Origin of the sequence: Burkholderia sp. Leaf177, from assembly GCF_001424345.1 — a bacterium.
GTDB lineage: Bacteria > Pseudomonadota > Gammaproteobacteria > Burkholderiales > Burkholderiaceae > Caballeronia.
On record NZ_LMPF01000023.1, the window covers coordinates 1 to 112,774 of the forward strand.

The 112,774-nt window shown below is 59.3% G+C and carries 113 protein-coding genes and 1 pseudogene (1 of these 114 cut by a window edge); 43 read left to right on the plus strand and 71 right to left on the minus strand.

Features of this window, described 5'->3' with window-relative positions:
• The 4 genes and pseudogenes from ASG35_RS21045 to tssB all read right to left on the minus strand — a co-directional run.
• A pseudogene (locus ASG35_RS21045) lies at positions 1 to 908 on the minus strand (hypothetical protein); the annotation flags it as partial.
• A gap of 181 nt (positions 909 to 1,089) precedes the next feature.
• The gene (locus ASG35_RS21050; RefSeq protein ID WP_056362213.1) at positions 1,090 to 3,408 is read right to left on the minus strand and encodes a type VI secretion system Vgr family protein; all 2,319 of its coding nucleotides are present in this window, start codon (positions 3,406 to 3,408) and stop codon (positions 1,090 to 1,092) included.
• A 45-nt stretch (positions 3,409 to 3,453) separates the two neighbouring features.
• Positions 3,454 to 4,917, minus strand: a complete 1,464-nt coding sequence (gene tssC, locus ASG35_RS21055) for a type VI secretion system contractile sheath large subunit (protein ID WP_082508535.1) — start codon at positions 4,915 to 4,917, stop codon at positions 3,454 to 3,456.
• Entirely contained in the window at positions 4,914 to 5,471 is a 558-nt protein-coding gene (gene tssB / locus ASG35_RS21060; RefSeq protein ID WP_200945771.1) for a type VI secretion system contractile sheath small subunit, read from the minus strand. Before tssB ends, tssC begins: the two co-directional genes overlap by 4 nt.
• A gap of 357 nt (positions 5,472 to 5,828) precedes the next feature.
• On the opposite strand from tssB, the gene tssK reads away from it, so the two are divergent.
• From tssK to tssE, 3 genes are all read left to right on the plus strand, one after another.
• Positions 5,829 to 7,178: a type VI secretion system baseplate subunit TssK gene (gene tssK, locus ASG35_RS21065; RefSeq protein WP_056362219.1), complete on the plus strand. Its 1,350-nt coding sequence runs from the start codon at positions 5,829 to 5,831 to the stop codon at positions 7,176 to 7,178.
• A gap of 74 nt (positions 7,179 to 7,252) precedes the next feature.
• Entirely contained in the window at positions 7,253 to 7,855 is a 603-nt protein-coding gene (locus ASG35_RS21070) for a DotU/TssL family secretion system protein (protein WP_235527664.1), read from the plus strand.
• On the plus strand, positions 7,852 to 8,286 hold the full coding sequence (gene tssE / locus ASG35_RS21075) for a type VI secretion system baseplate subunit TssE (RefSeq protein ID WP_056362223.1): 435 nt from the start codon (positions 7,852 to 7,854) through the stop codon (positions 8,284 to 8,286). The genes ASG35_RS21070 and tssE overlap by 4 nt, the downstream gene beginning before the upstream one ends.
• Before the next feature lie 18 nt (positions 8,287 to 8,304).
• Here the strand turns inward: tssE and ASG35_RS21080 are convergent, their stop codons facing one another.
• Positions 8,305 to 9,378, minus strand: a complete 1,074-nt coding sequence (locus tag ASG35_RS21080; protein WP_056362226.1) for an AI-2E family transporter — start codon at positions 9,376 to 9,378, stop codon at positions 8,305 to 8,307.
• Positions 9,379 to 9,624: 246 nt separating this feature from the next.
• Between ASG35_RS21080 and ASG35_RS21085 the strand changes: the two genes are divergently transcribed.
• Complete coding sequence (locus tag ASG35_RS21085) at positions 9,625 to 10,140, plus strand: OmpA family protein (protein WP_235527665.1); 516 nt, start codon at positions 9,625 to 9,627, stop codon at positions 10,138 to 10,140.
• A gap of 9 nt (positions 10,141 to 10,149) precedes the next feature.
• On the opposite strand, the gene ASG35_RS21090 is transcribed toward ASG35_RS21085, so the two are convergent.
• The 3 genes from ASG35_RS21090 to ASG35_RS21100 are packed head-to-tail and all read right to left on the minus strand — an operon-like array spanning position 10,150 to position 15,030.
• Positions 10,150 to 12,171, minus strand: a complete 2,022-nt coding sequence (locus ASG35_RS21090) for an acetyl/propionyl/methylcrotonyl-CoA carboxylase subunit alpha (protein ID WP_056362228.1) — start codon at positions 12,169 to 12,171, stop codon at positions 10,150 to 10,152.
• Positions 12,172 to 12,226: 55 nt separating this feature from the next.
• Positions 12,227 to 13,834, minus strand: a complete 1,608-nt coding sequence (locus ASG35_RS21095; protein WP_056362233.1) for a carboxyl transferase domain-containing protein — start codon at positions 13,832 to 13,834, stop codon at positions 12,227 to 12,229.
• A gap of 14 nt (positions 13,835 to 13,848) precedes the next feature.
• Positions 13,849 to 15,030 (minus strand): isovaleryl-CoA dehydrogenase, encoded by a 1,182-nt coding sequence (locus ASG35_RS21100; protein ID WP_056362235.1) that lies wholly within the window; start codon positions 15,028 to 15,030, stop codon positions 13,849 to 13,851.
• 173 nt (positions 15,031 to 15,203) lie between these two features.
• Here ASG35_RS21100 and ASG35_RS21105 point away from each other — a divergent pair, with 173 nt between their 5' ends.
• Positions 15,204 to 15,926 carry a TetR/AcrR family transcriptional regulator gene (locus ASG35_RS21105; RefSeq protein ID WP_056362238.1) on the plus strand — a complete coding sequence of 241 codons (723 nt, stop codon included), beginning with the start codon at positions 15,204 to 15,206 and terminating at the stop codon, positions 15,924 to 15,926.
• 60 nt (positions 15,927 to 15,986) lie between these two features.
• On the opposite strand, the gene ASG35_RS21110 is transcribed toward ASG35_RS21105, so the two are convergent.
• Both ASG35_RS21110 and ASG35_RS21115 read right to left on the minus strand, forming a co-directional pair.
• Positions 15,987 to 16,880, minus strand: coding sequence for a ferritin-like domain-containing protein (locus tag ASG35_RS21110; RefSeq protein WP_056362242.1), 894 nt, complete (start codon positions 16,878 to 16,880; stop codon positions 15,987 to 15,989).
• A gap of 135 nt (positions 16,881 to 17,015) precedes the next feature.
• Entirely contained in the window at positions 17,016 to 18,434 is a 1,419-nt protein-coding gene (locus ASG35_RS21115) for an MFS transporter (RefSeq protein ID WP_056362245.1), read from the minus strand.
• 162 nt (positions 18,435 to 18,596) lie between these two features.
• Here ASG35_RS21115 and ASG35_RS21120 point away from each other — a divergent pair, with 162 nt between their 5' ends.
• The 4 genes from ASG35_RS21120 to ASG35_RS21130 all read left to right on the plus strand — a co-directional run bounded on the left by ASG35_RS21120 (position 18,597) and on the right by ASG35_RS21130 (position 21,261).
• Positions 18,597 to 20,132 carry a flavin-containing monooxygenase gene (locus ASG35_RS21120; protein ID WP_056362249.1) on the plus strand — a complete coding sequence of 512 codons (1,536 nt, stop codon included), beginning with the start codon at positions 18,597 to 18,599 and terminating at the stop codon, positions 20,130 to 20,132.
• Between the two features lie 146 nt (positions 20,133 to 20,278).
• The gene (locus ASG35_RS21125; protein ID WP_056362252.1) at positions 20,279 to 20,710 is read left to right on the plus strand and encodes a BspC domain-containing protein; all 432 of its coding nucleotides are present in this window, start codon (positions 20,279 to 20,281) and stop codon (positions 20,708 to 20,710) included.
• Between the two features lie 130 nt (positions 20,711 to 20,840).
• The gene (locus ASG35_RS32470; RefSeq protein ID WP_156393308.1) at positions 20,841 to 20,966 is read left to right on the plus strand and encodes a hypothetical protein; all 126 of its coding nucleotides are present in this window, start codon (positions 20,841 to 20,843) and stop codon (positions 20,964 to 20,966) included.
• Between the two features lie 58 nt (positions 20,967 to 21,024).
• On the plus strand, positions 21,025 to 21,261 hold the full coding sequence (locus ASG35_RS21130; protein ID WP_056362254.1) for a hypothetical protein: 237 nt from the start codon (positions 21,025 to 21,027) through the stop codon (positions 21,259 to 21,261).
• A 73-nt stretch (positions 21,262 to 21,334) separates the two neighbouring features.
• Here the strand turns inward: ASG35_RS21130 and ASG35_RS21135 are convergent, their stop codons facing one another.
• Positions 21,335 to 22,294 (minus strand): AraC family transcriptional regulator, encoded by a 960-nt coding sequence (locus tag ASG35_RS21135; RefSeq protein ID WP_056363685.1) that lies wholly within the window; start codon positions 22,292 to 22,294, stop codon positions 21,335 to 21,337.
• A gap of 508 nt (positions 22,295 to 22,802) precedes the next feature.
• Between ASG35_RS21135 and ASG35_RS21145 the strand changes: the two genes are divergently transcribed.
• Complete coding sequence (locus ASG35_RS21145; RefSeq protein ID WP_056362261.1) at positions 22,803 to 23,846, plus strand: aldo/keto reductase; 1,044 nt, start codon at positions 22,803 to 22,805, stop codon at positions 23,844 to 23,846.
• 1 nt (position 23,847) lies between these two features.
• On the opposite strand, the gene ASG35_RS21150 is transcribed toward ASG35_RS21145, so the two are convergent.
• On the minus strand, positions 23,848 to 24,369 hold the full coding sequence (locus ASG35_RS21150; RefSeq protein WP_056362264.1) for a GNAT family N-acetyltransferase: 522 nt from the start codon (positions 24,367 to 24,369) through the stop codon (positions 23,848 to 23,850).
• Positions 24,370 to 24,417: 48 nt separating this feature from the next.
• A complete protein-coding gene (locus ASG35_RS21155; RefSeq protein WP_056362267.1) occupies positions 24,418 to 25,284 on the minus strand; it encodes a glucose 1-dehydrogenase in 867 nt (288 codons plus the stop codon).
• A 175-nt stretch (positions 25,285 to 25,459) separates the two neighbouring features.
• On the opposite strand from ASG35_RS21155, the gene ASG35_RS21160 reads away from it, so the two are divergent.
• A complete protein-coding gene (locus tag ASG35_RS21160; RefSeq protein WP_056362270.1) occupies positions 25,460 to 26,641 on the plus strand; it encodes a 4-hydroxybenzoate 3-monooxygenase in 1,182 nt (393 codons plus the stop codon).
• A gap of 16 nt (positions 26,642 to 26,657) precedes the next feature.
• Here ASG35_RS21160 and ASG35_RS21165 read toward each other — a convergent pair whose 3' ends face one another.
• The gene (locus ASG35_RS21165) at positions 26,658 to 28,994 is read right to left on the minus strand and encodes an amylo-alpha-1,6-glucosidase (protein WP_082508536.1); all 2,337 of its coding nucleotides are present in this window, start codon (positions 28,992 to 28,994) and stop codon (positions 26,658 to 26,660) included.
• A gap of 183 nt (positions 28,995 to 29,177) precedes the next feature.
• Here ASG35_RS21165 and ASG35_RS21170 point away from each other — a divergent pair, with 183 nt between their 5' ends.
• Together ASG35_RS21170 and ASG35_RS21175 are read left to right on the plus strand one after the other, a co-directional pair.
• Positions 29,178 to 29,996 carry a sulfite exporter TauE/SafE family protein gene (locus ASG35_RS21170; protein ID WP_056362273.1) on the plus strand — a complete coding sequence of 273 codons (819 nt, stop codon included), beginning with the start codon at positions 29,178 to 29,180 and terminating at the stop codon, positions 29,994 to 29,996.
• Positions 29,997 to 30,292: 296 nt separating this feature from the next.
• On the plus strand, positions 30,293 to 31,981 hold the full coding sequence (locus tag ASG35_RS21175) for an acid phosphatase (RefSeq protein WP_056362276.1): 1,689 nt from the start codon (positions 30,293 to 30,295) through the stop codon (positions 31,979 to 31,981).
• 24 nt (positions 31,982 to 32,005) lie between these two features.
• Here ASG35_RS21175 and ASG35_RS21180 read toward each other — a convergent pair whose 3' ends face one another.
• From ASG35_RS21180 to ASG35_RS21190, 3 genes are all read right to left on the minus strand, one after another.
• Entirely contained in the window at positions 32,006 to 33,460 is a 1,455-nt protein-coding gene (locus ASG35_RS21180) for an HdeD family acid-resistance protein (RefSeq protein WP_056362279.1), read from the minus strand.
• An 80-nt stretch (positions 33,461 to 33,540) separates the two neighbouring features.
• On the minus strand, positions 33,541 to 33,927 hold the full coding sequence (locus ASG35_RS21185; RefSeq protein ID WP_056362282.1) for a RidA family protein: 387 nt from the start codon (positions 33,925 to 33,927) through the stop codon (positions 33,541 to 33,543).
• Positions 33,928 to 33,973: 46 nt separating this feature from the next.
• Positions 33,974 to 34,858: a LysR family transcriptional regulator gene (locus ASG35_RS21190; RefSeq protein ID WP_056362285.1), complete on the minus strand. Its 885-nt coding sequence runs from the start codon at positions 34,856 to 34,858 to the stop codon at positions 33,974 to 33,976.
• Positions 34,859 to 34,973: 115 nt separating this feature from the next.
• Here ASG35_RS21190 and ASG35_RS21195 point away from each other — a divergent pair, with 115 nt between their 5' ends.
• Complete coding sequence (locus ASG35_RS21195) at positions 34,974 to 35,870, plus strand: NAD-dependent epimerase/dehydratase family protein (protein ID WP_056362286.1); 897 nt, start codon at positions 34,974 to 34,976, stop codon at positions 35,868 to 35,870.
• Positions 35,871 to 35,928: 58 nt separating this feature from the next.
• On the opposite strand, the gene ASG35_RS21200 is transcribed toward ASG35_RS21195, so the two are convergent.
• Positions 35,929 to 37,023, minus strand: a complete 1,095-nt coding sequence (locus ASG35_RS21200) for a malate/lactate/ureidoglycolate dehydrogenase (protein ID WP_056362289.1) — start codon at positions 37,021 to 37,023, stop codon at positions 35,929 to 35,931.
• A 117-nt stretch (positions 37,024 to 37,140) separates the two neighbouring features.
• The gene (locus ASG35_RS21205) at positions 37,141 to 38,604 is read right to left on the minus strand and encodes a M20 family metallopeptidase (RefSeq protein WP_056362294.1); all 1,464 of its coding nucleotides are present in this window, start codon (positions 38,602 to 38,604) and stop codon (positions 37,141 to 37,143) included.
• Between the two features lie 189 nt (positions 38,605 to 38,793).
• Between ASG35_RS21205 and ASG35_RS21210 the strand changes: the two genes are divergently transcribed.
• On the plus strand, positions 38,794 to 39,309 hold the full coding sequence (locus ASG35_RS21210) for a DUF1993 domain-containing protein (RefSeq protein ID WP_056362297.1): 516 nt from the start codon (positions 38,794 to 38,796) through the stop codon (positions 39,307 to 39,309).
• Between the two features lie 15 nt (positions 39,310 to 39,324).
• Here the strand turns inward: ASG35_RS21210 and ASG35_RS21215 are convergent, their stop codons facing one another.
• The gene (locus ASG35_RS21215; RefSeq protein WP_056362300.1) at positions 39,325 to 40,578 is read right to left on the minus strand and encodes a virulence factor family protein; all 1,254 of its coding nucleotides are present in this window, start codon (positions 40,576 to 40,578) and stop codon (positions 39,325 to 39,327) included.
• Entirely contained in the window at positions 40,575 to 43,169 is a 2,595-nt protein-coding gene (gene mprF, locus ASG35_RS21220) for a bifunctional lysylphosphatidylglycerol flippase/synthetase MprF (RefSeq protein WP_082508537.1), read from the minus strand. The genes ASG35_RS21215 and mprF overlap by 4 nt, the downstream gene beginning before the upstream one ends.
• A 361-nt stretch (positions 43,170 to 43,530) precedes the next feature.
• Here mprF and ASG35_RS21225 point away from each other — a divergent pair, with 361 nt between their 5' ends.
• Entirely contained in the window at positions 43,531 to 43,899 is a 369-nt protein-coding gene (locus ASG35_RS21225) for a hypothetical protein (protein ID WP_056362302.1), read from the plus strand.
• Between the two features lie 13 nt (positions 43,900 to 43,912).
• On the opposite strand, the gene ASG35_RS21230 is transcribed toward ASG35_RS21225, so the two are convergent.
• The 7 genes from ASG35_RS21230 to ASG35_RS21260 form a co-directional block, all read right to left on the minus strand.
• Entirely contained in the window at positions 43,913 to 44,479 is a 567-nt protein-coding gene (locus ASG35_RS21230) for a hypothetical protein (protein ID WP_056362305.1), read from the minus strand.
• Positions 44,480 to 44,676: 197 nt separating this feature from the next.
• Positions 44,677 to 44,982 (minus strand): BrnA antitoxin family protein, encoded by a 306-nt coding sequence (locus tag ASG35_RS21235; RefSeq protein WP_056362308.1) that lies wholly within the window; start codon positions 44,980 to 44,982, stop codon positions 44,677 to 44,679.
• On the minus strand, positions 44,969 to 45,241 hold the full coding sequence (locus ASG35_RS21240; RefSeq protein ID WP_056362311.1) for a BrnT family toxin: 273 nt from the start codon (positions 45,239 to 45,241) through the stop codon (positions 44,969 to 44,971). The genes ASG35_RS21235 and ASG35_RS21240 overlap by 14 nt, the downstream gene beginning before the upstream one ends.
• Before the next feature lie 140 nt (positions 45,242 to 45,381).
• Positions 45,382 to 46,449 (minus strand): ABC transporter ATP-binding protein, encoded by a 1,068-nt coding sequence (locus ASG35_RS21245; protein ID WP_056362313.1) that lies wholly within the window; start codon positions 46,447 to 46,449, stop codon positions 45,382 to 45,384.
• Positions 46,450 to 46,463: 14 nt separating this feature from the next.
• Entirely contained in the window at positions 46,464 to 47,297 is an 834-nt protein-coding gene (locus tag ASG35_RS21250) for an ABC transporter permease (RefSeq protein ID WP_056362316.1), read from the minus strand.
• Positions 47,294 to 48,157 (minus strand): ABC transporter permease, encoded by an 864-nt coding sequence (locus tag ASG35_RS21255; protein WP_119024685.1) that lies wholly within the window; start codon positions 48,155 to 48,157, stop codon positions 47,294 to 47,296. Before ASG35_RS21255 ends, ASG35_RS21250 begins: the two co-directional genes overlap by 4 nt.
• 228 nt (positions 48,158 to 48,385) lie before the next feature.
• Entirely contained in the window at positions 48,386 to 49,540 is a 1,155-nt protein-coding gene (locus ASG35_RS21260; protein WP_082508538.1) for an ABC transporter substrate-binding protein, read from the minus strand.
• Positions 49,541 to 49,987: 447 nt separating this feature from the next.
• Between ASG35_RS21260 and ASG35_RS21265 the strand changes: the two genes are divergently transcribed.
• Positions 49,988 to 50,758 carry a DeoR/GlpR family DNA-binding transcription regulator gene (locus tag ASG35_RS21265; protein ID WP_056362319.1) on the plus strand — a complete coding sequence of 257 codons (771 nt, stop codon included), beginning with the start codon at positions 49,988 to 49,990 and terminating at the stop codon, positions 50,756 to 50,758.
• On the opposite strand, the gene ASG35_RS21270 is transcribed toward ASG35_RS21265, so the two are convergent.
• On the minus strand, positions 50,755 to 52,428 hold the full coding sequence (locus ASG35_RS21270) for a Na/Pi cotransporter family protein (RefSeq protein WP_056362322.1): 1,674 nt from the start codon (positions 52,426 to 52,428) through the stop codon (positions 50,755 to 50,757). The genes ASG35_RS21265 and ASG35_RS21270 overlap by 4 nt on opposite strands.
• A gap of 208 nt (positions 52,429 to 52,636) precedes the next feature.
• Between ASG35_RS21270 and ASG35_RS21275 the strand changes: the two genes are divergently transcribed.
• The 4 genes from ASG35_RS21275 (at position 52,637) to ASG35_RS21290 (ending at position 56,024) form a co-directional block, all read left to right on the plus strand.
• Entirely contained in the window at positions 52,637 to 53,320 is a 684-nt protein-coding gene (locus ASG35_RS21275; RefSeq protein WP_056363695.1) for an HAD family hydrolase, read from the plus strand.
• A gap of 67 nt (positions 53,321 to 53,387) precedes the next feature.
• Positions 53,388 to 54,665 carry a NupC/NupG family nucleoside CNT transporter gene (locus ASG35_RS21280; protein ID WP_056362323.1) on the plus strand — a complete coding sequence of 426 codons (1,278 nt, stop codon included), beginning with the start codon at positions 53,388 to 53,390 and terminating at the stop codon, positions 54,663 to 54,665.
• Between the two features lie 10 nt (positions 54,666 to 54,675).
• A complete protein-coding gene (locus tag ASG35_RS21285; RefSeq protein ID WP_056362327.1) occupies positions 54,676 to 55,065 on the plus strand; it encodes a cytidine deaminase in 390 nt (129 codons plus the stop codon).
• The gene (locus ASG35_RS21290; protein WP_056362330.1) at positions 55,062 to 56,024 is read left to right on the plus strand and encodes a nucleoside hydrolase; all 963 of its coding nucleotides are present in this window, start codon (positions 55,062 to 55,064) and stop codon (positions 56,022 to 56,024) included. Before ASG35_RS21285 ends, ASG35_RS21290 begins: the two co-directional genes overlap by 4 nt.
• On the opposite strand, the gene ASG35_RS21295 is transcribed toward ASG35_RS21290, so the two are convergent.
• A complete protein-coding gene (locus ASG35_RS21295) occupies positions 56,021 to 56,695 on the minus strand; it encodes an alpha/beta hydrolase (protein ID WP_056362333.1) in 675 nt (224 codons plus the stop codon). The genes ASG35_RS21290 and ASG35_RS21295 overlap by 4 nt on opposite strands.
• Before the next feature lie 25 nt (positions 56,696 to 56,720).
• The gene (locus tag ASG35_RS21300; protein WP_056362336.1) at positions 56,721 to 57,110 is read right to left on the minus strand and encodes an MAPEG family protein; all 390 of its coding nucleotides are present in this window, start codon (positions 57,108 to 57,110) and stop codon (positions 56,721 to 56,723) included.
• Between the two features lie 82 nt (positions 57,111 to 57,192).
• Here ASG35_RS21300 and ASG35_RS21305 point away from each other — a divergent pair, with 82 nt between their 5' ends.
• The gene (locus tag ASG35_RS21305; protein ID WP_056362339.1) at positions 57,193 to 57,591 is read left to right on the plus strand and encodes a PPC domain-containing DNA-binding protein; all 399 of its coding nucleotides are present in this window, start codon (positions 57,193 to 57,195) and stop codon (positions 57,589 to 57,591) included.
• On the opposite strand, the gene ASG35_RS21310 is transcribed toward ASG35_RS21305, so the two are convergent.
• The 4 genes from ASG35_RS21310 to ASG35_RS21325 form a co-directional block, all read right to left on the minus strand.
• The gene (locus tag ASG35_RS21310) at positions 57,582 to 58,409 is read right to left on the minus strand and encodes a phosphatase PAP2 family protein (RefSeq protein WP_082508539.1); all 828 of its coding nucleotides are present in this window, start codon (positions 58,407 to 58,409) and stop codon (positions 57,582 to 57,584) included. The genes ASG35_RS21305 and ASG35_RS21310 overlap by 10 nt on opposite strands.
• A complete protein-coding gene (locus tag ASG35_RS21315) occupies positions 58,406 to 59,254 on the minus strand; it encodes a metallophosphoesterase family protein (RefSeq protein WP_056362345.1) in 849 nt (282 codons plus the stop codon). Before ASG35_RS21315 ends, ASG35_RS21310 begins: the two co-directional genes overlap by 4 nt.
• Positions 59,251 to 60,261, minus strand: coding sequence for a diacylglycerol/lipid kinase family protein (locus ASG35_RS21320; RefSeq protein ID WP_082508540.1), 1,011 nt, complete (start codon positions 60,259 to 60,261; stop codon positions 59,251 to 59,253). Before ASG35_RS21320 ends, ASG35_RS21315 begins: the two co-directional genes overlap by 4 nt.
• 189 nt (positions 60,262 to 60,450) lie before the next feature.
• Positions 60,451 to 60,891 (minus strand): CBS domain-containing protein, encoded by a 441-nt coding sequence (locus ASG35_RS21325; RefSeq protein ID WP_056362348.1) that lies wholly within the window; start codon positions 60,889 to 60,891, stop codon positions 60,451 to 60,453.
• 308 nt (positions 60,892 to 61,199) lie between these two features.
• Between ASG35_RS21325 and ASG35_RS21330 the strand changes: the two genes are divergently transcribed.
• The gene (locus ASG35_RS21330) at positions 61,200 to 62,159 is read left to right on the plus strand and encodes a chemotaxis protein (RefSeq protein ID WP_056362351.1); all 960 of its coding nucleotides are present in this window, start codon (positions 61,200 to 61,202) and stop codon (positions 62,157 to 62,159) included.
• A 150-nt stretch (positions 62,160 to 62,309) separates the two neighbouring features.
• Here ASG35_RS21330 and ASG35_RS21335 read toward each other — a convergent pair whose 3' ends face one another.
• The 3 genes from ASG35_RS21335 to ASG35_RS21345 form a co-directional block, all read right to left on the minus strand.
• A complete protein-coding gene (locus ASG35_RS21335) occupies positions 62,310 to 62,579 on the minus strand; it encodes a hypothetical protein (RefSeq protein WP_056362353.1) in 270 nt (89 codons plus the stop codon).
• 269 nt (positions 62,580 to 62,848) lie between these two features.
• The gene (locus ASG35_RS21340) at positions 62,849 to 63,286 is read right to left on the minus strand and encodes a response regulator (RefSeq protein ID WP_056363699.1); all 438 of its coding nucleotides are present in this window, start codon (positions 63,284 to 63,286) and stop codon (positions 62,849 to 62,851) included.
• A 180-nt stretch (positions 63,287 to 63,466) separates the two neighbouring features.
• The gene (locus ASG35_RS21345; RefSeq protein WP_056362357.1) at positions 63,467 to 63,799 is read right to left on the minus strand and encodes a hypothetical protein; all 333 of its coding nucleotides are present in this window, start codon (positions 63,797 to 63,799) and stop codon (positions 63,467 to 63,469) included.
• Between the two features lie 223 nt (positions 63,800 to 64,022).
• On the opposite strand from ASG35_RS21345, the gene ASG35_RS21350 reads away from it, so the two are divergent.
• The 3 genes from ASG35_RS21350 to ASG35_RS21360 all read left to right on the plus strand — a co-directional run bounded on the left by ASG35_RS21350 (position 64,023) and on the right by ASG35_RS21360 (position 67,849).
• Positions 64,023 to 65,042, plus strand: coding sequence for a transporter (locus ASG35_RS21350; protein ID WP_056362359.1), 1,020 nt, complete (start codon positions 64,023 to 64,025; stop codon positions 65,040 to 65,042).
• Positions 65,043 to 65,137: 95 nt separating this feature from the next.
• Positions 65,138 to 66,349, plus strand: a complete 1,212-nt coding sequence (locus ASG35_RS21355; RefSeq protein WP_056362361.1) for a putative DNA modification/repair radical SAM protein — start codon at positions 65,138 to 65,140, stop codon at positions 66,347 to 66,349.
• A 57-nt stretch (positions 66,350 to 66,406) separates the two neighbouring features.
• A complete protein-coding gene (locus ASG35_RS21360; protein WP_056363701.1) occupies positions 66,407 to 67,849 on the plus strand; it encodes a UdgX family uracil-DNA binding protein in 1,443 nt (480 codons plus the stop codon).
• Between the two features lie 7 nt (positions 67,850 to 67,856).
• Here ASG35_RS21360 and ASG35_RS21365 read toward each other — a convergent pair whose 3' ends face one another.
• Positions 67,857 to 68,324 carry a nuclear transport factor 2 family protein gene (locus ASG35_RS21365; protein WP_056362362.1) on the minus strand — a complete coding sequence of 156 codons (468 nt, stop codon included), beginning with the start codon at positions 68,322 to 68,324 and terminating at the stop codon, positions 67,857 to 67,859.
• Between the two features lie 106 nt (positions 68,325 to 68,430).
• Between ASG35_RS21365 and ASG35_RS21370 the strand changes: the two genes are divergently transcribed.
• Positions 68,431 to 69,015, plus strand: a complete 585-nt coding sequence (locus tag ASG35_RS21370) for a TetR/AcrR family transcriptional regulator (protein ID WP_056362365.1) — start codon at positions 68,431 to 68,433, stop codon at positions 69,013 to 69,015.
• A 98-nt stretch (positions 69,016 to 69,113) separates the two neighbouring features.
• On the opposite strand, the gene ASG35_RS21375 is transcribed toward ASG35_RS21370, so the two are convergent.
• Entirely contained in the window at positions 69,114 to 69,602 is a 489-nt protein-coding gene (locus ASG35_RS21375; RefSeq protein WP_235527666.1) for an RcnB family protein, read from the minus strand.
• A 447-nt stretch (positions 69,603 to 70,049) separates the two neighbouring features.
• Here ASG35_RS21375 and ASG35_RS21380 point away from each other — a divergent pair, with 447 nt between their 5' ends.
• Positions 70,050 to 70,424, plus strand: coding sequence for a DUF3331 domain-containing protein (locus ASG35_RS21380; protein ID WP_235527667.1), 375 nt, complete (start codon positions 70,050 to 70,052; stop codon positions 70,422 to 70,424).
• A 492-nt stretch (positions 70,425 to 70,916) separates the two neighbouring features.
• Positions 70,917 to 71,120, plus strand: a complete 204-nt coding sequence (locus tag ASG35_RS21385) for a hypothetical protein (RefSeq protein ID WP_056362371.1) — start codon at positions 70,917 to 70,919, stop codon at positions 71,118 to 71,120.
• 68 nt (positions 71,121 to 71,188) lie between these two features.
• On the opposite strand, the gene ASG35_RS21390 is transcribed toward ASG35_RS21385, so the two are convergent.
• The 3 genes from ASG35_RS21390 to ASG35_RS21400 are packed head-to-tail and all read right to left on the minus strand — an operon-like array spanning position 71,189 to position 73,386.
• Positions 71,189 to 71,698: a cupin domain-containing protein gene (locus ASG35_RS21390; RefSeq protein WP_056362374.1), complete on the minus strand. Its 510-nt coding sequence runs from the start codon at positions 71,696 to 71,698 to the stop codon at positions 71,189 to 71,191.
• A 3-nt stretch (positions 71,699 to 71,701) separates the two neighbouring features.
• Positions 71,702 to 72,463, minus strand: coding sequence for an ABC transporter permease (locus ASG35_RS21395; RefSeq protein ID WP_056362377.1), 762 nt, complete (start codon positions 72,461 to 72,463; stop codon positions 71,702 to 71,704).
• Positions 72,460 to 73,386, minus strand: coding sequence for an ABC transporter ATP-binding protein (locus tag ASG35_RS21400; RefSeq protein ID WP_056363705.1), 927 nt, complete (start codon positions 73,384 to 73,386; stop codon positions 72,460 to 72,462). Before ASG35_RS21400 ends, ASG35_RS21395 begins: the two co-directional genes overlap by 4 nt.
• A 125-nt stretch (positions 73,387 to 73,511) precedes the next feature.
• On the opposite strand from ASG35_RS21400, the gene ASG35_RS21405 reads away from it, so the two are divergent.
• Both ASG35_RS21405 and panS read left to right on the plus strand, forming a co-directional pair.
• A complete protein-coding gene (locus tag ASG35_RS21405; RefSeq protein ID WP_056362380.1) occupies positions 73,512 to 73,943 on the plus strand; it encodes a DUF1810 domain-containing protein in 432 nt (143 codons plus the stop codon).
• A gap of 173 nt (positions 73,944 to 74,116) precedes the next feature.
• A complete protein-coding gene (gene panS, locus ASG35_RS21410) occupies positions 74,117 to 75,076 on the plus strand; it encodes a ketopantoate/pantoate/pantothenate transporter PanS (protein WP_056362383.1) in 960 nt (319 codons plus the stop codon).
• A gap of 51 nt (positions 75,077 to 75,127) precedes the next feature.
• Here the strand turns inward: panS and ASG35_RS21415 are convergent, their stop codons facing one another.
• Complete coding sequence (locus tag ASG35_RS21415; RefSeq protein ID WP_056362385.1) at positions 75,128 to 75,709, minus strand: hydrolase; 582 nt, start codon at positions 75,707 to 75,709, stop codon at positions 75,128 to 75,130.
• A 159-nt stretch (positions 75,710 to 75,868) separates the two neighbouring features.
• On the opposite strand from ASG35_RS21415, the gene ASG35_RS21420 reads away from it, so the two are divergent.
• Entirely contained in the window at positions 75,869 to 76,135 is a 267-nt protein-coding gene (locus tag ASG35_RS21420; protein WP_056362388.1) for a cupin domain-containing protein, read from the plus strand.
• Between the two features lie 75 nt (positions 76,136 to 76,210).
• Here ASG35_RS21420 and oxlT read toward each other — a convergent pair whose 3' ends face one another.
• The gene (gene oxlT / locus ASG35_RS21425) at positions 76,211 to 77,515 is read right to left on the minus strand and encodes an oxalate/formate MFS antiporter (RefSeq protein WP_056363707.1); all 1,305 of its coding nucleotides are present in this window, start codon (positions 77,513 to 77,515) and stop codon (positions 76,211 to 76,213) included.
• A 383-nt stretch (positions 77,516 to 77,898) separates the two neighbouring features.
• Positions 77,899 to 78,792 carry a transcriptional activator NhaR gene (nhaR, locus tag ASG35_RS21430; protein ID WP_056362390.1) on the minus strand — a complete coding sequence of 298 codons (894 nt, stop codon included), beginning with the start codon at positions 78,790 to 78,792 and terminating at the stop codon, positions 77,899 to 77,901.
• A 131-nt stretch (positions 78,793 to 78,923) separates the two neighbouring features.
• Between nhaR and ASG35_RS21435 the strand changes: the two genes are divergently transcribed.
• The 3 genes from ASG35_RS21435 (at position 78,924) to ASG35_RS21445 (ending at position 80,119) form a co-directional block, all read left to right on the plus strand.
• The gene (locus ASG35_RS21435; protein WP_056362393.1) at positions 78,924 to 79,244 is read left to right on the plus strand and encodes a TFIIB-type zinc ribbon-containing protein; all 321 of its coding nucleotides are present in this window, start codon (positions 78,924 to 78,926) and stop codon (positions 79,242 to 79,244) included.
• A 75-nt stretch (positions 79,245 to 79,319) separates the two neighbouring features.
• Positions 79,320 to 79,814: a CBS domain-containing protein gene (locus ASG35_RS21440; protein ID WP_056362395.1), complete on the plus strand. Its 495-nt coding sequence runs from the start codon at positions 79,320 to 79,322 to the stop codon at positions 79,812 to 79,814.
• 32 nt (positions 79,815 to 79,846) lie between these two features.
• Positions 79,847 to 80,119: a hypothetical protein gene (locus ASG35_RS21445; protein ID WP_056362398.1), complete on the plus strand. Its 273-nt coding sequence runs from the start codon at positions 79,847 to 79,849 to the stop codon at positions 80,117 to 80,119.
• A gap of 54 nt (positions 80,120 to 80,173) precedes the next feature.
• On the opposite strand, the gene ASG35_RS21450 is transcribed toward ASG35_RS21445, so the two are convergent.
• From ASG35_RS21450 to ASG35_RS21495, 10 genes are all read right to left on the minus strand, one after another.
• Positions 80,174 to 81,904, minus strand: a complete 1,731-nt coding sequence (locus tag ASG35_RS21450; protein ID WP_056362401.1) for an ABC transporter substrate-binding protein — start codon at positions 81,902 to 81,904, stop codon at positions 80,174 to 80,176.
• A gap of 109 nt (positions 81,905 to 82,013) precedes the next feature.
• Entirely contained in the window at positions 82,014 to 82,295 is a 282-nt protein-coding gene (locus ASG35_RS21455) for a DUF2160 domain-containing protein (RefSeq protein WP_056362403.1), read from the minus strand.
• Positions 82,295 to 83,107: a carbohydrate ABC transporter permease gene (locus ASG35_RS21460; RefSeq protein ID WP_056362406.1), complete on the minus strand. Its 813-nt coding sequence runs from the start codon at positions 83,105 to 83,107 to the stop codon at positions 82,295 to 82,297. The genes ASG35_RS21455 and ASG35_RS21460 overlap by 1 nt, the downstream gene beginning before the upstream one ends.
• Entirely contained in the window at positions 83,100 to 83,993 is an 894-nt protein-coding gene (locus ASG35_RS21465; RefSeq protein WP_056362409.1) for a carbohydrate ABC transporter permease, read from the minus strand. Before ASG35_RS21465 ends, ASG35_RS21460 begins: the two co-directional genes overlap by 8 nt.
• Positions 83,990 to 85,078: an ABC transporter ATP-binding protein gene (locus ASG35_RS21470; RefSeq protein WP_056362412.1), complete on the minus strand. Its 1,089-nt coding sequence runs from the start codon at positions 85,076 to 85,078 to the stop codon at positions 83,990 to 83,992. The genes ASG35_RS21465 and ASG35_RS21470 overlap by 4 nt, the downstream gene beginning before the upstream one ends.
• Positions 85,065 to 86,159, minus strand: coding sequence for an ABC transporter ATP-binding protein (locus tag ASG35_RS21475; RefSeq protein WP_056362414.1), 1,095 nt, complete (start codon positions 86,157 to 86,159; stop codon positions 85,065 to 85,067). The genes ASG35_RS21470 and ASG35_RS21475 overlap by 14 nt, the downstream gene beginning before the upstream one ends.
• Positions 86,160 to 86,508: 349 nt before the next feature.
• Positions 86,509 to 87,240, minus strand: a complete 732-nt coding sequence (locus tag ASG35_RS21480) for an ABC transporter ATP-binding protein (RefSeq protein ID WP_056363709.1) — start codon at positions 87,238 to 87,240, stop codon at positions 86,509 to 86,511.
• A 10-nt stretch (positions 87,241 to 87,250) separates the two neighbouring features.
• Positions 87,251 to 89,197 (minus strand): branched-chain amino acid ABC transporter ATP-binding protein/permease, encoded by a 1,947-nt coding sequence (locus ASG35_RS21485; RefSeq protein ID WP_056362417.1) that lies wholly within the window; start codon positions 89,195 to 89,197, stop codon positions 87,251 to 87,253.
• Positions 89,198 to 89,205: 8 nt separating this feature from the next.
• On the minus strand, positions 89,206 to 90,081 hold the full coding sequence (locus ASG35_RS21490; RefSeq protein ID WP_056362420.1) for a branched-chain amino acid ABC transporter permease: 876 nt from the start codon (positions 90,079 to 90,081) through the stop codon (positions 89,206 to 89,208).
• A 115-nt stretch (positions 90,082 to 90,196) separates the two neighbouring features.
• Positions 90,197 to 91,411 (minus strand): ABC transporter substrate-binding protein, encoded by a 1,215-nt coding sequence (locus ASG35_RS21495; protein ID WP_056363711.1) that lies wholly within the window; start codon positions 91,409 to 91,411, stop codon positions 90,197 to 90,199.
• 264 nt (positions 91,412 to 91,675) lie between these two features.
• On the opposite strand from ASG35_RS21495, the gene ASG35_RS21500 reads away from it, so the two are divergent.
• Entirely contained in the window at positions 91,676 to 92,512 is an 837-nt protein-coding gene (locus ASG35_RS21500) for a DMT family transporter (RefSeq protein ID WP_056362423.1), read from the plus strand.
• Positions 92,513 to 92,534: 22 nt separating this feature from the next.
• Here the strand turns inward: ASG35_RS21500 and ASG35_RS21505 are convergent, their stop codons facing one another.
• The 4 genes from ASG35_RS21505 to ASG35_RS21520 form a co-directional block, all read right to left on the minus strand.
• Positions 92,535 to 93,122, minus strand: coding sequence for a DUF1344 domain-containing protein (locus tag ASG35_RS21505; RefSeq protein WP_056362425.1), 588 nt, complete (start codon positions 93,120 to 93,122; stop codon positions 92,535 to 92,537).
• Between the two features lie 276 nt (positions 93,123 to 93,398).
• On the minus strand, positions 93,399 to 94,565 hold the full coding sequence (locus ASG35_RS21510; protein ID WP_056362428.1) for a metallophosphoesterase: 1,167 nt from the start codon (positions 94,563 to 94,565) through the stop codon (positions 93,399 to 93,401).
• Positions 94,566 to 94,789: 224 nt separating this feature from the next.
• Positions 94,790 to 95,146 (minus strand): DUF4148 domain-containing protein, encoded by a 357-nt coding sequence (locus tag ASG35_RS21515; protein WP_327019661.1) that lies wholly within the window; start codon positions 95,144 to 95,146, stop codon positions 94,790 to 94,792.
• Positions 95,147 to 95,666: 520 nt separating this feature from the next.
• Positions 95,667 to 96,182, minus strand: coding sequence for a hypothetical protein (locus tag ASG35_RS21520; RefSeq protein ID WP_156393310.1), 516 nt, complete (start codon positions 96,180 to 96,182; stop codon positions 95,667 to 95,669).
• 321 nt (positions 96,183 to 96,503) lie between these two features.
• On the opposite strand from ASG35_RS21520, the gene ASG35_RS21530 reads away from it, so the two are divergent.
• A complete protein-coding gene (locus tag ASG35_RS21530; RefSeq protein WP_056362436.1) occupies positions 96,504 to 97,034 on the plus strand; it encodes a DUF6572 domain-containing protein in 531 nt (176 codons plus the stop codon).
• A gap of 140 nt (positions 97,035 to 97,174) precedes the next feature.
• On the opposite strand, the gene hfq is transcribed toward ASG35_RS21530, so the two are convergent.
• From hfq to ASG35_RS21555, 5 genes are all read right to left on the minus strand, one after another.
• Complete coding sequence (hfq, locus tag ASG35_RS21535; RefSeq protein WP_056362439.1) at positions 97,175 to 97,504, minus strand: RNA chaperone Hfq; 330 nt, start codon at positions 97,502 to 97,504, stop codon at positions 97,175 to 97,177.
• A 370-nt stretch (positions 97,505 to 97,874) separates the two neighbouring features.
• Positions 97,875 to 98,114, minus strand: a complete 240-nt coding sequence (locus tag ASG35_RS21540) for a hypothetical protein (protein WP_056362442.1) — start codon at positions 98,112 to 98,114, stop codon at positions 97,875 to 97,877.
• Between the two features lie 154 nt (positions 98,115 to 98,268).
• On the minus strand, positions 98,269 to 98,838 hold the full coding sequence (locus ASG35_RS21545) for a TetR/AcrR family transcriptional regulator (protein ID WP_056362446.1): 570 nt from the start codon (positions 98,836 to 98,838) through the stop codon (positions 98,269 to 98,271).
• An 87-nt stretch (positions 98,839 to 98,925) separates the two neighbouring features.
• Complete coding sequence (locus ASG35_RS21550; protein ID WP_056363715.1) at positions 98,926 to 100,260, minus strand: LLM class flavin-dependent oxidoreductase; 1,335 nt, start codon at positions 100,258 to 100,260, stop codon at positions 98,926 to 98,928.
• A gap of 152 nt (positions 100,261 to 100,412) precedes the next feature.
• Complete coding sequence (locus ASG35_RS21555; protein ID WP_056362449.1) at positions 100,413 to 100,790, minus strand: DUF427 domain-containing protein; 378 nt, start codon at positions 100,788 to 100,790, stop codon at positions 100,413 to 100,415.
• A 285-nt stretch (positions 100,791 to 101,075) separates the two neighbouring features.
• On the opposite strand from ASG35_RS21555, the gene ASG35_RS21560 reads away from it, so the two are divergent.
• On the plus strand, positions 101,076 to 101,387 hold the full coding sequence (locus tag ASG35_RS21560; RefSeq protein WP_056362452.1) for a DUF4148 domain-containing protein: 312 nt from the start codon (positions 101,076 to 101,078) through the stop codon (positions 101,385 to 101,387).
• A gap of 142 nt (positions 101,388 to 101,529) precedes the next feature.
• Here the strand turns inward: ASG35_RS21560 and ASG35_RS21565 are convergent, their stop codons facing one another.
• On the minus strand, positions 101,530 to 102,663 hold the full coding sequence (locus tag ASG35_RS21565; protein ID WP_056363716.1) for an acyl-CoA dehydrogenase family protein: 1,134 nt from the start codon (positions 102,661 to 102,663) through the stop codon (positions 101,530 to 101,532).
• Between the two features lie 148 nt (positions 102,664 to 102,811).
• On the opposite strand from ASG35_RS21565, the gene ASG35_RS21570 reads away from it, so the two are divergent.
• Positions 102,812 to 103,894: an AraC family transcriptional regulator gene (locus tag ASG35_RS21570; protein ID WP_235527670.1), complete on the plus strand. Its 1,083-nt coding sequence runs from the start codon at positions 102,812 to 102,814 to the stop codon at positions 103,892 to 103,894.
• A 32-nt stretch (positions 103,895 to 103,926) separates the two neighbouring features.
• Complete coding sequence (locus ASG35_RS21575) at positions 103,927 to 104,106, plus strand: hypothetical protein (protein ID WP_056362454.1); 180 nt, start codon at positions 103,927 to 103,929, stop codon at positions 104,104 to 104,106.
• Here the strand turns inward: ASG35_RS21575 and ASG35_RS21580 are convergent.
• The gene (locus ASG35_RS21580; RefSeq protein ID WP_056362458.1) at positions 104,103 to 104,759 is read right to left on the minus strand and encodes a hypothetical protein; all 657 of its coding nucleotides are present in this window, start codon (positions 104,757 to 104,759) and stop codon (positions 104,103 to 104,105) included. The two genes, ASG35_RS21575 and ASG35_RS21580, sit on opposite strands and share 4 nt — an antisense overlap.
• A gap of 397 nt (positions 104,760 to 105,156) precedes the next feature.
• On the opposite strand from ASG35_RS21580, the gene ASG35_RS21585 reads away from it, so the two are divergent.
• Entirely contained in the window at positions 105,157 to 105,414 is a 258-nt protein-coding gene (locus ASG35_RS21585) for a helix-turn-helix domain-containing protein (RefSeq protein WP_056362461.1), read from the plus strand.
• Positions 105,414 to 106,757, plus strand: coding sequence for a type II toxin-antitoxin system HipA family toxin (locus tag ASG35_RS21590; RefSeq protein WP_056363720.1), 1,344 nt, complete (start codon positions 105,414 to 105,416; stop codon positions 106,755 to 106,757). Before ASG35_RS21585 ends, ASG35_RS21590 begins: the two co-directional genes overlap by 1 nt.
• 40 nt (positions 106,758 to 106,797) lie before the next feature.
• On the opposite strand, the gene ASG35_RS21595 is transcribed toward ASG35_RS21590, so the two are convergent.
• On the minus strand, positions 106,798 to 108,093 hold the full coding sequence (locus ASG35_RS21595; RefSeq protein WP_056362465.1) for an MFS family transporter: 1,296 nt from the start codon (positions 108,091 to 108,093) through the stop codon (positions 106,798 to 106,800).
• A 420-nt stretch (positions 108,094 to 108,513) separates the two neighbouring features.
• Between ASG35_RS21595 and ASG35_RS21600 the strand changes: the two genes are divergently transcribed.
• Positions 108,514 to 109,539 (plus strand): DUF2891 domain-containing protein, encoded by a 1,026-nt coding sequence (locus ASG35_RS21600; protein WP_056362468.1) that lies wholly within the window; start codon positions 108,514 to 108,516, stop codon positions 109,537 to 109,539.
• A gap of 4 nt (positions 109,540 to 109,543) precedes the next feature.
• Here the strand turns inward: ASG35_RS21600 and ASG35_RS21605 are convergent, their stop codons facing one another.
• The 3 genes from ASG35_RS21605 to ASG35_RS21615 all read right to left on the minus strand — a co-directional run.
• Complete coding sequence (locus tag ASG35_RS21605) at positions 109,544 to 109,864, minus strand: YnfA family protein (protein ID WP_056362471.1); 321 nt, start codon at positions 109,862 to 109,864, stop codon at positions 109,544 to 109,546.
• Between the two features lie 103 nt (positions 109,865 to 109,967).
• Positions 109,968 to 111,503, minus strand: a complete 1,536-nt coding sequence (locus tag ASG35_RS21610; RefSeq protein ID WP_056363722.1) for an efflux transporter outer membrane subunit — start codon at positions 111,501 to 111,503, stop codon at positions 109,968 to 109,970.
• A 1-nt stretch (position 111,504) separates the two neighbouring features.
• On the minus strand, positions 111,505 to 112,774 hold the 3' portion of the coding sequence (locus ASG35_RS21615) for a DHA2 family efflux MFS transporter permease subunit (protein WP_056362475.1). 299 nt of this gene lie beyond the right edge of the window; only the last 1,270 of its 1,569 coding nucleotides appear in the window; its start codon lies off the right edge, out of view — the gene reads right to left on this strand; the stop codon is at positions 111,505 to 111,507.

A 112,774-nucleotide genomic window follows, 5' to 3' on the forward strand; every position in this document is an offset into this window, starting at 1 on the left:
CACCACGCGGCCAAAGCCACCACGCGGCCAAAGCGAAGCAACTCGTAGCCCGCACTGGCGCAATCCGGGTATTGTTTTGTCGCAGTTTTATAGAGATCGTATTCATAATTGGGCATGGCAACGCCGTCGACCGACGTAATCAATGTAGGTGCCTTTCCGTTACCCTCATCGCGCCAAACAGTTGTGTACTTCGTCCCGCGATCAAAACGAATGCGCACGAACAACGTGTGCTCGGTTCTACCGGCTTCGGCGCTCGACTTATCCGGCTTCGATAAAAACGGACCCGGTGGAATCACGAAATAACAATCGCCCCACGGCTCTTCGCTACTGGTGGCACTGATCGCGCGATTGTCCAATTGAGTCTTATCGAAGTACGCCTTGAAGTCGGCATCGGTCATGAAGATTTCAAAATGAATCATGCGATGCCCGAACATCTGGCCCGGATAGCCGAGAATATCCTTGCGGTTGACCTTCGTTTTGCCATCGGTTACAGCTTCGTCCGTAGACGTTTGCATCGGCGGAATCAACTGCTTCTTGAGCTCAGGCTTGGTCTTCATATCTGCCTGATTCATGAGGTGCATGTACAGCGAGTAGAACATGATCGATCGTCCGACTCCCGTTTCGGTTTCGTGCTTGAGCAACACAAAACCGGTGTCGTGACCATCCAGAGGTTCGGATGCAACGCGGTACGCGACGACGACACCATCCGCGATAGCGCGAACCGGTTCGTTGACGAACTTSGGCGTCAGRTGCACRCCACCATGCCACCGGCGATCCCGGCTAATCGGGTAGATGCCGTGGGCTGATTCGTAATCGTCAAGGTTGACGGTTTCGTTGAGCGCCGCTTGCTCATACGTGTCTGCGCCGCCGTTGTTGGCCGTGGGCAGGAAAGGAAAACTAATCAACATAGAAATAATCCTGTGGTCACACGGAGAACGGAAGCTTGTCGCTGTACTTACGATCGTGCTGGTGCGGCGAATCTTCGCCTGCAGCTGGATCACGCCNGTCTGCGCCGCCGTTGTGTCTGCGCCGCCGTTGTTGGCCGTGGGCAGGAAAGGAAAACTAATCAACATAGAAATAATCCTGTGGTCACACGGAGAACGGAAGCTTGTCGCTGTACTTGAATTCGCCTTTTGGCAGATGAAGTGCTGGCTGACTCATGCTCGTCGCCCCCGGCTTATCCCATGAAGCGCACTTCTCGAGGATATCGCCCGCGGTTCCGTTCTCGATTCCCTCTGCGGTGTAACGGCTGTAGGAGCCGCCAGCGCCAATCCACACTTCCTTTTCGGCGGAAATTACGACCTTCCCTTCCACGCTAACTATCTTGAGATCCCTTAGAGCAGTCAGCAGCATCTCGTCGCGCTGCGCTTGAATCTCCAGCTTGCCGCTCGCCGCAATGAACTTCATTCCAAGTTTCTGTGCGAAGAGCGAAATTGCTTCGCCGGCAGCGACAGTAAACTTCCTGACCACACCAATATCGGCACTCCCGCTCGCCGTCGCGATCAGATTTCCTTGAGCGGCTAACTGCAAATGGTTACCGCTCGTGAGCGCTATCCCGGCTGGAGCGCTTGCAAGTACTACCGCCTGCTGCAGTTTGTCCAGCCGCTGCTCCATGAACTGTCGCTGCGTTTCAACTTCCGCGACATGCGCCTGGGCGATCTTCGCCGCGTCTCTCAAAGCAGTCATTTGGGCGACGGCCGCGCCGAGTTGCGTTTTGGCATCGGCCATATCCAACTGTTGCCCGTTCGCATGCGCCTGCCCCTCGGCCGAGATCAATACCCCCTTCGCCCCTCTCACCGCCACATGCGCATCCGAACGCAGCTCCCCACCGTCCCCTCGCTTCTCCCGCGCGCCATTCACCATATGCCCCAGGTTCAACTCACTGGTCTGATGCGGCGTTGTCAGGTGAATATGTTCCGAACCCTCACGATCCTCCATCCGCATTTCATTACGGCTGGCGGTGCGAAGAATGTTGCGGGTATTGTTTTCGTTGTTGACGTGGTCCTGGTGCTCGCTGTCGTGCATCGCACCGATGATGATCGGCCGGTCCGGGTCGCCGTCCGTGAAGATCACAGCGACTTCCGTTCCGTCGATCAACGGAAAATGGTAGCCGTAATCACGCCCCGCATAAGGCTTCGCCAGCCGGACCGGCCGGCTCGTCCCACCCGGGCTCCACTCATCGAGATCGAACGGCAGCTGGATCCTGTACCCGCTTTGCGGCGTCATGTACGCATACTTGTAGTGATCGGGGGACACAATGCGCGCGGGCAAGATGCCGGAAATCCGCGGTTTCGCGACAGGATCAACCATCGGCCGATAAACACGATCCGACGGAATTGCCACGAACGTGCAGGTATAAGCCTCCTTGCGCGACGCCTTGTGCTCCACGCGCGTGAGCATCAACCCATGTTCGGCGTTGTCGAGTACGCGGTTGGTAAAGCGAAAGACAGCGCCCGGCGTCATGCCGACAACGTTTCCACTTCCCTCGAAAATAACCTGACGTGCGAGTTCAGCTTGATGCCGCAAAGTCGCAACGCGATTGCCAACATCGGGCGCGGCGTAATGCTCGCCCCAGAGGTACTGGTTGCCGGCAGTGGTTTCATCGTCGCGTGCGGTGTTCGCCTGAGACAGTAACGCGACTGCAGCGGTGCGATGGTTGTAGTCATCGACCGTGATCGATTGCGTCACTCGCTTGCGACGCTCAATCAGCGTCATGACCGAATCCGCACCGCGGCTTGCAAAACCGCCTTCCTCGCGATAAGGCGCCGCGAGGTTCGGATCACGCGCGTACGCATCGAGGTCGTCGCCAAAAACAATGACTTCGTGCTCGGGCGTCTGCTCGAAACGAAACCAGATGCCCTCTTCGGCCGCAATACGCTGAATGAACGCCAGCGCTGATTCGGCATACTGGGTGATGTATTCATGAGCTTCATATTCCGCTCTGAGCTGGAACTTGAAATCAACAGCGGTGTACCCGAAATGCCGCAAGGTGGCCTCGATGATCGACGGCACCGTCTGGTTCTGGAACAACCGGCTCCCGACCTCGCGTTCAAGATCGGCAATTCGCGGTTCGAGCTTCACGCTGTAGCGGGTTTCATCGGTGGATGAACTCAGTTCATCGAAGGAAGTGATGATTCCGGAAATCAAGCGCTCGGGCGGTTTCGCAACGCGCGCAGCCAGTTCCGCCGCCAGTCCCGCGCTGGGATCGATCGGCTCGATCGCGAACTTGGCGCGTTTGCCGAGCACTTCTGCAATAGGAATTCGCGCGCGAGTGGACGTGAACTCAATTTCAAAATGATAAGGTTCGCTAATCGTTTCAGTGCCTTCGAAAGAGAGCACGGAGATCGCAGCTGGCTGCTTCGAGATCCGCAAGCTATAGGCCTGCGTGGGTAGAACCATGATTCCCATTGTTGGGAGTCTCCTGTTTTTGATTATTGGAGCGTTAGGCAGCGTTTAAGCGGATTGGCTTTTGTCTCTCGGCATCTGCGAGATCATCGAAAGGCCCACATCCATGCCTTCCACCTGAAAATGCGGAACAATGAAGAATCTGACTCGGAAAAACCCCGGGTTATCTTCGATGTCCTCTACCGTCACCTCCGCCTGGCGAAGCGGATGCGAAGCCTGGAGGTCGTCGTAGGGATCAGTCATCTCGGTTACAAGCGTCTTGATCCAGGTGTTGAGTTCGACTTCGAGCAGACGCCGATCCTTGGTTGTGCCAATGTTTTCGCGCTGTATGAGCTTCAGGTGATGCGCAATGCGCGACAACAGAAAGATATACGGCAGGCGTGCATTGATGCGGCCGTTTCCCGTAGCTTCCGGTGTGGAATACAGTGCCGGTTTCTGCGCGGAATTCGCGGAAAAGAAACAGGGGAAGTCGTGGTTTTCATAGAACGACAACGGAATGAAACCCAGATTCGCAAATTCAAATTCCCGCGTCTCGGGTATCAACACCTCGGCCGGAATCTTGTTCTGGAATTCACCACCAAGGTCGTAGGCGTGCAGCGGCAAGCCGATCACTTTGCCGCCCGCGCGCGGTCCGCGAATCTGCACACACCAGCCATTGCGCACGAAACTATTCACCATGTTCGCGCCGAAGGCGAACGAGGCATTGACCCAAAGGAGCCGGTTGGGATTTGTACCCTTGACCGTTTCTACGTAGTTAAGATTGCTGACGGGCGACGGCCCGGGTCCATACGGCCGCCGACCGAGTACGCGCGGCATCGTCAGGCCTATGTAGCGTGCATCATCGGTCTTACGGAACGCCATCCACTTCAGATACTCGGCACGCTCGAAATAGCCGCCGATGTCCTGTATGGCAACGACGTCGTCCATCGACTCCTTGCCGAAAAATGCTGCGCCGACCGACCCGATGAACGGCATATGAGCGGCCGCCGATACCTTCGAGATATTGCGCAGTAGCGCAATGTCCCTTACCGAGTTGACGAACTCGAAGTCCGCGATGATCGAACCGATCGGCTGGCCGCCCGGTGTGTCGTATTCCTGAATGTAAGCGTGGTGATACAAGCCGCTTTCTATCAACTCGGGCGTATCGTCGAAATCCCGTTGCAATGTTTTCTTAGAACAGTCGAGCAGCTCGATCGTCACGTTCTCGCGGAAATCAGTTCGGTCGACAAGGTACTTCAATCCACGCCACGCCGATTCCACTGCCTGAAATTGGGCCGAATGGAGTACGGCATCCAGGTGATTGTTCATCTGTCGATCAAGCGCATCGATATGAAAATCAAGCAGTGATTTGTCCAGTCGATCGACAGGGCGCCCCGAGTCGGCAAGGACTTCGAGCAACATATCGAGCGCAAGAAGCAATTGCGGGTCTTTGGCGCTCGGCTCCAGCTTCTGCAGGAGATCAGCGAGCACGTCTTCCTCAACCTGCGGTTCGTCAACGTGCGCCGCGTTCATGTTTCACGCCCCGGGCAGTCCGGCCTCAGGCCAGCTTTCAAGCTTGAGACAAGGGACGGATTCTTGAGGATCAGTTCGAGTTGGTTTCGAAACGTATCGTTGCCAAGACATTTCACCTTGAAATCGCTCAGCAGAATGCGCATCGCCAATAACCGTTGTAGTTCTGGGATTTGTTCAGCTACGTGATCCGGCTCGAAGTCGTCCATGGTTCTGAAGTTCAGCATCACACTGGAAGCGCGGTTCTCGTCTTCGTTCTTACTCGCCAATTCAACGATTATCTGCGGATTGAGTTTCCCCAGAACTGCATCGAAATTGGTTTTGTTGACATCGATCTTCTTCCGCTCGGCGAGCGATTCAATTGCGCGGCCTGCGCTGAAGTCACCGAGTACGAGCAGCTTGAGAGGAAGCTCAGTCCGCGCCGACGCGCCCACGTGCGAATCTACCGAAATGGAGATCCTGGTCTTGGGAATCTCGCGTTCAAAGTTATCTGACATGACTTCCTTACCCTGGATTAATTCGGCACGCCAGCCAGGGCCGAAGCGATCTTTGATCAACTGGACACGATTCGACTGCGCCGAACGTTCATATCGCTTCGACTAGTGATTCGGTTCGATAATCGATTAAAACAGGTCGGCTCTTTATTCGTCAAGAAACCCAGGCGCCAATAATCTATGAATTGCCTGTTTTATTATTGAGATAATAAAACTATTCGTTGATATTCAGAGGGTTTGGCACCTATGTAACATTTCCACGCGGCCAACCACCCCGAACTCCTTTCTGGAAAAGAGCGGCGCACCGAAACAGGTTTCCGTTTTTTCACCGCAAAGACGCTATCTCTTAAATAGACGAAGCGGCTTTCTTTATGTTTAAAATGCCCTCCTTCTAGTTCAGCCAAACCAATTACAAACCCTATGCGGACATTTAAACCGCTCTGGCATGAAGGTCTAATACTCACGCCGCAGCATTTTCAGCAGCAGGAACAGTCGATTAATTTTTCACACCGGCAATTCGCGTCGCTGACGGTGGCGGAGCCGTGGGGCGTTATCGATGTACAGATTGACGAAGAAATGCTCGACGCCGGCCGGCTGTCTCTAACTCGCCTGAAATTGCGTTTTCCTGACGGAACGTTGATTGACTCATCGGTTACCGATGTACTGCCACGCCCACGCGACCTTTCCCGCGATATTGCAGCAGACACGCAAAGTATTGTCGTTATCGCCGCGCTGCCGCTGCTTAATGCCGATGGCAATAACTGCCGTTTCGACAACGAAACGCTGTCACGGCCCCGTCGCTATTTCCGCGAGTTCGTGGAGGTAGCTGACTTGAACGGGACCGGCGTAGAAGAGCTTTCCGTCGAGCGACATGCGGTTCACCTGTTATTCGACTTCGAGCCGCAAGCAGACGATGTCGTATGCATCATTGCGCGTCTAATTCGCGGAACACGCGGACAGTTCGAAATCGATCGAGCATTTGTACCGCCGTGCATTACGCTTGCCGCAAATAACCGACATCAGGAACGGATCGCGCGTCTGTCCGATATCCTGCTCGCGAAAAGCACGACACTTGCTGTACGACGCAGCGAACGCGTTGACCAGATCGCCGAATTCGGCGTATCCGATGTCTCGCTCTTTTGGCTTTTGCACTGCATTAATACGCACTGGCCCAGGTTATCGTTTCTTGGTTCTCATCCCAACCAGCCTCCGGAAAGACTCTACGGAATCTTGGCGGAACTGGCCGGCGCGTTGATGACGTTTTCGACAGGTATTGGGCTCGCTTCAATTCCAAAGTACGATCATGCCGCGCAAGACCAGGTTTTTTCAGCGCTCGAATCGACCATACGCGATCTTCTCGATGCCATCATTCCGTCGCGTGTCATTCCGATAGGCCTCGTGCGCAAGACCGCAACCACGTGGACCGGGCAGTTCAAGGACGATCGTTTGCTAGCGGGTGCGGACTATTATTTGTCGGTGAATGCGTCATCACCTGCTTTCCAGATCGCCGAGCAAATACCGAAACTGTGCAAAGTGGGCGCACCGGACGACATAGAACGAATCGTCAATTCCGCACTTGCCGGCATTCCGTTGAAAGCGGTTTCGCGTGTTCCGGCCGCTATCCCCGTGCGTCTGGAAAATCATTACTTCGCGCTCGACGCCAGTGATCCCGCCTACGCACGAATGCTCGCCGCACGCGCGTGTCAGGTGTATCTGCCGACCACCGTGCCTGATGCCTCGTTCGAACTTTATGCTGTGCTGACATCGTGAAGGGAACGGTCCCACATGAACCCGGCACATTTTCAATTCGCGCCCTGTTGCGCGATACGGCACTTGAAGTTTCCATGCTCGCCCGTGACGACGCCGCCGAAAGATCAGTGGTCGAATTGCGCGAACAGTGGCTGAAGTTGGTCGATGACTTCGACCAGGCGCTGCGTGCGAAACACGTTCGCGACGACGTAAGAGAAGACGCGGTCTATGCGCAATGCGGCCTGCTCGACGAAACCGCTTTGCGATATCTTTCGGATGTCGAACGATCGGACTGGGACGTCCAGCCACTTCAAGTTGAACGCTTTGGCAACCATGATGCTGGCGCGCGGATTTACGAGCGGATCGAGATCCGCCGACGGGAGACGCGTCCTGACGTCCTCCTCCTGGAATGCTATGCCGCAGTGCTAGGTTTGGGATTCCAGGGACGCTACGAACACGACAATCAACGCGCTCGGCTCGATTTGATTGCCGCGCTGGACACGCAAATCGGACAAGCAAAGCCGCAACGAAATAGCTTCGTGATCGATATGACGAAGACCAACTGGCTTGATCGGCTTCGTCATCAATCTCCGTGGTTTATCGCGGGAGCTGGGTGCGTGCTGACGGTACTGATCTGGATCGCACTCGACAACTCGCTCGATTTACAACTCGTAAATCTTCCTCGGATCAAGCCATGACGCGACCCGGACCATCGCTTTATGACATGCTGCTGGGTCACATCGATGGCGTAGCGCTCGATGATCGGGACGACAATACGCTCGAAATCCTGAGCGTTCTGGAGAATTTGAAAAGGATCCTGAACACGCGCGCCGGAACACTCAAGCACATGCCCAATTATGGGCTTCCTGATCTGACCAATGTGTATCGGAACTTACCGGTCTCAGCGCATCAGCTTAAGGCGCAGATGGAGGCCACGTTGTTGGTCTATGAGCCCCGCATTCGTTCCATCGATATAAAAGTGATGCCTGCACAGCCGGGCATGGTCGTCAGCTACGAGATGACGTGTCATCTGAAGAAGCGTGGCCTCGTGCGCTTTGGAACCCACTATCAGCCTGAAGGGCGCACAGTCCTTGCCTGGCAACCGGCGGCTGATAGCGGCGTAAAGTAGAACGCGAAGGCATCCGGCTCAATGCACCCAATCATTCCAAAGCACGACCAAAATGGTCATCAACGCCGGACCGATAAACAATCCCACCAGTCCAAACGTCTCCGCTCCGCCCAAAATCCCGAATAGCACCAACAGAAACGGCAACCTCGCTGCCCCGCCGATCAGCACCGGCCGCACTGCATGCTCGGCAACAAACACCACCACAAATCCGAACACTGCAACGCAGATCGCAGCAACCGTCGCGCCTTGAGCCAGCAACCACAACGCCGCACCCAAAAACACGATGGGCGCGCAGAACGGCAGCATGGCAGCAACAGCGGTCAACATACCGAGCAAGGTCGCATGCGGCACACCGGTTACGGCATACGCCACGCCCAGCAACGCACCTTCGCCAAGCCCCACCACGACCAGACCCGTCACCGTGCTGCGAACCGAATCGGCCATACGCCGCGCAAGCGATGCACCCTCCGAACCAAACGCGCGCCGCGATGCTTCAAGCAACTGCTCACCCAAACGCGAGCCTGCCTTGAACAGGAAAAACAACGTAACCAGCATGAAGCCAAACACGATCAAACCATGCGCCAGGCGCCCGCCGAAATGCCGCGTCATCGCAACTACCGTTGCGCTATGAAAATGCTTGACCGCGGGCGATGAACCCAGCGGCGTCGCAAGGTTCTCCTGCCACCATGCGGCGATCTGCTTCGATCCCATTGGCAGATGGTTGACGAGATCGGGCATGGCAATGCCGCTTCGCAGCGATTCCTGGAACCATCGGATCAGGTCGTTGGCTTCGCTGCCCGCTTGCGCTGCAACGATAATGAACGGCACCACGAACACCAGCCCGATCACCACCGTCATGCCGATAGCCAACCATGTGCTTCGATGCCGGAATAACGGCCGTTCCTCGAGCCATGTCAACAACGGCCACAACGCAATGGCGATCACGGACGCCCATACGACGGCCGGAATGAAGTCGCGGATCATCCAGATGGCAACGGCCACCAGCACCGCATACAGCAATCCCGAGGCGGTTCGTTGCAGCCGCTGAGTGCGATCCTTTTCGTCGTCTGAAGTCTGATCGCGTGGAATCATGAAGCGTCCTTTAATTGCTCTTTAGTGGTGGCACAAAACTGCTCTCGCGAAGCTGCTTGTAATCTGCGTGGCACTTATGCCAATGAAGCATTGTAAATCGTGCGCGGACTGGCCAGAATCGAGAGGCCTTTCAAGCCGCCGTGGCTCTTATCCGACACCACGCCTTTTGTTCTAATTTCACACTCACCCATTTCCGTTTCCCTATAATCGGTTCCCTTGCCCCGGCATCCGTTCACGAGACTTGCAGTGAAAGCTATTCGAACCATTGTCAACGCATGTGCAACAACGGCATTGCTCGCCGGTTGCGCATCGGGCCTGAACCGGTCGAAGGAAGAAGCAATCAACGAGAAGGTTGGCATCGTCGTTCATCCGGCACATGGCGGCGTGGAGTTACGGCTTCAGGAATCTGCGCTGTTCGATTTCGACGAAGCGTCCATGCGACCCGAGAGCATCGCCGCACTCAACCGTGCAGCGGTGCTGCTCAAGCGCAGCACGCGACCGATCATGGTTGAAGGACACACCGACAATGTAGGACCGCTCGACTACAACCAGACCCTGTCTACCGCTCGCGCGAATGCCGTAGCCGATGCCCTGGTCGCACGTGGCGTTCCTGCTGCGCGCATCAAGACCCGCGGCATTGCATTTGCCGAGCCGATCGCGTCCAACGCCACGCCCGAAGGGCGTGCGCTGAATCGGCGGGTTGAGATTCTGGTCAAGACCGAGACCGAGGAAACGCTGCTGGGACGCGTCAAAAAGAAATAACGCCGAGCGTTATTTCACTGCCTGCACTTCCATCATCAGAAGCTGGGCGCCGTCGGTGACTTGATCGCCGACGTTGAAAAGTATCTCTCCTACCGTGCCGCTCGCGGGCGCGACTATGGTGTGTTCCATCTTCATGGCTTCCATCACCAGCAACGGCGCGCCCTTCTCGACCACGGCGCCCGCTTCCACCAGCACAGCGATCACTTTGCCAGGCATCGGCGCTGTCAGGCGGCCTTCGGCGTGCTCGGCATCGGCGGCATGAGCAAGCAGGTTCTGCCATTCGAACGCCATCGATACACCCGCGTAGAACACATGGAACACATCGCCGTCCATGACGACGCGCCCTTTGATTCGCGTATCGTCGATCAGCACCACGAATGAAGGTGGTTCATCGCCATGCGACCAATCGAACCTGAGCGTTTCGCCAAGCAGTTCCAGTTGCTTGTTGTCCGCACGACCCGATGTCGAGTCGCGTGTGAAAACGGCGAGGATCTCGTCGTCGGAACCGGCGAGACGCCAGTTCAACGCCTGCGTGTAGCCACCGCTCATGCGCCAGTGCGACAGCGCATCCCACGGCGACGCGCCGCGTGCGTCCCCGCCTTCACGCGCAAGCGACGCGGCGCAAGCCAGGGCAAGTGCATGTGTTCGCGATACGGTCGACGGCGCAAACAACGCGTCGTGATGACGCTCGATCAATCCGGTATCAAGATCAGCGGAAGCAAACGGTTCGCTCACTACAATGCGATGCAGGAATTCGATGTTCGTCGATGGCCCCACCACCTCGCATTGTTTCAACGCGAGCGCCATGTGCAGCAAAGCATCGTCACGATCATGTCCGTGCACGATCAGCTTGGCGATCATCGGATCATAAAACGGCGTAATGGTGTCGCCTTCGCGCACGCCGCTGTCAATGCGTACGTTGCCGTTCAACTGGAATTCCACCGCTTCGGGCAGGCGCAAGTGCTTCAGCGTTCCCGTCGATGGCAAGAAGCCACGCGATGGATTCTCGGCGTAGATACGCGCTTCGATTGCGTGGCCGTTCACCTTCAGTTGATCCTGCATCAGTGGCAACTTTTCGCCGCTCGCCACACGCAATTGCCACTCCACCAGATCGAGGCCCGTCACCATTTCGGTCACCGGATGTTCGACCTGAAGCCGTGTGTTCATCTCCATGAAATAGAACTGGCCGTCGGCGGTCATGATGAACTCCACCGTGCCCGCGCCCACGTAATTCACCGCACGCGCCGCGGCGACGGCGGCTTCGCCCATCGCTTTGCGGACTTCATCCGAAAGGCCGGGCGCAGGCGCTTCTTCAAGAACTTTTTGGTGACGACGCTGCACGGAGCAATCGCGATCGAAGAGATACACGGCGTTGGCATGCTGATCCGCAAAGACCTGCACTTCCACGTGCCGCGGGCGTTGCAAGTACTTTTCGATCAACACGCGATCGTTGCCGAAACTGCTCGATGCCTCGCGCTTGCACGACAAAAGCGCCGAAGCGAAGTCCGCGCTTCTCTCGACTATGCGCATGCCCTTGCCGCCGCCGCCCGCGCTTGCTTTGAGCAGAACGGGGTAACCGATTCCATCGGCTTCTTTCTGCAACAGCGCAGCGTCCTGGCTGTCGCCGTGATAACCCGGCACGAGTGGCACGGCCGCCGATTGCATCAACGCTTTCGCTGCGGCCTTCGATCCCATCGCGGAAATCGCCTCGACCGGCGGCCCGATAAACACGAGTCCGGCCATCTCGCAAGCCCGCGCGAAATCTTCGTTTTCCGATAAAAATCCATATCCCGGATGCACGGCTTGCGCGCCGGTTTTCAGCGCAGCACGGATGATCTTCTCGATTTGCAGATAGCTTTCGGACGCCGCTGCGCCGCCGACGTGGACGGCTTCATCGCAAACGGCGACGTGTTTGGATTGTGCATCGGCGTCGGAATAAACGGCTACGCTGCCTACGCCCAAGCGTTTGCAGGTCGCAGCAACGCGGCAAGCAATCTCGCCACGATTCGCAATCAGTATTTTGTTGAACATGTCGAAGCCTGGGAAGAAGTGAACGCTTTGCGTTGAGCAGCACCAAGAGGCGCCGTCACATCCGGAACACGCCAAAACGCGTGTCTTCGATAGGCGCGTTCATCGACGCCGCCAGCCCGAGCCCGAGCACATCGCGGGTCTGCGCAGGATCGATCACACCGTCGTCCCACAGACGCGCGCTCGCATAATAAGGATGCCCCTGCACCTCATACTGCTCGCGGATTGGCGACTTGAACGCCTCCTCTTCCTCCTTCGACCAGGAACCGCCTTTCCCTTCAATACCATCGCGGCGCACGGTTGCAAGCACCGAAGCCGCTTGCTCGCCACCCATCACCGAGATGCGCGCGTTCGGCCACATCCACAGGAAGCGCGGCGAATACGCGCGACCGCACATGCCATAGTTGCCCGCGCCAAACGACCCGCCGATGATCACCGTGAACTTCGGCACCTTCGCCGTCGCCACGGCCGTCACCATCTTCGCGCCGTTACGCGCGATGCCCTCGTTTTCATACTTGCGCCCGACCATGAATCCCGTAATGTTCTGCAGGAAAACTAAAGGAATTTTGCGCTGACAACATAGCTCGATAAAATGCGCGCCCTTCAACGCCGACTCTGAAAACAGGATGCCGTTATTCGCGATGATGCCAACCGGATGTCCCCAGATGTGCGCGAAGCCGCAAACAAGTGTCGTGCCGTAACGCGCCTTGAATTCGTCGAAGGCGGAATCGTCGACAATGCGCGCGATCACTTCGCGAATATCGAACGGCTTGCGGGTATCCGCCGGAATCACGCCGTAGATGCTGTGCGGATCATGGCGCGGCGGCGTCGGTTCTTTGAGCGCCAATGACGCCGGCTTCACACGATTCAGATTTCCGACAATGCTTCGCGCGATCCCCAGCGCATGCGCATCGTTCTGCGCGAGATGATCGACCACGCCCGAGAGCCGCGTATGCACGTCGCCACCGCCTAAATCTTCGGCGCTGACTTCTTCGCCGGTCGCGGCTTTCACGAGCGGCGGACCGCCCAGGAAAATCGTTCCCTGGTTCTTCACGATGATCGATTCATCGCTCATTGCGGGAACGTATGCGCCGCCCGCCGTGCACGAACCCATCACCACGGCGATCTGCGAAATACCCTTCGCCGACATGTTCGCCTGGTTGTAGAAGATGCGGCCGAAGTGATCGCGATCGGGGAAAACGTCGTCCTGATTTGGCAGGTTCGCGCCGCCCGAATCCACGAGATACACGCACGGAAGATGGTTCTCTTCCGCAATTTCCTGCGCGCGAAGATGCTTCTTCACCGTCACCGGATAATACGTGCCGCCTTTCACGGTGGCGTCGTTGCAGACGATCACGCACTCCTGTCCCGCAATCCTGCCAATGCCAGTAATCACGCCCGCGCCGGGCGCGTCGTCGTTGTACATGCCGTACGCGGCGAGTTGCGATAACTCCAGAAACGGCGTGCCCGGATCAAGCAATTGTGCGATGCGATCGCGCGGCAACAGCTTGCCGCGTGACAGATGTTTATCGCGTGCAGCCTGGCCGCCGCCCAACGCAATCTTCGCAATTTTCTCTTTCAGATCCGCGACCAGCACTTCGAGCGCGGCGACGTTGGCGCGAAATTCGTCGCTGCGAGGATTCAGTTTCGATTCGATGATCGGCATAAGTGTCTGCGCTCTCAAGCCGTTTCGGCGAACAGTTCACGCCCGATCAACATGCGTCGAATTTCGCTCGTACCCGCACCGATTTCATACAGCTTGGCATCGCGCCACAAACGGCCGACCGGATACTCGTTGATATACCCGTTACCGCCGAGAATCTGGATCGCCTCGCCAGCCATCCACGTCGCTTTTTCCGCGGTATAGAGGATCACGCCCGCGCAGTCTTTCCGCACCTGACGGCCGTGGCCGGCGCCGAGCGTATCGAGTTGCCGGCCCACCGCGTAGAGGTAGGCGCGGCATGCCTGCAACGTGGTGTAGAGATCCGCGACCTTACCTTGAATCAACTGGAACTCGCCGATCGCCTGACCAAACTGCTTGCGGTCGTGGATGTACGGCACGACCGCGTCCATGCACGCAACCATGATGCCAGTGGGACCGCCGGCCAAAACCGCGCGTTCGTAATCGAGGCCGCTCATGAGCACCTTCACGCCGCCGTTCAACTGGCCGAGCACGTTTTCCTTCGGCACTTCGACGTTCTCGAATACGAGTTCGCCGGTGTGCGAGCCGCGCATGCCGAGCTTGTCGAGTTTCTGCGCAACGGAAAATCCCTTCATGCCCTTCTCGACAATAAACGCCGTGATTCCCTTCGCGCCCGCTTCAATATTGGTCTTGGCATACACCACCAGCGTGTCGCAATCCGGACCGTTAGTAATCCACATCTTCGTGCCATTGAGCACGTAGTGATCGCCCTTTTCATCGGCGCGAAGTTTCATGCTGACTACATCCGATCCGGCGTTCGGCTCGCTCATGGCCAATGCACCGATGTGTTCGCCCGAAATCAGCCCCGGCAGATATTTGCGTTTCTGCGCTTCCGTGCCATTGCGATGAATCTGGTTCACGCACAAATTGGAGTGCGCGCCGTACGACAAACCCACCGAAGCAGACGCCCGCGAAATCTCCTCCATGGCCACCATGTGCGCGGTGTAACCCATGTTCGCGCCGCCGTATTCCTCGGAGACCGTCATGCCGAGCACGCCCAGATCGCCGAATTTCTTCCAGAGATCCATGGGGAACTGATCGGTTTTATCGATTTCAGCGGCGCGCGGCGCAATCTCCTTCGCGGCGAAATTGGCGAGCGAGTCGCGCAACATATCGATGTCTTCGCCCAGGGCGAAATTCAGACCAGGTACGTCGTTCATGCGGGTCTCCTTCCTCGAGTATCGGTAGAGCGTGATTGCGTGGTGAGTGGTACTCACACGCATAGCTTTGCTTGATTGTGGGAAGTTTCATGCTGAAATGCGCTTCCCGTCAATAGGGATTTGAGCTACGCTCACATTTACTGAACTCGCTTACCCAACTTACTTCTGAAACTATGTCCTCGACGCCCATAACCGGAAACCGCCGCACGCCTGCAAGTCTCAAGTCGCAGCAGCGCGTGAAGGACATCCTTCAGGCCGGGCGCGACGTCTTCGCCGAGAAAGGCTACGACGCCGCCACGAGTGCCGAGATCGCCCAGCGCGCGGGGATTTCGGAGGCAACCGTATTCAGCTATTTCAGCGGCAAGCGTGAGTTGTGCGCACGCGTGATCGCGGATTGGTACGACGAGATCATCGATGCCTTCGAATCAGGCCTTCCCCGTGACGGCAGTGTGCGGCAGCAGTTTGCGTTTATCGTGAGGACGCATTTGCGGCTGATGCTGGTCAACGGAACGGGGTTGTGCGCGCTGGTTTTATCGGAGGGACGCACGAAGCATCACGACCTGAGCGACGCGCTTACCGACCTGCAACGCCGCTACACCGCGCCGCTGATGAACGTGCTGGCGCATGGGCAAAGCGTGGGGCAAGTGCGGGCGGACTTGCCGCTACGCCTGATGCGGTCGCTGGTGTTCGGACCGATGGAGCATGTGTTGTGGGACGCAACGCTTGCCAAACGCCATTTGAGCCAGGCTCAGATCGATACGACCGCCGATGAGCTCATCGATGTACTTTGGACCGCGCTGCAGCCACCCGCTGCAAGCCTGACTGCGCTTGCGCAGTTCAGACAGGATGTGGAGGAGGCGTCGCGCCGGTTCGAGGCGGCGCGGCCGACAAAGTAACAGGCGCTGGCCGGCTTCAAAGACGCCGACGCGGAAGACAGTTAGTTGCTATTTTCAGCGTTATTTAATGAATCGCCGCGCGATTCCGGCGAGCCAAGGCACTGTCGTCGGCCTGAGAAGACGCGCATCGTAACCGCCCATGCGGCGTTCGTTCTCGGTCAGACACAGCTCGATCAATGCCTTCGCCGATATCCCGCCGCCCACGGAATCCCCCACGTTCGCGGGAAAATTGATGTCCTGCGCGGCGCCGCTGGTATCGAATCCTTTTGCCAGCGATATCCGGTCGCGGATCAGCGTGACCCATACACTCGCGGTCTTCATCAGGAACCACGGCTTTTTGTACCAAGGCAGATTCCACCGATACCACGCGACCCAGTTTGCAAAGAACAGGATATGCCGGGCCTCTTCCTGAATCACCGGCTCGAACGTTTCGACCAGTTCTTCGGGGAAATAGCCTGTCTGCTTCGCGGCTTCGAACAAACCGAACGCAAAGAAACTGTCGATGCATTCGCTGTATCCCGTGAGCATCCAGGCGCGCAACGCGTCGTCGGGCGCGGGATAGGGCGGCTCGGGCGCGAGCTCGATGCCGTAAGCCTGTACGAGCCTCGACAACACGATCTTGTGCCGCGCTTCCTCGCCACCGTTCATGGTGACGGCCTCGCGCAGCAATGGGTCTTCGATGGTGTTGGCATACGTCGATACACGGATCGACGCGCGCCCTTCCGTCTGGACCGCAATGTCCCAAATGGGCAGCGAGGTAATGCGCTTGAGCGCGCTGGCGCTGAGCATCGGCCAGTCGATGACTGCAGGTTTGTAGGGGTTGTGAGTCGTGAGCAGCATTTCGCAAAACATGCGCTTGTGCTGCGGAGAACCAATCTGAATCTTGCCGGTGGACCCATACGACCAATGGCGCATGGCATGGTCGGCTTCGGCAGGCGTGAGCGTGTCGGACATGGCAAACGGAGAGTTAATCGCGTTATGCAGATTTTGGCATAACACGCGTCATCTTGCCGTCACGAACGCCTGCAGGACATGCGTCCGACGCTAACCGTATAGCGTCCTATAGCGACAATATCGCTATGAAAATCATCATCTTGAGATCTGTTCCAGCGCGAGATCCCGCGTCTTCGGACCCATGAATCCGATTGCCAGCATCACGACGATCATTGCCCCGGCGATAAAAACAAACACGCCCGTCGTTCCCGCAGCCTTCAGCACACCGGCGATAAAAAACGACGTGAAAATAGCCGAAAACCGGCTCCACGAGTAGACGAATCCCACTGCGCGCGCCCGGATGCTGGTCGGAAAAAGCTCGCTCTGATATGCATGAAAACTGTACGACATGATGTTGCTTGCAAGCGTCAGACCCACGCCCATCGCGACCAGGAGCGCCGCGCCCGAGACCTGACTGAAGACCAGGCCGCACACCACGATCATGCCGGCCATCGCCACGATCACGCTCTTGCGCTCGAATTTATCCGCGATAAACAAGCCGATGATCGGCCCGACCGGCGCGGCGATCGCAATGATGGTCGAGTACATGAGGCTCGTGGTGATGGTGATGCCCTGGCGGATCAGGAGCGTCGGCACCCAGTTGGCGAAGCCGTAGAAACCGACCGTCTGGAACACGTTGAAAATGATCATCATGGTCGCGCGCTTGCCGTATGGCGCGACCCACATGTCGCTGAACGCGCCGCGCGTGCTGACGGGCTGGGGCGCGGCGGGCGTTGGCAACGGCCGGCCGTACTCCTTTTCGGCCTTGGCTTCGAGCGCGGTCATGATGGCATCGGCTTCCGCCAGACGGCCTTTTTGCGCGAGCCAGCGCGGACTTTCGGGCAACGCGCGGCGGATGAACCACACGAACAGCGCGCCATGTGCGCCGATCAGCACAACCCAGCGCCAGCCATCGAAGCCGAACGGTTTGTTCGGGACCAATGCGTAGGAGAGAAACGCAACCACCGGCACGGCCATGAAACCAATCGCCTGTTCGCACGCGAAGGCGCGTCCGCGAATGTGCTTGGGCACGAGTTCGGAAATGTACGTTCCGATCGTCACCAGCTCAACGCCGATCCCCAATCCCGCCATGAAGCGCCAGAAATTGAGTCCGCCCGCTGTGTCCTGGAGCGCCATGATCACGTTCGCGGCCGTGTACCAGAGCAGCGAATACGTGAAGATCGCGCGCCGTCCGAAACGATCGGCGAGAAAGCCGCACGCAATCGTGCCGATAAAAAGCCCGAGAAACAGCGACGCGATAAAACTCGCCACGCCCGTGAAGCCGAACAACCCGACGGTCGTCGATGTCAGGATGCCGCTCTTCACCAGCCCCGGCGCCACGTAGCCCGAATACAGCAGGTCGTAGAGTTCGAAGAAGAAACCGAGGCTCAGCAATACGACGAGCGTCCACATCGAGCGTGTGGCGGGCAGGCGATCGAGCCGCGCGGAAATCGTCCCCGCCGATAAAACGCCGGTTGCGGTCTTTGGGGCTTCATATTCCTGGCGGGTGCTCATCGATTCCTGTCTCCTTGGCGTGGCCGTTTTGTTTTGGCGCCGGCGCGCATTTTAACGGTCAATGTGCTTATTTGTTGCAAATGTTGAAGATCGTCGGCGCTTTGGCGTCTTGCGTCTTTCGTGCCAAAATTTGAGATAGCCGCCTGCTCCACCCGTCCTGCCATGCTCACCGCTGAAACCGTGCAACACGAACCCTCCCCGAACGCTGCGCACGAACCCGAACGTATCGACATTGCGGTCATCGGCTCGGGCTTTGCCGGCATATGCATGGCAATAAAGCTGAAACAGGCCGGCATGAACGATTTCTTCGTCGCCGAGCAGGCGGCTTCTCTTGGCGGCACGTGGCGTGATAACGATTACCCCGGCTGCGCGTGCGACGTGCAAGCCCACGTCTATTCGTTCTCGTTCGCGCCGCATCCCGGCTGGACGCGGCTGTACGCGCCGCAAGCGGAGATTCGCGCGTACCTGGAGGATTGCGCTGCGCGATTCGGCATCGGCCCGCATTTGCGGTTCAACGAAACGCTGCAACGCGCGACCTTCGACGAATCCACGCAACGCTGGATCCTGCGTTTTTCCACGGGCAGGAAAGTTTCGGCGCGTGTGTTGATCGCGGGGATGGGCGGCTTATCGCGGGCGTCGGTTCCGGTGATTCCGGGCATCGATACATTCGATGGAACGTGTTTTCATTCGCAGCATTGGGACCACGATTTGCCGCTTGCAGGCAAGCGTGTCGCGGTGATCGGCACGGGCGCGAGCGCGATCCAGTTCGTGCCGGAAATCGCCGCGCGCGTGGCGCATCTCGACGTGTTTCAACGCACGCCGCCCTGGATCATGCCGAAGAACGATCGCGCGCTGAGCAAGCGCGAACGATGGCTGCTGAAGCATCTGCCGCTCGCGCAACGACTTCTGCGCGCAGCGCTTTACTGGATGCTCGAAGCGCGGGTGCTGGCTTTTGTCATGCATCCGTCGCTTATGAAGGTGATCCAGAAAGTTGCGCTCAGGCACCTGCACAAACAGGTTGTCGACCCTGAGCTGAGGCTCGCGCTCACGCCGGATTACACCATCGGCTGTAAGCGCATCCTGATCTCCAACGACTATTACCCGGCGGTATCGCGCAGCAATGTGTCCGTGGTGACGCAAGCTATCGTGCGCGTGGAAAACGACGCCGTAATCACCGCCGACAATGCCCGCCACCCAGTGGACTGCATCATATTCGGCACGGGTTTCCAGGTCGCCAAGCCCTTCACGCGCGGGGTGGTTATTGGCCGCGGCGGCGTGCGCATCACCGATACATGGCGCGACGGCGCCCATGCCTATCTCGGCACGACGCTGCCGGATTATCCGAACTTTTTCATGCTCGTCGGTCCAAACTCCGGACTTGCACATAATTCGATGGTTTACATGATCGAATCGCAAGTCGCGTATGTCATGAAAGCGCTCGTTTATATGCGCGAGCACGGCGTTGCGACCATCGATGTAAAACAGGAAGTCGAAGCCCGTTACAACGTGCGCATCCAGCAGAAATTGAACCGCGCGATCTGGGCAAAAGGCGGCTGCAAAAGCTGGTATATCGATCCGGCTTCGGGCAGGAATACCGCTTTGTGGCCGGGTTTTAGCTGGAAGTTTCGTCAAGCGCTGAGCGTGTTCAAACCGGACGATTACGTCATGCAACCGGCAGTTGCGCGTCCGAACGCATAAGCCACTTTTGTAGCGCGCCGAAGCCACGCGTATACTTCGACGCTATCTATTTTTGGGCCTCGCGCTCGCCACGAGCGCGAGGATCCATTCAACAAAACCGCGTCCGTCATGGATGCGCGTATCGAGGAAACCGAGAAATCGCCAGCATGAGAAAGCTCCGTTCGTTCCCCGCTGTTGTCATCGCATTGTTGGCTGCCGCTGCCGTGATTCCTGTCGTTTACGCACAGGAAACCCCGGATCCGTCGAAGGAAGACTACGCGTATCTCACACGCATGCACGTCCCGCAACCCGTGGTCAGCTGCGTTGCCGCCTTCGACAAATGGGTCGCGCTCACACCCAAATACGACACTTTCATCGTGCCGGACCGGCGTGTTCTCAATGCAAAGATCGACGACGAAACAACCATCTTCAGCGCAGGCAACCCGGTTCCCGTGGACGAAGTCATCGTCATGCGCGCCTTTGCGAAAACGCGCGGCCATTCGCAATGGACCCGCCTCGACAGCCGGTGCGGCGTGAAGGACGGCCGCGTGGTCGGCGTGTCGCTGACGCCAAATGTAAAGCCGCAGATCGTTCGGTAACCGTGCGGGCGCACGCGCCCTTTCACATCCTTTCCCAAATATTTCCCAGCACACGTTTCCTTACAAAGGCATACGGCTTGTCATTTATCTAATTGCTAAATTGATTTCACGGATTCACTTGGAGAAACCGATGAAACGATTAGCACTTATTGCCGCGCTCGCAGTCCTCGTCGGCAGCTCACTCGGCGGTTGCATCGTCGTGCCGGATGGTGGCGGATATCACCACCATCGCGACTACTACGGCGGCCGCTACTAAAGCTCACGACCACGCACTAACGGCGATTCATAACTGACAAAACGCGAAGGAAACCATCATGTTGAACTTCAAGAAAGGCTTGTTGCTTGCATCGATTGCGGCGGCTGCCGTGACGAGTCTGGGTGTATCGAACGCAGCGTCCGCCGATGAGCATTTCCGCCCGGGTTACGTGCATGTGGACAGCCGCGGCTGGCACGGCGACCGTTATTACGATGGCCATAGGTACTGGGAACGCCGCGAGTGGGAACGTCGCCACGCGCCGCGCCACTATGCGCCGCCGCACCGCTACTATTGATCGCGCGGGATCGCGTTAAAAAAGCCAGGGGACGTTCCCCTGGCTTTTTGCTTTGCGCGTTTCGAATTCCGGCCTACGCTCCGGCCGAATCACGCCATCTGCGGGTATCGCGTAACGGCGGCGCGCCGAACAACCGGCTGTACTCGCGGCTGAATTGCGACGCGCTTTCATAGCCCACACGATGCGCGGCCGTGGCTGCATCGGTCATGTCGATCAGCATCAGCCGGCGCGCCTCTTGAAGCCGCAACTGCTTCTGGTATTGCAGCGGGCTCATGGCCGTCACCGCCTTGAAGTGATGATGCAGCGACGACACGCTCATATGCACGTCGCGCGCAATGGATTCCACGCGCAACGGCTGGTCGAAGTTCTGGCGCAACATCATGATTGCCTTCGCGATGCGCTGCGTCTGGCTGTCCTGCAGCGCAATCTGGCGCAGACGCGCGCCCGAACCGTTCATCAAAAGCCGGTACAAGATCTCGCGCTTGATCATTGGCGCGAGAATGGGGATGTCCTCGGGCGTGTCCATCAGGCGCAAAAGCCGCAAGACGGCGTCGAGCATGGGCGTGCCGAGACGGTTCACATACAAACCGCGCGATGCATCGGCGTGCGTGGGCGGCGGCAGACTTTCGTCGCGAATCAGCGCGGTGATTTCCTCCACGTCCATGTCAAGACGCAGCCCCAGATACGGCTTGTCTTCCGTGGCGCCGGTCACTTGCCCCATCACCGGCAAATCCACCGACGAAACCAGGTAATGCATCGGGTCGTAGACATACAACTCGTCGCCGACCATGATCCGCTTCGACCCTTGCGCGATCAGGCCGAGCGCCGGCGTTTGCATGCCGTGACTCGGTCCGCCGCAATGCACGATTCTATGCACGTGCAAACCTTTCACCGCGGTCTCGTGCGAGCCTTCGTGGTCGGCAGTGAGCCGCTCGAGCAAGGCGACCAGATCGAGGCGCGCGTGATCCAGACCGGGATCGAGCGGCGTATTGTCGTGACCGTTCACCGGTTCGCGGTATGCGGCCTGATTCATGTGTTCAGCGTGATTCGATGGATCGATGGCGGAATCCGCCGTCTCATTCAGGGCCATGATTCGCATTTAGTGAGTTGGCGTCTGCACGGGGAAAACGGGCAACTACGGCGCCGGGGATGAAGAAGGATAACCGTCAGCCGAACTTCAATGATGCATGAATATGCATCCAATCGCCCGTATTCTCGTGCTTCTTCAGGCTTGCTGGCACGTAAGACGTTTGAAGTGCTGCCGGTGAATTGCACTTAGCTTACTCGCGCGCGGGGGTTTTCGCCCAGAGCCACGCGCGGCGTTTGCAGAATCGGGCAATGATCCGACAGGATCAGGCTAGCCGTCCGGCACGCCACAGGCAGATACTGATTTGTCGCGGCCAGATAAAACCACGCCGAACGGGCGTTCGTCTTTGCTGTTCAAGCCGCGCGCGGCCTGGGCCAGATGCGTTTGCAACCGCATCGCACGCCGGCCGCTCGATCCTAGTACGAATTCCAGTACAAATCCCAAGGAACCCAGCATGCGCAACAAAAAATTCGGCAATACCGGCTTGTTCGTCTCCGAACTTTGCCTTGGCACGATGACCTTTGGCGAAGGCGGCATCTGGACGAACATCGGCGGGCTGCAGCAAGCGGACGCGGACAAGCTCATCGGACGTGCGCTGGATGCCGGCATCAATTTCCTCGATACCGCCGACGTCTACGCCGACGGCACCTCCGAAATCATGACCGGCCAGGCGCTGAAGAACCTGAAAGTGCCGCGCGAGAATGTGGTCGTGGCGACCAAGATTCACGGCGAAACGGGCACGAAGGGCGTCAATTCACGCGGCGCGTCGCGCTTTCATATTATCGATGGCGTGAAGGCGAGCCTGAAGCGCCTGCAACTGGATCACATCGATTTGTATCAGCTGCATGGCTTCGATCCCGCCACGCCCATGGAAGAAGCGCTGCGCGCGCTCGACACCCTGGTTCAGCACGGCCACGTGCGCTACATCGGCGTGTCGAACTGGGCGGCGTGGCAGATTGCGAAGGCGCTGGGCATTTCCGAGCGGCTGGGCCTTGCGCGATTCGAGTCGCTACAGGCTTATTACACGATCGCCGGGCGTGATCTCGAACGCGAGATCGTGCCAATGCTGAAGAGCGAAAACGTCGGTCTGATGGTCTGGAGTCCGCTTGCGGGCGGCCTTCTGAGCGGCAAATACAAACGCGACGGCAGTTCCAGCGAGCAAGGACGCCGCACGAACTTCCAGTTTCCGCCAGTCAATATGGAGCGCGCGCATGATTGCATCGACGCCATGGCGAAAATGGCCGAAGCCAAGGGCGTGACGGTCGCGCAAATCGCGCTCGCGTGGCTTCTGCATCAAAAAGTGGTGACCACGGTGATCGTGGGCGCGAAGCGTATCGAGCAACTCGATGACAACATCGCGGCCACGCAAGTCAAGCTGAACGACGACGAACTCGCGGCACTCGACGAAGTGAGCCAGCTTGCAAGCGAATATCCAGGCTGGATGCTGGCGCGTACGGGCGAGTACCGGGTGAACCAATTGAAGGAATCGAACGGCTGATCTAGCCTTTCAGGTCGAACGGCAAGGTCATGAGCACTGAATCGTGATACTTGCCGTCGACCTTCAGCGCCCGGGGTTCGCGCGCGTATTCCACGAACCCCGCTTTCCGGTAAAGCCGCAGCGCCGCCTCGTTATCGGGCGACACCGTCAACTGGATTTCCTCGACAACGCCGCGAGCGTGGTCCAGCACGGCCTGCACGACTGCCGCTGCCAAGCCCGTTCCACGCGCAACCGGTCGCACGTACATGCCGAACAGCGCGCCTTTGTGCTTCACCTTCGTCCCGTGCGGCACGATCAGGCCAGCGGTGCCGTCCAGGCTTTCGGCATTCGAGTCCTCCTGCTTTAAAAACCCGCCGAATACCGTTGCGTCCGTGAGGCGCTGGCCGAACCACGAAGCGGGTTTATCGACCTCGTCCTCATACGCTGATCCGAAACCATCGGGATGCTGCCGAAGCCCTTCCAGTCTCAGTTCGCGATAAGCAGCGGCATCGGCGGCAGTCAAACGGCGGACGGTGAATGACATGGACGTTCGACTCGAAAAAGTGCGGACTCGTAGTGTCGCACGCGCGCTTCAGATGATCGGCTTGCCGCCCGTCACGGCGATCGTCGCGCCAGAAATGTAGCTCCCGTCATCCGATGCCAGCAGCACATATGCCGCCGCCAGTTCAGCCGGTTGACCGGGCCGTTTCATCGGTACTTGCATGCCGAAATTCTTGACCTTTTCGGGGTCCATGGTCGATGGAATCAGCGGCGTCCAGATCGGCCCAGGCGCCACGCCGTTCGCGCGAATGCCCTTTTCGGCCAGCAACTGCGCGAGTCCGCCCGTGAAATTCTGGATCGCGCCCTTGGTCGTGGCGTAGGCGATCAGGCCAGGATTCGGGCTGTCCGCATTCACAGATGTCGTGTTCACGATCGCGCTGCCCGGCTGCATATGCGGCACGGCGGCCTTGGTAATCCGGAACATTGCGCCGATATTCGTCGAAAAAGTCTTGTCCCATTCTTCGTCGCTGATCTCTTCCAGACTGTCGTAGGTCATCTGGTACGCGGCGTTGTTCACGAGAACATCGACACGACCGAAGGTTTCGACGGTCTTCGCCACGAGCGCGCGGCAATGCGCGGGATCGGTGATATCGCCGGGCAGGAGGAGCGACTTGCGCCCCGCTTCCTCGACCCATCGCGCGGTTTCTTTCGCGTCATCGTCTTCGCTGAGGTATGAGATCGCGACATCCGCGCCCTCGCGGGCAAAAGCGATTGCGACCGCCCGGCCGATGCCGCTGTCCGCGCCCGTTATCAGCGCGATCTTGCCGGTGAGTTTGCCCGAACCCTTGTAGGTCTTTTCGCCGTGATCAGGCTGCGGATCCATCGGGCCGGTTTGGCCCGGCTGCTGACTTTGCGGCTGTTCGGGGAAAGGCGGTTTCGGGTAGGAAATCTGGGCCATGTGCGTGGCTCCTTGTAATGACTGGCTGGGAACTCAATCTCAGCAAGCACCGGACCCAGCAGCGGACATTGAGCTTTATCGATGATCGGAATAGTGCTTATCCACGTTATCGCGTTGCACGATATACAAGGCAAACGCAGACTGTCCCGACAAAATCAAAACTCAGGAGACTTTCATGCGTACACAAGTCGGAATTATTGGCGCTGGCCCAGCCGGCCTGCTGCTTTCCCATCTGCTGCATCTTCGCGGTATTGAATCAGTTGTGCTCGAAGCACGAAACCGCAGCGATATTGAATCCACCATTCGTGCCGGCGTGCTCGAACAAGGCACGATGGATCTGCTCAACGAAGCCGGACTCGGCGCACGAATGCTGGCCGAAGGTGCGGTGCATCACGGCTTCGAACTTGCCTTCGAAGGACAACGCCGGCGCATTGCGCTGACCGAACTCACCGGTCATTCGATCACCGTCTACGCGCAGCACGAAGTCATCAAGGATCTTGTTGCGGCCCGCGTGGCGGCGGACGGTGCGTTGAAATTCGGCGTATCGGATGTTTCGCTGCACGGCTTCGAAGCCGGCGGCGCAAGCCATCCGCGCATCACATATACGCATGAAGGCGACCGGCATCAGCTCGAGTGCGATTTCATCATTGGATGCGACGGATCTCAGGGCGTTGCGCGCGGGTCGATGCCGCAAGCGCAGCGGCACGATTACCAGCGCATCTACCCGTTCGGCTGGTTCGGAATCCTGGTGGAAGCGCCACCTTCATCGGACGAACTTATCTACGCGCGCCACGACCGCGGCTTCGCCCTGATCAGCACGCGCTCGCCCACTGTGCAGCGCATGTATTTCCAGTGCGACCCGAAAGATTCAGCAGATGCATGGTCCGACGACCGCATCTGGTCCGAACTGCACGCCCGCGTTGATACGCACGATGGCTGGCAGATCACCGAAGGCCGGATCTTCCAGAAAAACATTGTCGGCATGCGCAGCTTTGTCTCCACGCCGATGCAATCCGGCAAGCTCTTCCTGGCGGGAGACGCCGCGCATATCGTTCCGCCGACGGGTGCAAAGGGCATGAATCTCGCTGTCTCGGATGTTCGCATTCTGACCGCCGCTTTGCGCGAGTTCTATGAGACAGGCACGAGCGACCAGCTTGATCGATACACCGAAACCGCGCTGAAGCGCGTCTGGCGCGCAGAGCATTTCTCGTGGTGGATGACACGAATGCTGCACAAGCTCGACGATACGTCGCCGTTCGAACAACGCCTGCAAGTGGCCGAGCTCGAACATGTGACAACCTCGCGGGCCGCCGCCACGGCGCTGGCCGAGAATTACGTCGGCAGCGTTGCGGTTTAGGCCCGAGCGAGGATCCTTAAAGAACCGCCACCACGCGAACGTCGCCTTCCACCGACGGCACGACCTGCCCGCCCACGCGCCGGAACGTTATGGATACGGTCTTTTCACCGACCCGCAACTCGCCGATCTCAAGCCAGTCGATACCATCTGGCAGTTGCGGCCGGTCGATGCGCACTTCCCCGCGCTCGGCGTCGATTGCTATTCCAAGGCACGCTTCAAGGATCATGAACGGCGAACCGGCTGCCCACGCTTGCGGCAAACACGCAACCGGATAGCCGATAGGACGCTCGCCGCGCTGTCGCGTGAAGCCGCAGAACAGCTCGGGCAAACGCATATCGAAGGTGACGGCGGATTCGAACAGCGCCTGCAGCAAGCGTACGGCGCCGCCGCGATCGCCGTATCGTGCGAGACCGCGTGCGCACATGGCGGTGTCGTGCGGCCAGACCGAGCCGTTGTGATACGACATCGGATTGAAACGCGGCTGGCCTGCAGCGAGCGTGCGAACGCCCCAGCCCGTGTGGAACAAGGTCGATTCGAGTTGTCGCGCAACTGCCTCGCCACGGCTGCGTTCGACCAGATCGAAGGCCAGCAAGTGTCCCGCGTTGGACGACAACACCTTACACAACTGGCCCTTGCCATCCAGCGCAATGCCGTAGAACTCCGACTCGGGCATCCAGAACATGGTCTCAACACGTTCGCGGATATGCTGTGCGCGTTTATCGAACGACTTTGCGTCTTCCGGCATACCGCGTTGCCGCGCAAAACGCGCCATGGTCGCGAAAGCCGTGGACGCATAACCCTGCACTTCGATCAGCGAGATCGGCCCGACCGGGAAGCTGCCATCGGCGTGAAACACGGAGTCGTGGCTATCTTTCCAGCCTTGGTTGGCCAGCCCGTGTTCGGTTGCTCGCTGGTAGCTCAGCAAGCCATATTCATTCTTGTCGCAATGACCCGCGATCCACTTTGCCGCCAGTTGCAGCGAAGGCCATAACTCGTCGATAAGCGCCGTGTCGCCCGTCCGTTCGGCGTATGCCCCGGCAAGCGCAACAAACAGCGGCGTACTGTCCACGCCGCCGTAGTACATGGCAAACGGCACTTCGCCGGTCGCCGCCATTTCGCTGTTGCGCGTCTCGTGCATGATCTTGCCGACTTCCGCGTCGCGAAACGCCGAATCCTCACGTGCCTGATTCGCCGCGAGAAAACGCAGCACGCCGCGCGCAAGAGACGGATCGAGCCACAACATTTGCAGCGAAGTGATGATCGCGTCGCGGCCGAACGCGGTCGAGAACCATGGAATACCGGCGTACGGATATGGCCCGGTTTCAAGGTCGGTGGTCAACAAGCCCAGGTCGGCAAGCGATCGATCGATCCATTCGCTAAAAAGCGGATTGCTCGAACGCACCCGCGCAACCGAACGGCGCCTGTCGCGCATGCGCCTGTGGGCATCGACCAACGCTTCACGTATTGCCGGGCGACCCGACTCCGGCGCGCATTCCGCACCCTCTTCGGCAATTTTCTTGCTTTCCGCGCTCGCGTCACTCAACGCATGCGTGAGCGCCGTGACCGACAGATAAATCGACATCGCCGTTTCCGGCTGAATGCGCAGCGCATAGTCGGCGCGATTGACCGTCAGCGAATGGGGTGCGGGCGAAAACTGGATGCGCGCGGTCCGCTCGACTTCATCGAGCCCCGTATAGCGCAGCACCACTTCCCCATTTTCGATAACCGGCTCGCGCATTTCCCCGCGTTTTGGCCGCGTTGAACCGCGGACCTCGAACATGTCGTGGAAATCCGCCGCGAAATCGATGGACAACGGCACCGTTGCGGGCTCCGTGCCGTAGTTGGTCAACACGATGGCTTCGTGCAGTACATGCCGCGACAACACGCGCCGGCGTTCGACGTGAAGCACCCCTTCCGGCGTGGTCGCGCCACCGATGGGCGGCAGCGGCCGGTTGGTCATGTGCGCGGTGAAAACGGCGTTGTCGCTGGACACGCTCCCCGAAAGCAGGGACGGCGCGCGGCCGCCGAAAGTCAGGCGAAGTTGCGACAGCACGCGGGTGTCGTTGACGAAAAGGCCGTCGTCGTTGCCACGGATATCGCCGTTCGCGTCGTTGACAACGAACGTGTTGCCCGCCTTGAGCACGAACTGGCGCTCGTTTGCGTAATTCGAGTGTTCTGTCGCGATAAACGCGCCGTCAGTCACCGCAACGGGCGTAGTGGGAGCAACTTCCCGCACACCGACCGTGCTGCGCACGGGGTCGGGAAGATCGTCATGTGCGGGGCTTCGGCCAGCATTAGCAGCCTTTTGGTCATCGAGCGCCTGATTTGCCTGCTGTTGTTCCTTCGTTTCCATTACACCTTCCTGAAAAAGAGTTGCCTGGACACTCGGCCTGCCCCGGCCATATCAGCCACTGTCGGCGATTGTACGGCCGGAGCCTGCGAATCAATTTGCCGGGACCGCAGACATGCGCACTGCGGACCCGCTATCATCGACCGTTTTTCGACCGACGCTCACCTAACCGGTTCTCCAGGCTGCATGTCTTTTCCACATATCGACCTACTTTATTCGGCTTCGGGTCTCGCCGTCGGCTTTCTGGTCGGGCTCACCGGCGTGGGCGGCGGTTCGCTGATGACCCCGCTGCTCGTACTGCTGTTCGGCATCCATCCCGCTACCGCAGTCGGCACCGACCTGCTTTACGCGGCCGCGACCAAGTCTGCCGGCACGCTCGTCCACGGCCTGAAGGGGTCGGTTGACTGGCGCATTACCGGACGGCTTGCGGCAGGAAGCATTCCCGCCGCGGCGATCACCCTCGTCCTGCTCCACCGCTACGGCCTCAACACGCCTGCGGCCGCGCGCGTAATTCAGCTCGTGCTGGGCTGGGCTTTGCTTTTTACCGCCTTGTCCCTCGTGTTCCGCCCTCAGCTTGCGCGGCTCGCCTACAAGACCGGCATGGCCCGCGAGGCTCGCGGCGACCCCGACGCAGCGAAGCGCGAAATGCGCACCGTGGCCTGGACGGTACTAACCGGCGCCATTCTCGGCGTGCTGGTGTCGATCACCTCGGTGGGCGCGGGCGCAATCGGCGTCACGGTGCTCCTGTTGCTTTATCCGCGTCTCGCGACGTCGCGCATTGTGGGATCGGACATTGCGCACGCCGTGCCGCTCACGCTGATTGCCGGCACTGGTCACTGGCTGCTCGGTTCGGTCGACTGGTCGCTCCTGATCTCACTGCTGGTGGGCTCGCTTCCCGGCATCGTGCTGGGCAGCCTTTTGTCAGCGCGAGCACCCGAAGTCCTGCTGCGCAATCTCCTGGCCGCGACGCTCGTGCTGGTCGGCGTAAAGCTCGTGTTGAGCTGATTGCCGGCCAGTTCGATCGATAGTAGTCGCCAGACGTGACGCTTTCCAGTCGGCCAAATGGTATGTGAGGTGAGAACGAGATCATTTCCGGGGCCGCGATCTGGTTTTCCAAGTCATAGGCCAATTGGCCGGGTATCGAAATCCGGGCAAAACGTGCACGATTCAGGTGAACGAAGAGTGAAAAAGCAGCGCGCCTTGCGTTGCGCTCATTTTTTAAATTCGACACTATTTCCGCACGATTTACCCGCGCCGCAGCCACTGAGGCGCTCTTGTCGAGAACCGCAAGGAGACTGCGCATGAGCCAGACCGACGATCCGCGTGACGAGCAAACCGCTTCCGACCTTCCCCACGACCCATTTCGCCGGCGGCTACTGGTCGCCGGCATGGGTCTGGCTGGCCTGAGCGGACTGTCGCTGAGCGCCTGCCACCTGTTCGATTCCCGCCCTGACGCGCCGAAATCCGCCGCCGATCTCGCGCTCGACCAAACCCTGCGAGCAAAGGTCCGACACATCGTCGTGATCTACGCGGAAAACCGCAGCTTCAGCAACCTGTGGGGCAATTACCCCGGCGTGCAATATCCGCTCGAAGCCGTGCCTGCGTCGCGTTACGTGCAGCTCGATCGTGACGGACGCACGCCATTGCCGGTGCTGCCGAAAATCTGGGGTGGTTTGGTGCCGCAGGCGCAGGAAGTGGACGGCAAGCGCTACATGATCTCGGAAAAGCAGATCGACGGCATTGCCAACGGCCCCTTTCATCTTGTGGATACCGAAGGCAAACCGCTGCCGAACGGCGTCATCACGCGCGACCTCGTGCATCGCTTTTATCAGAACCAGATGCAGATCAACGCCGGGCGCAACAATCAGTTTGCCGCGTGGGGAGACTCCGGCGGCCTGGTGATGGGTCATTACCGCAACTCGGCAGAATCGCTGAAGCTGTGGAATATCGCGCAGCAAAATGTGCTGTGCGACAACTTTTTCATGGCGGCGTTCGGCGGCTCTTGGCTCAATCACATCTTTCTGATCTCGGGTCAGGCACCGTTGTATCCCGATGCGCACAACGGCCCCGGAAAAAAGTTGCTGTCTGTGCTGGACAGCGACGATCCCTTGGGCACGCGCCTCAAACTCACGCCCGACTCGCCGGCCTCGGCGCTGGACGGGCCGCCATCGTACGTAAACGACGGCGCGCTTACCGCCGACGGCTACGCCGTCAACACCATGACGCCGCCCTATCAGCCGAGCAACATCAAGCCGGCTGAAGGCGGCGATCCGGCGCTTGCCGATCCATCGAATTACAGGGTGCTGCCGCCGCAGACTTACGCGACCATTGGCGACCGCTTGTCGGATAAAGGAGTGGACTGGGCTTGGTACGGCGGCGCGTGGGAGTTCGCGCTCACGCATCGTGACACCGGTATGACACCTGACTTCCAGTATCACCATCAGCCGTTCAACTATTTCCGCAGCTTCGCGCCCGGCACGCTTGCACGCACGCAGCACTTGCGGGACGGCGGTGTAGGCGAGGATGCGTCGACGAACAAGTTCATCGCGGATATCGATGCAGGCCGGCTGCCGCCCGTGACGTTCTACAAGCCGCAGGGAAACCTGAACATGCACGCGGGTTACGCGGACGTCGAGTCGGGCGACCGGCATCTGGCGAACGTGGTGGAGCGGATTCAGCGCGGGCCGCAGTGGGACAACACGGTCGTGATCATCACGCACGATGAAAACGGCGGCTGGTGGGATCACGTTTCGCCGCCCAGAGGCGACCGCTGGGGACCGGGATCGCGCATTCCGGCGCTCGTCATCGCGCCGTTTGCGAAGAAAGGTCTGGTCGACCATACCGTTTACGACACGAATTCGATCCTGCGATTCATCACTCGCGTGCACGATCTCGTGCCGCTCGATGGCGTCGTTGCGCGGGACCGGGCGTTCGCGGCGAACGGCGAAGCGCCGCTGGGCGATCTGACGGCGGCGCTGGATCTGGCGTGAAGCGAAGCGCGATCCCCACACGCTTTAAGAAGCGCGCGAGCCGTCCATTCGTCCTGCGCGCGCATCGGCGGCATCGGACGCTTCCTGTCTCCATTCACGCCGCGAGCGCAGCATCTTGCGCACGGCAAGGCGCGACATCTTGAGGTAGCTGAACGGACGGGGATCGGCAAGCATGCTGAGCGCCCGCGCGTAGTCGAGCGTAAGGCCTGGTGTCCACGCCATCGTCGCAGCGCGTTTGCGGATCTGCGCCGCGACCCAGAGTTCGGGCGTGACCAGGAGACGCAGGAAAGCGCGCCATCCGGTATCGTGGCCGTGGAAGGTCCCTACCGTGCCTTCCAGAGCAGCTTCGAGCGCATTGGAAACAGTGCTGGAGCAATTCCGGTAAGTCAGGTTGTAGGTGGGATCCTGGCGGTACTTTTCCCAGAATGCATCGAGCCTTTCGGGACGATAGTTGCGGATGCGCACGCGCGTCGTGGATTCGCACCATGCCTTCGATTCCGTCGGATAGTCCGGCTGGAACACGCCGGGCACGTTGTTCTCGCGCGTCGCTCGAAGGATGCGGCCGAACTCGTCCGGTGAACGATCGATTTCCACGCCCGGATACAGGCTGATGTAAATGCCCTCCGGCGATTCGAGCGCGGCGTGACCAGTTGAAATGACGCCGTTGGCATCCACGGCGGCAATGTAGCGATCCACGATTAGCCGCCGGTTCGCCTGCGCTCGCGCGGAACCAACCGGAGTCCATACGTGCACGGTAAGGGCTTTCTCGTCGGCGGCGGGCGGGCCGTCCCATTCGAACGGAGCGTCGGCTTCGGTCGCGCCGGCGTTCGCCACGGCCTTCGCCGTTGCAGATTTCTCGGCGATGGTCGGATCAGTGATGACATCGTCGGAAAGGGTCAAAGTCTTTTTGCTTTCGGGCGGCAGACTTTCCATGCCGCGCACGCGCAATGCAATCAGCAGCAGGTTCCAGCCGCCGAACGCAAGTCCGAGTCCAACGGCGTAAGGCGCTGTCCCCACGTAATGCGTCGGATACGGCTGGAAGAAGAAGACCGCGAGCAAAATCTCGATAACAGCCAGCGCCAGCACCACTCTCCACCGGCTATAGCGGACGACGATCGCCGAGACCGATTGCAGCAGGCCATCGGCGAGAAAAAGTATGCCGAAGATCATCGACAACACGAAGTTGCCGTGGTGATGACCCGCCATGATGAGCAAGGCCGCGAACGCGAACGCCGCGCCTTTCACGTAACGCAGCGTGCGCTGTCCGCCAACGCCCGTGCCCGCTGCGATCAAAGTCGCGAGGCCTTCGAACAGCAATAGCCACGCAAAAAAATGGATGGGAAAATAAAGGACACCATCGAGGGCATCGATAAAAACAAGCACCCCGATCACGAGCCAGATACTGCCGGCGAGCGCCAGCGTTATCCATCGGCGACGCAAATAATCCACGCCCAGCAGCAGCAACACGAGTTGAATCATGACGTTACCTTTGGTGGACCCGCGTGACCGATATTCCCCGGCCATCGTAAAAGCGATGCAGCCTCACGCCAGCTCGGGATCTACTTTTCAACCCATGCGCGGGCGGCAATCTCGATCAGATATCCGTAGTGCAGCGCGCCCACCGGCACCACGGCCCGCGCGGGTTTCCAGTCGCCGAAGTGACTTGCATAGATTTCATTGAACGCCTTCCAGTGATCCACGCCGACCAGATAGACGGTCACCTCGATCACGTCCCGCAAGCCCGCTCCCGCCGCGGCCAGGACCGCGCTGACGTTTTCGAGCGTTTGCCGGGCCTGTACTTCGAACGGCAGGTCGCCGGTGTGCGTGCCGTCGGGGCGCATCGGCAACTGTCCTGAGACGCAAACAAGGTTGCCGGCGCGCGTGGCGTGACTGTAATGGCCGGCCGGAACCGGAAGGCCGGGCGCATTGATTCGTTCAATTGGCATGGAGAGATCTGAATGACAACAAAAGTTAAAGGATACGTCCACCCAATCAAAGCACCAACCGTCCAGCCAGAAAATCCAGGAAGGCCTTGGCGCGTCCGGCCATTGAAGCACTCTGGTAGAAGACCGCGCTGATCGGTTGCCTGACGTCGAGCCACGCGCTGTCCATGACGGTCCGAAGGCGTCCGCTCGTGACATCGGCGTGGGTCATGTAGGACGCGAGACACACAATACCCCCGTCGGCAAGCGCAAGCTGGCGCATGGTCTCCCCACTCGATGCCGCGATGTCCGGCACGATCCGGAAGCGGGCGTCGTCATCGAGCAAGGGCCAGTCGTTGAGGCTATCGGGCGCGGTAAATCCGATCAGCCGATGCCCGCGTAATTCCGCCACGGTCCGCGGCTCGCCATGCTCGGCCAGATAACCGGGACTCGCCAATATGCGCAGCCGGCTGCTGCCGAGCGAACGCGCGTGCAGCGTCGAGTCCTGCAGCGCGCCAATGCGGATCGCGATGTCCACGCGCTGCTCCATCAAATCGACAAAACGCTCGTTGCTACTTAATTCCAGCACGATTTCCGGGTACGCCACCGCGAACGCCTGCACGTGCGGGACGATGCAATGAAGCATGAACGGCGACGCCGCGTCGACCCGCAAGCGCCCCGCCGGGCGTTGCCGTTGCCGGGCGATGGACTCCTCGGCGTCTTCCATCGCGGCGAGGATGGCGCGGGCGCGCACGAGGAACAGTTCGCCTTCGTCGGTGAGCTGGAGCCGGCGCGTGGTGCGGCGGATCAGCGTGGAATCGAGCTTGGTTTCGAGCCGGGTCAGCGCTCGGCTCACGCCCGAAACCGTTTGCTGCAAGGCCTCTGCGGCGGCCGTGATCGAACCGCTGTCGATCACGGTTACGAACGCGAGCAATTCCTCGGTGGTGGTTTTCATCGAAGCGATTGTTGATGCGTAGTCAAGATTGATTTGAGACTAACACCGTTTTTGCGAAAGTAGAACCGGGCGATACTGCGTGCATCGATTCAATACTGATTAAAGGAGAGCGGACATGAAGGTATTTTTGACGGGCGCAAGCGGGTTTATCGGCGGCTCGATTGCGGCGCATCTTGCGCGCAGCGGGCATCAGGTACGCGGCCTGATCCGCCGCGCCGATCAGGCGGCCGAGCTCGAGCAACTCGGCGTGGAACCGGTGATCGGAACGCTCGATGACCGCAACTTGCTGATTACAGAAGCCAAAGCCGCCGATGGCGTCATCAACGCCGCGAACAGCGATCATCGTGGCGCCGTGGAAGCGCTGATCGAAGGGTTGGCGGGTTCCGGCAAACCGTTGCTGCATACGAGCGGTTCGAGCATTGTCGGCGATGCATCCGGCGGCGAGGGATCGGACGCAATCTACTACGAAGACGCGTTGCCCGAACCGACCGCCGACAAAGCGGCACGCGTAGCCATCGACAATCTCGTGCTCGATGCAGCCACGCGCGGCGTACGCGCCTCGGTGCTGTGCAACACGCTGATCTACGGCCATGGCGCGATGAAAACCGCCAAAAGCGTGCAGTTGCCGCGGCTCTTTTCCCAGGCGCAGAAAAGCGGCATCGTCCGGCATGTCGGACCGGGACGCAATATCTGGTCGAACGTGCATATAGATGATGTCGCCGACCTGTACGCCCGCGCCCTCGAAAAAAGTCCGGCGGGAACGTTCTATTTCGTAGAAAGCGGCGAAGCGGCGTTCCGCGACATGACCACGGCGATGGCCAGGGCAATGAAACTTGGTGAACCGCAGGACTGGCCGCTGGAAGATGCCAAGAAGGAATGGGGTTATGAAATGGCGTCGTACGGGCTGGGATCGAACAGCCGGGTTCGCGGCAAGCACGCGCGTGAATTGCTGGGATGGACGCCGAAGCGCACGTCGGTGACCGACTGGATTCGCGACGAGATGATCAAGTAACTGAAAACACGCGCGGCCGGTCAGCAAAAACCGGCCGCGTTTTGCCAATCTCAAGCGCTTATTGGAGCGCCTTCAGATATCCATCGATTTTCGCAGCCGGCATGCCGGCCTTCACCGCCGCGTCGTGAATCTGCTGCCACGTGGTCGGATCGACCGGCACGCCCTTCGCTTCCAGTTCCGCGCGGCGCGCGCGTTCCGGCTCGCCCGGCACGAGGATCCTTTCCGTATTGGCGGCAAGCGGCGAAGCCTTCACCCATTCCACGAACGCGTCCGCTTCGGCTTCGGCGTTGGGTGCATCGAAGGCTTTCGGATTGACGATCACCGACGTCATGCAATTGATGATGGCGTTGGTTGTATCGAGCGTGCTTTCGTGCGTTGTGTAACCGCCCGACAACGCGCCGCCGAAAATCTCGCACATGGCGGCGAGGCCGTAACCCTTGTGTGCGCCCATCGCCGTCAACGATCCGAACGGGGCTTCGTGCATGACTTTCGGCTCGACGGTCGGCACGCCGGCATGATCGATCAGGTAACCGGAATCGACTTTCACGCCCTTGTTGTAGGCCACGCGCGTCTTGCCGTAGGCGATGCCCGACGTCGCGAAATCCAGCACGAGCGGCTCGCGCCCTTCTCGCGGAAACGCAGCGCAGAACGGATTCGTGCCGAAGCGGCGATCGATACCGCCGAACGGCGCGACCAGCGGATCGCCCGCCACGTTGACGAAGTGAAACGACACGAGCCCGGCTGCCGCACATTGCTCGGCCCAATGCCCGATGCGCCCAATGTGATGCGCATTGCGCAAGCCGACCGCGCACACGCCGAGCTTCAAGGCGCGCTCGATACCATGTTCCATCGCCTCGAACGCAACGACTTGACCAAAGCCCTTTTTCCCGTCGATGGTCAGCACCGCGCCGGCATCGCGGACAATTTCGGCGTGCGTGTTGAGCTTCAGTTCGCCGTCGCCGAGCGAGGCCATATAACGCGGAATCATGCCGACGCCATGCGAATCATGGCCCGACATATTCGCCATGACGAGATGATCGGCGACCAACTGCGCTTCACGCGGCGTGCTGCCGGCGTGCGTCCAGATCGCGCTGACATACGCGTGCAGGGTATTGCGGGCAATGCGTGCTTCGGGCTTGTTTTCGGTGTTCATGCGACTACGTCTCCTGACATGAAAATGCTGCACGACAAATTCGATGGCGCGCTCGCCTTACAAAATGAAAAGGGCGCGCTAGAAGCTGCGCGCCCTTTTATTATCGATGACAAGCGTTCAAGGCGTTGCGGCGATCACCTCGGCGACCGTCGCGGTCAGTTTCTTTGCGAACGGCACATGCAGGAATTCATTCGGTCCGTGCGCATTCGATCTTGGTCCCAAGACGCCGCAGACCATGAATTGCGAACGCGGAAAACCTTCCTGCAACGTGCTCATGAGCGGAATGGTGCCGCCTTGTCCGAGGAACGCAACGTCCGCGCCGAAATGCCTGCGCGATGCGTCGTTCAACGCTTCGTCGAGCCAAGGCGCGAGTTCCGGCGCGCTCCAGCCCGTCGCCTCGCCACGCTCCGCCTTGAACGTGACCTTCGCGTTGTACGGCGGATCGGCTTCGAGCAAGGACTTGAGTTCGGCGAGCGCCGTGGTCGCTTCAACGAGCGGCGGCAAACGCAGCGATAGCTTGAACGCGGTGCGCGGGCGCAGGACATTTCCTGCATCGATCAACGATGGCAAACCCGCCGCGCCCGTCACCGCCAGCGACGGCCGCCAGGTGGAATCGAGCAGCGCCTGACGTGGATCGGTGGTGACCGGCAACACCGTGCCGCCGTTCTGGCCGCAACTCCAGGGAAGCTTTTTCCAGACGTCGTCACCGAGAATCCTGGCCGTTGCTTCCGCTTCGGAAAGACGCCGCGACGGGATATCGCAATGAAAACCCTTCGGCAACAAATTGCCCGTGCTCGAGTCTTCGAGCCGTTCCAGCAACCGGCGCATGATCCGGAAAGTCGATGGCGCAATGCCGCCGTTCGTGCCCGAATGGATACCTTCGTCGAGCACCTGCACTTCCAGGTCGCCTGCAACCAGACCGCGCAGTGACGTGGTGAGCCACAGCTGATCGTAGTTTCCCGCGCCGGAATCCAGACAAATCACAAGGCTGACATCGCCGAGACGATCACGCAGTGCATCCACATACGGCAGCAAATCGTAGCTACCCGATTCTTCACATGTTTCGATGATGCCAACGCAACGCGGCCGCTCGATACCTTGAGCATCGAGCGCGGCGATTGCGCTAATGGACGAATACGTGGCGTAACCATCGTCCGCACCGCCGCGGCCGTAAAGCTTGCCGTCTTCGAACTTCGGCGACCATGGTCCAAGGTCGCGACGCCAGCCGTCGAACTCGGGTTGTTTGTCGAGATGGCCATAGAGCACGATGGTGTCGCGGCTATTGGAACGCGTCGCGGGCGCTTCGAAAAAGATGACCGGCGTGCGTCCGGCGAGGCGAATGATTTCGACTTTCAGGCCGCGCACAGGCTGACGCTCGGCCCATTGCGCTGCATCGGTAATCACGCGTTCGATGAAACCGTTCTTCGCCCAGTCGAGATCGAACATCGGGCTTTTTGCGGGCACCGCGATGTAATCGGTGAGCGCGGGGAGAATCTCGTCGTCCCACTTCCGGTCGATAAAATCACGCAAGGCGTCACGGTCGATGCGCTGTGTTTCTTGTGTAAGGTCGTCTGAAATCATGACGGGCGTCCCGGCCGTTTAAAAATGAATGATAGCCGGGATTCGCGGCGTTTCGGTCGCGGAATTTCCTGGGGACCCGATATGTGCATTTGAATTCCGTGGGACCGCTTCCAGTGGAAAATGCGCGACGTCCGGCGTCCCGGTATGCTGTTGTCCCGTCCAGTCAGGACCCAAGCCAAAGGAATCACCATGTCCGTTTCAATGTATCGCGCGAGCGTCCCAGTTTTCATCCGCGGGCTCGACGTGCTCGTGTCCCTGATCAACAAGGCCGAAGCGCACGCGAAGGAAAAAGGAATCGCGGAGACCGACGTCACGGCGGCGCGCCTCTTCGACGACATGTTGCCGTTCACGGGACAAATCCAGCGCGCAAGCGATACATCGAAGCTCTCGGCGGTTCGTTTGTCGGGCGTTGAAGCACCGAGTTTCGACGATACGGAAACCACCTTCGCCGAATTGCGGGAACGGTTGACGAATACGTTGTCGTATCTGAAAAGCATCGACGAAACGACGCTCGAAGGGAGCGAAACACGTGAGGTCACGCTGAAGCAACGCGCGGGCGAATTGACGTTCAGCGGCAGCGATTATCTGTTCTTGTTCGCGCTGCCAAACTTCTACTTCCATATAGTCACGGCGTACGACATCCTGCGCCATCTCGGCGTGCCGGTCGGGAAACTCGATTATCTCGGCGCGTTGCAAAAGGCCTGATCGGCGGGACCGAATTCAGGTTCGCGCGGCGATCTGTTTCTGCCAACTTGTCAGAATGCGTCGCGCGAGCACGGCGTAGTCACCGCCAAAATGGTGATCGCCGCTTGTCTTGATCACTTCTATGCCCGTCTTGGTCAACGCCGGGCATAACGTGTCTTCTTCGGCCTCGCCATAAATACACTGGACGATTCCGGGCGGCAGTTTCGCCAGTTCCGGGCGCACCTTGAACGCGTCCTTGCTCGCGGGCATGCCGAGCCAGCCGGTCACGCGAATCTGAAAATCGGCGTCGGGCGCGAAGCCCATCAGCGAGACCATCGATACCTTCGCGCGCACCGCGTCGGGCAGACGGTTGTAGGCAAACGGCATCACGTCCGCGCCGAATGAATAGCCGATCAGCGCGACGTGCTCCGAGTGCCAGCGCGCGCTGTACGCCTGGATCACGCGCGACAGATCATGCGCGGTCTGTTCGGGCGTTTTTTCGCTCCAGAAATAGCGCAAGCTGTCGATGCCGATCACCGATACCCCGTCTTTCTGCAACGATTCCGCGACGGTTTTATCGAGGTCGCGCCAGCCGCCGTCGCCGGAAATCACGATTGCGAGCAGGTTCGTCGGATGCGCGGCCGGAAGCTCGACCAGCGGCAGATCGGAGACGTCTTCATCGTGCGCCGGCTCGATCTTCAGATGCGGCGCGGCGAGTGCCAGCAGCGCATCGGACCGGGATGCAGCGGGCGGTTGCGTGGTTTTATCGAAGAAACCGGGCAAGCCTTTCGCGTGCGTGATGGTCGGATCGGGCGGGCACAAGTTGAAACGCGCGTCGAGTTGCGCGTCGGCGTTCAGCGCGAGCGCGCCGGCCACGGTGTTGTCCGGCGCCTGCGACAAAATCTTTGAAGCGAGCACGCCGCCCTGACCCGTGCCCATCAGGATGGGCGCGTAATACCGGTTCGATTGCACTTCGCGTTCAAGCTGATGGCTAAGCGCCTCGGCGTCGCCCACGAGGTTGTGGCAGCTTTCCTTGTCCAGCGGCAGCTTCGCGGCGTAACGCGCAGTGTCGACGCCTACGACCATCGCGCCGTTTTTGGCGAGCGCATCGGCGGCTTGAGTGTCGGCGGGGGTCCAGGTTTTATCGGAGAAGAGCACGACAAAACCGCGCATTGGACCCGTGGGTTTGGTGAACTGGACATCGCCGTAACGGCCGCCGGAAATCGTGGCGGCGTGCGCTGCTGAAACTGCGAACAATGAAACAAAAGCCAGCTTGCTAACAAAATTCATGAACGCCAGCCTCCCGCCAGCAACGAGAGATCCGCGAGCGTGAAAAACACGCCCACCGAACCGGATGCCGCGAGATAACGCGGTTCCCAGCGCGGCTGGAACTTGCTCTTAAAACCGCGCAAGCCCCGGAAGTTGTAGAAACGTCCGCCGAAACGCCAGACCAGACCCGCCAGCCGATGCCACGGCGACGCAAGCGGCGTGGGCTGCATGCCTGAAAGCGGCGCAATGCCGAGACTCAACGTCTGGTAGCCGGCCTGCTTCAGGTGCAGCGCGAGCTTGGTGAAGAGATATTCCATTGCGTACGGCGACGCGTCGGGCACGTGGCGCATCACGCCGACCGTGGCTTCCGTGTTCATGTCTGTTGTCATGAACGTGACGAACGCCACCGGCTTGCCTTGCTGGCGAACCAGCAACACGGATTGCGCCGCGAGGTATTCGTCGTTGAACGCCGCCACCGAAAAACTTTTCTCGCGCGCTTCGCGGCCGTTCAGCCAGGCATCGGACACTTCGCGCAGCATGGGCATGGCGTAGGGAACCTGCGTGGCATCGATGACTTCCACGTCGAAACCATCGCGTTCGCCACGTTTTAGCGCATAACGCAAATGCGCGCGATGCGAGCCCTTCAGGTCGAAATCTTCCAGCACGACGTGCGCTTCCTCGCCGAGTTTCATCAGCGTGAGGCCGGCATCGAGGTAAAGCGGCAAAGCGTCGGCGCGAACCTGATAGAACGCGGCGCGGCCACCGTGCGCGTGCGCCATCTCCACGAAACGCCGGATCAGTTCAGCCCATTCGCGGCGCGGACCGACCGGATCGTGGAGCGCCGCCCACGTGCGGCCGTGCTTGGCGTACATCAGGAAGGCTTCGCGCGACGTGGAGAAGAGGAAACTCTTGTCGCCCATCATGGCGAGGCCGGCGTCACTGCGTTCCTGCGCGCGGAAAATGCGGGCGGCATCGAGGAGATCTTGCGGCGCGGGTTTCTCGAAACGACCAGCAGCCGGGCGCAGCAACTGCCATACGGCGAACAGCGCGGCGAACAATCCGGCGGCCAAGGTGGCGCGCAAGGCGCGGGGCGCGCGTTCATCGAAAGCGAATTGCCACCAAAGATCGCGGCTGTAGTTGATATCGCGGAAAGCGAACAACATGATCCAGACGGCCAGCACGATCACGATACCCACCGAAACCAGCCAGCTTGCCGTGAACCGTTCAGCCAGCAGCGACGAACGCCGGTTGAAGCGGTCGCGCGTGGCAAGCAGCAGCACGATCAGCAACGCGAGAACCCCGGCTTCCACGAACGCCAAACCCTTCGCAAGCGACAACGCCAAGTTGGCCACCGCGAGCGTGATCGCGAGCCACCAGGCGGCATCGAGCCGGCGCAGCAAACCGCGCGCGACGAACAATAAAACCACGCCGAGCACGCTTCCCAGCAATTGCGAGCTTTCCAGCACCCACAACGGCAAGACCGCCTGCAGCACGGCGATGCGCTTGCCGAACGCAGGCGTTGCGCCCGAAATCACCAGCATGCCGCCGACCACGAAGGTCACGACGCTCAGGAACAAAGGCGCGAGTTGCGACACATTCGATGGATTCAAGAACGTGAACCGGCCCTTCAGCGCGCGGCCTTCGAAGCCGGCCAGCACGGCCGTCGCGACGATCAGCGGCAAGCCAAAGTAGATTGCCCGGTACGCCAGCAGCGCCGCCAGCATGGCCGGCGTGTTGACGCTGTTGCCGAGCGCGAAGACCATCGCCGCTTCGAAAACGCCGACGCCGCCAGGCGTATGGCCGATCATGCCCAGCAACATCGCGGCGGAAAACACGGTCAGGAATTCGCCGAAACCAACTTGCGCGTGCGGCAATACGGCCCAGAGCGCAAGCGCGGCGGCGCAGACATCGAGAGCGGCGAGGACGAGTTGCGCGACCAGGTCGCGTCTCGACGGCACGGTGACGGACAGCCACTTCCAGCGCGATTGCAGCGTTTTCGACGATTTGCCGCACAGCGCGATCATCAAAGCAAAAGCAACAAGGATCGCAGCGCCGCCGATACGCAGCATTTGCGGCGATGCATGCAGCATGGCGGCGAGCGTGTTCGCGGCGCAAACCATGCCGACGGCCGTCATCAACGCGAGCGCCAGTGCCAACGTCACGCTGGTAAATACGGTTAGACGGCCGACCTGCGCCGGCGTGATGCCCGACACGCCATACACGCGGCAGCGCACGGCGCCGCCAGTCAGCGCGCCGAATCCGGTCGCGTTACCCAGTGCCGATGCAACCGTCGCGCCCACCCACAGCACGGAATGCGGCACTTTGGCGTCGAGGTATCGGAGGCCCACGGCGTCGCGGCCGACCAGCGCCGCGTAGCTCAGCGCAGTGGCAAGCAGCGCGCCGGCCCACGCCTCGAACGAGAGCGCGAGCAGTTGATGAACGACTGTCTTGTAGTTGACCGCGTGCGACAGATGCTGGAAAACCACGAGCAGCAACGCGCATACGACCAATGCGAGGACCGGAGCGGTAAAACGCTGCAATCGCCACGACCGCGTTCTGCGGAGCAGCGATTCCGGCTGAAAAACTGAATAAACGACATTTCTGCGAGACATGCGAATTACCGGACTTGCTCCAACGCTTTCCAGCCTTACACCGGCTAGGTAACGTTGTTGTTGGTTCTTGGTTCTGATCGGCTGTGCGCCGGACCGTTGTCGCTAATTCCCCGCGTCCCCAGATTTCATAAACCTGAACGGAACGTTACGGTTAGCAACGCCTGTATATCGGCGATGGTTGACGGGACTTAAGAAAAGTCGGCGATTCTAAGCTTTTTATCGGCGGCGGTTTCCGTTATTGCGCGGTTGCCGAAGCTTTCCGGGCGCTTTCTTTACGCGGAATCAGCCGAGCGGTTAGCATCTTGGCTCCAGTGCACGCCCCGGGCGACGCATTTATCATCGATAAAAAAGGTTCTACCGAATGAAAACGCCACGCTTTGCTGCCGCTCTTGCCTTGACTGTCACCGTCGCCGCGACGGCGTTCGCCCTGGGCGGCTGCGTGACGCAATACGATTCGCTGGTGAAGACCGTGCCGGTGGGTTCCGGAACGTCGCATCTCGGCGTGCTGCCGTTTGCCGCCTGCGTGAAGGCGAAATGGGCCGCGCGGCCGCTTAAGACAGGCGAATATTCGCCGAACGCCGATGGCGACGTGATCACCGTGCACGGGCCGAAAGGCGAAACCCTGCTTCTGATCGATGCAGAACCATCGGCGAGCGGCACGGGATACACCATTTACGGCGATATCGTGGGCGCGGCGGCGTATGTCGCCGACGCCCACAAGTGCGACTGACCAACACGCGGCGTCAGCTCACGCCTTTCATATCGACAAGAGCCTGATGCGTACCCACTATCCGTCCGATCAGGTAACCGTCGGACGCGCACGCATTCACGCGCTGGTCGCCGTTCCAGACAATCTTGTATTGCTCGTCCTGCAGGCGGATGCCGGCGGGATCGAATTGCCCTTTCGGCGGCGTGGACGGCTTGCCTGAATCGCGGATCTGTTCCATGACCAGCCGGTTCCACGTGTACGCGTAACCGTATTCGACGCCATCGGCGAACGCGTCGAGATCGCAGACCTGCTTGGGCGGAGTGATCGAAACCTCGGTTTTGTAACCGCTCGGGCCGCCTACATCGATTTTTTGCACGCCGGGCACGCCCGAAGCGCCGGCCGCGATGGCTTCGGCCGAGCGGTTGCGCGACTGCGGTTTGGGCTGGGCCGCAACGACCGGCGCCGAGGCTGCGCTGGGGAGCGCGGTGGCGGCGTTATCGGCGGAAGGGATGGGCGCGCAGGCGCTTATGAGAAGTATCGATGCAGTAAAGAAGGCGCCGGAAGCGGCTTTGGGAAACTTGAATTCGGTGTTGAAAATCACGCTTTTACTGTCCGTCTCAAAATAAACCGGACCCTACCTTAACATTTTGAGACGACCGCTGAGATTGTGTCGGATTTTGGTGTGATCTTTAGCCGGCGATCCGATGCGTGCTACTCCGAAATAAAATCACGGGCCGCGCCGGTGTGTTACCTGGAGCGGCCCTGACGAATTGACTCACGCGATCATGGCTGCCTGACTCAAGCAGTCTTCAGCGGATGCTCGCTCAGATAAACCCGCAGTGCATTGTTCATCCGTGTTTGCCAGCCGTCGCCGGTCGCGCGAAACGCAGCGATCACATCCGCGTCGTAACGCACGCTGACCTGCTCCTTCGGATGCTCTTTTGGCGGCCGCCCCATACGGCGTTCAGCCATGACCTCGGGGAACGGGCGCAACGTCTTGAACTCCTCGGCCGACAACTCGTACGTATCCGGATCTTCAGCGATACCGCGGTTGATTGCAGCTTCTTCTTCCGGCGTATTCCGGATCAATTTAATCTTGCTCATATTCTTTAATCTCCCTGTTGTTCGCCCGGCGAAAACTGATGACTCGAACGGCGCCGTCTCGCGGTGTGAACACCACGCAGTGAAGACGTTGGTGGAGCAAGCCGTGTCCGACAAGCCGCTCTTCACGATAGTCCCGCCGTGTATCGGCTCGAATTCGAAGCTCGTTCCAGTCAAGCAGCCCGGCGTCGGCCAGTGATAAACCGTGCTTGCGCCGGTTAGACACGTCCTTCTCCAAATCAAACATCACATACTGTTTCATTTATTGTAGATGCAAAAAGTCTTTACGACAAGGTTGTTGCCGTGCGGGCGCCGCGCGATGGCAAAAAAAAACCGTTCCGCGATATGCGGAACGGTTCTTTAAAACTTGGAACCACTGTACCCGGTCGATGCTTTGGCCTGTCAAGCGCCTTCTTCGAGCACGAGCAAATTCTCATGCGAGAAACCCAGCGCCACCGGCTGCCCTCGTTCGGGCAAACGTCGATTAGGATCGTTGAAGACATCGAGTGAAATCACCGACTGATCCACGCGCGTTCTGATGCGCACCACCGCGCCGAGGAAGTTCACGTCCTCCACGGTTGCGGCGAGCGTATTGCGCCCATTCGCCGGCGCTTCGAGCACGATCGCTTCGGGGCGCACGGCAAGCGTGCGTTGCTTGCCGGTATCGCTGGAACTCAGCGCGTGCGAGGTGCGCAATTCCTGCCCGCCAACCACAATTCGGCCACTCGCTGGATCGATCACCTGCCCCGACAGCAAATTCAGCGTACCGACAAACGAAGCCACGAAGCGCGTGCGCGGAAAGTTGTAGATCTCCGACGGCGTGCCGATCTGCTCCACGCGCCCTTCGTTCATCACGACGATCCGGTCCGATATAGACAACGCTTCTTCCTGGTCATGCGTGACGAATATCGACGTAATGCCGAGTTCGCGCTGCAGGCTGCGAATGTCCTCGCGCAAAGAAACGCGAATCTTGGCATCGAGCGCGGACAACGGTTCGTCGAGCAACAGCACTTGCGGTTTGCTGGCGAGCGCCCGTGCAAGCGCTACGCGTTGTTGCTGGCCACCCGACAACTGCCACGGATACCGGTCGGCCAGCTTCGGCAACTTGATGAGCGCAAGCATCTCTTCCACTCGCGCCTTGATCTCGGCTTGCGGACGGCGCAGCACCTTCAGCCCGAAGCCGATGTTGTCCGCCACCGTCATGTTCGGAAATAGCGCATATGACTGGAACACCATGCCAACCTTGCGTTGCCGGGTACGCACGTACGTGACGTCGCGGCCGCCGAGCTTGATCAAGCCGCGCGTCGGCGTTTCGAAGCCGGCGATCATGCGCAAAACCGTTGTCTTGCCGCAGCCCGACGGTCCAAGAAAGGTGATGAATTCGCCGCGTTCGATCTGCATATCGAACTGATGCAACACGGTGTGGGTTCCGAATGTCTTGCTGAGGTTTTCGATCTCGAGAAGTGCCATGACAAACCGACCTTTTAAGTTTTTTTTCCGGCGATGGACCGCGCCGAGCCGAAGACCTGGATAAGCCCCATCGACGCCCACGTGATGGCGAACGCAATGATCGCAAGCGCCGATGGTTCGTACGCCCGGTTCGCGCCGATCAATTGCAGATAAGGCCCGAACGCCGGACGGTTCAAGAGGCTGGCGAGTGTGAATTCACCGATCACCACAGCGAACGTCAGGAATGCGCCGGAAAGGATTCCCGAGCGCACATTCGGGAAGATGATCCTGAAGAGGATTGTCGGCCAGGTTGCGCCGAGGCATTCGGCGGCTTCCGTCAGCGAACGGACATCGACGGCACGTAAGCCTGCATCGACAGAGCGATACATATAGGGCAAACACAGCGTGACGTAGCCGCAGATCAAGAGGAAATCGGTTGCGCGTTCGTTACCGGTTAGCGGCAGAAACGAACTGCTGTTGTAGATATGCAGATACCCAAACACGATCACGATCGCCGGAATCACCAGCGGCAACAGCGTGATGAATTCGATCAGCGGACGCAGCTTCGGCAGGCGCAGCTGGACCCAATACGCGGTCGGAACAACAAGCAGAACGCCGAGCACGATCGCGAATACGCCCATCAGAATGGAGTAGCCGAAAGACGCCTGGAAATGCGGATCGGTGAGCACGACGCGGTAGGCATCGAGGCTATATTCGCTGCGCCGCATCTTCAAACTGAACTCGATGGTCGCAAGCAGCGGCAGCAGAAAATACACCGCGCCGATCACCATCGCGATCCACGCGCCCGCGCGGGTTTGCGCGCGGACCTTGTTGCCGGGAGTGACTGCAACGGCAGCGGCGGTGCTCATCGACGTCCCCTTTCGGCGCGCGAACGCAGCCAGATATAACCGCCGTTGGACAAGCCGGTGACCAGCACCATGCCGAGCGCGAGCGCGTAACCAAGGTTCTCGTTGTGCAGCACGTCGCCGCGAATCTGCGCATACAGCACGATCGGCACGATGTTCAACGAGCTTCCGGTCAGCGCATAAGCGGTCGCAACCGCGCCGAACGCATTGGCGAACAACAGCAACGTGGCGCCGAGCACACTTGGCCAAAGCACAGGCAAGGCCACATACATCCAGTAATGGTAAGCACTGCCACCCAGGCAATCGCACGCTTCGCGCCACTCGCGTTTGAGACCATCGAGTGCGGGCGTGATGATCAGAACCATCAGCGGAATCTGGAAATACAGATACGTGAGCGTCAGCCCGGTAAAACTCAAAATGCTGAAGCCCGTGGAATACAGGTTGATGCCCACATACTTTTTCAGCAGCACGGTGACGAGACCAACGCGCCCTAACGTGCAGATGAACGCAAACGCAAGTGGCACGCCAGCGAAGTTCGATGCCACACCCGAAAACGTCATCAAGGTCGGGCGAATCCATACGGGCAATTTTCCCTGCACGGCGGCCCATGCAAGCAAGAGCCCGAGGAATCCGCCACCCAACGCAGAAGCCGCGCTGACCTTGAAGCTGATCCAGTAGGCATCAAGTACGCTTGGCTGCAATAACTCGCGGAAATTGGCGAGCGTGAAATGGCCTTGTGCGTCCTGGAACGCGCCGACCATCAGCCACGCGGTGGGCAGCAGCAGGAACAAGACTGCGAATGCGAAAAACGGCAGGACGCCAAGGTAATTCCACGCGGGCGACACACGTCGCGCCGCCTTCATGCCAGGTCCCAGCGACGGGTCTTCGTGCGCGGACATGGGCGCGGCGATCTTCGATGAAGTACTCATGATGTCGCTCTTGACTGACAGGCCGCCCTGGATAAACGACTCGAAGCGCGAGCCGGGAGGACCGCCAGATCCTCGATGAACCCGAGGTCCGGCCGCGTCCATTCGTTGCGTTACTTCATTGCGTTACTTCATTGCGTTAGTTCATTGCGTCACTTCATTACGTCACTTCACGTTGGCGCCGACCACTTGATCCCATTGCTTCGTGATGAGCGTTTTCGAAGCATTCTGCTCGTCGAGCGTAGGGAACACGACGTTCTTGTAAGCCGACGGCGGCGGCAACTTGGCAAGCAGCGCAGCGGGGATCTTCTTGTTTGCTTCGAGATCCTTGAAGCGGATCGGATGGCAATAACCGGCGAGCCAGCCAAGCTGGCCTTCATCCGAATAAAGGTATTCCATCCACAGCTTCGCCGCGTTCGGATGCGGTGCATAAGCGCTAATGCCTTGCACGTAGACGCCCGCGACCACGCCTGTTTTCGGCACGACGACCGCGACCTTCGGGTTGCCCTTCAGGGTATCGCGGTCGGACAAGGCGTTGTAGTCCCAGCGCACGATGACAGGCGTCGTGCCCTGCGCCAACGAAGCCGCCTTGCCGATCACCGGCACGAAGTTACCGTTCTTGTTCATGGTGCCGAAATAACTCAGGCCTGCGGCACCCGCTTTCGATGCGTCGCCTTTCGCTTGCGACAATCCTGCTGCGTAGACGGCCTGAATCGCCTGGTTCGCCGAACGCGGATCGCCAGCAAGTGCAATGGCATTCTTGTAATCCGGCTTGAGCAGATCGGGCCAGTCAGCTGGGACCTTGTCGATCATGTCGGTGTTCACTTCAAACGCGAGCACGCCGTAGTAATCACCGTACCAATAGCCGTCTTTTTCCTTGGCCGAATCGGGAATCGAACTCCAGGTCGAAACCTTGTAAGGCTGCAGCAAGCCAGCTGCTTGCGCTGTCGGTCCAAACGATAAACCCACGTCGATCACATCCGGCGCCTGCGGCCCCTTGTTGCCCTTGTTCGCCTTGATGGCTTCGACTTCATCGCCCGAGCCCGCATCCGGATTCAGCTCGTTGATCTGGATGCCGTACTTCGCCTTGAAGCCCGCGATCACCGCGCCATAGCCGCACCAATCGTGCGGCAACGCGATCGTGGTCAATTGCCCTTCTTTCTTCGCTGCCTCGATCAACGCCGCCGACGGCGCCGCTACGGCATGGCCCGCGAGCGCAGTGAATGTGGCGATGGCCGCCGTGATGGCTCCCTTGCCCAAATGCCGGCCGCCAGCTGCGCGGCGAAAGGTCGAAGTCACTCGCAACCCGTCTTGATTCATGGTGTTTCCATCCTCTGCCTGGCGTGCTTACGTTTTTGGAATGTTGCTGCAGCGTACAGGCTGCCTGCGTCCGAAACTTGTTGTAATGCGCACATATCTGGCGCGCACGCGACTCTGGCGGCCAAATATTTAAGAACTATGACGACGGCTAAAAAGACAGTGATGCAGGGTGAATTCCATGCACCGAAGAAAATCGGTTAGAACGCGATCAGAGCGATCCGCGAGTGTGACGCAGAGACTAAGTTCAAATACCCAAATTCGCAAGTATCCAAAAAAATGCAACCTGAAAGGCGCGCGTTCTTGTTAATCTTTCAAATGCAGGAATGGATGGAACGCTCAAGAGCATCCGCCCGGCGAATATTGGCGACATGCGAGTGACACATAGTCGTGGCCGCATGCTCGAGGCGTTGGTAATGCTGCTGAATTTCAACCATCGAGGGAAACCGCATGTGGCAGGAAGATCGTCATCAGAGAATTCGAGCGCTGCTTGCAACGCTCGAACGCGTTTCGACCGAGCGCATCATGGCCGATCTCGGCGTGTCGCGCGAGACGGTCAGGCGCGATCTGGTGGATCTGGAAGCGCTCGGTGAACTGAGGCGCGTGCATGGCGGCGTGACGCGCCCCGCTGACGAAGCGCCCATTGCCGAGCGCAGTCACACGCGCGTCAAATCCAAGAATGCGATTGCGCGCGCGGCGACGGCGCTGGTCAGCAGCGGCCAGACTTTATTTATCGATGCGGGCACGACCACCGCGATTCTCGCGGAAGAGCTCGCGAAGCTTGCCAACCTGACCATCATCACGAACTCCATCGATGTCGCGCAAAAGATGCGTTCGACTGGCGAGAAGACCGATACGAGCAACGAGATCATCCTGCTCGGCGGTTCGATCAGCGACCGCGCGTTCGCGACTGTCGGCGGCACGACAGTGGCGGAGATCCTGCGTTATCGCGCTGACGTGGCGCTGCTTTCGCCGGTTGCCATCGATCACCGGCACGGCGCGACCAACTTCGATCATGCCGAAACGGAAGTCGCACGCGCGATGGTCTCGCACGCGGACCGCGTGGTGATACTGGCGGACTACAGCAAGATCGGGCAATGCAGCCGGATCGCGTTCTGCCCCATCAATCGCGTGGATACTTTGATTACCAACAAGAAAGGCGCGGAAGGACCGGCGTTGCTTTCTCTACGCAAGAAGCTCGCTCAAGTGATCCTTGCCTAGACGCTGTCGTTGCCATACGTTGCATCGAGTACGCGGCGTCGCAGACGTGTTTCACGCAAGGCGCCGGCGGCATCGAGCACCGGATACGCCGTTGAACAGAACAGCGAGTTGAGCCGCTTCAGGTCGCTGATGATATCCAGGTGCAAAGCGCTGGTTTCAATACTGCGCGCGCTTTGGCCCGCGAGCCGGTCGAGATGCGCATAGGAATAGCTTCGCTCCAGATCGCGAAAGCGTTCCTTCTCCGCCAGCAAGCGCTCCGCGCTACGCAAATCGCTATTCAGAAAAACGCTCAGGCCAAGCTGCAGATTGAGAATCACGCGGGCATGCAGGTCCTCGAGTTCGCTCAAACCTTCGGGCGAAAACGCCAGCCGGTGCATGATCTTCTTCTCCTGGATATTCATCACCACCCGCTCGATGATGTCCCCCGCGTGCTCCAGATTGATGGTCAGCGTGATGATGTCGGTCCATCGGCGGCTGTCGGCCACGTCGAGCTGTTCGCGGGAAATTCGCGCCAGATACGTCTTCACGGCCGCGTATAGCTGATCCACGTCGTCGTCCATGCGGATCGTCGCGCGCGCCTTGACCGGATCGTTCGCACGCATCAGGTCGAGCAGGTTGTCGAGCATGGTGCGGATGATGTCGCCAATGCGCAGCGCCTCGCGCGCGGAATTGGCGAGCGCAAGTGTGGGCGTGGACAGCGCGACCGGGTCCAGATAGAGCGGCCGCAGTTCGGGATTCACGTCCGGCCTGTCCGGCAGCAAGCGATAGCAAAGACGCGCAACCGGTTCGATCAGCGGCATGCAGGCAAGGCAGCGAATCAGGTTGTAGACAAGATGAAACGTAATCACCGACTCGCGCGGATAAGCGATCAGCGCGCCGAGCCCTTGCGCAATCCACGGCGCAAAAGGCAGCACGATCAACGCACCGACCAGTTTGAAAAGCAGATTGCCAAGCGCAAGCCGGCGACCGGCCTGGTTCTGGCTCATCGTGCCGATCACCGCGAGCAGGCCGCTTCCCAGGTTCGCGCCGACCACGAGACACACGGCCACCTTCAACGAAATCACGCCCGACGAAGCCAGCGTCGCGGTCAACAAAACTGCGGCAAGACTTGAATACGAGATCATGGCGAACGCCGCGCCAACCAGCGTGTCAAGCATGGAGTCGCCGGTAAGCGCGCCGAACATGACCTTGACGCCCTCGCCCTGCATGACCGGCTGCGCGGCTTCCACGATCAGATGCAGCGCCAGCAGGATCAGCCCTAGCCCGATTATCGTCCGGCCCACCTGCCCCACGCGCGTCTGCTTGAAAGACAAGAACGCAATCACTCCGCCGAGCAGCAAGATGGGCGAGAGCCACGAGAGATCCAGCGTCAGCACACGCGACATCAGCGCTGTGCCCACGTCGGCGCCAAGCATGATGGCCAGTCCCGGCGCGAGCGGCAGCAATCCTTGCGCGGCAAACGACGAAGCCAGCACGGCCGTTGCATTGCTGCTCTGGACGAGACTGGTTACGCAAAGGCCCGCGCCGAACGCGCGAAAGCGGCTGTTCGTGCTGCGCGCGAGCACGCGCCGCAGTTCAGCGCCGAGCACCCGCAGGATGCCGGTACGGACAATATGCGTGCCCCATACCAGCACCGCTACGCCTGACAGGATATTCAAGAGAGTCAACATAGGGCCACTTCCGTTATTCGTTCCAACTGTCATGCCGTTGACACATGATGCCATGCAAACGAGTTGTACAATTTTGCAATGTTGTAGTTTTGGGTATTCACCGATACGATCGACCGCACTTGTCAATGCCGGCGCGGATCATCGAATGGCTTCGCGTTCTGTCGCGTTTTTCATCTGCAATTCAAGGGCCGCAAGCATGAACAAAGACATGAGCCGAACTCTCGCGCTGTTTGATCTGGACCATACGCTGCTGCCGCTGGACAGCGATCAATCGTGGGCGCGCTTCTACGCCACGCTCGGTTTCGAAGGCAGTGCCGATCACGCGAAAGAGATCGATGCGTACTATCAGCAGTACGCAGCCGGCAAGCTCGACATGGACGGTTATCTGAAGCTGACGCTTGCGCCGCTCGCCCGGCATTCGCGCGCGGATCTCGATGCGTGGCACGCCACGTTCATGAAGACGGTCATCGAACCCGCCATCCGCCCGGAAGCGCTCGGGTTGGTGCGCCGTCATCTGGATGCAGGCGACCTCTGCTGCATCGTGACGGCAACCAATGCGTTCGTCACCGCGCCAATAGCGAAGGCGCTGGGCATGGAGCATCTGCTGGCTATCGACCTCGATACCGAACACAACGATCCACTCGGGCGATACACCGGCCGTTCCGTGGGCGTCGTGACGTTTCGCGAAGGCAAGATTGTCAGGACCGAGCAATGGCTTGCATCGCAGGGATTGAAGCTGGACGACTTCAAGGAAAGCTACTTCTACAGCGATTCAGTCAACGACGTGCCGCTCATGGAACGCGTCACGCATCCGGTCGCGACCAATCCCGATCGCAGGCTTCGAGCGATCGCGGCCGAACGCAACTGGCCGGTCATGGAACTCTTTGCGTAAGCCCGGTTTTATTCATCCGCCATATGGCGTAGCATCTCGGCCATTCTTACAACAGACGTAAAGAGACATGGCCCTGATCGCCCGCAACCTGCTTGGCATTGCCGTCCTGCTGTTCATCGCGTTTATTTTTTCCAACAACCGCCGCGGCATTCGGCTGCGCACCGTCGTACCCGCGTTGCTCGCGCAGATCGGCATTGGCGCGTTCATCTTGTTCGTGCCATTCGGCAAAAGCGTGCTGGCCGCAGCCGCGGCAGGCGTGAATCACGTGCTGGGGTATGGCAACGCCGGCATCGAATTCCTGTTCGGCGGGCTGGTGCAATCGAAGATGTTCCAGATCTTCGGCGACGGCGGATTTGTCTTCGCCGTGCGTGTCCTGCCGGCCATCATCTTCGTGACCGCATTGATCGCGGTGCTCTACTATCTCGGCGTCATGCGCTGGATCGTCATCATTCTCGGCACGATCTTCCAGAAGCTGCTGGGAGTGTCGAAGCTCGAATCGTTTTCGGCCGTGACCACCATCTTCCTCGGGCAAAGCGAAATGCCCGCCGTCGTGAAGCCGTTCGTTCGCGACATGACCGGCGCGGAATTGTTCGCCGTGATGTCGAGCGGCATGGCGGCGGTGGCCGGTTCCGTGCTCGCGGGCTACGCGGGGCTCGGCGTGAAAGTGGAATACTTGCTCGCCGCTTCGTTCATGGCGGTGCCCGGTGGATTGCTGTTCGCGAAGATTCTCCATCCATCGACCGAAGCAAGCCGCGTCACGCTCGAGCATCTCAGCTTCGATGAAAAACGTCCCGCCAACGTCATTGAAGCGGCGAGTTCAGGCGCGACCGTGGGCCTCAAGATTGCGGTGATGGTCGGCGCGATGTTGATTGCGTTCGTTGGCCTGATTGCGTTGTTGAACGGAATCGTTGGCGGAATTGGCGGCTGGTTCGGCGCACCGCATCTGTCGATGCAATCCGTGCTCGGCGCCATCTTCTCGCCGCTTGCGTACCTGATTGGCGTGCCGTGGGACCAGGCAGCGCTCGCCGGGAATTTTCTCGGCCAGAAAATAATTCTGAACGAGTTCGTGGCGTATGCATCGCTTTCGCCGTATTTGAAGGACTCCGCAAGCGTCGCCGCGGCTGGCTTGCAGGTGCTCGATCCGCGTACCATAGCAATCTTGTCATTCGCGCTGTGCGGCTTCGCGAACTTCGCGTCCATCGCCGTGCTGACCGGCGGCTTCAGCGCGGTTGCGCCGGAACGGCGCGCGGAAGTGGCGCGCTACGGCCTGCGCGTCGTGCTCGCCGCCACGCTCTCGAACCTGATGAGCGCGACGATCGCGGGCATGTTCCTGACGCTTAATTAAGGAAGAAATCATGACCATGGAACAATTGCTCGAACGTGCGAAAACCGCACGCGAACGGGCCTACGCGCCCTATTCAAAGTTCAAGGTCGGCGCTGCGCTGCTGACAAAAGACGGCCGCGTTTTCGATGGCTGCAACGTGGAAAACGCATCGTACGGATTGTGCAATTGTGCGGAACGCACCGCGTTTTTCAGCGCCATTGCGGCGGGTTGCAAACGCGATGATTTCGCGGCGCTTGCCGTGATCGGCGACACCGACGGCCCCATTGCGCCGTGTGGCGCGTGCCGTCAGGTAATCATTGAACTGGGCGGTCCCGATCTGTTCATTCGCCTCGGCAATCTCGCGGGCGTGATACGCGACACGACCGCGCGCGAACAGCTTCCGGACGCGTTTTACCTATGACACGACACAAGGTTATCTACGACACGGATCCGGGTGTCGATGACGCCATGGCGCTTGTTTTCCAGACGCTGCATCCGGATATTGAATTGCTTGGGATCACGAGCGTCTATGGCAATGCCACGATCGATACCACCACGTCCAACGCGCTATATCTGCGCTCGCGCTTTTGCCCCGGCGTGCCGGTCGCGCGTGGCACCGCGGCGCCGTTGCATCGCGCGCCGCCTGCGCCACTCGGCTGGATTCATGGCGACAACGGGCTGGGGAATATCGAGCTGGGCGAACCGGGCGATACGTCGTTGGACGCTCGCTCCGCGCATCGATTCATTATCGATACCATTCGCGCCCAACCGGGCGAAGTGACGCTGATCGCGGTCGGTCCGCTGACAAATCTCGCCCTCGCGCTCGAAGCCGATCCGCAAATCGCAACACTCGTGAAGCAGGTCGTGATCATGGGCGGCGCGTTTGGCACGGCAGGCGTGCTCGGCAATGTATCGCCGGCAGCGGAAGCCAACATCATGTGCGATCCCGATGCCGCCGATATCGTGCTCGGCGCTGCGTGGCCGGTAACCATGGTCGGTCTCGACGTCACACAAGAAACGATCATGCCGAACGCATGGCTCGAGGACTTCGGCGAGCATGACGACGCCGGCCGTTTCGTGTGGGACGTATCGCGTCATTACGCGCAGTTTCACAAGGACAGCGCGGGACTTGAAGGCATCTATGTGCACGATTCATCGGCGGTGGCGTATGTGCTCGCGCCGCATCTGTACACGGTGCGCAAGGGTCCGGTGCGCGTGGTGACGAGCGGTATCGCGACAGGACAAACGATTCAGAAACCGATGACCATGAAGGCGCCCGCGCCGGACTGGGATGATCGTCCGGCGCAGTCAGTGTGCGTTGGCGTGGATGCCGCCGGCATGCTCGACTTGTACAAAAAGACCTTCTTTAAAGCGCTCTAACTGCTCAGTTGCACGCCGAACCACGCGCGCAACGCCTCGACTTCCTCGGCGCACACCGAATGGGGCATTGGATATTGATGCCACTCGATCTTGCATCCATGAGACAGCACGAAGTCGCGCCCCTGCTCGGCCAGTTCCAGCGGAAGCACCGGATCCTGCGTGCCATGCGCGGCGAAGATCGGCGTGTCGCGATTTGCTTCGCTAAACGTTGCATCGATCAAACCCGGCGACGGCACATATCCCGACAACACAATCAAACCCGCCAGCTTTTCCGGATGCGTCAGGCCCGCTGTATAGGTCATCGCGCCGCCTTGCGAGAAGCCGGCGAGAAAGATCTTCGATGTCGGAATGCCGCGCTCGTTCTCACGCGCGATCAGATCGCGAATACGGTCGCACGACGCCGTCAGGCCGGCTTCATCGACACGCCGGTTCACGCCTTCGAACGACAGGATGTCGTACCACGCGCGCATCACATAACCGTTGTTGCCGGTCACCGGCATTTCCAGGGCGTTCGGAAACACGAAGCGCACCCCCGGCAAATCGCCCAGACGCAATTCGGGCACGAGCGGAATGAAGTCGTTGGCATCGGCGCCCAGGCCGTGCATCAGGATCACGGCGAACTCGGGATTCGGCGCGGTTTCCACGTCGATGGTGGACAACAATTCGGTCATGAACGGGACTCCGGTTTAAATAGCTTCAAATGATGGGAACAAGAATGAGCATGATGCCGACCAGGGAGACGACCCAGATGAGCGAGCGCAGGAAAGGAATTCCCGCTGCGTACACAGGCACGTAAGCCACCCGAGCGATGATGTAAATCCACGCGCCCGTGAGCGTCAGCGGGCCTTCGCGGCCCACCATGTGCGTAATCAAAATGGCGATGGCAAAAACAGGCAGCGTTTCGAACAGGTTCGCTTGCGCGCGCATGAGCCTGCCGGTCAGCTTGCCGGGCGGCGCTGCCGGCTTGTCGCGCGCACTGGCGTTATAACCAAGACCGGTCTCGCGGCTGCGCAAAACCGATGGCAGCAGCACCTGGATCAGCGCAAGCACCAGCGCCCAGGCAAGGATATGGAGTTCTGTTGTCATGGTTGCTCTTCAGGTTGATTGCGGGCGAAACCGGATTCATCATGCCATCATTGAAGCACCTGCAGACACGCGGAATTGACTCATGCAAACCCTTCCAGTGCGACTCGTGCCCGGCGACGACCTGCGCAACACGCTCGAAGCCATCGCACGAAACCAGGCAATAAACGCGGCGTTCGTGCTTCAAGGTATCGGTAGCCTGAGCGCGGCGAACCTGCGTTATGCCGGTATCGATCAACCCACGCTACTCGAACGCGACCTTGAAATCCTCACGCTGGCCGGCTCGCTTGGTCCCGACGGCGCGCACCTGCACATGTCCGTCTCGGACTCCACCGGCCGCGTGTACGGCGGCCATGTATCGCCGGGATGCATTGTCAGGACCACGGCGGAGATCCTGCTCGCAAGCCTCGACAGCTTCCGCTTTTCCCGCGAGTTCGATTCCGCCACCGGCTTCCCGGAATTATCGATACACCGTCAAACCTGACGCGTGCGCCAGTATCGGCGCATGAGTTCAATGCTCACGATGCACGCCGCCAGCCACGCCGTGCCCGATGCGAAACCCGCCAGCACGTCGCTTGCAAAATGCACGCGCAAAAACACGCGGCTGCTTGCGGTCGTGACGGCGATGACCGTAGCCAACATTGCTGCGGGCAGACGCCAACGCGCGGGCATGACGGTCATCAGCACGTACGCGATCATGCCGTAAGTCACGAGTGCGCCCGATGCATGGCCGCTCGGAAAACTCCAGCCATCGGCGGTGACGATCTCGCGGTCGTGCACCGGCCGCACGCGCTCGAAGATGCGCTTGAGCGTAGTGTTCAGCACGCCATTGCCGGCGATCGCAATCACGAAACCAATCGCAACCGCGCGCTTCTTGCGCCAGACCAGCAGCGCTGCGCCAAGCACGCACCATACGGCGAGCAGCCATGGATCGCCGAGATGCGTAACGCGCGCAAAGATCCTGATTACATCGATAGGAACGCTTTGCGCGATCCCGTCCGCGAACGCCTGATCCGCAAATCCGAGCGTCTCGCCGTCGCCAATTTCATCGGCGATAGCAGCAAACAATGCGGCCGCCCCGACGATGATCGCAAAGCTCGCCGCCAGATGAATGACAAGCAAGATACGCGGCGACAATCCGCCCTTTTCGCGCGGCAACCCGTAGCGGCGCACGAGCTGCCATGCGCCGAGAACGACAAGAATCGCTATCACAAGCGCCGCGCCATACACCGCGAGCGCGTGCTCTCCCGCCACATGCGCCGCGTGTATCGCGCCGGCGTATCTCGGGTCTGGCTGGTTCACGAGAGCGTAGCCACGGGTAAGTCGAGCGTTTCGGTATCGAAATCCAGCTCGTGCCGCGTAACCGGTTCAAACGATGAAAGCTCGCTATTGAAGTCCCATCGAGCGATGACCGCACGTCGATTGCCTGCAGCCGAGGCGTTATCGTATTCGATCAGGTTCACCGAATTCGGCACCGCACCGCGAACGCGCGAGGACAACGAAGTCCCCGCCTGCACGGCCCACATGCGCCGCGGCAAATCCTTGTACGCGGCATGCAACGGCAATACATAAGGCAGGTGAATATGTCCGCCCATGATCAGATCGGCGCCCGCTAACGCCCAGCGCCGGACCGCATGTTCGCGGCCATGCAAAAGGTTATGCACGTCGTTCGCGCGCGCGGCGAGGACCGGCTGGTGCGTGACGATCACGCGCAATTGCCCGGGCGCCGCACGCTCGAGCCGTCGCGCCACACGCTCAGCCTGTTCCACCGATACTTCGCCATCCTTATGACGATACGGCCGCGTCGTATTCACCCCGATCACTAGAACCGCGTCGGACTCGAACACGGGTTCCAGGTCGTGCCCGAACACGCGCCGATGATTTGCATACGGATGCATCGCGCGCGCGAAAACGTTGAAGAGCGGGATATCGTGATTACCAGGCACGATCACGAACGGCGTCGCACCGAATTTATCGACGAAAGCGCGAGCCGCGCTAAATTGTGCACGCCGCGCGCGCTGCGTAATGTCGCCGGACATGACCACGAGATCCGGACGATGAAGGTCTGCAAGACGCAGCAACGCTTCCACGACCGGCGGTTGTTCGGTGCCGAAGTGGGGATCGGAAATTTGCAGCAGCAGGGTCATGAGCGGTTAGCGTTGGCGACATCGGCCTCGGGTTTGAGCAGAAACAACGGCTCGGAGGCGACGCGAAATTCGAGCGGCATGTTCATCCAGGTCACTTCGCCATCGGTCGCGATCTTCACGGGCCGAGGCCTTTTTGTTGGATGCGTCACCGTGATGTGATCGAACGCGAAGCTGACGACATTGTCTGCATCGCTCATCCTGCCCGTCGCGCCGCGCAAGGTCAGCGCGATCTGCGCAAGCCGCCCGATCGCGCGCGGTGCAATGGCGGCGAGCAACCCTCGTTCCAGCTGCGGCGCTTCGGCCATGCCGATCTGTTCGAGCTGCAGACGATTGTTGCCGACAAACAATGTCGAAGTCCGGATCTCCTGCATTGTGCCATCGTGTTCTATATGCAAACGCAAATGCCGATGCGGCCGCAACAACGTCACAGCGGCGGACCATAGGGCGATCAAGCGGCTGCGGCCGAACTGCTGTTTGTACAGTTCACGGTCCTCGAGCAACTTCGGATACAAGCCAAGGCTTGCGTTGACAAGGAACATGCGGTCGTTGACAAAACCGACCTGCACCGGATGCGCCCGCGCGTTCAGCAACAAGGGAATGGATTCGGCCGGATCGGCGGGAATGCCGTGGTCGCGGCTGAAGTAATTGAACGTGCCTCGCGGCAAGACGGCAAATGGACATCCGCTGCCCAGTACCGCGCTTGCAACGGCACACAGTGTCCCATCGCCGCCGGCGCCAACAACCACGCCGTCTTGCGCCTTCGCGTCGCGGACCGCGTTCGTGGCGGTATCGACGAGCTTCGACGGGTCTTCGACCAGCCTGATCTCGAACTGCCGCCCCGCGCGGCCCAGGGTTTCTTCAAGCGCTGCGCGCGTTTCGTCGCTTTGCTTGCGCCCGGAACCCGCGTTCATCACGATGAAAAACGGCGCATCGCCAGCGATCACTCGCGGCCGATGCGCCTCGGGAGCAGATTTCGTTATTGACGGGGAAAGTTCGGCGGGCGTCATGAATGGCGCTCCTGTCAGGTCGGATCGAGCATGACTCGATGATTGAACGGGCGCGCCGCCCGGCAGATATCAGCCGGAAACCGGGCAGCCGAGCAGCGCCCGTTAATTATAACAATTAGCTTACATTTTGATTAAGGAGTGAAGCCGCGTGACACGATGTGCCATACGGCTTCTTAATAAAGATTGCGGCTACATATGCTCGCCGCGAATATAGCCTTCGAGCTGATGAATGGTGAGCTGCTGCTCGGAGATGATGTTTTTCACCAGATCGCCGATCGAAATCATGCCGACGAGTTTTTCGCCATCGATTACCGGCAAGTGCCGCATGCGTTTCTCGGTCATGAGCGCCATGCAGTCGTCGGTCGTCTGGTCAGGACGCACGAACCGCACTTGCGACGTCATGATTTCATGCACGGGAGTTTGCCGCGAAACCCTGTCCATCAGCACGACTTTGCGCGCGTAATCACGTTCGGTCATGATCCCGACGATAGCTTCGCCGTGCGTGACGACCAGCGCGCCAATATGCTTTTCCGCCATCATGACGATAGCGTCGTAGACCGAAGCTGTATCGGCAATCGTGAAGATGGTGTGATCGGGTTTCGAATTAAGAACTTGTGCGACTGTTGCCATCGAACGCCTCCGTTGAACCGCGCAACGCCTGCCGGCTGGCGGACGTTTGACTCGGGGCCTTGGCTCACCTTACGACCAAATTACCCAGCCCATTCAAAAAGTATAGGCCACCTGCCCATCGTCCGGACGCTCGAAAACATGGGTTTTACCCCGTCCGAGGGTCAATCCCGATACAGCCGCACGCATGTCACGCGGCGTTGAAATGCCGGTGCCATAAACATTGCAATTGGGCTTCAGTTTCCTGCAGGCGCGCCGCTAATCAGAAACCGGCTGGTCAAAGCCCGGCATAAATCGATCAGGAGAACATTTTGAGCAGCTCACAACACGATATCGAACAGCGAGTTCGGCTCGCCGGCAACAACATGTTCGAGCTGCTCCTGTTTCGCCTGGGCGAAGCGCCCGGTTCGGAGCAGCGCGAGCTTTACGGCATCAATGTATTCAAGGTGCGCGAAATTCTCGCGATGCCTGAAATCACCGTCGTTGCCGGCGCGAATGCCGAGATTCTCGGTGTCGCCGATATCCGCGGCCAGATCATTCCAGTAATCGATCTCGCGCAAGTCACGGGTTGCCGGCCGAAAAACGGGCCGAAGATCCTGCTCGTGACGGAATTTGCGCGCACCACGCAAGGCTTCGCCGTGGAAGAAGTCGACGATATCGTGCGGCTCGAGTGGAACCAGGTTTTATCGGCGGAATCGCATTCGAGCGGACGGACAGTGACGAGTTTCGCGCGGCTCGACGGCAACGTGGACGGATCGCGGCTCGCGCAAGTGCTGGATGTCGAGCAGATCCTGCGCGACGTACTGCCGTCAACGGAAGACGAGATCAGCGAGTCCAGCACGGGGCGTCTGGTCTTGAAACCCGGAACGAAGGTGCTCGCCGCCGACGACTCCGGGGTCGCGCGCAGCCTGATCGAGCAAAGCCTGCAAGCGATGGGCGTGTCGTTCATCATGACCAAGAGCGGCCAGGAAGCGTGGAACGTGCTTGAAGAAACGCAGCGCAAGGCTGAATCGGAAGGCCGCCTTGCATCGGACGAAATCGCGCTCGTGCTGACCGATTTGGAAATGCCGGAAATGGACGGCTTCACGCTCACGCGCCGCATCAAGGCAAACGCCGGCATGCAAGCAATACCGGTCGTCATTCACTCGTCGTTGTCGGGATCCGCGAACGAGGAGCACGTGCGAAAGGTGGGTGCAAACGCTTACGTATCGAAATTCAAGCCGGCCGAACTTGCATCCGTGATGCGCAATGCGCTGAAAACCGGAACCTGAAGCACTTTTGGCAGAACAAAACGGCAAAGCCCGCTGGACTTACGTCCAGCGGGCTTTGTCGCACTACACAGTCATTCAGCCATGCTTTACGCGATCAGGACGGCGGTGCTTTTGCCGGTTGTGCGCGTAGGAGCGTTCTGAAGCCTGAAATTACTGACCGAAGAAAACGGCTTGCGACTTGTTGCTGCCGTCACGGTTACTCGAACCTGATTGCGTCAGCGACTTCGCGCCGCCGTAGGCATTGACATCGGCATTGCGGCTTTCAGCAGCCAGCGTTTGCGTGTTCTGGCCTTGTTGCGAAGCCGGAGCGCCAACCGACGGACGATACGACGGTGCCGGACCATAACCGCTGGCGAAAGCCGGAACGGCGATAGAAGCGGTAGCGGCGATAAGCAACGATGCGAGAAGATTCTTTTTCATGATGAGCTCCGATATAGGGTGGACGGTACGACCATTCACAAGGCGTTGCAGCGGTCTTGCTTTGAGTCGTTGCTGCTTCGTCGATGAAAGCAGTGTATACCCGTACTATCGGTTTTTTATCCCCATAAACTTCAATACACAATTCAGGATAGAAGAATAATGAGACAGCTCATAGACCGTCCGGAAACGCTAGAAGCAAGCCTGTAAAAGACTTGCGCGGCGGGAAATTGGGGACAAAGAGGCCGGAAAAACACATCCGGCTTAAAAAATTAATGAACCTGAACGATCTGACTAATCAGGTGAACCAGAACGCCGGGCGCGTTGCCCTTCTGGCAATAACCATCGAAACCCGCATGCACGCCCTTCGACCGGACGTAATCTTCGCCCAGCGCCGTGAACGCGATAATTCCCGCGTTGCGCGTTGGCGAGATTCGACGCAGAACACGCGCTGTCGCAAAACCATCGTGCTCCGGCATGCTGATATCAAGCACGACGACATGCGGAACCCAATTGTCGATCGACTGTAATGCGTCAACGCCACTCAGCGCATAACGCGCGTCGCAACCATCGGCGTTGAGCGCCGCCGCGAGGCCTTCAGCGCTCGCCGCGTTGTCGTCAACAACGAGAATTCGCCATCGTTCATGGTCCGCGTCGACGTTCCGATTCGTCCACAGGGCGCATTTCGGAGAGAAAGATACTGAAAGCATTGACCGCTCTATATTTTGCAAGTGCAGCAAACGCAGCATTTTTCGCGCCAACCCACTACTTTGTCATGCGCGATTCATCCGAACGTGTTGGCGACAGCGGAAAACGTATGATCTGGCAGTGGCTCGAGCGGTTTTTAGCGGCACGCACGACGAATCGTGGGACGCAGGTAAGGCGGACTTTCAGGACTTCGTTTTGACTTTCTTGCCGGAAGATTCGTCCGTTGACCGTAATTTTGCGTTCGCGAGAACCAGCAGGTTTGCATCGGACTGACGCAATGCCTCGTCCAGTTTGTCTAACGCTTCGCGCATCGTGCGTTTCTGCGTTTTGTTCAGCGGTTGCGGACCGTTCTCCGCCACGAGCTTCGCTTCCTTCTCCAGCCGTTTGAGTAATTTCGTGCCGAGACGGCTGTCGATAGCCTGCTCGCCCACCAGTTCGACAATGCTTGCCGCCAGCCGCATCAATCCGTCGGCCGTAGTCTGCGTGGGTTCGTCCTGTTCGACGCGATCTTCCATATGTATTTCCCCGTGATGCGCAATGAAGCGAGAAGGGTCAGGCTGCGCGCGACGGCCTTCTTGCACCGCGCGAGTCTAACGATTTGCCGTGACAGCCATAAGTCCGTTGCGTGTCACGCTGCAATCGCCCAACAGTATCGCAAATCCGATACAAACGATGCTCGCAATCCCGCATTTGCCGCCGACAATCGACGGCTGAACCGTTTTTTTACTCCAGCCGCCAATGACCACCGCCCTGCCTTATGCCTCCGATTTCTCCGGTCTCGTATGCGGTTTTCGCTTCGCCGGAGACGCGGCGGGCGTTGCCATCGATTCCGCCGGCGCCCTCGACTGGCTCGCGCAATGCAGAACGGGCCAAGACGCGGGCGACTTCATCTGGCTGCATTTCGACCTGGCGAACAATGCGAGCGAGCGCTGGATGCGCACACAACTCGACCTGCCCGACGCCTTCTTCGAAACGTTGCGCGACGGCTCGCATTCCACGCGCATCGAACATCAGGAAGGCGCACTGCTCGCCGTGATCAACGACGTGATGTTCAATTTCGACGTAACGCCGTCCGAGATCGCCACGCTCTGGGTCTACACGCGTGAAAAGCTGCTGGTCACGGCGCGGCTGAAACCGCTGCGTTCCATCGATACCTTGCGGGAAGCCGTGCGCGCAGGCGAAGTTTTCCGCTCGACGGTCGAACTGCTGATCCACCTTTTGCGCGATCAGGCCGAATTGCTCGTGCAGATCGTACGGCGCACGAGCATCGACATCGACAAAGTCGAGGACCGTTTTCTTTCGATGCGCGCGCCCGCCACGCGTTCCGAACTGGGAGCGTCGCGACGGGTGCTGGTGCGCTTGCAGCGGCTGCTGGCGCCTGAGCCGGGATCGATTTTCCGGCTGCTGGCGCGTCCGCCGCGCTGGTTGCAGACGCTCGACTTGCAGGATCTGCGCGATGCGACAGAAGAATTTTCCCTCGTCCTCGGCGATCTTGCCGGGCTCGTTGAACGCATCAAGCTGCTGCAGGAAGAGATCGCCGCGCGTCTGGACGAGCAAAGCAACCGCACGCTGTTCACGCTGACGCTGGTCACGGTGCTGGCGCTGCCCATCAACATTGTTGCCGGGATCATGGGCATGAACGTGGGCGGCATTCCGCTCGCGGAAAACAAGCATGGCTTCTGGCTGATGGTCGCGATCGTCGCGACATTTACCGTGCTTGCCGGATGGTGGGCGTTTTATCGGAGGCGGGGAAAATAAGTCCGATAAGCATCTGATCTGTCTCCAAATTTTCACCTTGCATTCACCCATGCCGAACGCAGATACTGTACACATATACAGTATTGGCGATCCGAATGGAGCTGTCTGAAAAGCTGGAAATCCTCGCCGATGCCGCCAAATACGACGCTTCCTGTGCAAGCAGCGGCGCGCCAAAGCGGACATCGCGTGGTCTTGAAGGGCTCGGCGCCAGCACGGGCTCGGGAATTTGTCACAGCTTCACGCCGGATGGACGCTGCGTTTCCCTGTTGAAGATTTTGCTGACCAACTTTTGTCAGTACGACTGTCAATATTGCGTGAACAGGCGGTCGAGCAATGTGCCTCGTGCTCGCTTCACGCCGCAGGAAGTCGTCGATTTAACGATGGATTTTTATCGGCGAAATTATATCGACGGGTTGTTTCTCAGCTCCGGGATCATTCGCTCGTCGAACTACACCATGGAGCAACTGGTTCGCGTCGCCCAATCCTTGCGCGAAGACCACCAATTTCGCGGCTACATTCACCTGAAAACCATCCCCGACGCCGATCCTGGTTTGATCGCGCAAGCGGGTTTGTTCGCGGACCGGCTGAGCGTGAACATCGAATTGCCGACCGATGGCAGCCTGCAACGCCTCGCGCCCGAAAAAAGCGGACGCACCATCAAGATCGCGATGAGCTCCATTCGCGTGGCGCAAGAGGAATCGGAAGCCGAACCGAAGGCGCCGCGTTTTGCGCCGGCCGGACAGAGCACGCAAATGATCGTGGGCGCCGATACCACCGACGACCAGACCATTCTCGCCACCGCCGAGACGCTATACGGATCGTACAAGCTCAAGCGCGTCTACTATTCGGCCTTCAGTCCGATCCCGGATAGTCCGTCGGCCGTGCCGTTGCAGGCGCCGCCGCTGTTGCGCGAGCATCGGCTGTATCAGGCGGATTTCCTGATGCGCGGGTACGGCTTCAGCGCGTCCGAATTGCTCGAAGGCCCGGGCAATCTTTCACTCGATATCGATCCGAAGCTCGCCTGGGCGCTCGGGCATCGCGAAAGCTTTCCGGTCGATCTGAACCGCGCGGCGCTGCGGCTGATCGCGCGAGTGCCGGGCATCGGCATGAGGAATGCGAAGCGTATTGTCGACCTTCGCCGGTCGCGAAAGATTCGCTACGACGACCTCGTGCGCCTTCGATGCAGCATGGACAAAGTGCGGCCGTTCATCACGACGGAAGACTACAAACCGCCGATCCGCGATGTCTCGTCCGCGCATCTGCGCCGCACGCTCGCGGCGGCGCCGGTTCAGCTTTCGCTCTTGTGAGCCGCTCTCGTGAGACGCTCTTGTGAGACGCTCTTGTGAGGCGGTGCGCTGATGCTGATGCGGACAATTGTTATTGATGGAGAATATGCGACGTGGCGCACCGCCGCGCTGTCGGCGCTTACGCAGAAGTTGCCGCCGGAGACCATCGAATGGCGGGAGGCCAGCGACCAGAGCGCCCCTTCTCTTTTTAGTGATATCGACGCGATCGAATCGGTCGAGGGCACGCCTGCGTTGTCCATTTCGAAAACTTTCGCGACTTTGCTGAAGGACGCTGCGCTGTTCCGCGATCCCGAACGCTGGGCCTTTCTCTACAAACTCATCTGGCGATGGGCGCAAGGCGACCGCGCGGTGGAATCTGCCGCCGACGAAGATGGCGTTCGTCTGCACAAGATGGCCAAGGCAGTACGACGCGCGAAACACGACATGATCGCGTACGTGCGTTTTCGCAAACGCGATCCTGCCCTCGGCGCGCCGGAATATGTCGCGTGGTACGAGCCCGATCACGATGTCCTCGCCTGGAGCGCGGACCATTTCGCGCAGCGCATGGGCCGTTCGTCGTGGATGATCACGACGCCGCACGGCGCTGCCATGTGGAGCGGGACGGAAATGCGCATCGAGCGACGTCCGGCGCTCGCCGCCGATCATCTTCCCGAGAACGAAGACGATGCCGAGAATCTCTGGCTGACCTATTACAAGAGCACGTTCAACCCGGCGCGCCTCAACGAGGTTGCGCTGGAGCAGCACATGCCGGTGCGATTCTGGAAGGGGTTGCCTGAGGGAGCGCTGATCCCGCAAATGATCAGCGAAGCGCGCAGCGGCGCCAGAAAAGTAGCGCAGACAAGCACGGTCGGCGCGATGAGTCTGACGAGCGGCAAGGCAATTGTTATGGAAGCCGCAAAGGCGCAACCTGCACGCGATGCAACCACGTCACTCGATGCCTGCCGCCGCTGCGAACTCTGGCGCGACGCCACGCAAGCCGTGCAAGGCGAAGGTCCGGCAGATGCCGCGATCATGCTGGTCGGCGAGCAACCAGGCGATCAGGAAGACTTGAAGGGGCGGCCTTTCGTCGGCCCGGCCGGACAGTTACTCGATTCAGCCATGCAACGCTCGGGGCTGGATCGTTCCGGCGTGTACATGACCAACGCGGTCAAGCACTTCAAGTGGGAACCGCGAGGCAAACGGAGGCTGCACAAAACGCCGGCCCAGCGTGAAGTCGATGCCTGTTCTGTCTGGCTCGAACAGGAACTCGCGACAATCAAGCCGCGTGTAATCGTCGCGCTGGGCGCTACGGCGCTGCACAGCCTCATTGGAAAACAGGCCACGCTCGGCAGTCATCTGGATAAAACCTTGCCCTTCAACGGCGGCTGGCTGGTCACGACTTATCACCCTTCGTTCGCACTTCGCCAGCAGGACGACGCCGCGCGCGATCGCGCCATCGACGTGATCGTCTCGGCGCTGGAGCGCGCGCAACAGCTGGTCTTGGCGGATGGTCCGGACTGAACGTGCTTCAAAATCCGAGGTCGCTCAGGCCAGGATGATCGTCAGGGCGACGACCCAGCGGCCAATGGTATTTACGTTCGGATTCCTTGATCGGCAAGTCGTTGATGCTTGCATGCCGATGCGTCATCAGCCCTGCTTCGTTGAATTCCCAATTCTCGTTTCCAAAGCTGCGAAACCAGTTCTTCGAATCGTCGTGCCATTCGTAGGCGAAGCGCACCGCAATACGCGAACCGGTAAACGCCCACAATTCCTTGATCAGCCGATAGTCGAGTTCGCGAGCCCATTTGCGGGCAAGAAAAGCCTCGACTTCCGCGCGTCCAGAAACAAATTCCGCACGATTCCGCCAGCGCGTGTCTTCGCTATACGCCAGCGCAACGCGCTTCGGATCTCGCGAATTCCAGCCGTCTTCGGCCAGGCGGACTTTCTGCCGGGCGGTGTCGGCATCGAATGGGGGAAACGGCGGTTTGCTTTCCATGACGAGTCCTTTGCGAGGTTAAGTAACAGGTTCTATTTGAGTAGACAGGTCTGTCTACCGGCGTACTCTAGCGCAGGGAGACAGACCTGTCTACAATGATCGAATCATGAATCTACTTGCTTCCACTACGGACCTCGCGGCCGATCTTTCTCCCGCCGAACGGATCCTCGTCACCGCCCACGATCTCTTTTATCGCGATGGAATTCGCGCTACGGGAATCGATCGCGTGATCGCTGAATCGGGCGTCGCGAAGAAGACGTTCTATAAATACTATCCGGCGAAAAACGATCTGATCGTGGCGTTTCTCGAGTACCGGCATCGGAACTGGATGGATTGGTTCGAGGCCGCCGTCAAACGTCATGGCGGCCACGCCGACGCACTCGTGCCGGCGCTCGCGGAATGGTTCAAGAGCGATGTGTATCGCGGTTGCGCATTCATCAATGCAGTGGTGGAAGTAGGCGGCACCTTGCCCGAAGCCGTCGATATCTCGCGCCGTCACAAGCTGGATATGGCGGCTGTCATCAGGACGCTCTTGCCTGCCGGATCGAGAACCGCTAAAGCCGATGCACGCGCGTTGGCCATGGCGGTGGATGGCGCGATTATCGGTGCGCAGTTCGAGGATTCGCCCGAAGTCGCGTTAAAAGCGCTGGCGCGCGTGGTGAAGGCAATTACGGATATTGGCAGAACGTAAGCGCGCCTTGAACACCAACAGAAAAGGGGCTGTTCCGGGTCATCGGAACAGCCCCTTTTGCCACGCTTCGCGCGCTTTGCAGCACGCGCCGCTTGGACTTAATGTCCGCCGCTAAGCACGATCTGAGCGATAACGCCCGTCGCGACTGCTGCGAGCACGTAGTCGCCTCCTACGCCAACCCAATGGTATCCGCGCGGCGGCTGCTGCAATCCGTATCCGCGGTAATCGTCCACCACGTACTGGCGATCGCGGTAGTCGCTGGGCAACCTGTCTCCACGACGCCATTCGCGCGGGCTGTCGCCGTGCATGCCGGGGCCGCCGCGTCCCGGGCCGTTATCCGCACGCGGAGGCGGACGGTTGTCGTCATGGTGCTGGCCGCCAGGCATTCCCTGCGGACCGCGATTCTGCGCCTGATTCTGATCCTGATGACCGTTGCCGTGACCTTGCATGCCTTGCGGCTGACCGCCAGGACGTTGCTGCGGACCGCCGTGATCGTCGTGACCGCCGGGATTGCCCTGTGCAAATGCCGCCGATGCCAGACCCAGAGATGAAAACAGAACTGCTGCAGCGATATGGCTTCTCTTCACGAATACCTCGTTCAGTGTTGTTAGTAGGTAGCCAGTATGCTGTCCGCAAGAGCTATTCCACGGCTTTCTCGCAAAGTTTGACACCTTACGGTTCGCCCACAAATCGTTCGCAGAAACACCGCGCACTGAATGTCGAGCAAGAAATCTTCGCGCTATCGCAATAATTAAAAGTTTCAATCGTCTCCAATCACTGTCGGCGCCGCAATGCAACATCGGGCAAAGCCTTATTGCATAACGCTCTGTTGCGATTATTCGCGCTAACAAGACAGTGTATTCACCTGAACGGTATTTATCGGAACACGCTGAATGCGTAAGTTCGAGCGTGAACCATGCCAGGAACGAACCATGACAGCGTTAGCCAGAAGCGCGGACCCGTGGCAACAGACGGTCCGCTCGTTGACAGCGACCCACTCGAACGCGGCAGAAACTGCCCCGCGACAAAGGGCCGTGCACCCGTTTTTAGAGCGGCTCACGCGCGCGTGGGAGCGCGATCATCCGCATGTCGTAGCGGCGCCGGCGCAATCACGCAGGCCTTTTCCCGAAGCCGTCGTCCGAGTAATCGAGCGGCCGAGCAGCGCTACGGCCATTGTTTATTGGTCCGATGCAGCAACTTGCCATTACGGTTATCAGGGTTGGCGCGTGACCACCGCGACGAGCGATGGCGCCTGCGCCCTGACCGGCGAAGCGATTCATCGTGGTGATGCGGTGTATCGGCCATCGCAGCGGGATCCGAAACCGCAAAATGCATCGGCGATGATTCTCGCGGCTTCCATGCCACAAAATGAAGCGTGCGACGCCGACTTGCAGGATCAACACGCGTAATCGAGCAGCCGAGTCGCGAAAAGTTGCGGTGAAAACGCCGCCGCACGATGCGAATGGAATTTCCGCAATGTGAAAAGCAGCGCCCCGTCATGCTCATGATGAGACGCTGCTTTAACTTCTCGTCGGCGAGCATTTATCCGCCTACGCGACGTCTTGTGTGAATGCGCAGCGTTGCAAGCGCCAACGAAAAACCTTTGCCGCATTGCCGTCAGCGCCTTCAACTCCGTTCTTCTCCGATGGCAAATTCCACGCCAAATTCCGCGCTAGGCGCTGATATTCACTCCATCGTTTCATAAGCCATAAGTACGATTGCAGTCATGTGACAGCTATTACACTGTAGAGCCGCACCATGATTGCTCAATGCGCAACGCCGAGCGGCAAGCGGCCTGAGAGGGCTGACGGCGCGCGCCGGCAAGACATGGTCGTAAATCTGTCATCGCAATTGCGTAGGATCGCAGTCTCCCGCCGCTCCATCACTGCAAGGAGTTCATCGTGAAGAGTTTTCAAGCGCAGCGCGCCGTAGCTCGTGACACCATCCGGTCAGCCGACACAGCGTACGAGTCGCAAGTGTTCAGCGAGCCGAACGAGGCACGTGCAAAGACGGCTCAGGACGTCTACGCCGATTCACTCGACATTCCGCTCAATCATGGCGGCATGATGGATGCCGTGCGCGACGCAGTTCGAGCGAATCTATAAAGCAGCAGCATCGAAAAAAAGCGGCGCCTCGGTGAAGAGAGCGCCGCTTTTTTTCGTCTGCAAAGCCTTCAGAAGTTCGACGCAGGACCTAAACGACGGATCAAATCCGCGTGTTGCGGATTCGCTTTGACCAATACGTCGATATCGGCGAGTTCGAACTCGCTAAATTCGAAGCCCGGCGCGACCGTGCAGCCGACCAGTGCAAAGGACTCCGGATCGCGTAATTCCGCCGCGAACCAGTGCCCTGCCGGAACGACCGCCTGGAACACGGCATCGGCATGAACCAGCGCGTTGCCGAGCCGATGCGCATGCAAATGGCCGGTTGCGTCGATAACGTGAATGTTGATCGGCTCGCCGGCGTAGAAGTGCCAGACTTCGTCCGATCGAATCCGATGCCATGCCGAATGCGCGCCGTCGCAAAGCATGTAATAGATCGAGGTGGATGCCGAGCGTCGCTCCTCCGGCGATTCCTCTCGCGAAACCGCGTCGGCGCCACGAAAGGTTTCGCGAAAAAACCCGCCTTCAGGATGCGGCTGAAGCTTGAATTTTTCGATCAGCACGTCGCGCATAGTTCGCATCCTTTACGATTTCAGCTTGTAGCCGGTCTTGAAAATCCACGCGACCACGCCGATAAACACAGCAAGAAACACCAGCGTCATGATGAGGCTGACTTCCACGCTGACATCGGCGATACCGTAGAAGCTCCAGCGAAAACCGCTGATCAGGTACACCACCGGATTGAACAGCGCGACGGCTTTCCAGAATGGCGGCAGGATATCGATGGAATAAAAACTTCCTCCCAGGAACGTCAGCGGCGTGATGATCAGAAGCGGAATGACCTGCAACTTCTCGAACCCGTCCGCCCAGATGCCGATAATAAAACCGAGCAAGCTGAACGTGACGGCCGTCAGCAGCAGGAACACGATCATCATGAACGGATGATCCACGTGCAGCGGCACGAACAACCGCGCGGTCGCAAGAATGATCAGGCCGAGAATGATCGATTTGGTCGCGGCCGCGCCGACGTAACTGATGACGATCTCCAGATATGACACGGGCGCGGACAACAGCTCGTAAATGGTCCCGGTGAACTTGGGAAAATAGATGCCGAACGACGCGTTCGAAACGCTCTGGGTCAGAAGCGAAAGCATCACGAGGCCAGGCACAATGAACGCGCCATAACTTACGCCGTTCACTTCGGGAATGCGCGACCCGATGGCCGCGCCGAACACAACAAAATATAGCGACGTGGAAATCACCGGCGAGATAATGCTGCCCATGATCGTGCGCCACGTGCGCGCCATTTCGAACTTGTAGATAGCCCGGACTGCATGAATATTCATTTCTTCTCTCCGACCAGGCTCACGAAAATGTCTTCCAGCGAGCTCTGCGTCGTTTGCAGGTCCTTGAACTGGATGCCGTTATCGGCGAGATCTTTCAGCAATGTGATGATGCGGCCGGGTTCGTCCTGCGCGTCGTAGGTATAGGTCAGCTCGCAACCATCCGCCGACAAAGCCAGCCGATACCCGCTCAAACCCGCGGGAATCTGCGTGATTGCATCTTCCAGTTGCAGCGCGAGTTTTTTCTGGCCAAGCTTGCGCATCAGTTCGGCTTTTTCCTCGATCAGGATGATTTCACCGCGATTGATCACGCCAATGCGATCCGCCATTTCCTCGGCTTCATCGATGTAATGCGTCGTCAGGATGATCGTCACGCCGTTCGCCTTCAGGCCGCGCACCAGGTTCCACATGTCGCGGCGCAATTCGACGTCGACGCCGGCGGTGGGTTCATCGAGGAAAAGGATTTCCGGTTCGTGCGACAAGGCCTTCGCAATCAGCACGCGCCGTTTCATGCCGCCGGAAAGCGTGACGAGCTTGTTGTCCTTCTTGTCCCACAGCGACAGCGAGCGCAGCACTTTTTCGATATGCGCCGGATTCGGCGGTTTGCCGAACAGGCCGCGGCTGAACGAAACGGTCGCCCATACGGATTCGAAGGCGTCGGTGGTCAGTTCCTGCGGCACGAGGCCGATCATGGCGCGGGCGGCGCGGTAGTCGGAGATAATCCCGTGACCGTTGACGCGCACGGTGCCTTCCGTGGGATTCACGATCCCGCACACAATGCTGATCAGCGTGGTTTTGCCCGCGCCGTTCGGTCCGAGAAGCGCGAAAATCTCGCCGCGGCGGATGTCGAGCGAGACATTTTTCAGCGCCGTGAAGCCGGACGCATAGCTCTTCGACAGATTCGAAATTTCGATGATGTTTTGCATGGCCGCCAAGATAGCAGAAAGCGGCATATCGTTCGCAAGCGGGCGGGATTACTGATCGGCCGATCCACGCCAATCCGGCGGGAACGTGGCTTGCAACATTTTCCGGCAACGATCTGGAGGCGGTCATGACCGATTCACCCAAGCAATTCGATCTGCAACGTTTTGTCGATGCCCAGAATCCGCTGTTCGAAACGGTGACATCGGAGCTCGAAACCGGCAAGAAACGCACGCACTGGATGTGGTTCGTATTTCCGCAAATTCAGGGACTTGGACACAGCGAAATGGCGCGCCGCTACGCCATAAATTCAGTGGACGAGGCGCGTGCGTATCTCGATCATCCCGTGCTCGGGGAACGCCTGCGCGTGCTGACGCAAATTGTGAACGCGCTCGAAGGGCGTTCGGTGGAGCAGATTTTCGGCTATCCGGACGATCTGAAATTCCATTCGTCGATGACCCTGTTCGCCCACGCCGCCACCGACAAAACCCCGTTCGAACTTGCGCTGAACACCTATTTCGGCGGCGAACCGGATGCGGGAACGGTGGCGCGGCTGAAGTAAATCGACAAGGTCTGTAAGCCAAAACGTTACAATTCGCGTCGGCGTTCTTATTCGTGTCCGGCAGATCTCACAAGGATTCGCGGTTCGGTGCGCCTCTGGCCGCATTTATCGATGGCATGGTCAGCACTTTCCATTTTCGCCGCCTCCTTTAAATCAGCCAGGATCGTCCCAGCATGCTTTCGCGTGTCACCTGCCTCTTTCCCCTTTGGGCCGTGCTTATTTCGGTCGTCGCCTACTTTTCGCCAGCCTCGTTCACGGGCATTGCGCCTCACGTCACCACGCTGCTTACCATCATCATGTTCGCGATGGGCGTCACGCTCTCCTTCGCCGATTTCCGGCGCGTGTTCACGCGGCCGGCGCCGGTGATCGCGGGTATCGGGCTGCATTACCTCGTGATGCCGCTCGCCGCATGGGTGATCGCGAAGGCGTTGCGCATGCCGCCCGACCTGACGGCCGGCATGGTGCTGGTCGGGAGCGTCGCGAGCGGCACGGCGTCCAACGTAATGATCTATCTGGCGCGCGGCGACGTGGCGTTGTCCGTCACCATCAGCGCGTTATCGACGCTCGTCGGCGTATTCGCCACGCCCTTGCTCACGCGGCTTTACGTGGATGCATCGATTGCCGTCGATGTCCACGGCATGCTGATGAGCATCGTTCAGATCGTGGCGCTGCCGATCGTCGCCGGCTTATTCATCAACCAGTTTTTCAACAAGCTCGTGCGCGCGGTCGAACCAGCTTTGCCGATCATTTCGATGCTCGCCATCCTGCTCATCATTTCCGCCGTGGTCGCGGGGACGCAAAAAAGCATTGCGTCGGTCGGCCTGCTGGTGATGTTCGGCGTGGTGCTGCATAACGGCATCGGCTTGCTGGGCGGATATTGGGGCGGCCGTTTGCTTGGCTTCGACGAAGCCGTCTGCCGGACATTGGCAATTGAAGTTGGAATGCAGAACTCGGGCCTTGCGGCGACGCTCGGCAAGCTTTATTTCACGCCGATAGCAGCGCTGCCGGGTGCGCTGTTTTCGGTGTGGCACAACTTGTCGGGTTCGTTGCTCGCCGGGTACTGGGCGGGACGCCCGGCGAAGGGATCGACGCAGGAGCTGGAAGCGGCGAAGGGGTCGCGGTTGGAGGTTTGAATCCAGAACGGCCGATACAACAAATTGTCGTATCGGTCCGTCTCCTCTTGCTTACCCTCCCTGCAGCGTCTTCACCACCTCCTCCGTCGACCTCACCCGCCCCATTCGCGGGAAAATATTCGCAATCACGAACGCGTGAGCCTCGGCGTTCAGCGACGTCATTGCGTCTTCCGCGAACACGAGTTCATAACCGCGATCGAACGCGCCACGCGCCGTGGACTCAACACCGAAGTTCGTCGCGATACCGCTCATGATCACAGTCCTGATGCCCTTGCGGCGCAGGTGCTGCTCCAGATCCGTGCCATAAAATGCGCCCCACTGCCGCTTCGTCACCACCACGTCTCGCTCCTGCACGCCAAGCTCCGGCGACAACTCGGATGCGTTTGCCGGCGGCGGCGGAGAACCCTTGGGCGGCGCGGTGGAAGCATCGGCGGGAAGATGCAAAATCCCGGCGAGATCGACCCGCACCCAAACGACCAAACCTCCTTTCGCTCGCACCGCGTTGGCGAGTTGCACGCTGTTCGTGAGGACATCGGCGGCAGAATGCGGCCCAAGCGGCCGCGCCAGAATGCCATGTTGCAAGTCGATGGCAACCAGCGCGGTGTGCTCAGGATTGAGTTCGAGACGAGACATGTCAGCTCCAATTAAGAAAACGTGCGGGAAACGTGCGCAAAACAAAACGCTCGAAAATGTGAGGACAGTCTCATATTTTACGCGTTTTATCGAACGGCCGCAGAACGCGTGATTTCACCTTATATTAGCGATTGACGATGGTTCGAAAGGGGAACGAACATGGAACGCGACGACTTCATCGAAATGCTTGCGCGCGAGGGTTTCCAGACGACCGTGCTGGTCGAGCGCGAGGCCGGCGCTTCCATGGACGATCACGTCCACCCGTTCGAAGCAAAGGCGTTGATCCTGGAAGGCGAGTTGACGCTCGAGGTCGCGGGCCAGGAAACCCGCTATGAAACCGGCGACGTGTTTCATCTTATGGCGAATGAAGCACACAGCGAACGATACGGACCCGAAGGCGTGTGTTATCTCGTCGGGCGAAAATAGGCTTTCTCCAAAACGACAGATGGCCGGCTATGCGGCCGGCCATCTGTCATGTCGCGCTAACTTCGCTTCGTTACATCAATCCTTCACCACCGATGCAAACGGCATATCCACTGGCGCGGATGAGTGCTTCTGCTTATGCGCTTGCCGCATTGGCTTGAGCACGAATAGCGCAAGAAGCGCAGACGCCGCAGCCATCCCCGACGCCAGCATGAACACCGCGTGCCAGCTTCCCGTGGCCGCCGTGATCACGCTGCTAAAAGGCACCAGCAACGCGGCCGTTCCCTTCGCCGTATAAAGCAGACCAGCATTGGTCGCAGCGAACTTGGGACCGAACGTATCGCCGCAAGTCGCCGGAAAGAGGCTATAGATTTCGCCCCAGGCGAAGAACACGATCCCGGTCAGCACCACGAACGCAACCGGACTTTGCCCGTATTTCGAAAGCAACAAAATACCGATTGCTTCGATGGCAAACGCCATGAACATGGTGTTCTCGCGCCCGATCCTGTCCGATATCCATCCGAAAAACGGCCGCGTCAGACCATTGAGCACCCGGTCGATGGTCAGCGCGAACGTGAGCGCGGGCAACGTCAATCCGAGGATGGAAACCGGCGAGTCGTGCAAGCCGAAGTCTTTCGCGATCGGACCCAGTTGCGCGGTCGCCATCAATCCGCCGGCTGCCATCATCACGAACATGAGGTACATGACCCAGAAGATCGGCGAGCTCATCACCTGCTTGGGCGTGGCGTTGTAGACCGCTTTCTTTAACGCGCTCTTTGCGTTTGCGAGCAAGCTGGCGGGCGGCGCGAACAACGCCATGCCCAGGAAGAAAACGATCAACCCCTGGCCCAGGCCGAACCAGAGGAAGGTCGCTTCGTAGCCGCTGCTCTTGATCATGTGCGCGATAGGCACAACCGTCGCCGCAGAACCCGCGCCGAAACCTGCTGCGGTGATGCCGGCCGCCAACCCTCGTCGATCCGGAAACCACTTGAGCGCGTTGCCCACGCATGTGCCATACACCGCGCCTGCACCCACGCCACCGACTGCGGCCGCGAAGTACAGCATCGGCAAGGAAGCCGAGATCGAGTTGAGCACCCACGCAGCCGCGCACAGCAAGCCGCCTACTACCACCACGGGACGTGGACCGTATTTATCGACGAGATAACCTTCGATTGGAACCAGCCACGTTTCAGTCACAACAAAAATCGTGAACGCTACCTGGATGGCCGCACGGCCCCAGTGATGCTTTTCATCGATCGGATTGACAAACAGCGTCCAGCCGTACTGCATGTTCGCGATCATGGCCATGCAGATCACGCCGAACACGAGCTGCACCCACGGCGATGCCAGGCGCGACTCTCCTACCGGGCGATTCGTTTCCATCACTGTCTCCTTGGCATTTGCTGCCTTGTATTCGCGACGCCGAATTGACGTCTGCCTCATCGTCATCTCAAATTACGAGTGGCGATGGGATACACAATATGTGATATATCAAGTAAGTCAAGTGAAAGAAAGTTCAGGGTTTTCACCAGATCGGGTTACTACTGAAAGAAATATGAAAGATAAATGCAGATTATTGCGACGACTATTCGATGGGCAAAAAAAAGCCCGCAGGCATGCCTGACGGGCTGAGGCGTGGTACGCGACATGGCAGTCCGCAACACGTAAGTTCGTTATATACGAAAGCAAAACGTAATGTAAGCTATTTTTCGTTATTATTTTGTAAGACGAGATCGAAAGTTTTGCCGGGATAGGGAGGGCGATTTTCATGCATTGAACAAGGTGCTCCTTGCGGCATTCATGATCGATGAAATGGCGGGATGGCTGATGCGCTTCTCTATCGAGATCGCGAAGAACTCCTCAACGATCGTCTCTATATGACCAATCTCCCGCAAGCCGTGTTCACGTTTAAGTTGCGCCGCGAGGATTGTCGGAGCGAACAAAACGCCGCGACCTTCACGGCCAAAGGCGAGTGTCAGCGCGCTGTCATCGAATTCCCCGACTATGCGCGGCGCGATTCCCTGCGACTTGAGCCAATGATCCAGCTTTCTTCGCACGGCAGAGTCGTTACCCGGCAGAAGCATCGGCATATCACCGAGCGACGCAGGGTACGACCTCGCGCCACGCACGGCCAGCGTCTTGGGCGCGAAGCAGCTCAATGTGGATCGGCCGAGCAAATGGTTGAACGCCTTCACGTTCACGTCGGGAGGAATCGGCGCATCGGCAATGATCAGGTCGAGTTTATGAACGGCGAGTTGCGACAAAAGCGCATGAAGCTTGCCCTCATGGCAGATCAGTTTCAACGAGTCAGAAAGGTTCAGCGCCGGTTCGAGCAAGCGGTACGCGACCGTCTTCGGCACCGAATCCGCCACGCCCACGCGCAGTTGCGTGCGTGCCGCTTCCTTCTCCTGCCTGACCGCGCTTTCGAGTTCGGCGCCGAGCGAGAAGATTTCATCGGCGTAATCGAGCGCAAGGCGCCCCGCGTCAGTGAGTTCGAGATTGCGGCCGCTTTTCTTGAAGAGCTTTTTGTTGAGCGTGTCTTCAAGCAATTTGATCTGTCCGCTGAGCGTTTGCGGCGTGATATGCAACTGCTCACCCGCACGTGCGATGCCACCCGCGCGCGCGGCCACCCAAAAATAATATAAGTGCTTGAAGTTCATTCCGGCCTCGTAAGCGTCATTCGATACATCGCTTTTTCCGAACTATAAACCTTGAAAATACGAATTTTACATTAAGCTTACTTGCTATACATTGAGGCTTCGTTATCGATCAGGACGAAGGAGCCAGGAGAATGAAATGTCCCGTATGCAAGACCCCGGATCTGTTGATGACAGACCGGCAAGGCATTGAAATCGACTATTGCCCGACGTGTCGTGGCGTGTGGCTCGACCGTGGCGAACTCGACAAACTGATTGACCGGGCCACGGAAGGAAGCGCAAACAACACCGTTTCGCAGCCGGCCGCGGTGCTGACCAACGCGGGCGTCGAGCGCAGGCGGGACGAACGTACGCGCCACGACGAACATGACTATCGCGACGACGAATATCGCGAGCGTCGTCATCCATATAAAAGAAAAAAGTCGATGCTCGGCGAGCTTTTCGACTTCGGTTAAGCATCGACGCTTCGTATTTTTCGATCAATCAGCAATGGCCGTTCAGTGGACGGTCACACATCTTCGAGGTTTCGAATGACAACCGTTGCGCAGTTACTGAGTTCCAAGCCGGATCAATCGTTTCACACCATAGAGGCCACGGCCAGCGTGTTCGAAGCGATCAAACTGATGGCGCATAAACAAATCGGCGCTTTGGTTGTGACATCGGGCGAGCGGATCACCGGGATCTTCACCGAGCGTGACTACGCGCGCAAAATTGTCTTGCTCGACCGGTCGTCGAGAGATACGCCAGTCGGCGACGTGATGTCGCGAGCGGTGCGATACGTGCGCCTGAACCAGACGACCGAACATTGCATGACGCTCATGACGGATAACCGCATACGTCACCTTCCAGTGATCGATGGTGGATTGCTGATCGGGATGGTATCCATTGGCGATCTGGTCAAGAACTTGATCGCCGAACAGCAGTTCACGATTCATCAACTTGAGCACTATATTCGCGGCAATAGCCACGACAGCCAAACTAGCCACACGAGCCGCGCGAATGTGCCGGAAGTCGAAATACGATAACCACGTCGATCCTTTTAGCGAGGTCAGGCAACATGAGACGCGCGAACGAACTGGAAGTCCATCTGGAAAGAAACACGCATTCGGACCGGTTCCGGAAACTGTTTTCAACGAAACTGGACATGACGATCAAGCGGGCACGGATCACGACCCGCCTGGTTGCATCGTATATGGGCGTGAAGGAACACGAGGTCAACTTCTGGCGGGCCGGGATCACGCTGCCGGGCAGCGGACAATGCCGGCGTCTCTCCCGGCTCTTACGGGTAGACGTGGCGTGGTTGTGTGGCACGCCCGGAGCCATTGCGTGAAAAAGGGGCGATACGCGGTATCGCCCCTCGGTGTTTTACCGCGCAAACCAAGGCTTAGCGAACCTTGCCCTCCTTCCACGCCGAAAGCAGCTGGTCGTACTTCACGGTCTCGCCCTTCGGCCGCTCGTTTGCCAGCTTTTTCCACGGCGCGTGCTGATCAGACAGCCATTTCGCCGGATCGCTTTCGGGATTCAGCTGCGGCGCGCAGACCTTCATGCCGGCACGCTGCAGCCGCCCGAGCACCTGATCCATTTCTTTTGCGAGATTATCCATTGCTGCCTGCGGCGTCTTTTCGCCGGCCACGGCCGTTGCCACGTTCTTCCACCACAACTGCGCCATCTTCGGATAATCCGGCACGTTGTTGCCTGTCGGCGTCCACGCGACGCGCGCCGGGCTGCGATAGAACTCGATCAAACCACCGTACTTGTCGGCGTTTTTCGTGAAGTAGTCGCTGTGGATGTCCGAGTCGCGAATGAACGTGAGTCCCGTGATCGACTTCTTGAGCGACACCGTTTTCGATGTCACGAATTGCGCGTACAACCAGGCGGCGGCGCGTTGATTCGGCGGCGTCGACTTGAAGAACGTCCACGATCCCACGTCCTGATAACCGTTCTGCATGCCGTCCTTCCAGTACGGGCCGTGCGGCGACGGCGCCATGCGCCACTTCGGCGTGCCGTCCGCATTCGTCACGTTGCCAGGCTTGAGCATGGATGCCGTGAACGCGCTGTACCAGAAGACCTGCTGCGCAATCTTGCCTTGCGCCGGCACCGGTCCCGCTTCGTTGAACGTCATGCCGGACGCTTCGGGCGGCGCATATTTCTTCAGCCACTCGATGTACTTCGTGGTCGCATACACGGCGGCCGGACTGTTCGTGCCGCCGCCGCGCGATACCGACGCGCCCACTGCATGACATCCGTCGGGCGTCACGCGAATGCCCCATTCATCGACGGGAAGGCCGTTCGGAATGCCCTTGTCGGCTTCGCCCGCCATCGATAACCACGCGTCAGTGAAACGCCATCCGAGCGACGGGTCCTTCTTGCCGTAATCCATGTGACCGTAGACTTTTGCGCCATCGATCGTCTTCACGTCGTTCGTAAAGAACTCGGCGATATCCTCGTACGCCGTCCAGTTCACGGGCACGCCGAGGTCATAACCGTACTTGGCCTTGAACTTGTCCTGCAGATCCTTGCGCGCAAACCAGTCGGCGCGGAACCAGTAAAGGTTCGCGAACTGCTGGTCGGGCAATTGATAAAGCTTCTTGTCAGGCGCAGTCGTGAAACTCGTACCAATGAAGTCCTTTAAATCCAGCCCGGGATTCGTGTACGCCTTGCCCTCGCCTTCCATGTAGTCGGACAGCGGCACGATCACACCATAGCGATAATGCGTGCCGATCAAATCGGAATCCGATATCCAGCCGTCGTAGATACTCTGGCCGGATTGCATGGACGTCTGCAACTTTTCAACGACATCGCCTTCCTGAATGATGTCGTGTTTCACCGATATACCCGTGATCTCGGTGAACGCTGTCGCGAGCGTCTTGGATTCGTACATGTGCGTGTCGAGCGTCTCCGACACCACATGCACCTCCTTCACGCCTTGCGACTTGAGCTTCGCGGCTGTGTCGATGAACCACTTCATCTCGTCCGCCTGCTGCTGCTTTGAAAGCGTGCTCGGCTGGAACTCACTGTCGATCCATTTCTGCGCTTCGGGCGCCCCCGCCAATGCCAGCTGGCTGGCGAAGATGCCGCCAAGCGCGAGCGCGACGATCCGTCTCCTGTGATGCATGATGTTCTCCTCTGTCTCCGCCCCCTGGATCATCTGCCGGTCCTCGCTCGGGGTGACCGCGGAACCGGTGCTTCCATATTCTTATGGATTCCTTGCTATAAATTCCGTGTCATCCTTTCCACATGATCAGCACGAGCACCAGCATGGATGCCGCAAAACCCGGCCATGCATTCGCGTTCTCGGCGCTGATTCCAATCCATGCCAGATTGATATAAGCCGCGCTCAGCAAGCCGATGAACAAACGGTCCCCGCGGGTGGTCGCAATCGGCAGAAAACCTTTGTGTTCGGACGTGGGCGAACGGATTTCCCACACCGTCATGCCCGCCAGCATCAGCACGATGCAGCCGAAAAAGATTGCCACTTCGGGCGTCCAGTACATCCACGTGATCATCAGACTCTCCCCATCGCAAAGCCCTTCGCGATGTAGTTGCGCACGAAGTAGATGACGAGCGCGCCCGGCACGATGGTCAGCACGCCGGCAGCCGAAAGCACGCCCCAATCCATGCCAGCGGCGGACACGGTACGTGTCATCACGGCTGCGATCGGCTTGGCGTTCACCGAGGTCAGCGTGCGTGCGAGCAACAACTCGACCCAGCTGAACATGAAGCAGAAAAACGCCGTGACGCCCACACCCGACTTGATCAGCGGCAAGAAAATCTTCACGAAGAACGATGGAAACGTATAACCGTCGATATATGCGGTTTCATCTATTTCACGCGATACGCCCGACATGAACCCTTCAAGTATCCAGACCGCGAGCGGCACGTTGAAAAGCATGTGCGCAAGCGCGACAGCTATGTACGTGTCCATCAATCCCACGCTCGAATACAGCTGGAAGAACGGCAGCAGGAACACGGCTGGCGGCGTCATGCGATTGGTGAGCAGCCAGAAGAACATGTGCTTGTCGCCGAGGAAGCGGTATCGCGAGAATGCGTACGCGGCCGGCAACGCGACAAGCACGGACATCACCGTGTTCATCAGCACATAGACAATCGAGTTGATGTAACCCCAGTACCACGATGGATCCGTGAAGATCACCTTGTAGTTTTCGAGCGTCAGGTGCTGCGGGAACGTGGAGAAGGAAGCGAGCGTTTCTTCGTTCGTGCGTAGCGAGATCGACAACATCCAGTAGAGCGGAATCAGCGCAAACAGGATATAGACTATGAGCGTGACGTTGCGCATCCAGCGGCGGTCTTTACGCATTGTCGTCTCCCGTGGTGGCGGGACCGCCCTTGCCTACCCGCTCCATCCAGTTGTAGAGGATGAAACACAGAAGCAGGATGATCAGGAAGTAGATTAGCGAGAATGCCGCCGCGGGTCCGAGGTCGAATTGCCCGACCGCCTTCTGCGTGAGGTACTGACTCAGGAAGGTCGTCGAATCACCGGGACCGCCCCCGGTCAGCACGAACGGTTCCGTGTAGATCATGAAGCTGTCCATGAACCGCAGCAGCACCGCGATCATCAGCACGCCGCGCATCTTCGGTAATTCGATGTAGCGAAATACCGCGAAGCGGCTTGCACCATCTATTTCCGCCGCCTGATAAAACGCGTCCGGAATCGCGCGCAAACCCGCGTAGCAAAGCAGCGCAACGAGGGGCGTCCAGTGCCAGATGTCCATTACGAGCACTGTCACCCACGCCGCCGATGGACTCGCCGTGTAGTTGTAGTCGATGCCGAAATAATTGAGCCAGTAGCCGAGCAGACCAATATCCGGCCGCGCGAAAATCTGCCAGATCGTCCCAACGACGTTCCATGGAATAAGCAGCGGCATGGCGAGCACGACCAGCGCCGCCGATGCACGCCAGCCCGATGCAGGCATGGCAAGCGCCAGGCCCACGCCGAGCGGAATTTCGAACAGCAGCACGCACACCGAAAAGATCATCTGCCGGCCGAGCGCGCCGCGCAGGTCTTCGTCGTTCATGATGCTGCGGAACCATTCCGTGCCCACGAACACATGCTGCGTCGGACTGATAATGTCCTGTACCGAATAGTTGACCACGGTCATCAGCGGCAATATCGCCGAGAACGCGACGCAGATAAACACAGGCACGACCAGCAGCCAGGCCTTCTGGTTGACGGGCTTGTTCATCGTCCGATCCTCTCGTCGTTATTGAAGAACACCGTTTCCGGCGCGGCGAGTTTCAGCCAGACAGGCCCTTCTTCAAGCGATGCATGCGGGTCGGCCTTTGCCTTGATGACCTGGCCGTCGCAGTCTGCCGTGACGAGCTGGTAATTGCCGAGGCTCTGGGCGCGCAGCAACTGCGCCCTGACGGCGCCAGGTTCCTGACTATCGGAAAGACGCACGAATTCCGGACGGATGCCGAGCGTGAGCGTGCCGTTGGCCGCCTTCAACGTGGCAAGCGTATTGGCATCGACTTGAAGATGCTGCTTGCCGATCTTCACGCCTTCGGGATCGAGCGCGATCGGGCACAGGTTCATGCCCGGGCTGCCGATGAAATACCCCACGAACGCATGATCCGGATGCAGGAACAGCGCCTCCGGCCCGCCCTTTTGCACCACGCGGCCGTTGGTCATCACGACCACTTCGTCCGCGAACGTGAGCGCTTCAACCTGGTCGTGCGTGACGTAAATCAGCGTGAGCTTCAATTGCTGATGGATCTTCTTCAACTGCCGCCGCAGCATCCACTTCATGTGCGGGTCGATGACAGTGAGCGGTTCATCGAAGAGAATTGCGGCAACGTCCTTGCGCACTAGGCCGCGTCCCAGCGATATCTTTTGCTTCGCATCCGCCGAAAGATTGCTTGCCTTGCGCCCGAGTTCGCGCGTCATGTCGAGTATTTCCGCGACCTCATGCACGCGCGCCTTCACTTCGGGCGCCGCGATCTTGCGATTGCGCAGCGGGAACGCGAGGTTATCGAACACGGTCATGGTGTCGTAGATGACCGGGAACTGGAACACCTGCGCAATGTTGCGCTCGCGTGCGCCGAGCGCGGTGACATCGCGGCCATCGAAAAGGACCTTGCCCTCCGATGGCGTAACCAGACCAGAAACAATATTGAGCAGCGTGGACTTGCCGCAACCCGACGGCCCAAGCAGCGCGTACGCGCCGCCGTCTTCCCAGACCATCGACATGGGTTGCAGCGCGTAGTCATCCAGGCTCGCCGGATCCGGCCGGTACGCATGCGCGAGATTCTGGAACTCAATACGCGCCATGACTCGCCTCCGGGCCCGATACGCGTCTGGCGTCGGCGCCGAATACGAACAGCTCGTCCGGGTCCACGAACACATCGAGCGACGTACCCAGGCGGATCTGATGCACGCCCTGCAATTGCGCGACGAGATCGACCCCGCCTTGCTGCGTGCGCACGTGGAGGTAGGTCTCGGAGCCGCTGAGTTCAGCAAGTTCGAGGCGGCATGGCACGGCGATCGACTCAGGCGTGCGCGGCGCGAGCCGCAAATGTCCCGGACGAATGCCGATGCGGCACTGGCCCGTCTGGTTGTCCGCGCGCCGCAACGCTACGTCGATACCAATCGGCAAATGCGCGACCCCGTCCGCGCTCACATCGCTCGCAAGCATGTTCATGGGCGGGTCGTTGAAGACGGCGGCGACATCGACGGTGGCGGGCGCGTTGTACACGTCGAGCGTGCGGCCGGTCTGCAGCACGCGGCCTTTATCGATCACGGTGGTGTAGCCGCCCAGCAAAAGCGCTTCCAGCGGATCGGTGGTTGCATACACCACGGTGGTCTTGCCATCGGCGAAAAGCGTAGTGAGCTCGGCGCGCAATTCCTCGCGCAGCTTGTAGTCGAGATTCACGAGCGGTTCGTCGAGCAACACGAGCGATGAACGCTTCACCAACGCACGCGCCAGCGCACATCGCTGCTGCTGGCCACCGGACAATTCACCGGGCCGGCGCTGCAACAAATGCTCGATATGCAGCTTCGCCGCGACTTCGTTCACCCGCTGCGTGATTTGCGCGGTATCGATTTTCTGCAGCTTGAGCGGCGACGCAATGTTGTCGTACACGGTCATCGCCGGATAGTTGATGAACTGCTGATAGACCATCGCGAGATTGCGCTGACGCACGCCGATACCGGTCACGTCTTGCCCGTCGACGAGCACGCGCCCGCTCGCCGGCCGATCCAGCCCCGCCATCACGCGCATGAGCGTGGTCTTGCCCGCCTGCGTGGGACCGAGCAACACGTTGATGGCGCCGGGCACGAGGCGCAGATCCACGCTGTACAAATGCGTCTGGCCACCCGATACCACGGCGACCTTCTCCAGTTCCAAAACCAAGTTGCTCTCCTCTTCTCAATGCTTTTTCTTGTCGGATGCTTGTCAGGAACGCTGAATGTTTTGCGTCGCCGGTTTTTTCAAAAAGGAAACTAAAGCAACAACACGCATGTTCCTTTTTGTTCGTTTACGTTTAAATCGGGGTTAACCATACAAATTATTACCATCTGCCCGACTAACGCATAACCGAATTACAACTATAGAAAGGATAGAGAGGATTATTGAAGGCAAGCGCTCGGTTTCGATAAAAATTCCGGCAACCGAAGGCTTCCAAAGGCGGGGACGCGAGAAGCGGAACGAACGGACGGCGAAGCGCGCGGGATCGCCGTCCTGGTGTGAGTTGACGCGAACCTCAGCTCGCGCCTAGATACGCTGCTTTAACGGAAGGATCGTTCTTGAGTTGCCCGGCCGGTCCGTGCGCCGCAACGCGCCCGTTTTCGAGCACATAACCGTAATCGGCCACGTTCAGCGCCGCAGCGGCAAACTGCTCGACCAGCAACATGGTCACGCCTTCATCCTTCAGCCTTGCAATGATGCGGAAAACTTCTTCCACGAGAATTGGCGCAAGGCCCATCGACGGTTCATCGAGCAAGACGAGATCCGGGTTCAGCATGACCGCGCGCGCCATGGCGAGCATTTGCTGTTCGCCGCCCGAAAGCGTTCCCGCAAGCTGATGGCGCCGCTCCTTCAAGCGCGGAAACAGCTCGATGGCGCGCTCCAGATCCGCGTTGACATCGCCACGAGGACGCGCCCACGTCAGCCGTGGAAACGCGCCGAGGATCAGGTTGTCGGTCACCGACATGGTCGCGAACACCCGGCGTCCTTCCGGCGAATGCGCGAGACCAAGACGCGCGATCTTGTGCGAATCCATTGCGTCGATACGCTTCGATTGCGCGCCCTCGCCCATCGTGATCTCGCCTGACGTGGGGCGGATCATTCCGGAAATCGCGCGCATGGTCGTGGTTTTTCCGGCGCCATTCGAACCGATCAGCGTGACCACCGACGCCTTCGGCACATCCATGGAAATGCCGTGCAGCACCTTGACCTTGCCGTAGCCCGCATGCAGGTTTTTTATCGATAACATTATGTCTTCCCTATGCATGCGTGGCGGCTTGACCGCCGAGATACGCCTCGATCACGCGCTCGTCGGCCTGGATATCCGCGGGCCGGCCCTCGGCGATCTTCTGACCGAAATCCAGCACTGAAACCGTGTCGCACACACTCATGACCACATCCATGTGATGCTCGATCAGGATCAGCGTGATGCCGTGCGCGCGCACCTTGCGGATGATCGCGACGAGTTCCTTGATGTCGGGCGCGGTCAGGCCAGCGGCGGGTTCATCGAGCAGAAGAAGCTGGGGATCGAGCGCCAGAGCGCGGGCAATCTCGAGCAGCCGCTGCTTGCCATAAGGAAGATTGCGCGCTTCCTCGGAAGCCACCGCTTCAAGACCGACGAAGCGCAACATGCTGAACGCACGCTCGCGCGCCGCATGTTCCTCGCGCCGATACCGCGGCGTCATCAGGCCGACATCGGCGAGATTCGCCTTGAACGTATGGTGCAATCCGACCAGCACGTTTTCCAGCGCGGTCATTTCGCCGAACAGTTGCACGTTCTGGAACGTGCGCGCGATGCCCGACAACGCGATCTTCGACGACGTCTTTCCGGCAATCGATTCGCCGTCATAGTCGATAGACCCGGCCGTCGGAACATAGATGCCGGTCAGCACGTTCATCATCGTGCTCTTGCCCGAACCGTTCGGTCCGATCAAGCCGTGAATGGAGCCGCGCCGCACGCTCAGGTTCACGTTGTTCAGCGCTTTAAGGCCGCTGAACTGCATCAGGATCCCGCGCAGATCGATGATGTTTTCCGTGCCTTGCGAACGAATGGCAATCACCGCGTCGTGACCTTCGCCCGAGAGTTCATCGGTCTTGATCGTGACGGGACGGCGTCTGCCGTGCAGCACGATCTTTCGCACGAAACCGACCACGCCGTCCTGCAGGTAATACACCACCAGCAGGATCATCAGGCCGAAGATGGTCAGCCGCCAGTCAGTGAGTGCATCGATCCAGAACGAGAAGATGGCGAGACCCGCCGTGCCTGCAACCGGGATAAACACCTTTTGCAACGTGGTCACCTTGCGCGACAACGCAACGACCGCGCCGATGGCGACGACCACGGCGAGCACGGTCGCGACGCTGCGGAACATCGCGATGTCATCGAGCAGCTTGGGCAGCAACACGATGATCGTGGAACCCAGTATTGCGCCCGTGCGTGTTTTCCGGCCGCCCATGATGATGGCAAGCAGGAACAGGATGGTGAGTTCGAAGTTATACGTATTGGGCGAAATATATTGTTCGGAATACGAATAAAGACACCCCGCGAGGCCCGCGAAACCGGCGCTGATGACGAACGCATAAACCTTGTATCGATACACTGAAACACCCATGCAATCCGATGCGATCGGTGAATCCCGAAGTGCTTCGAACGCGCGGCCGAGATGCGACTTGAGTATGCGATGCACCACGATCATCGATATCACCAGCAGCACCGCGACGAGCCAGTAGAAACCGTCTTCGCTCATGCTTTGACCGGCGAAGATGGGCTTTGGAATTTTCAGTCCCATCGGACCGTTGGTGAGAAAATCCATCTCGTTGATCAGGATCTGGATGATCGTGCCGAACGCGAGCGTGACCATTGCAAGGTAAGGCCCGGAGACGCGCAACGCGGGCAACGCGAGGATCGCACCGAACCCCGCAGTCACCAGAATCGCAAGCGGCGCGGTCACGTAAAACGGCATTCCGAGCTTGATGAACAACACGCCCGCCGTGTACGCGCCCACGCCGAACAAACCCGCGTGACCGAGCGATACCTGGCCCGTGTAGCCCACCACGATATCGAGCCCGAACAACAGGATCGCGTAGATCATGATGGTTTCAACGAGGTGAATATAGTAAGGATTCCCGGACGCTATGGGAAAGATCGCGAGCGCGGCGAGACCGAGCACGGCGGCCGCGAGTTTGACTGGCTTGGCGGAATTCATCGCGGTCCTCATACCTTCTTGATCGCGGTTTTGCCGAACAGGCCGGCCGGTTTCAGCGCCAGCACGATCAGCAACAGCACGAGGCCCGGCACGTCCTTGTAGCCGGTGGAAAGATAAAAGCCGGTGGTGGTTTCGGCTATCCCGAGAATCATCCCGCCCACGATGATTCCCATGCCGCTCGACAACCCGCCAATGATCGCCACCGCGAAAGCCTTCAGTCCGAGCACGGCGCCCATGGTCGCGCCCGTCAGTGTGAGCGGCGCGATCAGCACGCCCGCAAATGCGGCCGTCAGCGACGACAACGCGTATGAAAACGTGATCACGAGCCCCGTGTTGATGCCCATCAGCGCGGCGGCATCGCGGTCATTCGCGGTCGCGACCACGGCTTTGCCGAAGATCGTCTTGCGGTTGAAGAACTCCACCGCCAGCATCATCAGAAGCGCACCGCCGACAACCAGGAGTTCCATCGGCAGGATGTTGGCGCCGAGGACTTTCATCGGCGCTTCGGGCAACGGCGACGGGAAGCGCAGGTCGTCTCGTCCCCAGACGTTTTCCGCGACGTTCTTGAAGATGATTCCAAGCGCGATGGTCGACATGATCCAGCCGAATTCCGACTTGATCTTGATTGCCGGGCGCACGCCGATGCGTTCAACCAGCGCGCCTTGCGCCAGGCCGAAAATACACACGATCGGAATCATCAGCCAGTAATTCACGCCGATGGAAACCAGCGTCAGGCCCACGAGCGCGCCGAGCATCAGCGCATCGCCTTGCCCGAAATTGAGCGTGCCCGAGGTCGCGAAAGTCAGCTGATAACCGAACGCGATCACCGCGTAGATCATGCCGAGCGCGATGCCGCTATAAATGAGCTGCAGAAGGATGGCCATGTGGCGCGCCTTGAGATTGAAGGTGGCTGACGAAAGTCGCTGTTGCTCAAACGCGGCGCATAAGCAAAGCCGCGCCCGCCGTCAGGCGGGCGCGGCTCGTGATTGCGCCGTGACCTCAGTTCGCGGCGGTCGTCGTCTGCTTGGTGCGCAGCTCGCCGCCGCCTTTCTTGTCGGCGTCGTAGGCGAACACCACACGTCCGCCCTTCACCTCGCCGACCACCGGCACGTTGGCGCTGATCGCCTCGTGATCGTCCTTCGTGAAGGGTTTGTCGTAGACCATCACCACGCCCTCGACCTTCTTGTTCAGCCCTTCGAGCGCGGCCTTGACCTTCGGACCATCGGTCGATCCAGCCTGCGTAATCGCGGCCGCGAGCAAGTAGACGGAGTCGTAACCCTGTGCCGCGGAGACCGGCGAATCGATGCGGTTGTTCTTCGGCTTGAACTCGGCCAGATATGCATCGATAAACGCCTTCCTCTTGGCCGTGTTCGCTTCCTGGATGAACGTCTGCGGCATGCGCGCGCCTTCGCCGTTCGCGCCCGCGTTGTCGATGTAGTTGGCCATTGAAAGCGTCCAGCTTCCGATCAGCGGCACCTTCCAGCCGAGCTTGGCCATGCCGTTTGCAATCTGCGCAAGCTCAGGCCCGATGCCATACGTCAGCACCGCCTCCGCGCCGGCTTCCTTCGCCTTCAGCAACTGGGCCGTCATGTCGACGTCCTTGATGTTGAACTTCTCGGTCGCGACCGGCTTGACGCCTTTCGCCGCCAGCGCCTTCTCCAGATCCTCGCGGCCAAGCTGACCATAGTTGGTCGAGTCGGCAAGAATCGCGACTTTCTTGAAGCCGCGTTTCGTAACGGCTTCCTCGACGATCATCGGCGCCTGGATCCTGTCAGACGCAGCGTTGCGGAAGACGTAGTTCTCCGGCTGATCGGCGAACTGCTTCGTAATGACGGAACCCGTCGCCACGTTGTTGAAGACCGGGATCTTGCCTTCCTGGAAGAAGCGTTGCGACGCGAGCGCCACGCCCGTGTTGATGTACCCCACCACCGCCACGACCTTTTCCTTGTTGATCAGCTCTTGCGCGATCTGGACGCCGCGCTCGTTCTTGGCTTCATCGTCACGTTCGACGAGCACCAGTTGGCGCCCGAGCACGCCGCCCGACTTGTTGATCTCGGCGGTAGCGAGGCGCACGCCGTCGCGCATGCTCACGCCCATGGATGACGAACCGCCGGTGAACGGTCCGTCGACGCCGATCTTGATCGGATCAGCGGCATAAGAAGTCGATGCAAACGCGAACGTTGCATAAGCAATGCAGGTCAATCGGGCGAGCATGGTGGTCTCCACAGGGGTCTCGGTCTTTCGTTGTGCTTTTGTATGGAAGCTTTCCGAGTGTAGGAAATGTAAGATTTATTCAATATTCGGAGTTTCCCGGGGCGGGTTTTGGCGCATGCCAAGGCGTGCTGACGCCGGTTTCAGCCTGAGCGTTTGGCATGTCGCAGCACGACGTTCTCTGTCATAATGAGCCGCTTACGATTGCCACTTTTTGCCAATCAACGCCTTACATCGCCACGATCAGTTTTTCGCATTTGCAAATCCATGCAGCCTTTTATCGTTCTGCTCGTACTGTTTTCCGCGCTGCTGCATGCAACCTGGAACGCGTTCCTCCACACCAGCGAAGACCGCGTCTGGCAGTTCGGGATGATGTCGTTTCCGTATATCGCGTGTTCCGCGGTTGCCCTGCTGTACGTTCCCGCGCCAGCACGCGAAAGCTGGCCATACATTGCCGCGTCGGCGATATTGCAATTCGGTTATTGCGTCGCGCTCGCGAAGGCCTATAAAGCCGGCGACTTCGGACAGATCTATCCGATCGCCCGCGGGCTTTCGCCACTGCTCGTGTTCGTGGGCGCATTCGTTTTCGCGGGTGAACACCTTCGACCGCTCGCGTTGGCCGGTGTGATGCTGGTCTCGGTCGGCATTATTTCGCTCGCATTTCGCAAGCGCCGTTTCGCAACCGCGAGCGTACCGGCGGCGCTCGTGACGGGCGCGTTCATCTCGGCCTATACCATCGTGGATGGCATTGGCGTGCGTGTTGCCGGAACCAGCCTTGCGTACATTGCGTGGGTGTACTTGCTGTTCAACGTGCCGTTCGCGGTGTTCGCACTGTATAAATACGGCGGCCCGCGTCAGCTGTTTTTAAGCGATACACGCCGTTCGATCCAAGGCATGGCGGGCGGCGCGATTGCGATGATTGCTTATGGCATCGTGGTTTTCGCGTTTCGTTATCTGCCGATTGCAATGGTCTCGGCGTTGCGCGAGCTCAGCTCCATCTTTGCAGTGTTGATCAGCTGGATATTCCTGAATGAAAAGCTGACCGCGCGACGCGTAGTGGCGTGCGCGCTCGTCACGGCCGGCGCGGTCCTGATCAGGATTTAGTGCTTCTGGTTTTTCTTCGGCTTTATTTGGCGACCGGCGTTACTTCAACCGCAGTCGCGGAAATGAAGACTACGTGAACGGTATCGCCGGCTTTAAGCTTTTTGGCGGCCAGTTCAGGCGGCAAACCAAATGTATCGGTATGCCATGGTCCGCGGAGAGTAATCGTTTTCTTTTTCTGATCGATACTCTGCACCGTTGCGATAATCTCGACTTCCTTTGCCGCACCGAAACCTGCTGTACCGGAAGCGGACGCAAACGCAGAAGTATCGACACGTTTTCTTAACCCTGCATCTTGAACCGTTGATTTTACCGCTCTGAGCAATAGCGCTTCCTTGATTAACACATCAACGCGATCGCCGATTTTAAGCGTATCGAAATTTGTAACCTGCGGTCCGACTGCCACTGGAATGACGTGGCCCTTGCGCCCTTTGAGCGAAATAGTCCGCGCGCCGGAATCAATGCCGACAATTTGAGCTTGGAGATGACGCGGCTCCGACGCCATGGCTGTCTTGATGGCGTCGTTAGTAAGCTGATCATCGTTTTGCGCGTTGACGTGCGCGCTCGCAAGCAAACACGCCAGCGATGCAGCCAAAATCCATTTTGCGTTCATGTATTCTCCGGGCGATAAAATCAGGAATCGCGCTCTGAATCAATTACATTATTTGATTCAGATACGCGAACGCATTGAAGCGCTGACGATATTTATACCGTGCGCATCGTTGCGTTGTCCATGAAACCCGGCTGCAAGAATGGATAGTTACCGATTATCGAGCGAACCGGTCTTATATTTTTATAATCGAATTGATTCAAGTAAATGAATTATAGGAAAGGATATGAACTTGAAGTCGTTAATCCTTTCCCAGACGAGCGTTGAAATGCTCAGCGTTCACGCAGCCCGGTTGTTACCTTGAAGTCGCAAGCGCGTGATTTCGGATGGCGCGGCAATCCGGATCGGCGGTCCCCAATATCCCGTTCCCCGGCTTGTGTAGACCCATAAGTCGTTGAGCTTTTCGAGGCCGGCTACGAACGGCTGTTGAAGTCGCACAAAGAAGTTCCAGGGCAGGAATTGGCCGCCGTGCGTGTGGCCGGACAATTGCAGCGTAAAGCCCGCTTGTGATGCCGCCGGCGCGCTGCGCGGCTGATGCGCGAGGAGCAGCCGGAACGTGATGTCGGCAGGCGCGCCGAAGATCGCCTTGGCCGGGTCGCTTTTATGCGCGGGATCGAAGCTGCCAGCGCCGTAATCAGTTACGCCCGCGATGACCGCGCGCTCGCCGTCGTGATCGACCACGACGTGCTCGTTCAGAAGCACCGTCAGCCCAAGGCGACGGAACTCTGCAATCCATTTATCGGCGCCCGCGTAATACTCGTGATTCCCGGTCACCAGAAACGCGCCATGACGTGCCTTCAAATCGGAGAGCGGGCGGGTGTGCGCAGCGAGTTGCGGCACCGAGCCGTCGACCACGTCTCCAGTCACGGCAATCAGGTCGGGCGTGAGCGCATTGACCGCGGCCACGATCTTTTCCACGTACCCGCGCTTGATGGTCGGGCCAACGTGAATATCGCTGATTTGCACGATCGTGAATCCATGCAGCGCGGCAGGCAGGTTATCGATGAGTACATCCACGTTTTTCACAGCCGCCCGCCGGCGCGCGCTATAGATGCCGAACAACGTCACCAGCACGGCGAGCAATGGCACGCCGAGAGCGCTCCACGCCCTGAATCCCGGCCACGGATTGACGGCGTTTTCGCCGCTGCTTGCGAGATGCAATACAAGCAAAACAATGTCCCGAAGGAACGTCAGGACGAGCAACGAAGAGAAAAAGCCCATCACCAGGAGCCCGACCCATGCGAGACGATCCGACAGCGGTTGTTGCCCGATATTGCGCGCGATCATCCCAAGGGGAATCAGCACGATGGACGCCACCAGCGCGATCACCGCGAGTATCTTGAGTGCGGGACTGACCGGCGCCACAGGAATCAGGCGCAAGCCGATATACACGTGAAACAAAATACCGATGCCGATTACGCGGATGAAAAATGCAGAACGTCGCATAGACCGCCTGGTAGAAGGTGAGGCCGGCTATAACCGGCGCGGGGCGCGCTGCAACTACGGCGACGTGTGAGATGCAAGTCGCCTGGGAACAAGGCCATTACAAAATGGCTTCTGATTCTACCGGTTCACTAAAAAGCCTGCCGGTGAGCGGGAACGGGACGACGACCCAAAAAAATAACCCGCCATGAGCGGGTTATTTAATTCAAACCGAGTTCAGACGCCGCTCAGGGAGCCGATGCCGCCTTGGCTTTTGCCGCCGCGGACTTTTTCTGTGCGTTCTGGATGTTCTGCGGATAGTTGGTCTGGTCGCCGCTCGGGTTATAACCGTTCTTCTCCAGGTCCTTCAGTTCCGCATTCTTTTTAGCGCGGGCTGCTTTGCGATCGGCCTTGCGCTGCGCCTTTTGCTCCTGCTTCGGAGTAGAAGCGGCGGCATCGGCGGTTTGCGCCATGGCGACCGGAGCGGTCAAGCCAGCAGTTGCCACTGATACGACGACAGCCAATGCAGCCATGCGGATTCGATACATGTCGAGATTCTCCACGGAAAGCGGTTTTTTTAGTGCGGCAGCGCCGGCGGCGTCCACCGCGTTTTGTCCTGCTGAAACTAAATGACTCAATGCGAGCCAGCCGGTTCCATGCTTTCGGCTTCGTAAGCCTCGTAAGCCATTTGCGCGGGCCGACTGATACGCGAACGTATATTAACCAACTCTTGTAACTCGGTGTAGCGCAAACGTAAGATGAAAATCAGCATTCGCGATATACCGGCGGGTTGGAAATACGGCTCCTAGGTTTCGTCTATCACGCCAGGCAATGCCGGCAATCATCTTTAATTGGTGATCCTTATCAATTTTAAAATGACGTCGCGCAATCGATTTTCCTAAGCAAAAAAAATCCACCCGGTTTGCGCCGGGTGGATCTTTCTTGCGACACCGCTTTGATCTCAGAGGTACTTCGACTGCTACGCCGCCGCGCTTCCAGGGAAGCTAAAACGGCCGGAAAATCCGGACGATTTATCGTTTGTCATCCAGCGGGGATCCAGATCACTCACGATAGAAACATCATGAAGATTTGATGGGCGACGAGCTATCGGACGAATCCGACTGATCAGCGGAGGACTGCGCCGTTCGTCAGGGAAGCGGGATTCACCGCGTTCACGAGCACGCGCGTACCCGGCACGACCGCGCTGACTGCTGCAGGTGAATTCGCCTGCACCGTCAATTCGGCGCCCTGCTTGTCCCTGATTGTCATTGAACCGCGCTGGCTATCCACGCTCGTTACCTGCGCAATGGTTTCGTTGCCGTTTTCGGAAGGCAGCGCAGCGAGTTTGCTTGCCTCGAGCACGGTGAGACGGATGGGGCGCGCTGTCGTTCCGACCACTTTGGTGCCGGCCTTGAGCTTACCGAGATCGGAAACGTTCGCGCCGACCTGGAATGATTCCGTGGCGCCCTGTTCGTTCGTTACCGTCACGCGATGCGTATTCAGGTCGACCGATTGCACGTTGCCGCCGACACGAACCATCGTAGTGCCGTCGATAGAAGTTGCGAATGCGCTGGTCATCAGGATTGAGGACGCTGCCGCAATCATCGCGGCCTTGATGGATTTTTTAGACTTCAATTTCATTTTGCTGCTCCTGCCGGACATGGAGGATTGCTCGTGCGCCGTCCGGTATTCAATCGCACAAACTGTTCAAAAACGTGAACCCAGTTTGTTTTTCGAGATGAACGATGTCAATTGAATTGAGGTATTTTTAGGTATCCTCCTATTCACGATTATCGAATGAGTTGAGCTTTAAAACAGTCAATTTCATAGCGCGATGAATGACATTACTTGCAAGCGTCGTACACTGTTGCAATCACGCCCCGCGTACTTATTTAGGATGACGCAGTCCATTACAATACGCGCCTGCAATCTTTGCCCGGCATCGGGCGCTGGGGAAATACCATGTCTCTTGTCGACGTGGACACTATCGATTACGTCGGCGTCAATATCCTGTTCAAGCGCGTGTTCGTCGGCATTTTCGACGACCTCGACTGGGATGACGAAGCCACGCATTTTTCGCTGCTGACCAAAAAGATAGATCGTTACACGCAGTACGTTCGCTCAGGCCAATTGCTGGCGGCTTACCCAGGCGTGCGAGGTTATCCGGTGATCATCGAGTATGTCGCCATGCGGCCCATGACGCGCGCCGCCGAGGCATTCTGGAAGACACGAGAGACGATCATCCGCTCGGTTGGATTCGACGTCCGTTGTCGCACTGTTGATGTGCGTCACGCAACGGCGTCGGATGCAATGGTCGAGCACATGACGAACGGCCAAAGCAACGTCCTCGCCGATACGAGACTGGAGTCCGTTGCAGATGTACTCGATCTCACGCCGCCGGCAACAGTTGGTACAAAACATACGAACGAGATCGTGCGAGTCGATCATCATCCGGTCCTGGTGATGCGCAAAAAAATATCATCGGGACGATAAGCTTTTCAACGCGTGCTTTCGGATTGTGACGAAACCGTGAATCGAACAGGAAATAAAAAAGGCGAAACCCTCACAGGTTTCGCCTTTTTTACTTTCTTAGCCAGCGTGTATTTGCTCGATGCAAATGCACGCTTATCAACTTACTCGCCGCCGACGTTCGTCGGCAACCGGCGTTTATGCGAGATCGCGACCGGACGCTTTGAATCTCCATCGCGCGGGGCGCCCGAACTGGCGCGCGGGCCACCTGCCGTGAACGCCTTGCCGGTATCTTCCTGGATAGTCGAGATGGAATGCTTGTAGACCGCCTGGATGCCGGCAGCCGAGCTCAGCATGACCAGATATTGGTCGAAAGATTCGATGTGACCAACCAGCCGCACCCCGTTCACGAGGAAGATTGCGACGCGTTTGCGCTCTTTTCGGGCAGCGTTCAAAACGTCGCTCTGACTTTGCTGCTGGGATTCTGTAGCCATTCTTATTCGACCTGACGTTAGTATTTCGGGCTGTTTCCGGCGGATGTTCGCCGGAACATTGGGTCAATGATGCCAGATCATCGATCGTCGCACCGGTTGCCCACTTTCGAGCGCTCGCGCTCCACAGAGTTCAAATTACGCTGAAATCGTGGTCCCATACTACCGCGCTGGAATTCGCGACGCCTATACGCGCTCGACAATAGCCCTCTAAAAACGGACAAAGTCTCTTGTTTCGTCGCCTTTCGGCGTAGTTGTCCGAGAAACGAGTATCCAAAAAATAAAGCTGTCATGACCGGCGATGCCAGTCGTGACAGCTTTTTTGTTGCTTAAAGGATGACGCGCGGCAAACTCGCCGCGCTGCCAGCCTGAATTACTGAGCAGGCGCCGGAGCTGCCTTCTTTTGCTTGTGCTTGAACAGATGCGGCTTGCCGCGCGTGCTGCCCGGCGTCGACGAGTTGTCGCCACCCGTCGTGGGTGCAGCCGTGGCCGCACCGTGCGCGTTACCGCCACCGCCGCCACCGTTACCATTGCCGCCGCCGCTCTGGGCCATGGCCAAACCGGATGCCGCGAGCAACAGTGCGGAAAGGGAAACCAGTGCGATCGCTTTCATGTAAATCTCCAAGGAACGTCATTTTGTAATGGTTTGCGGATCATCCGGATTTGTGCCGGAAGATCGACATCTGGACAACGCGTCGAATGTAATGGATTGCCCGGCCCGCTTCAACAATAGTTTCTACCGACCGTCGTAATTCCCTTAGCAGGAATCAAGCCGGGGGACCGGGAAGCAGCGGGAGCAATTGTCCGGCGACGCTATCGAGTATTTCCTTCGATAAAACCGGGTCCGATACCGCCCGCGCTAATCCGATTGCGCCAAGACACGCGGTGAACTGCAAAATGGCGCGGGCGCGGCGCTCGGCGGGATCGGCGATATCGAGCAGACTCTCCGAAAAACCAATGTTGTGCCTGACCCGCTCGGTGTAGACGTCGCGCGTGGCTTCGCTGCTGCGCGCAACGTCGCCCAGAAGCGCACCGAGCGCGCAACCTCTGCCCGGTGAATCCCGATGCGCTTCGCTCAGGTAGTCGCGCACGCCAGCCTCGAGCGTCTCGACGCGCGCTTCCCACGCGTCGAGGCTTTCGAACGCGACGTCGAGCGCTTCGGTCACCAATTCATCGCGCGATGCAAAGTGCTTGTAGAAACCGCCGACCGTCATGCCGGCTTCCTTCATTACATCGGCGACGCCGATACCGTCGAGTCCAAGCTCGCGAAAACGCCGCGCCGCCACTTCGACAATCCGCTGATGCGTTGCCGCCTTCTCTGCCTGTGAATGTCCCATGAGTTGCGCTTGTCCTTTGGCGGGCGCTGAAAACGCGCCCTAAGGAGTCGATTTTATACGCTGTCTTGTCTGGAGTTTCGCGCCGCGTCATCGTTCGTTTTGGAAGAAGCGGTTCTCCGGCCGCGGCAAACCGAGATTTTCCCGCAACGTACGGCCTTCGTACTCGCGCCGGAAAATGCCGCGTGCCTGCAACTCGGGCACGACTTTATCGACGAAATCGTCCAGGCCGCCCGGGAGGTACGGAAACATCACATTGAAGCCATCCGAACCTGCCTCGACAAGCCATTGCTCCATCTGGTCGGCGATCATGAAAGGCGTGCCGATCATCTCCAGTCCCGAATAACCGCCCACCCGTTGTGCAAGCCGGCGGATCGTCAACTTGTCGCGGGTCGCCCATTCGATCACGCGCTCGCGGCTGCTTTTGCTCGCGTTCGTCTCCGGAATCCCGGGCAACGGACCGTCGGGATCGAAGCTGGAAACGTCGTGACCGAGCAGAATGGAAAGCGATGCAATACCGCTGTCGTAGTGCACGAAAGTATCGAGGCGCGCGCGCTTTTCCTGGGCTTCATCGAGCGAATCCGCGACCACGACGAACGCCGCCGGCAAGATCTTCAGATGTTCGGGATCGCGGCCGAGCTTGGCCATGCGGCCTTTTACATCGGCGTAGAAACGCTGGCCCTCGGCGAGCGTTTTCGGCGCGGCAAACACGGCTTCGGCGGTCTCGGCCGCGATCTGCCGTCCCGCTTCCGACGACCCCGCCTGCACGATGACCGGCCAGCCCTGCACCGGCCGCGCGATATTCAGCGGCCCGCGCACCGAGAGGCTTTCGCCCTTGTGATCGAGCACGTGCATCTTGGCGGGATCGAAGAACGTACCGCTTTCCACGTCGCGGATGAAAGCGTCGTCGGCCCAGCTGTCCCAAAGCCCCGTCACGACATCGAAGAACTCGCGGCCGCGTTTGTAGCGCTCGCCATGTTCCACGTGTTCGTCGAGGCCGAAGTTGAGCGCGGCGTCGGGATTGGCCGTGGTTACGAGGTTCCAGCCCGCTCGTCCGCCGCTCAAATGATCGAGCGATGCAAATCGCCTAGCCACGTGATAAGGCTCTTCGAACGTGGTGGACGCCGTCGCAATCAGCCCGATGTGCTCCGTCACCGCGGCGAGGGCCGAGAGCAACGTAAGCGGCTCGAACGAGGTTGCCGTGTGGCTTCGCTTCAACGCTTGCGTGGGCATGTTGAGCACGGCGAGATGATCGGCCATGAAAAACGCATCGAAACGGCCGCGCTCGAGCGTCTGCGCGAACCGCTTGAGGTGAGCGAAGTTGAAGTTGGCATCGGGGAACGCGCCGGGATAACGCCACGCCCCGGCGTGAATGGTGGCCGGCCGCATGAAAGCGCCCAGCCGCAAGCGACGTTGCGTGGTCATAAAACTCCGCTCGAGCGTTGATAAGAATGTCTTTGCGTGCATCTTCGAAAAGAGGCGCGCACACCGTTGGTGAACGGTCGCCATCCGTAAAATACGTCGGGTGGCAAAAACGTGCACAAACGGCGTTCAACGTGAGAGCCACACGGGTTTAATCACGCAGCATGGACTTCGAATGCATCGACACGATCCTGATAAAACGCGAGATGACCCTTGATTTCCGCGACGGCCGGATATGTGTCTTCGTAAGTCCAGACAGCATTCGCCGAACGTTCGCCGCCAAGCGGAATGCTGTAGTACGAACACTCGCCTTTGTACGGGCAATACGTCGCGTGATCGGTGCGTTCGAGCAGCGACATGTCCACGTCCTTGCGCGGAATGTAATAGACCGGCGGATACGATGCTTCGCGCACGGTCAGCGCTTCGCGTGTATCGGCGAGTACGCGCCCGCCGATGGACACCGTAATGCGCGACGGGTTCGGCTCGATCGTGATCGGATGGTCGGGCCCTGGAATCTTCACTGTCTTGGTCATGGCTGCTGCTCCTGGACTGCGGGTTAGGTGATGCCGCGTTTTTTAGCGTATCGGAAAGTCGATTTTTCTGCCGTACATGGCGGTTTCCCAGGCCTGCCAATGCTCCGACGCCGGATGTTTTATTCGTCGGATCACAACAGTGTATTTACTATTTAAGGGTATTTACCTAGATCGCCGAGGAATAAGATCTTTTCACGGATCGAAACAAGCGATGCCGATCAGCGATCTGCCATAACGAACGCCGACACCGCAAGCTTCGTAATCGATAACCATTGGAGGTTCATCATGTTCAAGGCACTCATTCCCGCAGTCGTGATCGTTTCGGCATTGGCCGCGCCGAGTTTTGCATTCGCGCAAAGCAACGGCACGGTCACGCGGACCCAGGTTCGCGCCGAGCTGGTTCAACTCGAGAAAGCCGGCTACAACCCGGCATCGGATCGCACGCAATATCCGGCGAACATCCAGGCAGCGGAGCAGCGCGTTTCCGCACAGGATGGCGTTGCGCAAAGCAGCTATGGATCGTCGGTGAGCGGCACGTCGGCGTCGGGCGCACCGGCTTTGTCGGTTGGCAACGCGGCGGATTACAACCGTCCGTAAGCGTTAGTAGCTGAGCATTGAAAAACCCCGCGCCGGATTTCGGCGCGGGGTTTTGTTTTGGTGGAACGCGAACGCCGGTGAGCTTTTGCGGGAGTTCGTGGTGAGGGTTTGCGGGAGAAGCAATTCGGAATAACTTAACCGCTTATAGCTGGCGCGCAATCACCAGACGCTGCACTTCGCTCGTGCCTTCGTAGATCTGCGTGATGCGTGCATCGCGATAATGACGCTCTACCGGATAGTCTTCCAGATAGCCGTAGCCGCCGTGAATCTGAATGGCTTGCGAGCAAACGCGCTCCGCCATCTCGGACGCAAACAGTTTTGCCTGCGACGCTTCGCTCAGGCACGGCAAGCCTTCCGTGCGCATGCGAGCCGCGTGCAACACCAGCAAACGCGCGGCGTTGAGGCTGGTTTGCATATCGGCAAGAAGGTTGGCGACCGACTGATGTTCCCTGATCGGCTTGCCGAATTGCACGCGATCGTGCGAGTAGGCGCGCGCGGCGTCGAACGCAGCGCGCGCGATGCCCACCGCCTGCGCCGCGATGCCGATGCGTCCACCCTCCAGATTCGCCAGTGCGATCTTCAAGCCCTCGCCGCGCGCGCCCAGCAGATTGGCCGCGGGAATCGTGCAGTCGTCGAGGGTTATCGGGCAGGTATCGGAAGCGCGAATGCCCATCTTGTGTTCGGGACGGCCGACGTTGAAACCCGGCGTGCTGGTCGGCACGATAAACGCCGATATCCCCTTCTTGCCGAGTTCCGGATCCGTCGCCGCAAAAACGATTGCCATGCCGGCGCGCGCGCCGTTCGTTGTGAACTGCTTCGAGCCCGACAACACCCATTGCCCATCGCGTTCAACGGCGCGCGTCTTCAGGTTGTTCGCTTCCGATCCGGCTTGCGGCTCGGTCAGGCAAAACGCGCCGATGATCTCGCCCGTCGCGAGTTTCGGCAGATATTCGGCCTTCTGTGCGTCGGTGCCGAACGCCAGTATTGGACCGCAGCCCACCGAGTTGTGAACGGCCATCAGCGTGGAACATGAAGCACATCCGGCCGCGATTTCCTCGATCGCCAGCGCATACGCCACGTAGTCGCTGAACGTGCCGCCCCACTCCGCGGGCACGATCATGCCGAGCAGGCCGAGTTCGCCGAGTTGCCGCACGACGGCGTCGGGCAATTGGGCGGCGCGGTCCCATTCGCCTGCGTGGGGCGCGAGCACTTCGGTGGCGAAGTCGCGCGCGGCGTCGCGGATCATGCGTTGGTCATCGGTCAGGAAACTGTCGATCATGGCGGTCTGGCTCGTGTGGAATACTTGAAAAACGCGGCTGAAGGTCGGTTTAAAATGCGTGCGCCGTCGAACCGGAGTGTAGGCGTTGCGACCCGCTTCGACGATGCCTCGAACGATCAAGCTTCCTGAGCGATTTCGCCACCTAGTGACTACCCGAATTACGGACAAACCACGGCTGAAGATTGCCCACGATAGAAACGGCGAACGCGGCACCATCGCCGTGGATTTCGTCGAAGAAGCGCTGCGTTGCGCCGAGCGGCGCGGCATTGGACGCAATGTGCTGCTCGAGCAGGCGGGCATTCTGGCCGCATCGCTTGCGGCGCCGCTCGCGCGTGTGTCGGCTGCGCAATACGGGCGTTTGTGGAGCGCGATTGCCGACGCGCTCGACGACGAATTTTTCGCCCAGGACAGCCACCCGATGCGCCGCGGCAGCTTCGCGTTGCTCTGCCAGGCCGCGCTCGATTCCCGCGATGGCGCTCAGGCTCTGACACGCATAGCCGGTTTCCTGCGGCTCGTGCTGGACGACCTGCGATGCGAGTTCGAAGTCAGTGCCACGCACTTGAGAATCCGCCTCGTCGATACCCATGCCAGCGCCCCGCGCCCCATGTTCGCCTACGCGACCGCGTTCATCATGATCTACGGATTGTTGTGCTGGCTCGTGGGCCGGCGCATCCCGGTCCTGACAGCACATTTGCGCTGTCCGGTACCACGCGCCGCCGACGAATATCAGCTGATGTTCTGCGAGGACATGCGTTTTGGACAAGCGGCATCGTATGTGGATCTTGCGCCGGATTGCGTGCGTTTGCCGGTGGTCCAGACAAGCGCCTCACTGAAGGTTTTCCTGCGCGAGGCGCCGGCGAACTTCATCGTGAAATATCGCAATCCGGATTCGCTTGCGGCACGAATTCGCCGCAAGCTGCGCCAGTCGGCGCCCGCCGAATGGCCGGACAGCGAACGGCTCGCGGCCGCGTTGAACATGGCGGAAGCCACGCTGCGCCGGCGCCTCAGGCACGAGGGTGCGACCTATCAATCGATCCGCGATGCACTTCGGCGCGACCTCGCCATTGCGCGTCTCGCCGATACCACCGAGACCATCGCGGAAATCGCGCATGCGTTGGGATTCGCCGAGCCGAGCGCGTTTCATCGTGCGTTCAGGAAATGGACGGGCGTGCGTCCGGCGGCTTATCGTGAAGTGCGCCGAGCGCGCGGCGCATCAGAACCGCTATAGTGAAAACCTGCTGGTTCACTCAAGGAGCCGCCATGCCGCAAGCGAAAACGAAACCGCTTCAACAGCCCGAGCACGCGTCCGAACAGGCCGAAGAGGCCGAACACGTGGAGTCCGCGCTCGACGAAGCACTGGACGAAAGCTTCCCGGCGAGCGACCCGATCGCCATTTCATTCGATCCGGAATCCGGGTCGCACAAAAAGCCGCCGGGCTAATCTTCCAGGCCGGTCAGCAAGACCGCCAGTTTCTCGACGTGCTGCATCAGCATTGCCCGATGTTTGTCGATCTGTTCAATGCGACCCGCCAGATCAGCGCGCACGGGCGCGTCGAGCTTATCCGACGCGGCGAGGTCCTCGGCACGCGCGTTGATGTTGTCGAGTTGCACCATCGACAGTTGCCGCTCCACGCGACGCAGATCGGTCAGCAGCAAATCGCGGTTGCGCCGGAAAATCTGGTCACGACGTAGCGTTTCGCCCTGCTGCAGGGCTTGATCGGCAATGCGCCGCGTTGCTTCCGTCTGCGACAACAACGGTTCCGGCCCGCGCAAAACCGGTCGCTTGGGCGCGGGGTGCGCATTGCCGCGAAAGACGGCGGCCGGCGCTTCCTCGTCCATCGCGCGCTGCGTCTCGGGCGGAATGTCGCGTCTGTCGTGGCGATCGTCCATCCAGCGCGGCGGCAAACCGGTCACCGTTTCCACGCCGCGGATGAACTCCTCGCTGAAATCGCGCCGGCCGGCCAGGATCAGTTTCATGTGCGACGGCGAAAAGCTCATCATGCGCGCGATCCGTGCGCCGCCCGCCGGCGATCCCGCGAGCACGTTCAAGTTGGCTCGCCACACGACGTACAACGTTTCATCGAAATCTTCCATGGGCTAGTCTCCAAGCAGACGGACTCGCAAACGTCGCGCAGCGGAGCACATGCGCTCAACGCTCGGGTCCTGGCGAGCCCGTCATTGCGGCGACGCGCCGAACGTGATCAATGGCGTCGCCTGAGGGCATCTGACCGCATCTTACCGTCATCTCGATATTGTGCGTTTTGTCTGAAGAAGCGTGAAAACCCGCAGGTTTGACACAGAGCGCTCGGTTTCACGAGTTTCTGTCTTTCAGCAGACCTGATGCACCGTGCCTCTCCGGCCGATATCTGCCACACGAATGAACGACGATTATTCGTGTGGCAGATAAATTGCATTTATTCGCCACACAGATATTTGACAGATATTCGCCACACGAATAAACTGCATTTATTCGTGTCACAGATAAATCGCCATGCGGCAAACCATTGCTACCTCCCATCAAATGGGCGAAATCCTTGCAGCGGGACGGCGCCGCGCGAGCCTGACGCAGGCCGAAGCCGCTGTCCGTATTGGCGTGAGCCAAAGCCGTATCTCCGCTATTGAAGCCGATTCCGGCACATTGACGCTCAACCAGTTGCTGGCGCTTTTCGGCGCATACGGACTGCAACTGCAGGCCGAGGACCGCGACGCCCCCGCCGAAACCTTTTCCGGATCCGCAGCGGAATGGTGATGACCGGGCGGAAGCCACATTCCCGCGCGTTGTCCGTATGGGCCAACGGCGTTCGCATGGGCGTCTGGCGGATTCCCAACCGCGGTCCAATGGAATTCGAGTATGACGCGGTGTGGGCCGACTCCGACATCGGACGGCCGTTGTCGCTTTCACTGCCCATTCCGCTCGATAACGCCCCGCTCAAGGGCGAGCGCGTGCTGAATTACTTCGACAACCTCCTGCCGGACAGCGAAGCGATTCGCCAGCGCATCGGCCGGCGGTTCAGGACCGACACGCTCGACACCTTCGACCTGCTGCAGGCAATCGGGCGAGACTGCGTGGGTGCGGTCCAGCTTCTTGGTATCGATGAAGAACCGTCGGGCGTGCATCAAATCGACGGAACGCCGCTAACCGAACGTGACATCGAGGCGTTGCTGACCCAGACGGCCGGCAGCTTTGCTTTCGGCGCGCAGGACGACGAAGACGATTTCCGGATCTCGCTCGCCGGCGCGCAGGAAAAAACCGCGCTGCTCTGGCACGACGGCCAGTGGATGAAACCGCACGGCGCAACGCCGACCACGCACATCCTGAAGCTTCCGCTCGGTCTGGTCGGCAACCGGCGGGCTGACCTGACTGCATCGGTGGAAAACGAATGGCTATGCATGCATCTATTGCGCGCCTACGGTTTGCCGGTCGCCGAGACGAGCATCGAGACATTTGGCAAGCAACGCGTGCTGAGCGTCAAGCGCTTCGACCGCCAGATGCATTCGAGCGGCAAATGGTTGATGCGTTTGCCGCAAGAAGATTTCTGCCAGGTAATGGGTCTGCCATCGCACAAGAAATACGAAAACGAAGGCGGCCCGGGCGTGATCGATCTGGCTCGCGTGCTGCAGCAATCCAATGAGGCACGTGACGATGTCGAGACCTTGCTGACCGCGCAGATCCTCTTCTGGCTGCTTGCCGCGCCCGATGGTCACGCGAAAAATTTCAGCATCCGCATCCTGCCGCGCGGCGAGTTCAGAATGACGCCTCTCTACGACGTCATGTCGATCTGGCCCGTGGAAGGCAAGGGCGCGAGCCAATGGTCGTGGTTCAAGGCGAAGCTGGCAATGGCCATAAGCGGCAAGAATCGTCACTATGCTTTTCGCGATGTCCAGCGCCGCCACTTCAACGCCATGGCGCCGAGGTGCTCGTACGGCAACACGGCCGAACCGATCATCCAGCGCCTGATTGAAGACACGCCGCGCGTGATCGAGCAAGTCGCGGCGCAGTTGCCCGAGGGCTTTCCGGCCAAGGTATCGGATCGCATCTTCGATGGACTTCGCAGAACTATCGCCGTACTCGAAGCCATGCCACGCACATAAACGAACAGGACCCGAAGGTCCTGTTTGCTTTACCCGTTCATCAAGGGACGTCGCGCAAATAACCTTCCTTCGACGAATCGCGCATCCGGAACGAGACAATGCCCGCGATCGCGCAGAGCGCCGTCACATACCAATAGAACGTCGATTCGCTGCCGATGGATTTGAGGAACAGCGCCACGTATTCGGCCGAGCCGCCGAACACGGCGTTCGCCACCGCGTACGACAAACCCACGCCCAACGCACGCACTTCAGCGGGAAACATTTCGGCCTTGATCAAACCGCTGATCGACGTATAAAGACTCACGATAGCCAGCGCGATCACGACCAGCACGAACGCCACGATGGGACTCGTGACGTCCTTCAACGCATGGAGGATGGGCACGGTGCAAATGGTCGCAAGCGCGCCGAACCAGATCATCGATGTACGCCGCCCGATCCGGTCCGACAATGCGCCGAACGCCGGCTGCATGATCATGTACACGAAGAGCGCCGCGGTCATGATGTTGCTCGCCGTCTTGGCGTGCATGCCGGCCGTGTTCACCAGATACTTCTGCATGTACGTGGTGAACGTGTAGAAGATCAGCGAGCCGCCAGCCGTGAAACCGAGCACCGTCAAAAACGCGGTCTTGTGCTGCATGAGGCCGCGCAGCGTGCCGGCTTCCTTGAGCTTGCGAGTTTCGGCGGTCGTGGTTTCATCGAGCGATTTACGCAGATACAGCGAAACAAGCGCCGCCATCGCGCCGATGCCAAACGGAATGCGCCATCCCCACGCCTTGAGTTCTTCAGTGCTCAACACTTGTTGCAGCACGACCAGCACCAGCAACGCGGCAAGTTGCCCGCCGATCAGCGTCACGTACTGGAACGATGCGAAAAACCCGCGCCGCCCCTGAAGCGCCACTTCGCTCATATACGTTGCGCTCGTGCCGTATTCGCCGCCCACCGACAAACCCTGGAACAGCCGCGCGATCAGCAGGAAAAACGGCGCCCATGCACCGATGCTCGAATACGTCGGCAGGAAACAGATCACGAGCGATCCCGCGCACATCATCAGCACGGAGATCATCATGGAAGTGCGGCGGCCGTGTTTATCGGCGATACGGCCAAACATCCAGCCGCCGATAGGCCGCATCAAGAAGCCTGCCGCAAACACGCCGGCGGTATTGAGCAATTGCGTGGTCGGATTGCCGCTCGGGAAAAACGCCGGCGCGAAATACAGCGCGAGGAACGAGTAGATATAAAAGTCGAACCACTCGACAAGATTGCCCGACGATGCACCGACGATCGCGAGAACACGACGCCGGGTATCTGCTGATTTGGAGAGGGCTAGTTCGGCCATGCTGGTTGGACTCCTGTCGCTTAACGAAAAACGGCGGCTTGTGGCCGCTCTTGAACCGGTCGGATGCCGGTGGAGAAAATGACGCCATGCGTAACAAAGAAGCGTTCGGGCGCAAGTTTATACGACGTGCAGAAGCTTGGCGCGTTATGACAGTCACCCGTATTAATGCTTACGGCGCAGTGCTTAAAGAAAGAATGGTGTCAGGACCGGTTCGGCCATAGTCCTTTTTGCAGCGGGCATTTCAGGCATATCAACGGTTCGCGGCCGTTCGAGCGCACAACCGGCATCAAGCGAATAAACCTTACAACCTGAAGCCGCGCAAGCGCCTGGTAATTACCCTGATCGAGGGAAGCAAGCAGGACAAACAACACGCCCAACTATTGCCATAATTGCGGACGCCCGATTTTCCTGGAGAACGCAATGAACCCGCAGTCATCGAATCAGACGTTCGACGCCGCCCTTGCATCGAAATTCGCCACGTTGGCCCTCGGTCACCTGACGCGCGAATATCCGAACAAACTCGAACACGTAATGGGCAGCGCCGCCGATGTAAAAGGTCCGCGCGCGCTTCACCCCATCTTTTACGGCAGCTTCGACTGGCACTCGTGCGTTCACGGTTACTGGCTGATCGCGAGGCTGATCGCGCGGTTTCCGAATTTGCCGGAAGCATCGCAGATTCGCGCGTTGATCGATGAACATTTCACGCCGGCGAACGTTGCCGCCGAAGTCGCGTATCTGGAGCGTCCGGAAGCGCGCGGATTCGAGCGGCCCTACGGCTGGGCGTGGCTGCTCGCGCTTGCAGGCCAGCTTGAATCGATGAAAACGCCGGAAGGCGAGCGCTGGGCCAGCACGCTCAGGCCGCTTGCTACGGCCTTTGTGGATCGCTTCACGGAGTTCCTGCCGAAGTGCACGTATCCGCTGCGCGTCGGCACGCATTTCAATACGGCATTTGCGCTGACGTTGTCGGTGGGTTACGCGCGGGAAGTGGGCAATGCGTCGCTCGAAACCTTGATCATCGATACCGCGCGCCGCTGGTATTTGAACGATGCCGCCTGTCAGGCGTGGGAGCCGGCCGGCGACGAGTTCCTGTCGTCATCGCTGATGGAAGCCGAGTTAATGCGGCGCGTGTTGCCCGCGGCCGAGTTCGAAGGATGGTTCGACCGCTTCCTGCCGCAACTGGCCGCGCGCGAACCGGCGACGCTTTTCACGCCCGCAACGGTCACGGACAGAAGCGACGGCAAGCTCGCGCATCTCGACGGCTTGAACCTGAGCCGCGCGTGGTGCCAGCGTTCGCTCGCACGCTCACTGAAATCCGGCGATGCACGCATCGGCGCGCTCGAATCCACCGCCAGCGAGCATCTTGCAGCGGGTCTGGCGCACGTGGCGGGCGACTACATGGGCGAACACTGGCTTGCCACGTTCGCGCTGCTGGCACTGGAAGCATAAGACTTCAACCACGCGGCTGGAACGCGATCACGCTCATGCCCACCAGCGCGATCGCCATTCCGGCCCAGTCCCAGCTGGACGGGCGAATCCGCTCGACGGCCCACAACCACATGATCGCAACCGCGATATACACGCCGCCGTACGCTGCATAAACACGTCCGGCCGCGCTTGCATGCAATGTAAGCAACCACGCGAACAGCGCCAGCGACAACGCGCCCGGCACGAGAAGCCACGGCGAGCCCTCTTCCTTCAACCATCGATACGGAAGATAACAGCCCACGATCTCGGCGATGGCGGTGAGGACATAAAGCAGGAAAGTCTTCATGGATGGAAACTCGAGCGAGGACGCAAAGCACGCGAAGGACGCAATGGACGCAAAGGAACGACAGCAGAACCCAGCGCGCGGCCTGACGCAAGTAAATTCTGCGTCAACTCGTTCCGTCCTGCTCCCATCCGCCGCCGAGCGCCTTGTACACCGCGATCAGATCGGTTGTCACGCTGACCGTCGATTGCGCGAGTTGCTGACGCGTGGACGCGAGTTGCCGTTCGGCATCGAGAACCGTGATGAAGGTCACGAGCCCTTTCCTGTAGCTATCGGTGGCGAGCTGCAGATTGATGCGGTTCGCCTCCACGGTCCGCGTGAGCGCCTCGCGCCGATCCTGATCCGTCCGATACGAAACCAGCGCATTGTCCACGTCCTGCAGCGCCTTCAGCACCGTCGATCGATACTGCAACGCCGCTTCCGCAGCCTGCGATTTCGCGATCCGCACATTCGCCCGTAACGCGCCGCCTTCGAATATCGGCAAGGAAATGCTCGGGCCCACCGAATAAAACAGGCTGGACCAATGCGCGAGATATCGCGCGCGTGTTGCACGCGTTCCGACGCTTCCCGTCAACGATATATCCGGGTACATCTGCGCCACGGCCACGCCGACTTCGGCCGTCGCCGAATGCAGATCGCTTTCCGCGCGACGAATGTCCGGACGCCGCCGCGCCAATGTGGATGGCAAACCGATCGGCACGCTCGGCGGCGCGGGCGGCACGGCGCCGGGCGTTTCGAGTTCGGCGTCGAGCGCTCCCGGCGCGTTGCCCGTCAGCACGGCGAGGCCGTTCATGGCCTGCGCAATCTGTGCATCGAATTGAGGAAGCTGTGCTTGAAGCGATCCGACTTGCGCCGTCGCGCTTTGTACGTCGCTTTGACTCGTCAAGCCGACACGCGCCTGCTCCCGCGTCAAGTCGAGAATCTGCTGCTCCGAATCTATTTCCGCAAGCGTGATTTGCTTGAGCAACTGCGCGCCGCGCAATTGGGAATACGTCTGAGCAACTTCGGCTTCGAGCGAGACGAGGGCATCGTTACGATTTTCGATAGCGGATTGCGTCTGCGCGTTCGCCGATTCCACGGAGCGGCGCACGCGGCCGAACAGATCGAGTTCCCACGATGCATCGAAGCCATCCTGGAAGAGATTCACGGGACCGGTCGCCGAATCGATCGCGCTGCGCACGCGTGGCGCATTGGCTCCGAGCGCGTTGACCTGGTCGAGCGCGCCCTGCGATTCGAGTATGCCCTTGAGCCCAAGCTGCTCGCGCATGTAACTCGCGTTTGCACTGACCTGCGGCAAACCCTGCGCGCCGGCCGCGACCGCTTGCTCACGCGCGCCCGTGATCCGCAGCACGGCGCTCTGCAAATCGAGGTTGCCCGCCGCCGCGCGATCGATCAGCGAGTCGAGCGTGGCGTCGTTGAACGCGCGCCACCAGCGCGGATCGGGATTCGCGTTTGTATCGATGATGGTCGGCACGCCCGCATGCGGAATGCGCATGTCGTCGGGCGGGTTCTGCACGCGCTGCAGGTCGCGCCAGTTTTCAGGGGCTTTCGCGTCGGGCTGCGTGAAGTTCGGGCCGACCGAACACGCGCTCGTGACCAATGCAAGAACTGCAAGCGACAAGGAAGTCAGGCGTTTGCTCATCTCAGTGCCCTCCTCCGCCACCCGACGCTTTCACAGGTGAAAAGAAAAACGTCACCGGGACGAAGCACAGCGCGAAGATCGCGACGGCGCCGAATACATCGAGGTAAGCAAGAATGGTGGACTGCGATATGAACTGCTTGTACATGAGGCCCGTTGCCGTCGTCATGGCTTGCTGCATGGTCTGGCCCATGTCCATCAACGTGCGTGTCAGGCGCTGTATCGAATCGTTGTAGTTGGGATTGAGCGTGGTCATATGCACCGACATGTGGGCCATGTTCGCCTGCGTGCGCTCGACGATCATCGCGGTGGAAAGCGAAATGCCGATCGATCCCGCGACGTTGCGGAACATCGTGAAGAGCGCGGACGCGTCCGCATTTTCCGATGGCTTGAGCGTCAGATACGCGAGCGTGGTGATCGGCACGAACAGGAACGCGATGGCAATGGATTGCGAACTTCGCATGATGGTCAGCGTCTTGAAGTCGATGTTCGGCACGAGGTGGTGCGTGAAGAACAATGCGCACGCCATCAGGAAGAAACCGAACGCAACCAGGAAGCGCGTTTGTATGATCGGCATCAGCTTGCTCACGATGGGAATGATGGCGACGATCAACATCGCTCCCGGCGACAGCACGAGCCCAGCGAGCGTCGCGGTGTACCCGAGTTGTTGTTGCGCGAGCTGCGGAACGAGCACTGCGCTGCCATAAAGAATGCTGGCGAATCCGACCATGCAAATGGAACTCAACGCGAAGTTCTTGTCTTTGAGCACGCGTAAATCCACGACCGGTTTCTTCGCATAGAGCAGCCAGAAGATCGCGCCCACAATGCCGATCAAAGAAAGGATCGCGAACGTGGTGATGAAGCCGGACTTGAACCAGTCGTCGTCTTCGCCGCGATCGAGGAACACTTGCAGGCAACCGAGGCCAAGCGCAATCAGACCGATGCCGATGTAATCCAGCCCGAGTTCCTTGCGGTCTTTTTTCTTCTCCCACGGCGGGTCTTCCACGAACTGCATCACGGCAATGGTCGTGATCACGCCGATGGGCACATTGATCAGGAACACCCAGCGCCACGTGAGGTTGTCGGTGATCCAGCCGCCGAGCGTCGGACCGACCACGGGCGCAACGACGATCGCCACGGCGGATATCGAAAACGCGCGGCCGCGTTGCTCCGGTGGAAACGTGTCCAATATGATGGACTGCTGATTAGGCTGCAATCCGCCGCCGAAGAAACCCTGAAGGATCCGGAAAACGATCAGTTGCCACAGGTCCGTG

Bases quoted from the DNA above. Each gene is read 5' to 3' on its own strand.
- ASG35_RS21050 (WP_056362213.1), bottom strand. From the start codon at position 3,408: ATGGGAATCATGGTTCTACCCACGCAGGCCTATAGCTTGCGGATCTCG.
- tssC (WP_082508535.1), bottom strand. From the start codon at position 4,917: ATGAACGCGGCGCACGTTGACGAACCGCAGGTTGAGGAAGACGTGCTC.
- tssK (WP_056362219.1), top strand. From the start codon at position 5,829: ATGCGGACATTTAAACCGCTCTGGCATGAAGGTCTAATACTCACGCCG.
- ASG35_RS21070 (WP_235527664.1), top strand. From the start codon at position 7,253: ATGCTCGCCCGTGACGACGCCGCCGAAAGATCAGTGGTCGAATTGCGC.
- tssE (WP_056362223.1), top strand. From the start codon at position 7,852: ATGACGCGACCCGGACCATCGCTTTATGACATGCTGCTGGGTCACATC.
- ASG35_RS21080 (WP_056362226.1), bottom strand. From the start codon at position 9,378: ATGATTCCACGCGATCAGACTTCAGACGACGAAAAGGATCGCACTCAG.
- ASG35_RS21090 (WP_056362228.1), bottom strand. From the start codon at position 12,171: ATGTTCAACAAAATACTGATTGCGAATCGTGGCGAGATTGCTTGCCGC.
- ASG35_RS21095 (WP_056362233.1), bottom strand. From the start codon at position 13,834: ATGCCGATCATCGAATCGAAACTGAATCCTCGCAGCGACGAATTTCGC.
- ASG35_RS21100 (WP_056362235.1), bottom strand. From the start codon at position 15,030: ATGAACGACGTACCTGGTCTGAATTTCGCCCTGGGCGAAGACATCGAT.
- ASG35_RS21105 (WP_056362238.1), top strand. From the start codon at position 15,204: ATGTCCTCGACGCCCATAACCGGAAACCGCCGCACGCCTGCAAGTCTC.
- ASG35_RS21110 (WP_056362242.1), bottom strand. From the start codon at position 16,880: ATGTCCGACACGCTCACGCCTGCCGAAGCCGACCATGCCATGCGCCAT.
- ASG35_RS21115 (WP_056362245.1), bottom strand. From the start codon at position 18,434: ATGAGCACCCGCCAGGAATATGAAGCCCCAAAGACCGCAACCGGCGTT.
- ASG35_RS21120 (WP_056362249.1), top strand. From the start codon at position 18,597: ATGCTCACCGCTGAAACCGTGCAACACGAACCCTCCCCGAACGCTGCG.
- ASG35_RS21125 (WP_056362252.1), top strand. From the start codon at position 20,279: ATGAGAAAGCTCCGTTCGTTCCCCGCTGTTGTCATCGCATTGTTGGCT.
- ASG35_RS32470 (WP_156393308.1), top strand. From the start codon at position 20,841: ATGAAACGATTAGCACTTATTGCCGCGCTCGCAGTCCTCGTCGGCAGC.
- ASG35_RS21130 (WP_056362254.1), top strand. From the start codon at position 21,025: ATGTTGAACTTCAAGAAAGGCTTGTTGCTTGCATCGATTGCGGCGGCT.
- ASG35_RS21135 (WP_056363685.1), bottom strand. From the start codon at position 22,294: ATGAATCAGGCCGCATACCGCGAACCGGTGAACGGTCACGACAATACG.
- ASG35_RS21145 (WP_056362261.1), top strand. From the start codon at position 22,803: ATGCGCAACAAAAAATTCGGCAATACCGGCTTGTTCGTCTCCGAACTT.
- ASG35_RS21150 (WP_056362264.1), bottom strand. From the start codon at position 24,369: ATGTCATTCACCGTCCGCCGTTTGACTGCCGCCGATGCCGCTGCTTAT.
- ASG35_RS21155 (WP_056362267.1), bottom strand. From the start codon at position 25,284: ATGGCCCAGATTTCCTACCCGAAACCGCCTTTCCCCGAACAGCCGCAA.
- ASG35_RS21160 (WP_056362270.1), top strand. From the start codon at position 25,460: ATGCGTACACAAGTCGGAATTATTGGCGCTGGCCCAGCCGGCCTGCTG.
- ASG35_RS21165 (WP_082508536.1), bottom strand. From the start codon at position 28,994: ATGGAAACGAAGGAACAACAGCAGGCAAATCAGGCGCTCGATGACCAA.
- ASG35_RS21170 (WP_056362273.1), top strand. From the start codon at position 29,178: ATGTCTTTTCCACATATCGACCTACTTTATTCGGCTTCGGGTCTCGCC.
- ASG35_RS21175 (WP_056362276.1), top strand. From the start codon at position 30,293: ATGAGCCAGACCGACGATCCGCGTGACGAGCAAACCGCTTCCGACCTT.
- ASG35_RS21180 (WP_056362279.1), bottom strand. From the start codon at position 33,460: ATGATTCAACTCGTGTTGCTGCTGCTGGGCGTGGATTATTTGCGTCGC.
- ASG35_RS21185 (WP_056362282.1), bottom strand. From the start codon at position 33,927: ATGCCAATTGAACGAATCAATGCGCCCGGCCTTCCGGTTCCGGCCGGC.
- ASG35_RS21190 (WP_056362285.1), bottom strand. From the start codon at position 34,858: ATGAAAACCACCACCGAGGAATTGCTCGCGTTCGTAACCGTGATCGAC.
- ASG35_RS21195 (WP_056362286.1), top strand. From the start codon at position 34,974: ATGAAGGTATTTTTGACGGGCGCAAGCGGGTTTATCGGCGGCTCGATT.
- ASG35_RS21200 (WP_056362289.1), bottom strand. From the start codon at position 37,023: ATGAACACCGAAAACAAGCCCGAAGCACGCATTGCCCGCAATACCCTG.
- ASG35_RS21205 (WP_056362294.1), bottom strand. From the start codon at position 38,604: ATGATTTCAGACGACCTTACACAAGAAACACAGCGCATCGACCGTGAC.
- ASG35_RS21210 (WP_056362297.1), top strand. From the start codon at position 38,794: ATGTCCGTTTCAATGTATCGCGCGAGCGTCCCAGTTTTCATCCGCGGG.
- ASG35_RS21215 (WP_056362300.1), bottom strand. From the start codon at position 40,578: ATGAATTTTGTTAGCAAGCTGGCTTTTGTTTCATTGTTCGCAGTTTCA.
- mprF (WP_082508537.1), bottom strand. From the start codon at position 43,169: ATGTCTCGCAGAAATGTCGTTTATTCAGTTTTTCAGCCGGAATCGCTG.
- ASG35_RS21225 (WP_056362302.1), top strand. From the start codon at position 43,531: ATGAAAACGCCACGCTTTGCTGCCGCTCTTGCCTTGACTGTCACCGTC.
- ASG35_RS21235 (WP_056362308.1), bottom strand. From the start codon at position 44,982: ATGAGCAAGATTAAATTGATCCGGAATACGCCGGAAGAAGAAGCTGCA.
- ASG35_RS21240 (WP_056362311.1), bottom strand. From the start codon at position 45,241: ATGAAACAGTATGTGATGTTTGATTTGGAGAAGGACGTGTCTAACCGG.
- ASG35_RS21245 (WP_056362313.1), bottom strand. From the start codon at position 46,449: ATGGCACTTCTCGAGATCGAAAACCTCAGCAAGACATTCGGAACCCAC.
- ASG35_RS21250 (WP_056362316.1), bottom strand. From the start codon at position 47,297: ATGAGCACCGCCGCTGCCGTTGCAGTCACTCCCGGCAACAAGGTCCGC.
- ASG35_RS21255 (WP_119024685.1), bottom strand. From the start codon at position 48,157: ATGAAGGCGGCGCGACGTGTGTCGCCCGCGTGGAATTACCTTGGCGTC.
- ASG35_RS21260 (WP_082508538.1), bottom strand. From the start codon at position 49,540: ATGAATCAAGACGGGTTGCGAGTGACTTCGACCTTTCGCCGCGCAGCT.
- ASG35_RS21265 (WP_056362319.1), top strand. From the start codon at position 49,988: ATGTGGCAGGAAGATCGTCATCAGAGAATTCGAGCGCTGCTTGCAACG.
- ASG35_RS21270 (WP_056362322.1), bottom strand. From the start codon at position 52,428: ATGTTGACTCTCTTGAATATCCTGTCAGGCGTAGCGGTGCTGGTATGG.
- ASG35_RS21275 (WP_056363695.1), top strand. From the start codon at position 52,637: ATGAGCCGAACTCTCGCGCTGTTTGATCTGGACCATACGCTGCTGCCG.
- ASG35_RS21280 (WP_056362323.1), top strand. From the start codon at position 53,388: ATGGCCCTGATCGCCCGCAACCTGCTTGGCATTGCCGTCCTGCTGTTC.
- ASG35_RS21285 (WP_056362327.1), top strand. From the start codon at position 54,676: ATGACCATGGAACAATTGCTCGAACGTGCGAAAACCGCACGCGAACGG.
- ASG35_RS21290 (WP_056362330.1), top strand. From the start codon at position 55,062: ATGACACGACACAAGGTTATCTACGACACGGATCCGGGTGTCGATGAC.
- ASG35_RS21295 (WP_056362333.1), bottom strand. From the start codon at position 56,695: ATGACCGAATTGTTGTCCACCATCGACGTGGAAACCGCGCCGAATCCC.
- ASG35_RS21300 (WP_056362336.1), bottom strand. From the start codon at position 57,110: ATGACAACAGAACTCCATATCCTTGCCTGGGCGCTGGTGCTTGCGCTG.
- ASG35_RS21305 (WP_056362339.1), top strand. From the start codon at position 57,193: ATGCAAACCCTTCCAGTGCGACTCGTGCCCGGCGACGACCTGCGCAAC.
- ASG35_RS21315 (WP_056362345.1), bottom strand. From the start codon at position 59,254: ATGACCCTGCTGCTGCAAATTTCCGATCCCCACTTCGGCACCGAACAA.
- ASG35_RS21320 (WP_082508540.1), bottom strand. From the start codon at position 60,261: ATGACGCCCGCCGAACTTTCCCCGTCAATAACGAAATCTGCTCCCGAG.
- ASG35_RS21325 (WP_056362348.1), bottom strand. From the start codon at position 60,891: ATGGCAACAGTCGCACAAGTTCTTAATTCGAAACCCGATCACACCATC.
- ASG35_RS21335 (WP_056362353.1), bottom strand. From the start codon at position 62,579: ATGAAAAAGAATCTTCTCGCATCGTTGCTTATCGCCGCTACCGCTTCT.
- ASG35_RS21340 (WP_056363699.1), bottom strand. From the start codon at position 63,286: ATGCTTTCAGTATCTTTCTCTCCGAAATGCGCCCTGTGGACGAATCGG.
- ASG35_RS21345 (WP_056362357.1), bottom strand. From the start codon at position 63,799: ATGGAAGATCGCGTCGAACAGGACGAACCCACGCAGACTACGGCCGAC.
- ASG35_RS21350 (WP_056362359.1), top strand. From the start codon at position 64,023: ATGACCACCGCCCTGCCTTATGCCTCCGATTTCTCCGGTCTCGTATGC.
- ASG35_RS21355 (WP_056362361.1), top strand. From the start codon at position 65,138: ATGGAGCTGTCTGAAAAGCTGGAAATCCTCGCCGATGCCGCCAAATAC.
- ASG35_RS21360 (WP_056363701.1), top strand. From the start codon at position 66,407: ATGCGGACAATTGTTATTGATGGAGAATATGCGACGTGGCGCACCGCC.
- ASG35_RS21365 (WP_056362362.1), bottom strand. From the start codon at position 68,324: ATGGAAAGCAAACCGCCGTTTCCCCCATTCGATGCCGACACCGCCCGG.
- ASG35_RS21370 (WP_056362365.1), top strand. From the start codon at position 68,431: ATGAATCTACTTGCTTCCACTACGGACCTCGCGGCCGATCTTTCTCCC.
- ASG35_RS21390 (WP_056362374.1), bottom strand. From the start codon at position 71,698: ATGCGAACTATGCGCGACGTGCTGATCGAAAAATTCAAGCTTCAGCCG.
- ASG35_RS21395 (WP_056362377.1), bottom strand. From the start codon at position 72,463: ATGAATATTCATGCAGTCCGGGCTATCTACAAGTTCGAAATGGCGCGC.
- ASG35_RS21400 (WP_056363705.1), bottom strand. From the start codon at position 73,386: ATGCAAAACATCATCGAAATTTCGAATCTGTCGAAGAGCTATGCGTCC.
- ASG35_RS21405 (WP_056362380.1), top strand. From the start codon at position 73,512: ATGACCGATTCACCCAAGCAATTCGATCTGCAACGTTTTGTCGATGCC.
- panS (WP_056362383.1), top strand. From the start codon at position 74,117: ATGCTTTCGCGTGTCACCTGCCTCTTTCCCCTTTGGGCCGTGCTTATT.
- ASG35_RS21415 (WP_056362385.1), bottom strand. From the start codon at position 75,709: ATGTCTCGTCTCGAACTCAATCCTGAGCACACCGCGCTGGTTGCCATC.
- ASG35_RS21420 (WP_056362388.1), top strand. From the start codon at position 75,869: ATGGAACGCGACGACTTCATCGAAATGCTTGCGCGCGAGGGTTTCCAG.
- oxlT (WP_056363707.1), bottom strand. From the start codon at position 77,515: ATGGAAACGAATCGCCCGGTAGGAGAGTCGCGCCTGGCATCGCCGTGG.
- nhaR (WP_056362390.1), bottom strand. From the start codon at position 78,792: ATGAACTTCAAGCACTTATATTATTTTTGGGTGGCCGCGCGCGCGGGT.
- ASG35_RS21435 (WP_056362393.1), top strand. From the start codon at position 78,924: ATGAAATGTCCCGTATGCAAGACCCCGGATCTGTTGATGACAGACCGG.
- ASG35_RS21440 (WP_056362395.1), top strand. From the start codon at position 79,320: ATGACAACCGTTGCGCAGTTACTGAGTTCCAAGCCGGATCAATCGTTT.
- ASG35_RS21445 (WP_056362398.1), top strand. From the start codon at position 79,847: ATGAGACGCGCGAACGAACTGGAAGTCCATCTGGAAAGAAACACGCAT.
- ASG35_RS21450 (WP_056362401.1), bottom strand. From the start codon at position 81,904: ATGCATCACAGGAGACGGATCGTCGCGCTCGCGCTTGGCGGCATCTTC.
- ASG35_RS21455 (WP_056362403.1), bottom strand. From the start codon at position 82,295: ATGATCACGTGGATGTACTGGACGCCCGAAGTGGCAATCTTTTTCGGC.
- ASG35_RS21460 (WP_056362406.1), bottom strand. From the start codon at position 83,107: ATGCGTAAAGACCGCCGCTGGATGCGCAACGTCACGCTCATAGTCTAT.
- ASG35_RS21465 (WP_056362409.1), bottom strand. From the start codon at position 83,993: ATGAACAAGCCCGTCAACCAGAAGGCCTGGCTGCTGGTCGTGCCTGTG.
- ASG35_RS21470 (WP_056362412.1), bottom strand. From the start codon at position 85,078: ATGGCGCGTATTGAGTTCCAGAATCTCGCGCATGCGTACCGGCCGGAT.
- ASG35_RS21480 (WP_056363709.1), bottom strand. From the start codon at position 87,240: ATGTTATCGATAAAAAACCTGCATGCGGGCTACGGCAAGGTCAAGGTG.
- ASG35_RS21485 (WP_056362417.1), bottom strand. From the start codon at position 89,197: ATGAATTCCGCCAAGCCAGTCAAACTCGCGGCCGCCGTGCTCGGTCTC.
- ASG35_RS21490 (WP_056362420.1), bottom strand. From the start codon at position 90,081: ATGGCCATCCTTCTGCAGCTCATTTATAGCGGCATCGCGCTCGGCATG.
- ASG35_RS21495 (WP_056363711.1), bottom strand. From the start codon at position 91,411: ATGCTCGCCCGATTGACCTGCATTGCTTATGCAACGTTCGCGTTTGCA.
- ASG35_RS21500 (WP_056362423.1), top strand. From the start codon at position 91,676: ATGCAGCCTTTTATCGTTCTGCTCGTACTGTTTTCCGCGCTGCTGCAT.
- ASG35_RS21505 (WP_056362425.1), bottom strand. From the start codon at position 93,122: ATGAACGCAAAATGGATTTTGGCTGCATCGCTGGCGTGTTTGCTTGCG.
- ASG35_RS21510 (WP_056362428.1), bottom strand. From the start codon at position 94,565: ATGCGACGTTCTGCATTTTTCATCCGCGTAATCGGCATCGGTATTTTG.
- ASG35_RS21520 (WP_156393310.1), bottom strand. From the start codon at position 96,182: ATGAAATTGAAGTCTAAAAAATCCATCAAGGCCGCGATGATTGCGGCA.
- ASG35_RS21530 (WP_056362436.1), top strand. From the start codon at position 96,504: ATGTCTCTTGTCGACGTGGACACTATCGATTACGTCGGCGTCAATATC.
- hfq (WP_056362439.1), bottom strand. From the start codon at position 97,504: ATGGCTACAGAATCCCAGCAGCAAAGTCAGAGCGACGTTTTGAACGCT.
- ASG35_RS21540 (WP_056362442.1), bottom strand. From the start codon at position 98,114: ATGAAAGCGATCGCACTGGTTTCCCTTTCCGCACTGTTGCTCGCGGCA.
- ASG35_RS21545 (WP_056362446.1), bottom strand. From the start codon at position 98,838: ATGGGACATTCACAGGCAGAGAAGGCGGCAACGCATCAGCGGATTGTC.
- ASG35_RS21550 (WP_056363715.1), bottom strand. From the start codon at position 100,260: ATGACCACGCAACGTCGCTTGCGGCTGGGCGCTTTCATGCGGCCGGCC.
- ASG35_RS21555 (WP_056362449.1), bottom strand. From the start codon at position 100,790: ATGACCAAGACAGTGAAGATTCCAGGGCCCGACCATCCGATCACGATC.
- ASG35_RS21560 (WP_056362452.1), top strand. From the start codon at position 101,076: ATGTTCAAGGCACTCATTCCCGCAGTCGTGATCGTTTCGGCATTGGCC.
- ASG35_RS21575 (WP_056362454.1), top strand. From the start codon at position 103,927: ATGCCGCAAGCGAAAACGAAACCGCTTCAACAGCCCGAGCACGCGTCC.
- ASG35_RS21580 (WP_056362458.1), bottom strand. From the start codon at position 104,759: ATGGAAGATTTCGATGAAACGTTGTACGTCGTGTGGCGAGCCAACTTG.
- ASG35_RS21585 (WP_056362461.1), top strand. From the start codon at position 105,157: ATGCGGCAAACCATTGCTACCTCCCATCAAATGGGCGAAATCCTTGCA.
- ASG35_RS21590 (WP_056363720.1), top strand. From the start codon at position 105,414: ATGACCGGGCGGAAGCCACATTCCCGCGCGTTGTCCGTATGGGCCAAC.
- ASG35_RS21595 (WP_056362465.1), bottom strand. From the start codon at position 108,093: ATGGCCGAACTAGCCCTCTCCAAATCAGCAGATACCCGGCGTCGTGTT.
- ASG35_RS21600 (WP_056362468.1), top strand. From the start codon at position 108,514: ATGAACCCGCAGTCATCGAATCAGACGTTCGACGCCGCCCTTGCATCG.
- ASG35_RS21605 (WP_056362471.1), bottom strand. From the start codon at position 109,864: ATGAAGACTTTCCTGCTTTATGTCCTCACCGCCATCGCCGAGATCGTG.
- ASG35_RS21610 (WP_056363722.1), bottom strand. From the start codon at position 111,503: ATGAGCAAACGCCTGACTTCCTTGTCGCTTGCAGTTCTTGCATTGGTC.